At 67.7% G+C, this 110,080-nt stretch carries 116 protein-coding genes, 1 tRNA gene and 2 pseudogenes (2 of these 119 cut by a window edge); 99 read left to right on the top strand and 20 right to left on the bottom strand.

What is annotated here, in order from left to right; translation table 11 throughout:
* Positions 1–190, top strand: the 3' portion of a protein-coding gene (locus tag LOS78_RS17410) for a pyridoxal phosphate-dependent aminotransferase (RefSeq protein WP_230377616.1). Its footprint begins 914 nt before the window's first position; 190 of the gene's 1,104 nt are visible here — the last part of the coding sequence; its start codon lies off the left edge, out of view; it ends in the stop codon at positions 188–190.
* Between the two features lie 49 nt (positions 191–239).
* Here LOS78_RS17410 and LOS78_RS17405 read toward each other — a convergent pair whose 3' ends face one another.
* Positions 240–722 carry an Lrp/AsnC family transcriptional regulator gene (locus LOS78_RS17405; RefSeq protein WP_028713416.1) on the bottom strand — a complete coding sequence of 161 codons (483 nt, stop codon included), beginning with the start codon at positions 720–722 and terminating at the stop codon, positions 240–242.
* A 121-nt stretch (positions 723–843) separates the two neighbouring features.
* On the opposite strand from LOS78_RS17405, the gene LOS78_RS17400 reads away from it, so the two are divergent.
* The 7 genes from LOS78_RS17400 to ggt all read left to right on the top strand — a co-directional run bounded on the left by LOS78_RS17400 (position 844) and on the right by ggt (position 9,441).
* Positions 844–1,188, top strand: a complete 345-nt coding sequence (locus LOS78_RS17400) for a DUF2849 domain-containing protein (RefSeq protein ID WP_028713417.1) — start codon at positions 844–846, stop codon at positions 1,186–1,188.
* Positions 1,181–2,836 (top strand): nitrite/sulfite reductase, encoded by a 1,656-nt coding sequence (locus tag LOS78_RS17395; RefSeq protein ID WP_230377615.1) that lies wholly within the window; start codon positions 1,181–1,183, stop codon positions 2,834–2,836. The genes LOS78_RS17400 and LOS78_RS17395 overlap by 8 nt, the downstream gene beginning before the upstream one ends.
* The gene (locus LOS78_RS17390) at positions 2,829–3,560 is read left to right on the top strand and encodes a phosphoadenylyl-sulfate reductase (protein WP_028713419.1); all 732 of its coding nucleotides are present in this window, start codon (positions 2,829–2,831) and stop codon (positions 3,558–3,560) included. Before LOS78_RS17395 ends, LOS78_RS17390 begins: the two co-directional genes overlap by 8 nt.
* Positions 3,557–3,928: a DUF934 domain-containing protein gene (locus LOS78_RS17385; protein WP_028713420.1), complete on the top strand. Its 372-nt coding sequence runs from the start codon at positions 3,557–3,559 to the stop codon at positions 3,926–3,928. The genes LOS78_RS17390 and LOS78_RS17385 overlap by 4 nt, the downstream gene beginning before the upstream one ends.
* Before the next feature lie 53 nt (positions 3,929–3,981).
* The gene (locus tag LOS78_RS17380) at positions 3,982–4,818 is read left to right on the top strand and encodes a ferredoxin--NADP reductase (protein ID WP_230377614.1); all 837 of its coding nucleotides are present in this window, start codon (positions 3,982–3,984) and stop codon (positions 4,816–4,818) included.
* 123 nt (positions 4,819–4,941) lie between these two features.
* Positions 4,942–7,497 (top strand): type I DNA topoisomerase, encoded by a 2,556-nt coding sequence (topA, locus tag LOS78_RS17375; protein ID WP_230377613.1) that lies wholly within the window; start codon positions 4,942–4,944, stop codon positions 7,495–7,497.
* 219 nt (positions 7,498–7,716) lie between these two features.
* Positions 7,717–9,441 (top strand): gamma-glutamyltransferase, encoded by a 1,725-nt coding sequence (gene ggt, locus LOS78_RS17370; protein ID WP_230377612.1) that lies wholly within the window; start codon positions 7,717–7,719, stop codon positions 9,439–9,441.
* Here the strand turns inward: ggt and LOS78_RS17365 are convergent.
* Positions 9,435–9,782 carry a DUF488 domain-containing protein gene (locus LOS78_RS17365; protein WP_230377611.1) on the bottom strand — a complete coding sequence of 116 codons (348 nt, stop codon included), beginning with the start codon at positions 9,780–9,782 and terminating at the stop codon, positions 9,435–9,437. The genes ggt and LOS78_RS17365 overlap by 7 nt on opposite strands.
* Before the next feature lie 109 nt (positions 9,783–9,891).
* Here LOS78_RS17365 and LOS78_RS17360 point away from each other — a divergent pair, with 109 nt between their 5' ends.
* The 13 genes from LOS78_RS17360 (at position 9,892) to LOS78_RS17300 (ending at position 21,931) form a co-directional block, all read left to right on the top strand.
* A complete protein-coding gene (locus tag LOS78_RS17360) occupies positions 9,892–10,620 on the top strand; it encodes a CoA transferase subunit A (RefSeq protein WP_230377610.1) in 729 nt (242 codons plus the stop codon).
* Entirely contained in the window at positions 10,620–11,264 is a 645-nt protein-coding gene (locus LOS78_RS17355) for a 3-oxoacid CoA-transferase subunit B (protein WP_028716246.1), read from the top strand. Before LOS78_RS17360 ends, LOS78_RS17355 begins: the two co-directional genes overlap by 1 nt.
* Before the next feature lie 88 nt (positions 11,265–11,352).
* Positions 11,353–11,928, top strand: coding sequence for a hypothetical protein (locus LOS78_RS17350; protein WP_230377609.1), 576 nt, complete (start codon positions 11,353–11,355; stop codon positions 11,926–11,928).
* Positions 11,929–12,025: 97 nt separating this feature from the next.
* Entirely contained in the window at positions 12,026–12,430 is a 405-nt protein-coding gene (gene ybgC / locus LOS78_RS17345; RefSeq protein WP_230377608.1) for a tol-pal system-associated acyl-CoA thioesterase, read from the top strand.
* 113 nt (positions 12,431–12,543) lie between these two features.
* Positions 12,544–13,239, top strand: a complete 696-nt coding sequence (gene tolQ, locus LOS78_RS17340) for a protein TolQ (protein WP_230377607.1) — start codon at positions 12,544–12,546, stop codon at positions 13,237–13,239.
* 1 nt (position 13,240) lies between these two features.
* Positions 13,241–13,705, top strand: a complete 465-nt coding sequence (locus tag LOS78_RS17335) for an ExbD/TolR family protein (protein WP_028714116.1) — start codon at positions 13,241–13,243, stop codon at positions 13,703–13,705.
* Positions 13,706–13,709: 4 nt separating this feature from the next.
* Positions 13,710–15,269, top strand: a complete 1,560-nt coding sequence (gene tolA / locus LOS78_RS17330; protein ID WP_230377606.1) for a cell envelope integrity protein TolA — start codon at positions 13,710–13,712, stop codon at positions 15,267–15,269.
* 76 nt (positions 15,270–15,345) lie between these two features.
* Positions 15,346–16,656, top strand: a complete 1,311-nt coding sequence (gene tolB, locus LOS78_RS17325; protein WP_028714114.1) for a Tol-Pal system beta propeller repeat protein TolB — start codon at positions 15,346–15,348, stop codon at positions 16,654–16,656.
* Positions 16,657–16,678: 22 nt separating this feature from the next.
* Positions 16,679–17,191, top strand: coding sequence for a peptidoglycan-associated lipoprotein Pal (gene pal, locus LOS78_RS17320; RefSeq protein WP_028714113.1), 513 nt, complete (start codon positions 16,679–16,681; stop codon positions 17,189–17,191).
* Complete coding sequence (locus tag LOS78_RS17315) at positions 17,191–18,096, top strand: tetratricopeptide repeat protein (RefSeq protein WP_028717377.1); 906 nt, start codon at positions 17,191–17,193, stop codon at positions 18,094–18,096. The genes pal and LOS78_RS17315 overlap by 1 nt, the downstream gene beginning before the upstream one ends.
* Positions 18,086–19,315, top strand: a complete 1,230-nt coding sequence (tilS, locus tag LOS78_RS17310; RefSeq protein WP_230377604.1) for a tRNA lysidine(34) synthetase TilS — start codon at positions 18,086–18,088, stop codon at positions 19,313–19,315. Before LOS78_RS17315 ends, tilS begins: the two co-directional genes overlap by 11 nt.
* Positions 19,316–19,375: 60 nt before the next feature.
* The gene (ftsH, locus tag LOS78_RS17305; RefSeq protein WP_028714110.1) at positions 19,376–21,274 is read left to right on the top strand and encodes an ATP-dependent zinc metalloprotease FtsH; all 1,899 of its coding nucleotides are present in this window, start codon (positions 19,376–19,378) and stop codon (positions 21,272–21,274) included.
* A gap of 339 nt (positions 21,275–21,613) precedes the next feature.
* Positions 21,614–21,931: a chorismate mutase gene (locus tag LOS78_RS17300; protein ID WP_230377603.1), complete on the top strand. Its 318-nt coding sequence runs from the start codon at positions 21,614–21,616 to the stop codon at positions 21,929–21,931.
* A gap of 175 nt (positions 21,932–22,106) precedes the next feature.
* On the opposite strand, the gene LOS78_RS17295 is transcribed toward LOS78_RS17300, so the two are convergent.
* From LOS78_RS17295 to ruvC, 5 genes are read right to left on the bottom strand one after another with little or no spacing between them, the layout of a single operon-like run.
* On the bottom strand, positions 22,107–22,517 hold the full coding sequence (locus tag LOS78_RS17295) for a PaaI family thioesterase (RefSeq protein WP_230377602.1): 411 nt from the start codon (positions 22,515–22,517) through the stop codon (positions 22,107–22,109).
* Complete coding sequence (gene ruvB, locus LOS78_RS17290; RefSeq protein WP_028714107.1) at positions 22,510–23,535, bottom strand: Holliday junction branch migration DNA helicase RuvB; 1,026 nt, start codon at positions 23,533–23,535, stop codon at positions 22,510–22,512. The genes LOS78_RS17295 and ruvB overlap by 8 nt, the downstream gene beginning before the upstream one ends.
* A complete protein-coding gene (htpX, locus tag LOS78_RS17285) occupies positions 23,532–24,407 on the bottom strand; it encodes a zinc metalloprotease HtpX (protein ID WP_230377601.1) in 876 nt (291 codons plus the stop codon). The genes ruvB and htpX overlap by 4 nt, the downstream gene beginning before the upstream one ends.
* 5 nt (positions 24,408–24,412) lie before the next feature.
* Positions 24,413–25,084, bottom strand: a complete 672-nt coding sequence (ruvA, locus tag LOS78_RS17280) for a Holliday junction branch migration protein RuvA (RefSeq protein ID WP_230377600.1) — start codon at positions 25,082–25,084, stop codon at positions 24,413–24,415.
* A gap of 10 nt (positions 25,085–25,094) precedes the next feature.
* The gene (gene ruvC, locus LOS78_RS17275) at positions 25,095–25,589 is read right to left on the bottom strand and encodes a crossover junction endodeoxyribonuclease RuvC (RefSeq protein ID WP_230377599.1); all 495 of its coding nucleotides are present in this window, start codon (positions 25,587–25,589) and stop codon (positions 25,095–25,097) included.
* A 121-nt stretch (positions 25,590–25,710) separates the two neighbouring features.
* Here ruvC and LOS78_RS17270 point away from each other — a divergent pair, with 121 nt between their 5' ends.
* Genes LOS78_RS17270 through LOS78_RS17245 form a run of 6 tightly spaced genes read left to right on the top strand, consistent with a single transcriptional unit; the run spans position 25,711 to position 31,622 of the window.
* Positions 25,711–28,551 (top strand): monovalent cation/H+ antiporter subunit A, encoded by a 2,841-nt coding sequence (locus tag LOS78_RS17270; protein ID WP_230377598.1) that lies wholly within the window; start codon positions 25,711–25,713, stop codon positions 28,549–28,551.
* Positions 28,551–28,904: a Na+/H+ antiporter subunit C gene (locus tag LOS78_RS17265; protein WP_230377597.1), complete on the top strand. Its 354-nt coding sequence runs from the start codon at positions 28,551–28,553 to the stop codon at positions 28,902–28,904. The genes LOS78_RS17270 and LOS78_RS17265 overlap by 1 nt, the downstream gene beginning before the upstream one ends.
* Positions 28,901–30,475 (top strand): monovalent cation/H+ antiporter subunit D, encoded by a 1,575-nt coding sequence (locus LOS78_RS17260; protein ID WP_230377596.1) that lies wholly within the window; start codon positions 28,901–28,903, stop codon positions 30,473–30,475. The genes LOS78_RS17265 and LOS78_RS17260 overlap by 4 nt, the downstream gene beginning before the upstream one ends.
* Positions 30,472–30,963 (top strand): Na+/H+ antiporter subunit E, encoded by a 492-nt coding sequence (locus tag LOS78_RS17255; RefSeq protein WP_230377595.1) that lies wholly within the window; start codon positions 30,472–30,474, stop codon positions 30,961–30,963. Before LOS78_RS17260 ends, LOS78_RS17255 begins: the two co-directional genes overlap by 4 nt.
* Positions 30,960–31,229 (top strand): K+/H+ antiporter subunit F, encoded by a 270-nt coding sequence (locus LOS78_RS17250; RefSeq protein ID WP_024846086.1) that lies wholly within the window; start codon positions 30,960–30,962, stop codon positions 31,227–31,229. Before LOS78_RS17255 ends, LOS78_RS17250 begins: the two co-directional genes overlap by 4 nt.
* Before the next feature lie 9 nt (positions 31,230–31,238).
* Positions 31,239–31,622, top strand: a complete 384-nt coding sequence (locus LOS78_RS17245) for a Na+/H+ antiporter subunit G (protein ID WP_024846085.1) — start codon at positions 31,239–31,241, stop codon at positions 31,620–31,622.
* 230 nt (positions 31,623–31,852) lie between these two features.
* Here LOS78_RS17245 and dapA read toward each other — a convergent pair whose 3' ends face one another.
* Positions 31,853–32,728 (bottom strand): 4-hydroxy-tetrahydrodipicolinate synthase, encoded by an 876-nt coding sequence (dapA, locus tag LOS78_RS17240; protein ID WP_028714099.1) that lies wholly within the window; start codon positions 32,726–32,728, stop codon positions 31,853–31,855.
* A 106-nt stretch (positions 32,729–32,834) separates the two neighbouring features.
* On the opposite strand from dapA, the gene LOS78_RS17235 reads away from it, so the two are divergent.
* Complete coding sequence (locus LOS78_RS17235) at positions 32,835–34,985, top strand: lytic transglycosylase domain-containing protein (protein WP_230377594.1); 2,151 nt, start codon at positions 32,835–32,837, stop codon at positions 34,983–34,985.
* On the opposite strand, the gene LOS78_RS17230 is transcribed toward LOS78_RS17235, so the two are convergent.
* From LOS78_RS17230 to LOS78_RS17215, 4 genes are all read right to left on the bottom strand, one after another.
* Positions 34,939–35,898 (bottom strand): DMT family transporter, encoded by a 960-nt coding sequence (locus LOS78_RS17230; RefSeq protein ID WP_230377593.1) that lies wholly within the window; start codon positions 35,896–35,898, stop codon positions 34,939–34,941. The two genes, LOS78_RS17235 and LOS78_RS17230, sit on opposite strands and share 47 nt — an antisense overlap.
* A gap of 62 nt (positions 35,899–35,960) precedes the next feature.
* Positions 35,961–36,749 (bottom strand): inositol monophosphatase family protein, encoded by a 789-nt coding sequence (locus LOS78_RS17225; protein ID WP_230377592.1) that lies wholly within the window; start codon positions 36,747–36,749, stop codon positions 35,961–35,963.
* A gap of 68 nt (positions 36,750–36,817) precedes the next feature.
* Positions 36,818–37,519 (bottom strand): GntR family transcriptional regulator, encoded by a 702-nt coding sequence (locus LOS78_RS17220; RefSeq protein WP_230377591.1) that lies wholly within the window; start codon positions 37,517–37,519, stop codon positions 36,818–36,820.
* On the bottom strand, positions 37,516–38,877 hold the full coding sequence (locus LOS78_RS17215) for a formimidoylglutamate deiminase (protein WP_230377590.1): 1,362 nt from the start codon (positions 38,875–38,877) through the stop codon (positions 37,516–37,518). The genes LOS78_RS17220 and LOS78_RS17215 overlap by 4 nt, the downstream gene beginning before the upstream one ends.
* Before the next feature lie 96 nt (positions 38,878–38,973).
* Between LOS78_RS17215 and hutI the strand changes: the two genes are divergently transcribed.
* From hutI to LOS78_RS17160, 11 genes are all read left to right on the top strand, one after another.
* A complete protein-coding gene (hutI, locus tag LOS78_RS17210) occupies positions 38,974–40,176 on the top strand; it encodes an imidazolonepropionase (RefSeq protein WP_230377589.1) in 1,203 nt (400 codons plus the stop codon).
* A complete protein-coding gene (hutH, locus tag LOS78_RS17205; protein ID WP_230377588.1) occupies positions 40,169–41,710 on the top strand; it encodes a histidine ammonia-lyase in 1,542 nt (513 codons plus the stop codon). The genes hutI and hutH overlap by 8 nt, the downstream gene beginning before the upstream one ends.
* The gene (gene hutG, locus LOS78_RS17200; RefSeq protein WP_230377587.1) at positions 41,707–42,498 is read left to right on the top strand and encodes an N-formylglutamate deformylase; all 792 of its coding nucleotides are present in this window, start codon (positions 41,707–41,709) and stop codon (positions 42,496–42,498) included. Before hutH ends, hutG begins: the two co-directional genes overlap by 4 nt.
* Positions 42,495–43,643, top strand: coding sequence for a CaiB/BaiF CoA-transferase family protein (locus tag LOS78_RS17195; protein WP_028714090.1), 1,149 nt, complete (start codon positions 42,495–42,497; stop codon positions 43,641–43,643). Before hutG ends, LOS78_RS17195 begins: the two co-directional genes overlap by 4 nt.
* Positions 43,640–44,794 carry an acyl-CoA dehydrogenase family protein gene (locus LOS78_RS17190; RefSeq protein WP_230377586.1) on the top strand — a complete coding sequence of 385 codons (1,155 nt, stop codon included), beginning with the start codon at positions 43,640–43,642 and terminating at the stop codon, positions 44,792–44,794. The genes LOS78_RS17195 and LOS78_RS17190 overlap by 4 nt, the downstream gene beginning before the upstream one ends.
* Positions 44,795–44,806: 12 nt before the next feature.
* Positions 44,807–46,483, top strand: a complete 1,677-nt coding sequence (gene hutU, locus LOS78_RS17185; protein WP_230377585.1) for a urocanate hydratase — start codon at positions 44,807–44,809, stop codon at positions 46,481–46,483.
* Positions 46,484–46,547: 64 nt separating this feature from the next.
* Complete coding sequence (locus LOS78_RS17180; RefSeq protein ID WP_028714087.1) at positions 46,548–47,366, top strand: transporter substrate-binding domain-containing protein; 819 nt, start codon at positions 46,548–46,550, stop codon at positions 47,364–47,366.
* Between the two features lie 57 nt (positions 47,367–47,423).
* The gene (locus tag LOS78_RS17175) at positions 47,424–48,071 is read left to right on the top strand and encodes an amino acid ABC transporter permease (protein WP_230377584.1); all 648 of its coding nucleotides are present in this window, start codon (positions 47,424–47,426) and stop codon (positions 48,069–48,071) included.
* The gene (locus tag LOS78_RS17170) at positions 48,071–48,733 is read left to right on the top strand and encodes an amino acid ABC transporter permease (protein ID WP_028714085.1); all 663 of its coding nucleotides are present in this window, start codon (positions 48,071–48,073) and stop codon (positions 48,731–48,733) included. Before LOS78_RS17175 ends, LOS78_RS17170 begins: the two co-directional genes overlap by 1 nt.
* A 4-nt stretch (positions 48,734–48,737) precedes the next feature.
* Entirely contained in the window at positions 48,738–49,508 is a 771-nt protein-coding gene (locus LOS78_RS17165) for an amino acid ABC transporter ATP-binding protein (protein WP_230377583.1), read from the top strand.
* 137 nt (positions 49,509–49,645) lie between these two features.
* Positions 49,646–50,749, top strand: a complete 1,104-nt coding sequence (locus LOS78_RS17160; RefSeq protein WP_230377582.1) for an NADH:flavin oxidoreductase/NADH oxidase — start codon at positions 49,646–49,648, stop codon at positions 50,747–50,749.
* A gap of 43 nt (positions 50,750–50,792) precedes the next feature.
* Here the strand turns inward: LOS78_RS17160 and LOS78_RS17155 are convergent, their stop codons facing one another.
* Positions 50,793–51,944, bottom strand: a complete 1,152-nt coding sequence (locus LOS78_RS17155; RefSeq protein ID WP_028714082.1) for a patatin-like phospholipase family protein — start codon at positions 51,942–51,944, stop codon at positions 50,793–50,795.
* A 304-nt stretch (positions 51,945–52,248) separates the two neighbouring features.
* On the opposite strand from LOS78_RS17155, the gene LOS78_RS17150 reads away from it, so the two are divergent.
* Both LOS78_RS17150 and LOS78_RS17145 read left to right on the top strand, forming a co-directional pair.
* Positions 52,249–53,526 carry a hemolysin family protein gene (locus LOS78_RS17150; protein WP_028714081.1) on the top strand — a complete coding sequence of 426 codons (1,278 nt, stop codon included), beginning with the start codon at positions 52,249–52,251 and terminating at the stop codon, positions 53,524–53,526.
* A 106-nt stretch (positions 53,527–53,632) separates the two neighbouring features.
* Positions 53,633–54,568: a hydrogen peroxide-inducible genes activator gene (locus LOS78_RS17145; RefSeq protein WP_036698892.1), complete on the top strand. Its 936-nt coding sequence runs from the start codon at positions 53,633–53,635 to the stop codon at positions 54,566–54,568.
* Positions 54,569–54,583: 15 nt separating this feature from the next.
* Here LOS78_RS17145 and LOS78_RS17140 read toward each other — a convergent pair whose 3' ends face one another.
* The 5 genes from LOS78_RS17140 to LOS78_RS17120 all read right to left on the bottom strand — a co-directional run bounded on the left by LOS78_RS17140 (position 54,584) and on the right by LOS78_RS17120 (position 59,585).
* Positions 54,584–55,432, bottom strand: a complete 849-nt coding sequence (locus tag LOS78_RS17140) for an energy transducer TonB (RefSeq protein WP_230377581.1) — start codon at positions 55,430–55,432, stop codon at positions 54,584–54,586.
* The gene (exbD, locus tag LOS78_RS17135) at positions 55,429–55,932 is read right to left on the bottom strand and encodes a TonB system transport protein ExbD (RefSeq protein WP_028714079.1); all 504 of its coding nucleotides are present in this window, start codon (positions 55,930–55,932) and stop codon (positions 55,429–55,431) included. The genes LOS78_RS17140 and exbD overlap by 4 nt, the downstream gene beginning before the upstream one ends.
* Before the next feature lie 3 nt (positions 55,933–55,935).
* Positions 55,936–57,156 carry a tonB-system energizer ExbB gene (gene exbB, locus LOS78_RS17130; RefSeq protein WP_230377580.1) on the bottom strand — a complete coding sequence of 407 codons (1,221 nt, stop codon included), beginning with the start codon at positions 57,154–57,156 and terminating at the stop codon, positions 55,936–55,938.
* A 126-nt stretch (positions 57,157–57,282) separates the two neighbouring features.
* A complete protein-coding gene (locus tag LOS78_RS17125) occupies positions 57,283–58,350 on the bottom strand; it encodes a siderophore-interacting protein (protein ID WP_230377579.1) in 1,068 nt (355 codons plus the stop codon).
* Positions 58,351–58,412: 62 nt separating this feature from the next.
* Positions 58,413–59,585 (bottom strand): alanine--glyoxylate aminotransferase family protein, encoded by a 1,173-nt coding sequence (locus LOS78_RS17120; RefSeq protein ID WP_230377578.1) that lies wholly within the window; start codon positions 59,583–59,585, stop codon positions 58,413–58,415.
* A gap of 283 nt (positions 59,586–59,868) precedes the next feature.
* On the opposite strand from LOS78_RS17120, the gene LOS78_RS17115 reads away from it, so the two are divergent.
* From LOS78_RS17115 to dinB, 3 genes are read left to right on the top strand one after another with little or no spacing between them, the layout of a single operon-like run.
* A complete protein-coding gene (locus LOS78_RS17115; RefSeq protein ID WP_230377577.1) occupies positions 59,869–61,608 on the top strand; it encodes an ABC transporter ATP-binding protein in 1,740 nt (579 codons plus the stop codon).
* The gene (locus LOS78_RS17110; protein ID WP_230377576.1) at positions 61,608–62,339 is read left to right on the top strand and encodes a folate-binding protein YgfZ; all 732 of its coding nucleotides are present in this window, start codon (positions 61,608–61,610) and stop codon (positions 62,337–62,339) included. The genes LOS78_RS17115 and LOS78_RS17110 overlap by 1 nt, the downstream gene beginning before the upstream one ends.
* Entirely contained in the window at positions 62,336–63,430 is a 1,095-nt protein-coding gene (gene dinB, locus LOS78_RS17105) for a DNA polymerase IV (RefSeq protein ID WP_230377575.1), read from the top strand. The genes LOS78_RS17110 and dinB overlap by 4 nt, the downstream gene beginning before the upstream one ends.
* On the opposite strand, the gene LOS78_RS17100 is transcribed toward dinB, so the two are convergent.
* The gene (locus LOS78_RS17100; RefSeq protein ID WP_230377574.1) at positions 63,421–64,341 is read right to left on the bottom strand and encodes a DUF533 domain-containing protein; all 921 of its coding nucleotides are present in this window, start codon (positions 64,339–64,341) and stop codon (positions 63,421–63,423) included. The genes dinB and LOS78_RS17100 overlap by 10 nt on opposite strands.
* Positions 64,342–64,550: 209 nt before the next feature.
* On the opposite strand from LOS78_RS17100, the gene tuf (LOS78_RS17095) reads away from it, so the two are divergent.
* The 24 genes and pseudogenes from tuf (LOS78_RS17095) to tuf (LOS78_RS16985) all read left to right on the top strand — a co-directional run bounded on the left by tuf (LOS78_RS17095) (position 64,551) and on the right by tuf (LOS78_RS16985) (position 90,921).
* Positions 64,551–65,726 (top strand): elongation factor Tu, encoded by a 1,176-nt coding sequence (gene tuf, locus LOS78_RS17095; protein ID WP_028713575.1) that lies wholly within the window; start codon positions 64,551–64,553, stop codon positions 65,724–65,726.
* A gap of 302 nt (positions 65,727–66,028) precedes the next feature.
* Positions 66,029–66,919 carry a YghX family hydrolase gene (gene yghX, locus LOS78_RS17090; RefSeq protein WP_230377573.1) on the top strand — a complete coding sequence of 297 codons (891 nt, stop codon included), beginning with the start codon at positions 66,029–66,031 and terminating at the stop codon, positions 66,917–66,919.
* Between the two features lie 51 nt (positions 66,920–66,970).
* Entirely contained in the window at positions 66,971–67,363 is a 393-nt protein-coding gene (locus LOS78_RS17085; protein ID WP_230377572.1) for a VOC family protein, read from the top strand.
* Entirely contained in the window at positions 67,360–67,773 is a 414-nt protein-coding gene (locus LOS78_RS17080) for a GFA family protein (RefSeq protein WP_230377571.1), read from the top strand. Before LOS78_RS17085 ends, LOS78_RS17080 begins: the two co-directional genes overlap by 4 nt.
* Positions 67,774–68,007: 234 nt before the next feature.
* Entirely contained in the window at positions 68,008–68,661 is a 654-nt protein-coding gene (locus tag LOS78_RS17075; RefSeq protein WP_230377570.1) for a CatB-related O-acetyltransferase, read from the top strand.
* Positions 68,662–68,700: 39 nt separating this feature from the next.
* A pseudogene (locus LOS78_RS22155) lies at positions 68,701–69,567 on the top strand (ABC transporter transmembrane domain-containing protein); the annotation flags it as partial.
* Between the two features lie 276 nt (positions 69,568–69,843).
* Positions 69,844–70,560, top strand: a pseudogene (locus tag LOS78_RS22150) (ABC transporter ATP-binding protein); the annotation flags it as partial.
* Positions 70,561–70,610: 50 nt separating this feature from the next.
* Positions 70,611–70,686: transfer RNA gene (locus tag LOS78_RS17065), tRNA-Trp, on the top strand.
* Between the two features lie 61 nt (positions 70,687–70,747).
* On the top strand, positions 70,748–71,617 hold the full coding sequence (locus tag LOS78_RS17060) for a hypothetical protein (RefSeq protein WP_028717470.1): 870 nt from the start codon (positions 70,748–70,750) through the stop codon (positions 71,615–71,617).
* 78 nt (positions 71,618–71,695) lie between these two features.
* On the top strand, positions 71,696–71,890 hold the full coding sequence (gene secE / locus LOS78_RS17055; RefSeq protein WP_028714483.1) for a preprotein translocase subunit SecE: 195 nt from the start codon (positions 71,696–71,698) through the stop codon (positions 71,888–71,890).
* A gap of 195 nt (positions 71,891–72,085) precedes the next feature.
* Positions 72,086–72,625 (top strand): transcription termination/antitermination protein NusG, encoded by a 540-nt coding sequence (gene nusG / locus LOS78_RS17050; protein WP_028714484.1) that lies wholly within the window; start codon positions 72,086–72,088, stop codon positions 72,623–72,625.
* Positions 72,626–72,732: 107 nt separating this feature from the next.
* Positions 72,733–73,185 carry a 50S ribosomal protein L11 gene (gene rplK, locus LOS78_RS17045; protein WP_028714485.1) on the top strand — a complete coding sequence of 151 codons (453 nt, stop codon included), beginning with the start codon at positions 72,733–72,735 and terminating at the stop codon, positions 73,183–73,185.
* 3 nt (positions 73,186–73,188) lie between these two features.
* A complete protein-coding gene (gene rplA / locus LOS78_RS17040) occupies positions 73,189–73,887 on the top strand; it encodes a 50S ribosomal protein L1 (RefSeq protein WP_230377569.1) in 699 nt (232 codons plus the stop codon).
* Between the two features lie 254 nt (positions 73,888–74,141).
* Positions 74,142–74,657, top strand: coding sequence for a 50S ribosomal protein L10 (gene rplJ / locus LOS78_RS17035; RefSeq protein WP_028714487.1), 516 nt, complete (start codon positions 74,142–74,144; stop codon positions 74,655–74,657).
* Positions 74,658–74,724: 67 nt separating this feature from the next.
* Positions 74,725–75,099 (top strand): 50S ribosomal protein L7/L12, encoded by a 375-nt coding sequence (gene rplL, locus LOS78_RS17030; protein ID WP_017999544.1) that lies wholly within the window; start codon positions 74,725–74,727, stop codon positions 75,097–75,099.
* 239 nt (positions 75,100–75,338) lie between these two features.
* Complete coding sequence (rpoB, locus tag LOS78_RS17025; protein WP_230377568.1) at positions 75,339–79,487, top strand: DNA-directed RNA polymerase subunit beta; 4,149 nt, start codon at positions 75,339–75,341, stop codon at positions 79,485–79,487.
* A gap of 49 nt (positions 79,488–79,536) precedes the next feature.
* Entirely contained in the window at positions 79,537–83,745 is a 4,209-nt protein-coding gene (rpoC, locus tag LOS78_RS17020) for a DNA-directed RNA polymerase subunit beta' (protein ID WP_028714489.1), read from the top strand.
* A gap of 237 nt (positions 83,746–83,982) precedes the next feature.
* Positions 83,983–84,588 carry an isoprenylcysteine carboxylmethyltransferase family protein gene (locus LOS78_RS17015; RefSeq protein WP_230377567.1) on the top strand — a complete coding sequence of 202 codons (606 nt, stop codon included), beginning with the start codon at positions 83,983–83,985 and terminating at the stop codon, positions 84,586–84,588.
* Positions 84,589–84,624: 36 nt separating this feature from the next.
* The gene (locus LOS78_RS17010) at positions 84,625–85,572 is read left to right on the top strand and encodes a DMT family transporter (RefSeq protein ID WP_230377566.1); all 948 of its coding nucleotides are present in this window, start codon (positions 84,625–84,627) and stop codon (positions 85,570–85,572) included.
* Positions 85,572–86,429 carry a putative rhamnosyl transferase gene (locus LOS78_RS17005; RefSeq protein ID WP_230377565.1) on the top strand — a complete coding sequence of 286 codons (858 nt, stop codon included), beginning with the start codon at positions 85,572–85,574 and terminating at the stop codon, positions 86,427–86,429. The genes LOS78_RS17010 and LOS78_RS17005 overlap by 1 nt, the downstream gene beginning before the upstream one ends.
* Before the next feature lie 233 nt (positions 86,430–86,662).
* The gene (rpsL, locus tag LOS78_RS17000; protein WP_010399029.1) at positions 86,663–87,034 is read left to right on the top strand and encodes a 30S ribosomal protein S12; all 372 of its coding nucleotides are present in this window, start codon (positions 86,663–86,665) and stop codon (positions 87,032–87,034) included.
* A 12-nt stretch (positions 87,035–87,046) separates the two neighbouring features.
* The gene (gene rpsG, locus LOS78_RS16995; protein ID WP_011747098.1) at positions 87,047–87,517 is read left to right on the top strand and encodes a 30S ribosomal protein S7; all 471 of its coding nucleotides are present in this window, start codon (positions 87,047–87,049) and stop codon (positions 87,515–87,517) included.
* An 18-nt stretch (positions 87,518–87,535) separates the two neighbouring features.
* Entirely contained in the window at positions 87,536–89,659 is a 2,124-nt protein-coding gene (fusA, locus tag LOS78_RS16990; protein ID WP_230377564.1) for an elongation factor G, read from the top strand.
* Between the two features lie 86 nt (positions 89,660–89,745).
* Positions 89,746–90,921, top strand: a complete 1,176-nt coding sequence (gene tuf, locus LOS78_RS16985; RefSeq protein ID WP_028713575.1) for an elongation factor Tu — start codon at positions 89,746–89,748, stop codon at positions 90,919–90,921.
* Positions 90,922–91,186: 265 nt separating this feature from the next.
* Here tuf (LOS78_RS16985) and LOS78_RS16980 read toward each other — a convergent pair whose 3' ends face one another.
* Complete coding sequence (locus LOS78_RS16980) at positions 91,187–91,336, bottom strand: hypothetical protein (RefSeq protein ID WP_230377563.1); 150 nt, start codon at positions 91,334–91,336, stop codon at positions 91,187–91,189.
* A gap of 550 nt (positions 91,337–91,886) precedes the next feature.
* Between LOS78_RS16980 and rpsJ the strand changes: the two genes are divergently transcribed.
* From rpsJ to LOS78_RS16825, 31 genes are all read left to right on the top strand, one after another.
* A complete protein-coding gene (gene rpsJ / locus LOS78_RS16975; protein WP_010400227.1) occupies positions 91,887–92,195 on the top strand; it encodes a 30S ribosomal protein S10 in 309 nt (102 codons plus the stop codon).
* A gap of 10 nt (positions 92,196–92,205) precedes the next feature.
* Positions 92,206–92,943: a 50S ribosomal protein L3 gene (rplC, locus tag LOS78_RS16970; RefSeq protein WP_230377562.1), complete on the top strand. Its 738-nt coding sequence runs from the start codon at positions 92,206–92,208 to the stop codon at positions 92,941–92,943.
* The gene (rplD, locus tag LOS78_RS16965; RefSeq protein WP_028713573.1) at positions 92,943–93,563 is read left to right on the top strand and encodes a 50S ribosomal protein L4; all 621 of its coding nucleotides are present in this window, start codon (positions 92,943–92,945) and stop codon (positions 93,561–93,563) included. The genes rplC and rplD overlap by 1 nt, the downstream gene beginning before the upstream one ends.
* The gene (locus LOS78_RS16960; RefSeq protein ID WP_028713572.1) at positions 93,560–93,856 is read left to right on the top strand and encodes a 50S ribosomal protein L23; all 297 of its coding nucleotides are present in this window, start codon (positions 93,560–93,562) and stop codon (positions 93,854–93,856) included. The genes rplD and LOS78_RS16960 overlap by 4 nt, the downstream gene beginning before the upstream one ends.
* A gap of 94 nt (positions 93,857–93,950) precedes the next feature.
* Complete coding sequence (gene rplB, locus LOS78_RS16955) at positions 93,951–94,787, top strand: 50S ribosomal protein L2 (RefSeq protein WP_028713571.1); 837 nt, start codon at positions 93,951–93,953, stop codon at positions 94,785–94,787.
* A gap of 3 nt (positions 94,788–94,790) precedes the next feature.
* On the top strand, positions 94,791–95,069 hold the full coding sequence (rpsS, locus tag LOS78_RS16950; protein ID WP_028713570.1) for a 30S ribosomal protein S19: 279 nt from the start codon (positions 94,791–94,793) through the stop codon (positions 95,067–95,069).
* A gap of 5 nt (positions 95,070–95,074) precedes the next feature.
* Positions 95,075–95,455, top strand: coding sequence for a 50S ribosomal protein L22 (gene rplV, locus LOS78_RS16945; RefSeq protein ID WP_036698477.1), 381 nt, complete (start codon positions 95,075–95,077; stop codon positions 95,453–95,455).
* The gene (gene rpsC, locus LOS78_RS16940) at positions 95,455–96,177 is read left to right on the top strand and encodes a 30S ribosomal protein S3 (RefSeq protein WP_028713568.1); all 723 of its coding nucleotides are present in this window, start codon (positions 95,455–95,457) and stop codon (positions 96,175–96,177) included. The genes rplV and rpsC overlap by 1 nt, the downstream gene beginning before the upstream one ends.
* Before the next feature lie 12 nt (positions 96,178–96,189).
* Positions 96,190–96,603, top strand: coding sequence for a 50S ribosomal protein L16 (gene rplP, locus LOS78_RS16935; protein ID WP_024844057.1), 414 nt, complete (start codon positions 96,190–96,192; stop codon positions 96,601–96,603).
* 216 nt (positions 96,604–96,819) lie between these two features.
* Complete coding sequence (gene rpmC / locus LOS78_RS16930) at positions 96,820–97,026, top strand: 50S ribosomal protein L29 (protein WP_028713567.1); 207 nt, start codon at positions 96,820–96,822, stop codon at positions 97,024–97,026.
* Positions 97,027–97,038: 12 nt separating this feature from the next.
* Complete coding sequence (rpsQ, locus tag LOS78_RS16925; protein ID WP_028713566.1) at positions 97,039–97,287, top strand: 30S ribosomal protein S17; 249 nt, start codon at positions 97,039–97,041, stop codon at positions 97,285–97,287.
* A gap of 76 nt (positions 97,288–97,363) precedes the next feature.
* The gene (gene rplN / locus LOS78_RS16920; RefSeq protein WP_010400243.1) at positions 97,364–97,732 is read left to right on the top strand and encodes a 50S ribosomal protein L14; all 369 of its coding nucleotides are present in this window, start codon (positions 97,364–97,366) and stop codon (positions 97,730–97,732) included.
* Positions 97,732–98,037 carry a 50S ribosomal protein L24 gene (rplX, locus tag LOS78_RS16915; RefSeq protein WP_028713565.1) on the top strand — a complete coding sequence of 102 codons (306 nt, stop codon included), beginning with the start codon at positions 97,732–97,734 and terminating at the stop codon, positions 98,035–98,037. Before rplN ends, rplX begins: the two co-directional genes overlap by 1 nt.
* A complete protein-coding gene (gene rplE, locus LOS78_RS16910; RefSeq protein WP_036698471.1) occupies positions 98,037–98,597 on the top strand; it encodes a 50S ribosomal protein L5 in 561 nt (186 codons plus the stop codon). The genes rplX and rplE overlap by 1 nt, the downstream gene beginning before the upstream one ends.
* Positions 98,598–98,615: 18 nt before the next feature.
* Positions 98,616–98,921 (top strand): 30S ribosomal protein S14, encoded by a 306-nt coding sequence (gene rpsN / locus LOS78_RS16905; protein WP_019351974.1) that lies wholly within the window; start codon positions 98,616–98,618, stop codon positions 98,919–98,921.
* Positions 98,922–98,930: 9 nt separating this feature from the next.
* Positions 98,931–99,329: a 30S ribosomal protein S8 gene (gene rpsH / locus LOS78_RS16900; protein WP_028713563.1), complete on the top strand. Its 399-nt coding sequence runs from the start codon at positions 98,931–98,933 to the stop codon at positions 99,327–99,329.
* A gap of 10 nt (positions 99,330–99,339) precedes the next feature.
* Positions 99,340–99,873, top strand: a complete 534-nt coding sequence (gene rplF, locus LOS78_RS16895) for a 50S ribosomal protein L6 (RefSeq protein WP_028713562.1) — start codon at positions 99,340–99,342, stop codon at positions 99,871–99,873.
* Between the two features lie 12 nt (positions 99,874–99,885).
* Complete coding sequence (rplR, locus tag LOS78_RS16890; RefSeq protein WP_036698468.1) at positions 99,886–100,245, top strand: 50S ribosomal protein L18; 360 nt, start codon at positions 99,886–99,888, stop codon at positions 100,243–100,245.
* Positions 100,246–100,376: 131 nt separating this feature from the next.
* Complete coding sequence (gene rpsE / locus LOS78_RS16885) at positions 100,377–100,946, top strand: 30S ribosomal protein S5 (protein ID WP_028713560.1); 570 nt, start codon at positions 100,377–100,379, stop codon at positions 100,944–100,946.
* Between the two features lie 12 nt (positions 100,947–100,958).
* Positions 100,959–101,147 (top strand): 50S ribosomal protein L30, encoded by a 189-nt coding sequence (gene rpmD / locus LOS78_RS16880; protein WP_028713559.1) that lies wholly within the window; start codon positions 100,959–100,961, stop codon positions 101,145–101,147.
* A gap of 228 nt (positions 101,148–101,375) precedes the next feature.
* Positions 101,376–102,026, top strand: coding sequence for a hypothetical protein (locus tag LOS78_RS16875; protein WP_230377561.1), 651 nt, complete (start codon positions 101,376–101,378; stop codon positions 102,024–102,026).
* Between the two features lie 407 nt (positions 102,027–102,433).
* Entirely contained in the window at positions 102,434–102,931 is a 498-nt protein-coding gene (gene rplO, locus LOS78_RS16870; RefSeq protein WP_230377560.1) for a 50S ribosomal protein L15, read from the top strand.
* Between the two features lie 105 nt (positions 102,932–103,036).
* Positions 103,037–104,410: a preprotein translocase subunit SecY gene (secY, locus tag LOS78_RS16865; protein ID WP_028713556.1), complete on the top strand. Its 1,374-nt coding sequence runs from the start codon at positions 103,037–103,039 to the stop codon at positions 104,408–104,410.
* 37 nt (positions 104,411–104,447) lie between these two features.
* On the top strand, positions 104,448–105,104 hold the full coding sequence (locus LOS78_RS16860; RefSeq protein ID WP_028713555.1) for an adenylate kinase: 657 nt from the start codon (positions 104,448–104,450) through the stop codon (positions 105,102–105,104).
* Positions 105,105–105,267: 163 nt separating this feature from the next.
* Complete coding sequence (gene rpsM / locus LOS78_RS16855; protein WP_028713554.1) at positions 105,268–105,636, top strand: 30S ribosomal protein S13; 369 nt, start codon at positions 105,268–105,270, stop codon at positions 105,634–105,636.
* 15 nt (positions 105,637–105,651) lie between these two features.
* Positions 105,652–106,041 (top strand): 30S ribosomal protein S11, encoded by a 390-nt coding sequence (rpsK, locus tag LOS78_RS16850; protein ID WP_028713553.1) that lies wholly within the window; start codon positions 105,652–105,654, stop codon positions 106,039–106,041.
* Between the two features lie 117 nt (positions 106,042–106,158).
* Complete coding sequence (locus LOS78_RS16845) at positions 106,159–107,175, top strand: DNA-directed RNA polymerase subunit alpha (protein ID WP_028717095.1); 1,017 nt, start codon at positions 106,159–106,161, stop codon at positions 107,173–107,175.
* A 120-nt stretch (positions 107,176–107,295) separates the two neighbouring features.
* A complete protein-coding gene (gene rplQ / locus LOS78_RS16840; protein ID WP_230377559.1) occupies positions 107,296–107,718 on the top strand; it encodes a 50S ribosomal protein L17 in 423 nt (140 codons plus the stop codon).
* A 349-nt stretch (positions 107,719–108,067) separates the two neighbouring features.
* Positions 108,068–108,679, top strand: a complete 612-nt coding sequence (locus LOS78_RS16835) for an autoinducer binding domain-containing protein (RefSeq protein WP_028713550.1) — start codon at positions 108,068–108,070, stop codon at positions 108,677–108,679.
* 67 nt (positions 108,680–108,746) lie between these two features.
* On the top strand, positions 108,747–109,337 hold the full coding sequence (locus LOS78_RS16830) for an acyl-homoserine-lactone synthase (protein WP_028713549.1): 591 nt from the start codon (positions 108,747–108,749) through the stop codon (positions 109,335–109,337).
* Positions 109,338–109,398: 61 nt separating this feature from the next.
* On the top strand, positions 109,399–110,080 hold the 5' portion of the coding sequence (locus LOS78_RS16825; protein WP_230377558.1) for a replication-associated recombination protein A. The gene runs 647 nt beyond the window's last position; the window shows 682 of its 1,329 coding nt (coding positions 1–682); it begins with the start codon at positions 109,399–109,401; the stop codon falls past the right edge of the window.

Below are 110,080 nucleotides of genomic sequence, written 5' to 3'. Positions count from 1 at the left end.
CGCCCTCGACACGCATCGCGACGGTGCCTTCGCCCGCGCCCTGCTTGAGGCGCTGGCCGGGCAGGGCGTCTTCGTGCGCATGCCGGGCGTCGCGCCGCTGGACCGCTGCATCCGCGTCTCCTGCGCGCCCGAACCGGAACTCGCCGTCCTGGCCGAGGCGCTGCCCCGCGCACTCAAGGCGCTGGCCTGACCGCTTCTTCGTTGTCCAAATACCCATGCGGCCGCGCCGCGGGCGCAGGTCAGTCCAAGGGCAGCGCCGTGGTCGCCTTCAGCTCCTCCATCGACAGAAGCGCGGTGACGTTGTGGATCCGCACCTCCGAGATCAGCGCCTGATAGAAGCGGTCATAGGCCCGCGCGTTGCGCACCCGCACCTTCAGGATATAGTCGATGTCGCCGGCCAGCCGGTGCGCCTCGATCACCTCGGGCCGGGCGCGCACGGCGGCCAGGAAGCGCCGCGCCCAGTCCGGGTCGTGCTCGCTGGTGCGGATCAGCACGAAGAAGCAGGCGTCCAGTCCCAGGGAATCGGGGTCCAGCAAGGCCACCTGGCCGCGGATCACCCCCGCCTCGCGCAGCTTGCGAATCCGGTTCCAGACCGGGGTCTTCGAGGCGCCGACTCGGGCCGCGATGTCGTCCAGCGACAGCGTCGCGTCCTCTTGCAGCAGGGACAGGATTTTGCGGTCCGTGTCGTCCAGCCGGATGGGTGTTTGTCTGTCGTCGCTCATCGTGAAACCTGATCCTTCCTGCCGGGCGGACATGCGAAGATGTTTCTTATTTTCCCGCCCCACTCGTCAATATGGGGGATTTTTTTCTATATATACGCCAGAGAAAACGAAAGGCACAGCCATGTCCAAAGGCTTCACCCCATCCCCCGCGACCCCCGCCGTCATCACCGCGAATGACCTGCGCATGGGCCATTGCGTGTGGATGCGTGACGGCGGCTGGACGGCCGACCCGCGCGAGGCCGAGCTTTTCGAGGACGAGGCCATCGCCGAGCTGGCGCTGCTCGAAGCCGTCGGCCAGTCGGACGTCGTCGTCGGCCCCTATCTGGCCGAGGCCCGCCGCGGTCCCGACGGCCGCCCCGAGCCCACGCATTTCCGCGAGGCGTTCCGCCGCCGCGGGCCCTCCAACTACTTCCATGGCAAGCAAGCCGAATTCGCCCAGTCCGAACTCGAGGCCAGCAATGTTTGATGCGCGTCCCCAGCATAACGAATATCTCCGCCACCGCGCCCAGCAGTTCCGCCAGCAGGTCGAGCGCCGGCTGAACGGCAGCCTGACCGAGGACGAGTTCCGGCCGCTGCGGCTGATGAACGGCGTCTATCTGCAGCTGCACGCCTACATGCTGCGCGTGGCGATTCCCTACGGCACCATCAGCCCCGACCAGATGCGCACCCTGGCGCTGCTGGCCGAGAAATGGGACAAGGGCTACGGCCACTGGACGACGCGGCAGAACATCCAGTTCAACTGGCCGAAGCTGGTCGATATCCCGGACATGCTGGACGCGCTGGCCGATGTCGGGCTGCACGCCATCCAGACCTCGGGCAACACGATCCGCAACGTGACCACCGATGCCTTTGCCGGCGCCGCCGCCGACGAGGTGACGGACCCGCGCCCCTATGCCGAACTGCTGCGGCAATGGTCCACCGACCATGCCGAGTTCCAGTTCCTGCCGCGCAAGTTCAAGATCGCCGTCTCGGGCGGCAAGAAGGACCGCGCCGTGATCGCCGCGCATGACATCGGGCTGCGGCTGGTCAGGAACGACAAGGGCGAGCTGGGCTATCAGGTCTGGATCGGCGGCGGCCTGGGCCGCACGCCGCTGCTGGGCCAGGTGGTGCGCGAATACCTGCCCGAGGCCGATCTGCTGCCCTATGTCGAGGCGATCATCGCCGCCTACAACCTTTCGGGCCGCCGCGACAACAAGTACAAGGCCCGCATCAAGATCACCGTGGCCGAGCGCGGCCTCGAGGTGATGCGCGAGGAGATCGAGGCCGAGTTCCAGCGCCGCCGCGAGACTTTCACCGGCACCGACCAGGACCTGCTGGCCGCGCTGAAGAACCTCTATGCTCCGCCGGCCTTCCGCAACGAGCCCGAGGGCGATTACGAAGAGCGCCGCGCCGCGAATGCCGCCTTCCGCAGCTGGACCGACACCAACCTCTCGGCCCACAAGACGCCCGGCTATGCCAGCGTCACCGTGACCTTCAAGGCGCCGGGCCAGACGCCGGGCGATGCCTCGGCCGAGCAGATGCGCCTGCTGGCCGATCTGGCCGAACGCTACGGCCATCACGACTTGCGCATCAGCCACGAGCAGAACGTGGTGCTGCCGCATGTCCACAAGTCCGACCTGTTCGCGCTTTACCAGGAGCTGAAGGCGGCGGGGCTGGCGACGGCCAATGCCGGGCTGATCAGCGACATCGTCGCCTGCCCCGGCATGGATTACTGCACCCTGGCCACCGCCCGCTCGATCCCGATCGCGCAGGACATCGCGGCGCATTTCCGCGCCCGCGGCCTGGAGGAAGAGATCGGCAAGTTCAACATCCGCATCTCGGGCTGCATCAACGCCTGCGGCCATCACCACCTGGGCCATATCGGCATCCTCGGCCTCGACCGCGCCGGGGTCGAGAACTACCAGATCACGCTGGGCGGCGACGGCTACGACATCCCGGCCATCGGCCAGCGCGCCGGCGCCGGCTTCCCGGCCGAAGAGGTGGTGCCGGCCATCGACCGCGTTATCAACGCCTATCTGGAGCTGCGCGCCACGCCCGAGGAGCGTTTCATCGACACCTATCGCCGTGTGGGGGTGGCTCCGTTCAAGGCGGCGCTGTATCCGGCCGATGCTTGATCAGACGCTGGATGCCCGCGCGGCGCGGCTGAACGACCGCTATCGCCATCACGCCGCGACCGAGGTGCTGCGGCGTGCCCTGCGCGACCCCGACCTGGGCTCGACCACGCTGGTTTCGAGCTTCGGGGCGGAATCGGTGGTGCTGTTGCACATGGTCTCGGTGGTGGCCCCGGGGACGCCGGTGCTGTTCATCGACACGATGATGCTGTTCCAGGAGACGCTGGATTACCAGGTCGAGGTCACGCAGAAGCTGGGGCTGACCGACGTCCGGGTGATCCGCGCCAGCGAACGCGAGGTGGCGCTGAACGACCCGGACGGCACGCTGCACCAGTTCAACACCGACGCCTGCTGCGATTTCCGCAAGACCATTCCCCTGGAGCGCGAGCTGTCGAAATTCGACGCCTGGATCACCGGCCGCAAGCGGTTCCAGGGCGGCGAGCGCCAGCAGCTGGAATTCTTCGAATCCGAGCCGCCCTCGCGCTTGCGCATCAACCCGCTGGCGCATTGGCGTCCGCAGGACGTTCAGGACTACATGGCTGAGAACAACCTGCCGCGTCACCCCCTGGTCGCCAAGGGCTATGCCTCGATCGGCTGCGCGCCCTGCACCTCGCCGATCAAGCCGGGCGAGGACCCGCGCGCCGGCCGCTGGCGTGGCAGCAACAAGACCGAATGCGGCATCCATTTCATCGGCGGCAAGATGGTCCGCACGGGAGCGAATGCATGAGCGATTTCTTTCTGGTCCGCGATGACGGCTTTCACCCCCATGACGGGGCCGAGCCGGTGGTGCTGGCCCCGGATACCGATCCGGCGGCGCTGGACGGCTATCTGGAGCAGCCGCTGATCGCCATCGACTTTCCGGCCATGACCGACGGTCGCGGCTTTACCCTGGCCCGCCTGCTGCGCGAAAAGGGCTATCGGGGGCGGCTGCGCGCCGTGGGCGGGCTGATCTCGGACCAATATGCCATGGCCCGCCGCGTCGGCTTCGACGAGGTGCAGATCCCCGCCGCGCTGGCCGCGCGCCAGCCGCAGGAGCAATGGCTCTATCGCGCCGACTGGCAGGACTGGGACCATCGGTCGCGTCTGGCCGGCTGACACCCGGGGTTTCGCCCCGCCTTCCCATGCATTAGATAAACCGGGACCCCGAAATGACACTGGATCTCTCCGTGGACCTCGCCGCCAAACCCGCCAAGACCCTGCCCGACGCGCAGACCGTGACCTCGGTCCGGCACTGGAACGACCGGCTGTTCTCGTTCCGGGTGACGCGCCCGGCCAGCCTGCGGTTCCGTTCGGGCGAGTTCGTGATGATCGGCCTGCCCGGCGACAACGGCAAGCCGATCCTGCGCGCCTATTCCATCGCCTCGCCGGCCTGGGACGACGAGCTGGAATTCTATTCGATCAAGGTGCCGGACGGGCCTCTGACCTCGAAGCTGCAGAACATCCGGCCGGGCGACGAGATCATCCTGCGCCCGAAGCCGGTGGGCACGCTGGTGCTGGACGCGCTTCTGCCCGGCAAGCGCCTGTGGTTCCTGGCCACCGGCACCGGCATCGCGCCCTTCGCCAGCCTGATGCGCGAGCCCGAGAGCTATGAGCGTTTCGAGCAGGTCATCATGATGCATACCTGCCGCACCGCCGACGAGCTGGCCTATGGCCGCGAACTGGTCGAGAACCTGCGCCACGACCCGCTGCTGGGCGAGCTTTATGGCGAGGAATTCGCCAGCCGGCTGCTTTATTACCCGACCACGACGCGCGAGGAATCGCCCTTCATGGGCCGGATCACCGACAACCTGAGCTCGGGCAAGGTGTTCCGGGATCTGGGCCTGCCGCCCATGGATGCGGCAAATGACCGCGCCATGATCTGCGGCAGCCTGGCCTTCAACACCGATGTGAAGGCGGTGCTGGAAGGTTTCGGCCTGCGCGAGGGTGCCAACAGCGATCCCAAGGAATTCGTGGTCGAAAAGGCCTTTGTCGGCGACGGGATCTGAGCCGCCGCCGGGGGCTTTGCGCCCCCGGACCCCGCAGGATATTTGGACAAGAAAGAAGCCCGGCGTTGACAGTCCGCCGGGCTGTGCCCATGTTCCGGCGCCGAATCATGCGAAGGAATTTTCATGCCCGTCGTCGTCGTTGAATCCCCGGCCAAGGCCAAAACGATCAACAAATACCTGGGCGACGACTATACGGTTCTGGCCTCGTTCGGGCATGTGCGGGACCTGCCGCCCAAGGATGGCAGCGTCGATCCCGAGGCGGATTTCGCCATGAAATGGGAAGTCGCCTCGGAATCCAGGAAGCATGTCAAGGCGATCAAGGATGCGCTGGCCGCGGATCCGAAGCTGATCCTGGCCACCGACCCCGACCGCGAGGGCGAGGCAATCTCGTGGCATCTGCTGGAGACGCTGGCGCCGGCGCTGAAGAAGGGCGCCGAGGTCAGCCGCGTCACCTTCAACGCCATCACAAAGAATGCCGTGACCGAGGCGATGGCCAGGCCCCGCCAGATCGACCAGCCGCTGGTCGATGCCTATCTGGCGCGCCGGGCGCTGGATTATCTGGTCGGCTTCAACCTGTCGCCGGTCCTGTGGCGCAAGCTGCCGGGCGCCAAGTCGGCGGGCCGGGTGCAGTCGGTCGCCCTGCGCATCATCGTTGACCGCGAGATGGAGATCGAGGCCTTCAAGGCCCGCGAATACTGGTCGGTCCATGCCCGGCTGGCGACGCCGCGCGGCGACGAATACGACGCGACCATGACCGTGTTCGGCGGCAAGAAGCTGGAACGCTTCGACATCGCCACCGAGGAGCAGGCGAAGCTGGCCGTGGCCGCGATCACCTCGCGGGACCTGAGCGTTGCCAGCGTCGCCGCCAAGCCCGCCAGCCGCAATCCCTGGCCGCCCTTCATGACCTCGACCCTGCAGCAGGAGGCCAGCCGCAAGCTGGGCCTTGGCGCGCGGGCCTGCATGTCGGCGGCGCAGCGGCTCTACGAGGCGGGCTACATCACCTATATGCGGACCGACGGCATCGACATGGCCCCCGAGGCGGTGATGGCCGCCCGCGACGCGATCAAGGCGCGGTTCGGGGCGGAATACCTCCCCAAGTCGCCGCGCATGTACAAGAACAAGGCGAAGAACGCGCAGGAAGCCCATGAATGCATCCGGCCGACCGACATGATGCTGTCGCCGGACCGGCTGCCGGTCGCCGACAAGGACCAGAAGGCGCTTTACGACCTGATCTGGAAGCGGACCCTGGCCAGCCAGATGGAATCGGCCCGGATGGAGCGCACCACGGTCGAGCTTGCCTCGGCCGACGGCCAGGTGGGCCTGCGCGCCAACGGCCAGGTGATGCTGTTCGACGGCTTCCTGCGGGTCTACGACCAGGGCCGCGACGACGAGGAGGACGAGGACGGCCGCCGCCTGCCGCTGATCCACGAGGGCGAGGCGGCCGAGAAGCGCGGGGTCACCCCCGAGCAGCATTTCACCCAGCCGCCGCCGCGCTATACCGAGGCGACGCTGGTCAAGCGCATGGAGGAGTTGGGGATCGGCCGGCCCTCGACCTATGCCTCGATCATCGGCACGATCCAGGATCGCGACTATGTCCGCAAGGAGCAGAACCGCCTGATCCCCGAGGACAAGGGCAGGCTGGTCACCATCTTCCTGCAGAAATACTTCCCGCGCTATGTCAGCTACGATTTCACCGCCAATCTGGAGGGGGAGCTCGACGACATCTCCTCGGGCGAGCGCGCCTATCGCGAGGTGCTGCGCCGCTTCTGGCGGGACTTCACCGCCGCGCTGGAGGGCACCAGCGAGCTGCGCATCACCGAGGTGCTCGAGGCGATCGACGACGCGCTGGCACCGCATCTCTATCCGCCGCGCGCCGATGGCGGCGATCCGCGCGAATGCCCGCTCTGCCACAAGGGCCGGCTGCATCTGAAGACGGCGCGCTCGGGTGGGGCCTTCATCGGCTGCTCGAACTACCCCGATTGCCGCTTCACCCGGCCGATTTCCTCGCCCGATGCCGAGGTGGTGGGCGACACCGTGCTGGGCGTGGACAAGGGTGACGAGATCAGCCTGAAGAACGGCCGCTTCGGGCCTTATGTCCAGCGCGGCGAGGCGACGGCCGAACAGCCGAAGCCGCCGCGCGCCTCGATCCCCAAGGGCTGGGATCTGGCCTCTGTGGACCTGGAGCGGGCGCTGGCCCTGCTGGCCCTGCCGCGCGAGATCGGCCCGCATCCCGAGGACGGCGTCCCGGTCGAGGCCGGCATCGGCCGCTACGGCCCCTATGTGAAGCATGGCGCGAAATACGCCAACCTGCCGGAGGTCGACGAGGTCTTCACCATCGGCATGAATCGCGCCGTCGAGGTGTTGGCCGCGAAACAGGTGCGGGGCAGGGCGGCCGCCGCCGCGCCGCTGGCGGAACTGGGCGAGCATCCCGAGGGCGGGCCGGTGCAGGTGATGAGCGGCCGCTATGGGCCTTACGTCAAATGGGGCAAGGTCAATGCGACGCTGCCCCGCGACCTGGAGCCCGGCGCGGTCACGCTGGAGCGGGCCCTGGAACTGATCGCCGAGAAGGCCGCGAAATCGGGCAAGAAGCCGGCAAAGAAGGCTGCCGCCAAGAAGCCGGCCGAAAAAAAGACCGCCGCAAGGAAGCCTGCGGCTGCCAAGGCGAAGAAGGCCGGGTAAGCGCCCGCTTCGCCTCGGACTCTGAGTATTTGAAAAACGGTGAAACATGCGGTTGCGCTGGAAATCGGATGCTGCACGGCGCTTCACCGTTTCACAAATACTCATGACGCGGCCTGGACGCGGGCGCATCGCCGCAGTTTTGGCTTTTTGATCCGAGCCGTTCTGCTGCTAGGCTCGACCCGCAAGGGTTGAGCGGAGGGCGCCGTGAAGGATCGAATCATGAGGATGGGCCGCGTGCCGGCCGTCGTGCTGGCCGGCTGCATCGCATTGCCGGCGGCGGCGCAGGAGGCCGCGATTTTCGACGTGATGGACCGGATCCATCCGGTCTGGGCGGAAAGCGGCATGGTCTCGGCGCAGGAGCGGCTGGCCGCCGAGATCGGCCGCGACATCATGGCCCAGGGCGGCAACGCGGTCGATGCGGGCGTGGCGGTGGCCTTTGCTCTGGCCGTCACCCTGCCGCGCGCCGGCAATATCGGCGGCGGCGGCTTCATGCTGGTGCATGAGGCTGAGACCGGCCAGACCCATGCCATCGATTATCGCGAGATGGCGCCGCAGGGTGCCTCGCGCGACATGTTCCTGGACGCGGCGGGCGAGGCGGACAGCGAGAAGTCGCTTTACAGCGGCGCCGCCTCGGGCGTGCCGGGGACGGTGGCGGGAATGAAGCTGGCGCTGGACAAATATGGCAGCATGGACTGGGCCGAGGTGATCGCCCCGGCGATCCGGCTGGCCGAGGAGGGGATCACCGTCACCCCTGAGCTGGCCGACAGCATCGAGGCCGAGCGCGAGCATCTGGAGAAATTCCCGTCGAGCGCGAAGATCTTCTTCAAGGAGGGTGGGGCGGCCTATCGGCCCGGCGACCGGCTGGTGCAGGCCGATCTGGCGGCGACGCTGAAGAAGATCGCCGCCGAGGGGCCGGACGGATTCTACAAGGGCGAGGTGGCCGAGGCCATCGCCCGCGCGGTGCAGGAGGCCGGCGGGCTGATCACCGTCGAGGACATGGCCGCCTACAAGCCCGTGGAACGCGAGCCGGTGCGCGGCACCTATCGCGGCCATGAGGTGGTCTCGATGCCGCCGCCCTCGTCCGGCGGGGTGCATCTGATCCAGATCCTGAACGCGCTGGAGGGCTATCCGATCGGCGCGCTGGGGCAGAACTCGGGCGAGACGATCCACCTGATGGCCGAGGCGATGAAGCTGGCCTATGCCGACCGCTCGGAATACCTGGGCGATCCGGATTTCGTCGATGTGCCGGTCGCGGCGCTGACCAGCAAGGATTACGCGGTCGAGATGCGCCGCAAGATCAGCGCCGATTTCGCCACGCCCTCGGTGATGATCAAGCCCGCGGATCTGGCGCCATACGAATCCGACCAGACCACGCATTTCTCGGTCGTGGACAAGGAGGGCAACGCGGTCTCGAACACCTATACCATCAACCTGAACTACGGCTCGGGCCTGGTGGCCGAGGGCACGGGCGTGCTGATGAACAACGAGATGGACGATTTCTCGGCCAAGCCCGGGGTGCCCAATGCCTTCGGCCTGGTCGGGGGCGATGCCAATGCGGTCGAGCCGGGCAAGCGGCCGCTCTCCTCGATGACGCCGACCATGGTGCTCAAGGACGGCAAGGTCTGGCTGGTCACCGGCTCGCCCGGCGGGGCGCGGATCATCACCACGGTGCTGCAGGTGGTGATGAATATGATCGACCACGGCATGAACGTGGCCGAGGCCTCGACCGCGCCGCGCGTCCATCACCAATGGCTGCCCGACGAGCTGCGCGTGGAGGAGGGCATCAGCCTCGACACCATCCGCATCCTGCAGGCCAAGGGCCATACGGTTGCGGTCAAGGAGGCGATGGGCTCGACCCAGTCGATCATGCGCGACCCCGGGACGGGGACGCTGTACGGCGCTTCGGACCCGCGCCGGCCGGATGCGGCGACGCTGGGCTACTGAGCGAGGTAGTCGCGCAGCGCCACGGCATTGTTGTGCTGCGTGTCGCGGGCGCCGTAGAGCAGCGTCACCGGGCCCTTGCGGATCAGCGCCCGCAGCTCGCGCAAGGGGGCGGGATTGGCGTCCAGCTCGGCGCCGTAGCGGCGCCGGAATTCGGGCCATTTCTCGGGGTCGTGGTTGAACCAGTGCCGCAACGCGTCCGAGGGCGCGATCTCTTTCAGCCAGAGATCCGCGCCCAGCTTCTCGCGGCTGATGCCGCGCGGCCAGATGCGGTCCACCAGAACCTTGCAGCCTTCTTCCGGCCCGGGCGGGTCATAGGCGCGTCGGATGGAAATCTCGGTCATGGCAACCTCTTTCGCAAGGCAATTCCCGGGCCGGCCTCGGGGTTCCCGGCACGTTGACTCGGTTTTCGAAACTGGCGAAAACGAGGCCGGTGGACATGGGAGGTGGTGGATGAACAAGATCTATCCCAGCGCGGATTTGGCGCTTGGGGGTTTGCTTCGTGACGGGATGGTGATTGCGGCGGGGGGCTTCGGGCTTTGCGGCATCCCGGAGCTTTTGATCGAGGCGATCCTGCGCGCCGGGACCAGGGAGCTGACCATCGCCTCCAACAATTGCGGCGTGGACGGGTTCGGGCTGGGCAAGCTCTTGGACTCGCGGCAGATCCGCAAGATGATCTCCTCCTATGTCGGCGAGAATGCCGAGTTCATGCGCCAGTATCTCTCGGGCGAGCTGGAGCTGGAGTTCAACCCGCAGGGCACGCTGGCCGAGCGCATGCGGGCGGGCGGCGCCGGCATCCCGGGCTTTTATACGAAAACCGGCGTCGGCACGGTGATCGCCGAGGGCAAGGAGCATCACGATTTCGACGGCGAGACCTATATCCTGGAGCGCGGCATCGTCGCCGACCTGGCCATCGTCAAGGGCTGGAAGGCGGACGAGTCGGGCAATGTGATCTTCCGCAAGACCGCGCGCAACTTCAACGTGCCGGCGGCGAAATGCGGCCGCATCTGCGTCTGCGAGGTCGAGGAGATCGTGCCGACCGGCAGCCTCGACCCGGACGCCATCCACCTGCCGGGGATCTATGTCCATCGGCTGATCCAGGGCCAGCACGAGAAGCGCATCGAGCAGCGCACGACACGTTCGCGCGTCTCCGACACGACCGGCAAGAAGGAGACCGTCTGATGGCCGCCGAAATCAAGGGCTGGGACCGCAACCGGATGGCGGCGCGGGCCGCGCAGGAACTGCAGGACGGCTGGTATGTGAACCTCGGGATCGGCATCCCGACGCTGGTGGCGAACTACATCCCCGAGGGGGTGCATGTGACGCTGCAGTCGGAAAACGGCATGCTGGGCATCGGGCCGTTTCCTTACGAGGGCGAGGAGGATCCGGACCTGATCAATGCCGGCAAGCAGACGGTGACCGAGCTGCCGCAGACCGCCTATTTCGACAGCGCCGAGAGCTTCGCGATGATCCGCGGCGGCAAGATCGCCATGGCGATTCTGGGGGCGATGGAGGTGGCCGAGAACGGCGACCTGGCGAACTGGATGATCCCCGGCAAGCTGGTCAAGGGCATGGGCGGGGCGATGGACCTGGTGGCGGGCGTGGGCCGGGTGGTGGTGGTGATGGACCACACCAACAAGGCGGGCGAGTCGAAGGTGCTGAAATCCTGCACCCTGCCGCTGACCGGCCAGGGGGTGGTGAACCGGATCATCACCAATCTGGGGGTGCTGGACGTGGTTCCGGGCGGGCTGAAGATCGTCGAGCTGGCCGATGGCGTCAGCGAGGACGCGCTGCGCGCCGCGACCGAGGCGGCGATCGTCGGGTGAGCTGACAGGGGGAGGGGGCTTCCGCCCCCTCTTGCGGCTGAAGCCGCAATTCACCCCCGAGGATATTTGGACAAGAAAGAAGGATCCGATGGCGTTCGATCGGGCGGAAATCGAGGCGCTGTTCACCCGCGACGGCCGCTATCTTTGCGCGCGCTGGGGACGGCCGGTGGCGCCGGTCATCTTCGGTCTGGCCGAGGAGAGCCTGCCGATCTTTCGCGAAGCCATGCGGGCGGTGCTTGCCCATGCCGGCCAGCCCATGGCCGAGACCGATCCCGAGATGGGGGCGAACATGATGACCTTCTTCGTCCGGGATTGGGACGAGCTGCGCGGCTTGCCCGACCTCGACCGGTTGACCGGCCTGCCGGGATTGCCCGGGCGGCTGAAGGCGGAGGCGGCGGATCAATACCGGCTGTTCCGCTTTGACGCCGGGGGCGCGATCCGGGCCTGCCTGACCTTCGTCAACATGGGCGGGCCGTTGGCGGATGCCCACCCGGGCCAACTGGCCGAGACGCTGGCCGTGCGCGGGATGCTGACATTCGCGCGCGACGTGGCGCCCTCTCCCGCGCTGGCCCGGCTGATCCGAGCCGCCTATGATCCGGTCATGCCCGCGGTCGCCACGGATGGCGCGCATGCGCTTCGTCTGGCGGCAAGGCTGTCGTCTTGATTCTTCCGGCTTCTTTCTTGCCTAAGTATCCTCGGGGGAGTCGCCGTCAGGCGACGGGGGCGGAAAGCCCCCGACCACCGGCAACGCCAGGACCGCCATGCACAAGTTTCCGATCCGCATCTATTACGAAGACACCGATCTGGCGGGGATCGTCTATTACGCCAATTATCTGAAATTCATCGAACGCGCCCGCTCGGAATGGCTGCGCGAGCTGGGCGTGGACCAGGGCGGCCTGCAGCGCCGGGGGCTGGTCTTTGCCGTGCGCCGGGTCGAGGCCGACTATCTCTCGCCGGCGCGGTTCGAGGACCTGCTGGCCGTCGAATCGCGGCTCGAGGCGCTGAGCCCGGCGCGGATCGTGCTGGACCAGGCCGTGACGCGCGACGGGCGATTGCTGTTCCGGGCCCGCGTCACCCTGGCCTGCCTGGCCGATTCCGGCAGGCCGGCACGCATCCCCGCAGCGGTGGCGGAACGCCTGCGGTCGGCCGATCTCGCGGGCAATTGACGCAGAATTGACGGAGAAAGCGGTGCGAGCGGGCTTGTCCCGCTGCCCGGTTCTGCTAACTGGCCTGTTAGCAGAAGCCGCATCCCAGCGGCCCAAAGGACAGGCCGAATTCCATGGAACAACTCGCCGGAGCCGGGCAGCCGGTCGATTTCTCGCTGATCGCGCTGTTCGCGCGCGCCTCGCTGACCGTCCAGATCGTCATGGTGATCCTGATCCTGGCCTCGTTCTGGGCCTGGGCGATCATCATCCAGAAGTTCATCACCTTCAACGCCGCCCGGCGCGAGGCGGACCGATTCGACCGCGCCTTCTGGTCGGGTCAGCCGCTGGACGATCTCTACGATCGCATCGGAGAGACGCCCTCGGGCCCGGCCGAACGGGTCTTTTCCTCGGGCATGGCCGAATGGCGGCGCAGCCATCGCGACGACGGCAACCTGATCGCCGGCGTGACCGCGCGCATCGACCGGGCCATGAACGTCGCCATCAACCGCGAGAACGACCGCCTGACCCGCGGCCTGCCCTTCCTGGCCACGGTGGGCTCGACCGCGCCCTTCATCGGCCTGTTCGGCACCGTCTGGGGCATCAAGACCGCCTTCGAGGAGATCGCGATCTCGCAGAACACCTCGCTGGCCGTGGTGGCGCCGGGCATCGCCGAGGCGCTGGTGGCGACCGCCCTTGGCCTTCTGGCGGCGATTCCGGCGGTGATCTTCTACAACAAGCTCAGCGCCGATGCCGATCGCATCACCGGGGGATACGAGAGCTTCGCCGACGAGTTCTCGACCATCCTGTCGCGCCAGCTGGACGACGAATAAGATGGGGGCCGGGGTCGTCAAACGCGGTCGCAACGGCAAGGGCCGCACGCGCAGCCAACCGATGGCCGAGATCAACGTCACGCCCTTCGTGGACGTGATGCTGGTGCTGCTGATCATCTTCATGGTGGCGGCGCCGCTTCTCACTGTGGGCGTGCCGCTGGAACTGCCCAAGACCGCCGCCCAGGCTGTCCCGGCCGAGCCCGAGGAGCCGCTGAGCGTCTCGGTCACGCCCGAGGGGCCGATCCTGGTCATGACCACCGAGGTTCCCGAGGAGGAGCTTATCACCCGGCTGCGCGCCGTCTCGGCCGAGCGGCAGAGCGACAAGATCTACCTGCGCGCCGACGGTTCGATTCCCTATGCCCGGATCATGCAGGTCATGGGGGCGCTGAACGCGGCCGGTTTCAACAACATCGTCCTGGTGACCGAGGCCGGCGGGCCGCGGATGGACGCGGGCGCGGATGGCTGAAGCCATGGACCCAGCGGAACGCATCGGCTTCTGGATCTCGGGCGTCGCCCATGCCGGGCTGCTGGGCGCGGCGCTGGTCGGCGGCGCGCTGTTCCGGCCGCAGCCGCTTGAGGCCGTGCGCATGGCCGAGGTCGCGACCATGTCCGAGGCCGAGTTCCAGTCGCTGGCCGCTGCTGCCGCAGGGCGCGGCCCGGTCTCGGATTCCGCCGCGACCACCCCTGCGCAACCGCGCCCGCCTGCCGATGAAAACCGGCCGGGCGAGGTCGAGGCGGTCAGTCCGCCCGCCCCCGATGCACAGGCGGCAGAGCTGTCCGCGCCCTCGGATCGGCCCGAGGCGCGGCCCGACCTGTCGGACTTCCAGACCCCCAACCGGCCGGTGGCCGTGGTGACCGATGCGCCGCGCCCCGCCGAGCCCGAGGACTCCGTCGAACTGGCGGCGCTGCCGCGGACCAGCGACCGGCCCGATCCGGCGCGCAATCCGGCGCAGCCGCAATCGCCGGCGCCCATCCCGCAGCGTTCGGCGCTGGCGCCGGTCGAATCGGCGCGGCCCCGTGGTCGCCCCGAAGGGCTGGCCGAGGCCGTGCAGGCCCGCCGCGCCGCCGCCGAGGCGGCGCGCCAGCGCGAGCAGTTGCTGGCCCGCCAGCAGGCCGAGGCCGCTGCCGAGCAGGCCGCCGCCGCGAAGGCCGCCGAGGCCGCCGCCCGCCGCGCCGCCGAGGAGCGCGCGCAGGAAGAACGCCGCGAGGCCGAGCGCCGCAGCGCCGACGCGGAAGCGGCCCGCAAGGCCGAGGAGGCCGAGGCACGCGCCCGCCGTCTTGCCGCGGCCGAAGCGGCTGAAAAGGCCGCTGCGGAACAGGCCGCCGCCGAGAAGCGTGCCGCCGAGCGCAAGGCCGAGGCCGAACGCCGCGCCGCTGCCGAGAAAGCGGCTGCCGAAAAGGCCGCCGCTGAGAAGGTCGCCGCTGAGAAGGCTGCTGCCGAAAAGGCGGCCGCCGAGAAGGCCGAAGCCGAACGGAAGGCCGCCGAGGCCAAGGCCCGCAAGGAAGCCGAGGAAAAGGCGGCCGCCGAACGCGCCGCGGCCGAGAAGAAGGCCGCCGAAAAGGCTGCCGCCGAAGCCAAGGCCCGCGAACAGGCCGAGGCCGAGCGCAAGGCCGCCGAGGCGGCCAAGCAGGCCGCCCTGAAAGAGGCGATGCAGGATCAGGGCTCGGCCGGTTCGGGCGGCGGCGGGGCGGCGGCCAGCGGGCCTCCGCTGAGCCAGGGCGAGAAGGACGGCTTCCGCGTCGCCGTCGAGCAATGCTGGAACCGCGGCTCGCTCTCGACCGAGGCCAGCCGGACCACGGTTTCGGTGCAGTTCTCGATGGCCCCGGACGGCACGGTGGAAAAGGGCTCGCTGCGCATGATCGGCCATGACGGCGGCTCGGACGCGGCGGCGAAACAGGCCTATGAGGCGGCGCGCCGGGCGATCCTGATGTGCGAGCGCGGCGGCTACAAGCTGCCGCCGGAGAAATACAACCGCTGGAAGGATGTCATCATCGACTTCAACGCCAGCGGCAGCGCGCGGGTCCAGTGACATGGCATCCCGGCGCGCGACACTCTATCCTGCAACCAAGACCTTACGAGGGCGATTCATGTTGCGACATTTCCTGATGACTTCCGTGATGGCCCTTGCGGGTCTGGGGCTGGCCGCGCCGGTCCTGGCGCAGGACGGGCCGCTGCGGATCGAGATCACCGACGGGGTGATCGAGCCGATGCCCTTCGCCATCGCCCGCTTCCACGACGAGGGCGGCGCCGGCGAATACCTGGCGCAGGTGCAGAACCTGATCGCCGCCGACCTGACCGGCACCGGCCTCTTCCGCGAGATCCCGGCCAGCGCCCATATCGCGCGGCCGGAAAGCTTCGAGGCGCCTGTCAGCTACGAGGACTGGAAGGCGGTCAATGCCCAGGCGCTGATCACCGGCGCGGTCAAGGTCGAGGGCGGCAAGGTCGTCGTCAAGTTCCGGCTGTTCGACGTCTTCGCCGGCCAGCCGCTGGGCGACGGCATGCAATTCGACGCTGCGACCGGCAACTGGCGCCGCGCTGCCCACAAGGCGGCCGACCAGGTCTATTCGCGGCTGACCGGCGAGGGGCCGTATTTCGACAGCCGCGTCGCCTTCGTGCAGGAAACCGGGCCCAAGGACGCGCGCCGCAAGCGCATCGGCATCATGGATTACGACGGCGCCAACGTGAAATGGCTGACCGACGATGCGACGCTGGTGCTGAAGCCGCGCTTCTCGCCCGACGGCTCGCGGCTGCTTTACACCAGCTATGCCACCGGTTTCCCGCAGGCGATGATGATGGATGTCAATTCGCTCGGCGTGCGTCAGCTGGGCGCGGGCCAGCAGGGCACGATGAGCTTCTCGCCCCGCTTCTCGCCCGACGGGCGCTGGATCGTCTATTCGCTGGAAAAGAACGGCAATACCGACATCTACCAGATGGATGCCGCCACCGGCGCGCAGCGGGCGCTGACCAACGCCCCCTCGATCGAGACCTCGCCCAGCTACAGCCCGGACGGCAAGCAGATCGTGTTCGAGAGCGACCGCTCGGGCACGCCGCAGCTTTACATCATGGGGGCGAACGGCGGCGAGCCGAAGCGGATCAGCTTCGGCGAGGGGCGCTATGGCACCCCGGTCTGGTCGCCGCGCGGCGACATGATCGCCTTTACCCGGCAGGTCGGCGGCAAGTTCCATATCGGCGTCATGCGCACCGATGGCTCGGAAGAGAAAATGCTGACGGAATCGTTCCTTGACGAGGGCCCGACTTGGGCCCCCAATGGGCGCGTCGTGATGTTCACGCGGGTGACGCCGGGCGGCGACGGCGAGCCGCGCCTGCATTCGGTGGATATCACGGGGCGCAACATGCGCCCGGTCAAGATCAACGGCGCGGCCTCGGATCCCGACTGGGGCCCGTTGCTGCCCTGAAGCGCGTGAGATGGACAGGATTATGAAAACTTTCATGAAAATTGCCGCGGTCGGCGCCATTCTCGCGCTGGCGGCCTGCGCCCGGCCGGCGCAGGACATGCAGGTCCAGGACCCCTATGCCGGGGCCGGCGGCGGCCTTGGCGGGGTCGGGGCCACCGCTCTGCCGGGCACTGCCGAATATTTCAAGACCGCCGTCGGCGATACGGTGCTGTTCGCCGTGGACCAGTCCACCCTGTCGCCCGAGGCGCGGGTGATCCTGGCCAATCAGGCCGGCTGGCTGAACCAGAACCAGGGCTTCTCGGCGGTGATCGAGGGCCATGCCGATGAGCAGGGCACCCGCGAATACAACCTGGCGCTGGGTGCGCGCCGGGCGAACTCGGTGCAGGAATACCTGGTCTCGCAAGGCGTGGCGCCGGGCCGGCTGCGCACCGTCAGCTATGGCAAGGAGCGGCCGCTGGCGATCTGTTCGACCGAGGAATGCTATTCCAAGAACCGCCGCGCCGTGACGGCGGTCAGCCCAGGGGCGGGGATGTGATGCGACGGTTTCTGCTGGCGGCCGGGTTCGCGCTGGCCGCGTGGCCGGTGGCGGCGCAGGATGCGCAGACCCTGGCCGACATCCGGGCCGAGCTGAACCAGCTTTCGGCCGATCTGCAATCGCTGCGGGCGCAGCTGGTCGCCTCGGGTCCGGCGGGCTTCGCGGCGGCGGGCGGCGACAGCGCCATCGACCGCATGAACGCGATGGAGGCGCGGCTGGCGCAGCTGACCGGCCAGACCGAGCAGCTGCAGAACCGCATCGACCGCATCGTCCGGGACGGCACCACCCGCATCGGCGATATCGAGTTCCGCCTCTGCGAGATGGAGGAGGGCTGCGATCTGGGCAGCCTGACCACGCCGCCCCTTGGCGAACAGGGCGGCAGCAGCCCGCTGCCCCCCTCGGACCAGCAGGGCGCGCTGACGCAATCCAGGACCCCCTCGGCCGGGGCCGCCGCGACCGCGGCGGAAAAGGCCGATTTCGACCGGGCCCGGGAGGTGCTCGGTCAAGGTGACTTTCGTCGTGCTGCCGAGCTCTTCGCGGCCATTGCCGAAACCCATGCTGGCGGTCCGCTGACCGCCGAGGCGCTGTTCCTGCGCGGGGCGGCGCTGGATTCCGCCGGCGATCTCGACGGCGCGGGCCTGGCCTGGCTGGAAAGCTTCGCGGCCAATCCGAACGGCCCGCAGGCAGCGGATGCGCTGCTGGGCCTGTCGCGGGCCATGTCCGCCAAGGGCGGCCCGCAAGAGGGCTGCTATTATCTTCAGGAAATCCTGGCCCGTTTCCCCGGCGCGCCGCAGGCCGCCGAGGCCGAGCGGCGGCTGCAGGGCCTGGGCTGCGATACGCTGGACGAGAGCTCGGCCGAGGATCTGGACCCCGAGGCCGCGGCGGATCTGGCGGATGAGGGCTGACCCGGTCGAGGCGCGGGTGCATGCCGCGCTGGACCGTCTCGCCGGCGACCGGCCCGCACTTGGCATCGCCCTGTCGGGGGGCGGCGATTCCACCGCCCTGATGCATCTGGCCCATCGCTGGGGCCGTGTCCGGTTGCTGGCGGCGACGGTCGATCACGGGCTGCGCCCCGGCTCGGAGGCCGAGGCGCAGGCGGCCGGTCTTGCGGCCTCCGCCCTGGACATTCCGCACGAGATCTTGCGCTGGACGCGGCAGGGCGGCGGCAACCTGATGGCCGCCGCGCGCGAGGCGCGCCTGCGCCTGCTGGCCGATTGGGCCGCCCGGCATGGGCTTGCCGCCGTTCTGCTGGGCCATACGCTGGACGATCAGGCCGAGACGCTGCTGATGCGCCTGAACCGCGGCGCCGGCGTGGACGGGCTTTCGGCCATGGCCGAATCGCGCGAGGCGCTGGGGATCGCCTGGCTGCGCCCCCTGCTGGCGGTCGGCCGTGCCGAGTTGCGGCATTGGCTGACGGCGCGGGGGCTGGGCTGGGTCGAGGACCCCTCGAACGAGAACGAGGATTTCGAGCGGGTGCGGGTGCGCAAGGCCATCGCGGCGCTGGACCTGCCGCTGCGGCAGCTGGCGCAATCGGCTGAGAATCTGGCCATGGCGCGGGATGCGCTGTGCGATTTCGCCGCACGGGTGGCCGAGGGTGCGCAAAGCCGCGCCGGATCGCTGGCGTTGCCGCTGGACGCCTTTCGCGCCGCGCCGTCCGAGATCCGCCGGCGGCTTCTTGTCGCAGGGCTGCGCTTCGTCGGCGGCGGCGACTATCCGCCCCGGCGCGAGCCGGTGCTGCATGCCCTTGCCGGGCTGGAAATCGGCGCCAGGCTGACGCTGGAGGGGGTGATCGCCGCGCCGCGCGACGGTTTCCTGTGGCTGATCCGCGAACCCGCCGCCGCGGCGCGCGCGCCCGTGGCCGAGGGCGCGGAGGCCATCTGGGACCGGCGCTGGCGGGTCGAGGGCCTGCAGCCCGGCCAGCAGGTGCGCGCGCTCGGCCACGGGGCGCTGCCGGGGCTCGACTGGCGCGGCGCGGGGCTGATGCGGGACGAGGCCGCGGCCAGCCCCGGGATCTGGCAGGACAGCCGCCTGATCGCCGCGCCGCTGCTGCGGCCGGCCCCGCCCCATGCCGTCCGGCCGCTGCGCGGCCTGCCTGAATTCCGCGCATTGCTCTATACGCATTGAACCTGACGGCGGAATCCCTATTTTCAGGCGAAAGCCTGTTTACCCGCGGAGGACGTGCCTTTGGGCAATGCGCGCAATATCGCTTTCTGGGTAGTGCTGTTCCTGATGATCCTGGCGCTGTTCAACCTGTTCAGCGACGGATCGACCCAGATGAACAGCCGCCAGATCAGCTATTCCGATTTCATCCAGCGGGTGGAAAAGGATGAGATCACCGCCGTCACCATCGACGGCGAGAATGTCGGCATCACCGACAAGGACGGCAAGCAGTTCGCCACCGTCCGGCCGCAGGGCGAAGAGATCGCCGACCGGCTGATCGACAGGGGCGTCGAGGTCAAGGTCGAGCGTCAGCAGCAATCGGGCTTCATGTCGCTTCTGGGCGTCTGGCTGCCCTTCATCCTGCTGATCGGCGTGTGGATCTTCTTCATGAACCGGATGCAGGGCGGCGGCAAAGGCGGGGCCATGGGCTTCGGCAAGTCGCGCGCCAAGCTCTTGACCGAAAAGCATGGCCGGGTGACCTTCGACGACGTGGCCGGCATCGACGAGGCCAAGGAAGAGCTGGAAGAGATCGTCGAGTTCCTGCGCAACCCGCAGAAATTCAGCCGCCTGGGCGGCAAGATCCCCAAGGGCGCGCTGCTGGTCGGCCCGCCCGGCACCGGCAAGACGCTGCTCGCCCGCGCCATCGCCGGCGAGGCGGGGGTGCCGTTCTTCACCATTTCCGGCTCGGATTTCGTCGAGATGTTCGTCGGCGTCGGCGCCAGCCGCGTCCGCGACATGTTCGAGCAGGCGAAGAAATCCGCCCCCTGCATCGTCTTCATCGACGAGATCGACGCGGTCGGCCGCGCCCGGGGCGTCGGCATCGGCGGCGGCAATGACGAGCGCGAGCAGACCCTGAACCAGTTGCTGGTCGAGATGGATGGCTTCGACGCCAACGAAGGCGTCATCATCATCGCCGCCACCAACCGCAAGGACGTGCTGGACCCGGCCTTGCTGCGCCCCGGCCGTTTCGACCGCCAGATCTATGTCCCGAATCCCGACATCAAGGGCCGCGAGAAGATCCTGGCCGTGCATTCGCGCAAGGTGCCCGTCGGCCCCGACGTGGACCTGCGCATCATCGCCCGCGGCACGCCGGGCTTCTCCGGCGCCGATCTGATGAACCTGGTGAACGAGGCCGCGCTGATGGCCGCGCGCATCGGCCGCCGCTTCGTCACCATGGAGGATTTCGAGAACGCCAAGGACAAGGTGATGCTGGGGGTCGAGCGCCGCAGCATGGTCCTGACCCCCGAACAGAAGGAAAAGACCGCCTATCACGAAGCCGGCCACGCCATCGTCGGCCTGAGCCTGCCGAAATGCGATCCGGTCTACAAGGCGACGATCATCCCGCGCGGCGGCGCGCTCGGCATGGTGGTCAGCCTGCCGGAAATGGACCGCCTGAACTATCACAAGGACGAGGCCAAGCAGAAGCTCGCCATGACCATGGCCGGCAAGGCGGCCGAGATCATCAAATACGGCGAGGAAGGGGTCTCGAACGGCCCGGCCGGCGACATCCAGCAGGCCAGCCAGCTGGCGCGCGCCATGGTGATGCGCTGGGGCATGTCGGACAAGGTCGGCAATATCGACTATGCCGAGGCGCATGAAGGCTATTCAGGCAATACCGGCGGTTTCTCGGTCTCGGCCGCCACCAAGGAGCTGATCGAGAAGGAGGTCCACGACCTCATCGAGGAAGGCTATCGCGAAGCCCACCGCATCCTGACCGAAAAGCAGGAGGAGTTCGAGCGGCTGGCCAAGGGGCTTCTGGAATACGAGACCCTGACCGGCGAGGATATCGGCCGGGTGATCCGGGGCGAGCCGCTGGGCGGCGACGAGGATGCGCCCGGCTCGACCATCCCCTCGGTCAGCGCGATTCCGCGGGCCGGCGCCGCCAAGCCGGCGCCGGATGCGGCGCCGCAACCGCAGGGCTGAGCTTCGGTCCGCGACAGGAAAACCCCCGGGGCAGACCCGGGGGTTTGTCATTGGCACAAAGGTTTCTGAGCTGAACGGATTTCGGCAGGTCAGAGCAGCAGAAGCGCCACGGCACCCAGCGCCAATCCCAGGCCGAAACCCACATTGATCACGAAGCTGGCAGCCTTCATCTGGTGACCTTTCCAGAATGCGGGGGACGATCCCCCGGTTCGCAGTTGAACGGAAAACGCCGATTCTCGCCATTGGGTTCCACCTTCGGCAAAAATCCGCCGATTGGCTGCGGCAATTCGGCCACAGCGGGGACTTGCGTCCAGGGGCCGGGCAGGGCATGGGACAGGCATGAGCCGATCCGAACCCGAACTGCCGCCGAATTCCGCCATGCCTGAATTGCGTGCGCGCATCGACGCGCTGGATGCGCGGCTGGTGGCGCTTCTGGCGGAGCGCTCGGCGCTGATCGACGAGGCGGCACGGATCAAGGCGCGCGAGAACCTGCCCGCCCGGATCGACAGCCGCGTCGAAGAGGTCGCTGCCAATGCCCGCCGCCTCGCTGCCGCCCAGGGGCTGGATCCTGATCTGGCCGAGCGGCTCTGGCGAGTGATGATGGAGCATTTCATCGCGCAGGAGGACCGGGTCCTTTCCTCGCCGAGAAGGGGCTAGCGGCACGCATGCAGGGGGCTTTGCCCCCGCGCGTTCCGCGCTCCCCCAGGATATTTTATCCAAGAAAGAAAGCGGCGACGGCCCTTCTCTTCTTTCTTGGATAAATATCCTGCGGGGGTCTGGGGGCGCAAAGCCCCCAGCGGCGGCGGCGGTCATGGCGCTGCAGGCAGCCTGGTCAGACCGGGATCATCGTGCCTTGAAGCATGGCGACATGCTTGCGCGAGCCGGCGCTTTCCGCCCAGACATCGGCGGCGACCACCATGATGCGGCGGCCGGGGCGGATCACCCGGCCCTCGGCCAAAAGCTGGTCGCCGGTGGCAGGCGACATCAGGTTGATCTTCATCTCGACCGTCATCACCTCGGCGTCTTCGGGCATCAAGGTCAGCGCGGCATAGCCCGCGGCTGAATCGCCGATGCTGAAGGCCAGCCCGGCATGGCCCGCGCCATGCTGCTGCAGCGATGTCGGCAGGATCGGCGCGGTGATGGCGATGCGCCCGGGCTCGATGGCGGCAAGCCGCGCGCCCAGCGTGCGCATCATGCTCTGGCGGTCGAAGCTGGTGCGGATGCGACTTTCCAGGTCATTCATCGAACAGGCTCTCCTGCGTGCGCGGGGCGTCGAGGCCCAGATGCCGCCAGCCCAGCCGGGCCAGCATGCGGCCGCGCGGCGTGCGGCTGACCAGGCCCTGCTGCATCAGATAGGGCTCGATCACCTCCTCGATCGAATCGCGGCTTTCCGACAGCGCGGCGGAAAGGGTTTCCACCCCGACCGGGCCGCCGCCGTAATGCTCGGCCATCAGCGTCAGGTAGCGGCGGTCGGCGCTGTCGAGCCCAAGGTGATCGACGCCGAGCCGGGTCAGCGCCGAATCGGCGATCTTGCGGGTCAGCCGGCCGTCGCCCTCGACCAGCGCGAAGTCGATCACCCGGCGCAGCAGGCGGCCGGCGATGCGCGGCGTGCCGCGGGCGCGCCGGGCGATCTCGCGCGTGCCCTCGGGTTCCGAGGGGATGCCCATCAGCCGGGCGCCGCGGGTCACGATCAGATCGAGCTCCTCGACGGTGTAGAATTGCAGCCGGGTCGGAATGCCGAAACGGTCGCGCAGGGGCGTGGTCAGCAGGCCGAGCCGGGTGGTGGCGCCGACCAGGGTAAAGGGTTGCAGTTCGATCCGCACCGTGCGCGCCGCCGGGCCTTCGCCGATCACCAGGTCCAGCTCGAAATCCTCCATCGCCGGGTAGAGGATCTCCTCGACCGCCGGATTCATGCGGTGGATCTCGTCGATGAAGAGCACGTCGCGGGCTTCCAGGTTGGTCAGGATCGCGGCAAGGTCGCCCGCCCGCGCCAGCACCGGGCCCGAGGTCATCTTGAAGTTCACCCCCAGCTCGCGCGCCATGATCTGCGCCAGCGTGGTCTTGCCGAGGCCGGGGGGGCCGTGAAACAGCGTGTGGTCCATCGCCTTGCCGCGCATGCGGGCGCTTTCGATGAAGACGCGCAGATTCGCCCGCGCCTCGGCCTGGCCGACGAAATCCTCGAGCCGCTGCGGGCGCAGCGCGCGGTCCTCGCCGTCGCTTTCCAGCGGTTCGGGGCGCAGCATGGGGTCGGGCTGGCTCATCGCGCGCCCCAGGGGCCGGCGCCCGTGCCCGAGGCCATGGCCTGCAGCCGGGCGATGCGCTCCTCGGTCGGCGGATGGGTGGCGAAAAGCCGGTCCATGCGCAACGCGTGCAGCGGGTTCACGATGAACAGGTTGGCCGAGGCGGGGTTCCTTTCGGCCGGGATATTCACCACCTGGCCCGCCGCGCGCGAGATCTTGGCCAGCGCGCCTGCCAGCGCCATCGGCCTGCCGCAGATCTCGGCCCCCATCCGGTCGGCCTCGTATTCGCGGGTGCGCGAGATCGCCATCTGCACCAGCCCCGCCGCGATCGGCGCAAAGATCATGGCGAGGATCGCCGCCAGCCCGCCGCCGCGATTGCCGTCGCGCCCGCCGAACATGCTGGAAAACATCAGCATGTTGCCCAGCATGGCGATGGCGCCGGCCATGGTCGCGGTGACGGTCATGGTCAGCGTGTCGCGATGCTTGATATGCGCCAGCTCATGCGCGATCACCCCGGCCAGTTCGTCGCGGTTCAGCACCCGCATGATGCCCTGCGTCACCGCCACGGCGGCGTTTTCCGGGTTGCGGCCGGTGGCGAAGGCGTTGGGCTGTTCGGTTTCCAGCACATAGACCTTGGGCATCGGCAGGTTCGCCCGCTGCGCCAGCGCCGCGACCATGTCGACCAGTTCCGGGGCTTGCTGGCGGGTGACCGGATGCGCGCCCTGCTGGCGCAGCACCATCTTGTCGCTGTTCCACCAGGCGAACAGGTTGCCGGCCCCGGCCAGCACCAGCGCGATCACCGCGCCGCCCTGGCCGCCCAGCAGATAGCCCATGCCCATGACCAGCGCGGTCAGGGCGGCCATCAGGATGAAGGTGCGCAGGTTTCCGGTCATCGTCCTTACTCCTTGGGCGCCAGCAGCCGCAGGGCCGCGCGGATCAACGCGGCAGTCGGCGCGGCGGGTTCCCGGGCCGCGGCCTCGGCCACGGCCGAGGCGGCCTCGGACGGAGCATAACCCAGATTCCCCAAGGCCGAGAGCGCATCCGCCGTCGCCTGGGCCGAGGATGGCGCTGCCGTGGCTGTCCGGGCGACAGGCGCTTCGATCACTTCGGCCGAGGGCTCGGGCAGGGGACCGGGATCGACGGTCAGGTTGCCGCCCATCGCCATGACGGCGGGGGCCTTGTCCTTCAGCTCCATGGTCACGCGCTGCGCCAGTTTCGGGCCGACGCCCTGGGCCTTGCGCAACGCCGACCAGTCGCCGAGCGCCAGCGCGCGCGACAGCCCGTCCGGTCCCAGCGTGCCCAGGATCGCCAGCGCCACCTTGGCCCCCACCCCCTGCACCGAGGTCAGCAGCCGGTGCCATTCCTTTTCCAGCAGCGTGGGGAAGCCGAACAGCTGCAGCAGGTCCTCGCGCACCAGCAATTCGGTATAAAGCGCCACCGCCTGCCCGGCGGGGGGCAGGTTCGCGGCGGTGCGTTCGCTGACATGGACGATATAGCCCACGCCGCGCACGTCGATCAGCACATGGTCCTGCGCCCGATGCAGGATCACCCCGGCGATGCGTCCGATCATGGCCCGTCCCTCACGCGCTTGCCTTGATGCGCAGGGCGCGGCCCTGCAGGTGATGGGCGTGACAAATTGCCACGGCCAGCGCGTCCGCCGCGTCCGGTCCGGCGAAGTCGACGCCGGGCAGCATGAAGCGGACCATGTGCTGGATCTGCTCCTTGGCGGCATGGCCGACGCCGACCACGGTCTTCTTGACCGCGTTCGGGGCGTATTCGCCGATCTCCAGCCCCGCCTCGGCCGGGGCCAGCAGGGCGATGCCGCGCGCCTGGCCCAGCTTCAGCGTGCCGAGCGCGTCCTTGTTCACGAAGGTCTGCTCGACCGCGGCCGCATCCGGGGCATGCCGGACGATCACCGCGCAAAGCCCGCGATAGAGCGCGGCGAGGCGCGGACCCAGCTCGCCCGCCTCGGAATGGACGATGCCGTTGCCCAGATGCCGCAGGCGCGGCCCCTCGACCGCGATCACGCCCCAGCCCATGTTCCGCAGGCCGGGGTCTATGCCGATGATCTTCATGCCTGTTCCCTTTTTGCCAAGCGTTAGCACGAAAGGCGAACATCGCCTAGTTGCTTTGTCATCCGCTTGACATCGCAGGTCCCCATCGGGGACAGAGGGGCACGAAAAGGGACGAGGGACAATGTCGCCAGCACTGATCGCCGTGCTTCCGTTCATCGGGGCGCTGCTGCCCGGATTGCTGATCCGCTCGGGGCGGGATGTCGCTGCGGTCTCTTGCGCGACGGCGACCTTCCTCGCGCTGCTGGGACTTTGCCTGCATATCCCGGCGATCATGGCGGGCGAGGTAATCACGGCGCGTTTCGCCTGGCTGCCCTCGCTGGGGCTGAACGCGCATTTCCGCATCGACGGGCTGGGCCTGCTCTTCGGCATCCTGATCCTGGGCATCGGCCTGCTGATCATCGCCTATGCCCGCTATTACCTGTCGCGCAAGGATCCGGCGGGGGTGTTCTACACCTATCTGATGCTGTTCCAGGGCGCGATGCTGGGCATCGTGCTGTCCGACAACATCCTGCTGCTGCTGGTGTTCTGGGAGCTGACCTCGCTGTCCTCCTTCCTGCTGATCGGCTATTGGAAGCACCTGCCTGAGGGGCGGCAGGGCGCGCGCATGGCGTTGACCGTGACCGGCATGGGCGGGCTTGCGATGATCGCGGGCATGCTGATCCTGGGCAATATCGCCGGCAGCTTCGACATTTCGGATATCCTGCAGGCGCGCGAGGCGATCCAGGCCAGCCCGCTCTACCTGCCGGCGCTGCTGCTGATCCTGCTGGGCGCCTTCACCAAATCGGCGCAGTTCCCGTTCCATTTCTGGCTGCCGCATGCCATGGCGGCGCCGACGCCGGTTTCGGCCTATCTGCATTCGGCGACCATGGTGAAGGCCGGGCTGTTCCTGATGGCGCGGCTGTGGCCGGTGCTGTCGGGCACGCCGGAATGGTTCTATATCGTCGCCACCACCGGGCTTGCGACCATGGTGCTGGCGGCCTGGATCGCCATCTTCCGCGACGACCTGAAATCGCTCTTGGCCTTTTCCACCGTCTCGCATCTGGGCCTCATCACCATGCTTCTGGGCTTCGGCACCGAGGCGGCGGCGGGGGCGGCGGTATTCCACATCATCAACCACGCCACCTTCAAGGCGGCGCTGTTCATGACCGCCGGCATCATCGACCACGAGGCCGGCACGCGTTCCATCGCCCGTCTGGGCGGGTTGCGGCGGCTGATGCCGGTGACCTTCGTCATCGGCACCGTGGCGGCGCTGTCCATGGCCGGCATCCCGCCGCTGAACGGCTTCCTGTCGAAAGAGCTGATGCTGGAAGAGGCGACCCATGCCGCCTGGCAGGGCAATCCCTGGCTGATCGCGGCGATGGCGACGCTGGGGGCGCTGTTCTCGGTCTGCTATTCGCTGCGATTCGTCTGGCAGGTGTTCTTCGGCCCCGCGCGTCAGGACTACCCGCATCGCCCGCATGACCCGGGCTTCGGCCTGTGGTCCGCCCCTGCGCTGCTGGTGGTGCTGGTGGTGCTGATCGGGCTGTTTCCCGCCGGCATGGCCGGCTGGCTGGTCGATGTCTCGGCCAGCGCCGTCACCGGCACCGCCCAGCATCCGCATCTGGCGCTGTGGCATGGCGTGACCCCGGCGCTGATGCTGTCGATCACCGCGCTGATCGGCGGGGCGCTGCTGCTGGCGCTGAACCGCCACCTGCTGGCCATGCGGGCGGCGATGGCCTGGCCGGACGCCAAGGCGATCTTCGACGCCATCACCCGCTGGACGACCGGCGCGGCGGGCGTCTTCACCGACCGGCTGACCAACGGCTCGATGTCGCGCGCCCTTGCCGCCTTTTCGCTGACCGTGGTGCTTTGCGGCTTCTGGGCCTTCTCGACCGGCGGCTGGCAGGGCGCGACCCGGCCGATGCTGCCGGTCCAGCCGGTGCCGCTGGTCGGCTGGGCGGCGCTGATGGTGGCGATCTGCTGCATGGTGGCCTTTCACCGCCAGCGCATCCTGGCGCTGGTGCTGGTCGGCATCATCGGGCTGATGGTCTCGGTCAGCTTCATCTATTTTTCGGCCCCCGACCTGGCGCTGACGCAGATCTCGGTCGAGGTGGTCACGGTCGTCCTGCTGCTGCTGGCGCTGAACTTCCTGCCCAAGTTCACGGTGATCGACAGCCGCGACCGCAAGCGCGGCATCGACGCCTTCATCGCCACGCTGACCGGGCTGGGCTTCGGGGCGCTGGCCTATGTGATCATGCGCAGCGATTTCGCCTTTTCCTCGATCTCGGAATACATGCTGGCCAACAGCTACAGGCTGGGCGGCGGCGACAACGTGGTCAACGTGATCCTGGTGGACTTCCGCGGCTACGATACCTTCGGCGAGATCACGGTGCTGGGCATCGCCGCGCTGACCATCTTCGCCCTGACCGAGACGCTGCTGGCCGGCGCCAGCGGCCGGCGGCTGCGCAACTGGATCCATGACAGCCGCCGGGCCGGCGACCGGCATCCGCTGACGCTGGTGGTGGTGACGCGGCTGATCCTGCCGGTTTCGCTGGTGGTCGGGCTGTACATCTTCCTGCGCGGCCACAACATGCCGGGCGGCGGCTTCATCGCCGGGCTGGTGGTCGCGGTGGCGCTGGTGTCGCAATACATGGCCTCGGGCTTTGCCTGGGCGCAGGAGCGGCAAAAGATCAACTATCACGCGCTGATCGGCGCCGGCGTCATCGCCGCCGGGCTGACCGGAATCGGCGCCTGGTTCGCCGGCCTGCCCTTCCTGACCTCGGCCTATGGCTATGTGAAGCTGCCGGGGCTCGAAGAATTCGAGCTGGCCTCGGCCATGGGCTTCGATCTGGGCGTGTTCCTGTGCGTGGTCGGGGCGGTGATGCTGGCCCTGAACTCGCTGTCGCGGATCGCGCGGCAGGCGGGCGAGACGGTGAACCTGGACCCGATGGACATCGACCCCAGCAGGGAGGCGCGGCGCTGATGGAACTTCTGCTGTCGAGCGCGATCGGCATGCTGACCGCCGCCGGGGTCTATCTGATCCTGCGGCTGCGGACATTCGCCGTGGTGCTGGGCATGACCATGCTCAGCTATGCCATCAACCTGTTCCTGTTCTCGACCGGGCGGCTGGTGGTGAACGCGCCGCCGATCCTGCAAAAGGGGGTGGAGGTCTATACCGACCCGCTGCCGCAGGCACTGGTGCTGACCGCCATCGTCATCAGCTTCGGCATGACCGCGGTGGTGGTGATGATGGCGCTGGGGGCCTTCCTGGAAGGCGGCGACGACCGGGTGGACATGCCGCGCGCCGACCGCCTGCCGAGGGATGACCAGGCATGAGCCATCTGATCATCGCCCCCGTCGTCCTGCCCGCCGTCATCGGGCCGCTCATCATCCTGTGGATGCGCAACGACCTGCTGTTGCAGCGGGTGTTCTCGGTCGCCGGGACCGCGCTTCTGGCCGCGGTGGCGCTTTACCTGAACCTGCTCGCCGCGGGCGGAGAGGTGCAGGTCTATCGCCTCGGCAACTGGGCCGCGCCCTTCGGCATCGTGCTGATGCTGGACCGGCTGGCGGCGCTGATGCTGCTTCTGACCGCGATGCTGGCGCTGGCGGTGCAGCTTTACGCCATGGGCTCGGGCTGGGACCGCAAGGGCCGGCATTTCCATGCGCTCTGGCAGTTCCAGCTGATGGGCGTCTGCGGCGCCTTCCTGACCGGCGACGCCTTCAACCTGTTCGTCTTCTTCGAGATCCTGCTGATCGCCAGCTACGGTCTGATGATCCACGGCGGGGGCGAGATGCGGCTGCGCGCCGGGGTGCAGTATATCGCCTACAACCTGGCCGGCTCGACCCTGTTCCTGGCGGCGCTGGGGGTGCTCTATTCCGTCACCGGCACGCTGAACATGGCCGACATGGCCCTGCGCGTGGCGGCGATGCCGGCCGAGGATACGGCGCTGCTGCGCGCCGGCGCGGTGCTGTTGATGCTGGTCTTTGCCGTCAAGGCGGCGCTGGTGCCGCTGCATTTCTGGCTGCCCTCGACCTATGCCAATGCGCCGGGGCCGGTGGCGGCGCTGTTCGCCATCATGACCAAGGTCGGGGTCTATGGCATCATCCGCTTCTTCACCCTGGTCTTTCCGCAGGACGCCGTGACCCAAAGCGTGGTGGCCGACCTGCTGCTGCCGGCGGCGCTGTTCACGCTGGCCATCGGCCAGATCGGCATCCTGGGCACCCGCCATCTGGGCCGGCTGGCCGCTTTCGCCGCCATCGGCTCGATCGGGACGCTGATGATCGCGGTGGCGCAGTTCACCCCGCAGGGCACCGCGGCGGCGGTCTATTACCTGATCCACTCGACGCTGGCGGCGGGGGCGCTGTTCCTGATCGTGGACATGATCGGCGCGCGCCGGGGCGATCTGTGGCTGCGGCTGGACCGGGTGATGCCGGGCAACGGGCTGGTCGCGGCGCTGTATTTCACCGCGGCCATCGCCGTGGTCGGCATGCCGCCGTTTTCCGGCTTCATCGGCAAGCTCTTGGTGATGCAGGCCACCGGCGCGGCCCCGGCGATGGTCTGGATCTGGGCGACGATTCTGATCACCTCGCTGATCGCGATCTATGCCATGTCGCGCGCCGGCTCGATCGTCTTCTGGAAGAGCTTCGAGCTCGGCCCGGCGCCGGTGCCGGCGCCGACGGTCGCGGCCGGCCCCAAGCTGGAGCCGGACGAGCCGGTCCAGGACCTCGGCGATGCGCCGGCGAACTGGCTGGCGGTGGCCTCAGTGGCGCTGCTTCTGTCGGGCATCGTGGCCCTGACCGCCTTTGCCGGCCTGGCCATGCGCTTTGCCGAGGCGACCGCCGCGCAGCTGCATGATCCCGACGCCTATGTCTCGGCGGTGCTGGAAGGGCAGGAGGGCACGAAATGATCCGCCGCCTGCTCCCGCATCCCTGGCTGTCGGTCACGCTGGTCCTGGTCTGGATGGCCCTGGTCAACCGCTGGGCGGTCGGCTCGCTGGTCTTTGCCGCGATCATCGGCGTGGTGGTGCCGCTGATCACCGCGCCCTATTGGCCGGGCGCCAACGGCTACAGCAAGCCGCAGCGCATCCCGGCCTATCTGGCCATGGTGATCTGGGACATCGCCAAGGCGAATTTCACCGTGGCGCGCATCGTGCTGTTCATGCCGCGCCGGGCGCTTCAGCCCGCCTGGATCGCGGTGCCGCTGGACCTGCGCCGCCCCGAGGCGATCACCGCCCTGGCCGCGACCATCACCCTCACCCCCGGCACCGTCAGCTGTGACCTGTCCGAGGACGGGCGCGCCCTGCTGGTCCACGCCATGCACGCCCCCGACCCCGAGGCGGTGCTGGACGAGATCAAGACCCGCTACGAGGCCCGGCTGAAGGAGATCTTCGAATGATCGCTTACGCGCTTCTCTTCGCCTATGGCTGCTTCGGGCTGGCGCTGCTGTTCTGCCTTTATCGCGTGGTCTTCGCACCGGGCCTGTCGGACCGGGTGCTGGCGCTGGACACCATGGCGATCAACATGATCGCGCTTCTGACGCTGTTCGGCATCGACAAGGGCACGGGGATGTATTTCGAGGCCTCGCTGCTTTTCGCCATGGTCGGCTTCATCTCGACCGTGGCCTATGCGAAATTCGTCCTGCGCGGCGACATCATCGAATAGGGGGCGGGCATGATCGCGGAAATCGTCGTCTCGGTTCTGCTGGTGGTGGGCGGGTTCTTCGGGCTCGTCGGCTCCTACGGGCTGGTCAAGCTGCCAGACCCGATGACGCGCCTGCACGCGCCGACGAAATCGGCGACGCTGGGGGTGGGGGCGGTGCTGATCGCCTCGCTGATCTGGTTCCCGGCACGGCACGGGGCGCTGACCTGGCACGAGCTGCTGATCACGCTGTTCCTGTTCCTGACTGCCCCGGTCACCGGCTATTTCATCGCCAAGGCCCATATGCATCTGGGCTGGAGCCGCGACGAATTGCCCCGTCCGGCGCCCGGCAAGGACTGGGCCACCTTCGCCGATCCGGACAAGGCCAGCCTTGTCGATCGCCGTCCCGGGGATTAGCAAGGCGACAAGCCCGTTTGGGGGCTTCGCCCCCGCGCGTTCCGCGCTCCCCCAGGATATTTGGACAAGAAAGAACCAGGCAGAGAGGTGGCCGGCCAGCCGCTTCTTTCTTGTCCAAATATCCTGCGGGGGTCCGGGGGCGCAAAGCCCCCGGCCGCGGCGGTCCGGCCAGGCCAGGGCATGAAAAAGGGGACGGAAACCCGCCCCCCTTGTCCGTCCTGATGCGCCGCTCAGATCAGCCCGGCATGGGCCAAGGCCGCGTCGATCCGCGCCTTGGTGGCCTCGGTCAGCCCGACCAGCGGCAGGCGCACGGCGTCGCTGCAAAGACCCAGCCGCGACATGGCATATTTCGCCCCGGCGACGCCCGGCTCAAGGAAGATCGCCTCGTGCAGCGGCATCAGCCTGTCCTGGTAGTCCAGCGCCTTGGCGTAGTCGCCGGCGAGCGTCGCCTCCTGGAACTGGGCGCAGAGCTTCGGCGCCACATTCGCCGTGACCGAGATGCAGCCCACCCCGCCATGGGCGTTGAAGCCGAGCGCGGTGGCGTCCTCGCCCGAAAGCTGCACGAAATCCTTGCCGCAGGCGGCGCGCTGCTGGCTGACCCGCTCAAGCTTGCCGGTGGCGTCCTTGACGCCGATGATGCGCGGCAGCTTCGCCAGTTCGCCCATGGTCTCGGGCAGCATGTCGATGACCGAGCGGCCGGGGATGTTGTAGATGATGATCGGCAGGTCGCTGGCGTCGTGCAGCGCGGTGTAATGCGCGATCAGCCCGGCCTGGGTCGGCTTGTTGTAATAGGGCGTCACCACCAGCGCCGCATCGGCGCCGGCGGCCTGCGCGTGCTGCACCAGCCCGATCCCCTCGCGCGTCGAGTTCGAGCCGGCGCCGGCGACGACCGGGATGCGGCCGGCGGCCATGCGCACCACCTCTTCGATGACCTTGCGGTGTTCCTCATGGCTCAGCGTCGGGCTTTCGCCGGTGGTGCCGACGGGCACCAGCCCGTGGCTGCCCTGTGCGACATGCCAGTCGACGAGCTTTTCCAGCGCGGGGAGATCCAGCTCCCCGTCCGGGGTGAAGGGCGTGACCAGCGCGGGCAGCGAGCCTTTGAACATGTGGGTATCCTGAATTTGCCTCTGCTGGCGGCTTACATCCGGGCGCGCGGATTGCCAAGGATGTGAGTTGCGCCGCCCGGCGGAACCTCGCAGAAAGGGGGGCATGATGTATCCTTTCCGTGACAGGCTCCTGGCGCCGGTGCTGGCCCTTGCCGTAAGCCTTGCCCAGCCGGCCGGGGCCGAGGATGCCGGGCACCTGTCGCGCGCGCTTGCGGCGGCGGCGATGCGCGACTGGGCGACCGCCACGGCCGAGGCCGAGGCCTCGGGCCCCATCGCCCGCGACCTGATCCAGTGGCAGCGGCTGCGGGCCGGGCAGGGCAGCTGGCCGGAATACCGCGATTTCGCCGCCCGCAACCGCGACTGGCCCGGCATGGCGCTGTTCTGGAAGCGCGGCGACGCGGTGCTGCGCCCGGACCTGCCGCCGGCCGAGGTGATCGCGTGGTTCGGCACCCGCCGCCCGGACACGCTGAACGGCGCGATGGCGCTGATCGCCGCCCTGCAGGCCACCGACCCGCCGGCCGCCAAGGCCGAGATCGCCCGCTTCTGGTCCGAGCAGGCGCTGACCAAGCCCGAGGCCGACGCCTTCCTGGCCGCGCATGGCGCCGAGGTTGCCGGCCTGCACGATGCGCGGCTGATGCGGCTTCTGGATCTGGGCGAATGGCAGGCGGCGCAGGTGGTGCTGCCCCTGGCCTCGGATCCCGCGCAGGCCCTGGGCCGCGCGCGGCTGGCGCTGCAATCGGGGCAGGCGGGGGTGGATGCGCTGATCCTGGCCCTGCCGGACGCGCAGCGGGGCGATGCGGGGCTGGCGCTGGACCGCTTCCGCTGGCGGGTCTGGGCCAAGATGCCGGACCTGGCGCGCGCGCTGATGCTGGAACGCTCGACCAGCGCCGAGGCGCTGCGCGACCCCGCCGCCTGGGCCGGCAAGCGCGCCGATTACGCCCGGCTGGCATTGCGGCAGGGCGACTGGGCGCTGGCCGAGAGACTGGCGGCCGGGCATTTCCTGCCGCCGGGAAGCGATGCCTATTCGGACCTGGAATGGCTTGCCGGCTACGCCGCGCTGCGCGGCGGCGCGGCGGACCGGGCGCTTCGGCATTTCCGCACGCTGGAGCAGGCGGTGGCCAGCCCGATCTCGCTGTCCCGCGCGCATTACTGGCAGGGCCGGGCGCTGGAGGCCGGGGGCGACGAGGCCGGCGCCGATGCGGCCTATGCCCGCGCCGCCGGCTATCAGTCGGCCTGGTACGGGCAGCTGGCCGCGGAACGGCTGGGCCTGCCGATGCTGCCCGACCTGGCCCTTGCCGGGCGCAGCGAGGCCAGCCTGCCCGACTGGCGCGGCAGCCGCCTGCGCGAGAACCCGGTCTGGCAGGCCGGCACCTGGCTGGTCGCGGCGGGCGAGGCCGATCAGGGCGCGCGCTTCTTCCTGCACCTGGCCGAGACCGCCGCGCCCGAGGATATCGGCCGCATGGCGCGGATGATGCTGGAGATGCGGCTGCCCTGGCACGCGCTGCGGCTGGCCAAGGCCGCCGCCGCCAAGGGCGCCGTCTATCCGGCCGCCTATTTCCCGCTGACCGGGCTTGAGCAGGCCGAACTGGGCCTGCCGCCCGAGCTGGTCATGGCCATTGCCCGGCGGGAAAGCGAGTTCAACCATACCGTTTCCTCGCATGCCGGGGCACTGGGGCTGATGCAGGTCATGCCCGACACCGCGCGCTCGATGGCGCGCAGGATCGGCGAGCCCTTCGACCAGGCGCGGCTGACCCGCGACGCCGCCTATAACGCCCGGCTGGGCGCGGCCTATCTGGCGGGGCTGCGCGAACGCTTCGGCCCCTCGGTCGCGCTGGTCGCGGCGGGCTACAATGCCGGGCCCGGCCGCTCGGCCCGCTGGCTGGGCGAGTTCGGCGACCTGCGCGGCGAGGTCGATCCGGTCGATTGGGTCGAGATGATCCCCTTCGACGAGACGCGCAACTACGTCATGCGCGTGGCCGAGGCGCTGCCCGTCTATCGCGCCCGCATCAAGGGCGCGCCGGTGCCGCTGGTGCCGAGCTGGGATCTGACCGGGGGCGGCATGAAGCCCGCGCCGGCGCCGCCGCCCATCCGGCTGACGGTCTCTGCCCGGCCGGTGATGCCGGCGCGCACGCTGGCCGGCTATGCCTCGGGCGGGGCGCTGGCCGAGGTGCTGGGTCCGGCGCCGGTCGAGGCGGCCAGCGCCGGCGCCGTCACGTCAGCCCGGCCCGCTCGCGCTGGCGCGAGCGCCACCAGGTGAAGAGCCCCGCGCCGACCACGATGAGCCCGCCGAGCGCGACGTTCGGCGCCAGCGTCTCGCCGAAGATCACCACGCCGAAGATGCTGACCCAGACCAGCTGGGTGTAGGAAAACGGCTGCAGGGCCGAGGCCTCGGCCAGCTCATAGGCCTTGATCAGCATGAAATGCGCCACCACGGCCGTCAGGCACAGCAGCAGAAGCCAGGGGATGTCGCGCCCGGCGATCGGTTCCCAATGCCAGATGCCGACCAGGGTGATGGCGACCGCCCCGGCGATGCCGGTCCAGAAAAAGCTGACCATGGCCGGGTCGTCGCGCCCGACCATCCGGGTCAGCAGCCCATAGACCGCGAACATGGCCGCGCCGACGAAGGGCAGCACCGCATCGGCGCTGAAGACGCCGCTGCCCGGTTTCAGCACGATGAGGATGCCCGCAAAGCCCACGGCGACCGCCGCCCAGCGGCGCCAGCCGACCTTTTCGCCCAGGATCGGGCCGGACAGCGCCGAGATCAGCAGCGGATAGCAGGCAAAGATCGCATGGGTGTTGATCAGGCCCAGCCGCACGAAGGCCTCGACCGTGATCACCACCTCGGCCACCAGCAGCACGCCGCGGAAGATCTGCGTCCAGGGCCGTTTCGAGTGCAGGGCGCGCGACAGCCCGCCCGGCGCGCGGGCGCAAAGCAGGATCACGAAGGCCGCGAAGAACCAGTAGCGCAGCATGATCACGAAGATCGGCGAATAGGCTGCGCCCAGATGGCGCGAGATGCCGTCCTGCGCCGCGAAGATCAGCGCCGAGCCGCAGATCAGCAGGATCGCCGTGCCCTGCCGTTCGGCGCGGGGCGCGGCAAGCGGCGGGGGAACGGCAGGCGGACGGGCTGCCGGGGCCATCAGCGGCCCCGTCTGGCGGTTATTTGGCATGGCGGGAATCCCGGGCTTGAGACTCGCCCATGCCTTCGCGCGCCGGAAAGGTCAAGCCGGGCTCAGTCCCGTTGACGCACTATTCCTGCGAACTCGTCGAAAAGCTGCGGGTTGGCGGCGACGATCGAGCCCGATTCGACCGGGCTTTCCTCGGAACGGATCGATTCCACGAAACCGCCGGCCTCTTTCACCAGCAGGCTGCCGGCGGCCACGTCCCAGGACTTGATGCCGCGTTCCCAATAGCCCTCGTAGCGGCCGGCCGCAACATAGGCCAGATCCAGCGAGGCCGCGCCCCAGCGCCGCACGCCGGCGGTCAGCGGCATCAGCCGCGACAGGTCGCGCAGCGTGGCGGGCAGGGTGCCGCGCCCGGCGAAGGGCACGCCGGTGGCGAAGATCGATTCGATCATCTGGCGGCGGCCCGAGACGCGGATGCGGCGGTCGTTCAGGAAGGCGCCGTCGCCCTTTTCGGCGGTGAACAGCTCGTCCTTGGCGGCGTCGAAGACCACGCCGGCGACGATCTCGCCCTTGTGCTCCAGCGCGATGCTGATCGCCCAATGCGGCAACCCGTGCAGGAAATTGGTGGTGCCGTCCAGCGGATCGACGATCCAGCGCCGGGTCGGGTCCTCGCCGGCCTCTTCGCCGGTTTCCTCGCCGATCCAGCCATAGTTCGGGCGGGCGGTGCGCAGTTCTTCCTTGATGATGCGCTCGGCCTCGCGGTCGGCGCGGCTGACGAAATCGCCGGCGCCCTTGACCGAGACCTGCAGGTTCTCGACCTCGCGGAAGTCCTTGACGAGGCTGCGGCCCGCCTTGCGCGCGGCCTTGATCATGATGTTGAGATTGGCGCTGGCCATGGCTTTTCCTTTTTGGGATTGCCAGCCTCTTAGGCGAAGGGCCGCGCAAAGTGAAGCCGGCGCGGCGTCTAGTGCGTTGCGATCATGGCATAGCCGGGATGAAAGGCCACCCGGACGGTGGTGATCGCGCCCAGGTCGTTGAAGGTGGTGCGCTGCAGGATCAGCAGCGCGCTGCCCTGCCGGGTCTCCAGCAGCCGGGCGTCGCGGGCATTGGCGTTCTCGGCCGAAAAGGCCATGTCGGCGCGCAGCCAGGGCGCGTTGCGCACCAGCCATTCATTGGCGTTGACGCGGTGGAAGTCGATGCCGGCGACGCCGGGCGCGGCGCCGGGATTGATCCAGCGGTCCTCGACCTGGAAGGGCTTGCCGTCGCCGTAATGCACGGTGCGCAGATGGATCAGCATCCGCCCCTCGGGCAGTTCCATGCGCTGCGCGATCTCGGCCGGGATCGGGCTTTCCTTCTGCGCGATGACCCGGTGGCTGTATTCCATCCCCGCCTGCTCGATCTGCTCGCGCACGATGGGGATGGTCAGCGTGGCCTTGCGCGCCGGGTTCACCGTCACATGGGTGCCGGCCCGGCGCTTGCGGTCCAAGAGCCCCTCCTCGGCCAGCATCTGCAGGGCCTTGTTCACCGTGGCGCGGGCGACGCCGAACTCGACGGCCAGCTCGGCCTCGTCCGGGATGCGGTCGCCCTGCCGCCATTCGCGGTCCACGATGCGGCGGCGCACCTCGCTGGTGATGGCCTGGGCCTTGGAGGAGCTTCTTTCGGTCACATGCGGTCCTGAAGTCGGGCGATGGTCGCCAGATAATCGGCGATGATGCGGTCGCGGTCCATATGCCGGCCGTCCCGCACCACGTGGCGGCCCGCCGACCAGACGTCGCGGACCAGCCCGTCATGGCCGGCAAAGACCAGGCTGTCGAGCATCTGGTCGCCCTTGCGGCCGAACATCACCGGATTGTCCAGCCCGACCGCGACCAGATCGGCCCAGAGCCCCGGCCGGATCGCCCCGGTCTCGCGCCCCGCCGCCGTGGCGCCGCCGTCCAGCCCGGCCTCGTAGATCACCCGGCCGGTCGAGCGCCCCGGCTCGGCCAGGATCGCCCGGCCGCGGTCGCGCAGGCGCTGGCTGTATTCCAGCGTCCGCAACTCCTCGACCAGCGAGATGCGGATGTTGCTGTCCGAGCCGAAGCCGATGCGGCCGCTTTCCCCGGCCCAGATGGTGCCGTTGAAGATGCCGTCGCCCAGCGACGATTCGGTGATCGGGCAAAGGCCCGCCACGGCGCCGGTGGCGGCCAGGCGGCGGGTCTCGTCCTCGGTCATGTGGGTCAGGTGGATCAGCGTCCAGCACCGGTCGGGGCCGTGGTTCTCCAGCAGCCATTCGACCGGGCGGCGGCCATAGGCGGCGCTGATTTCCTCGATCTCGGGCACCTGCTCGGCCAGGTGCATGTGCAGCGGCCGGCCGGGGCGCAGCGCGACGCAGGCCGCCAGCCCCTCGGGCGAGACGGCGCGCAGCGAATGCGGGGCGACGCCGATGCCGGAATCGCCGGGCAGGGCGCGCAGCGCCGCCTCGCAGCCTTCCAGCAGGCGCTGGAATTCCTCGGGCGTGGTGCCGAAGCGGTTCTGGCCGGGGGCGAGCGGCCGACGGTCCACGCCGCCGAACTGGTAATGCACGGGCAGCAGGGTCAGGCCGATGCCGGTGCGGCCGGCCGCGGCGGCGATGCGTTCGCCCATCTCGGCGATATTGTCGTAATGCCCAGCCCCGGGACGGTGGTGCAGATAGTGGAACTCGACATTGGTGGCATAGCCGGCCTCCAGCATCTCCATCTGCACCAGCGCGGCGATGGCTTCGACATCCTCGGGCGTCAGGTGGTCGAGGAAGCGATACATGATCTGCCGCCAGGTCCAGAAGGTGTCGCGCGGCTCGGGGCCCTTCGCCTCGGAAAGCCCGGCCATGGCGCGCTGGAAGGCGTGGCTGTGCAGGTTCGCGAGCGCCGGCAGCAGCAGGCCGGCGCGATGGCCCTGCGGCGCCGCATCCTTTTCCACGGCGGCGATTCGGCCTTGCTCGACCGTCACCCGGACATTTTCTGCCCATCCATCGGGCAACAAGGCCCGTTCCGCCCAGATAACCGTCATCCCGTCGCCCTTCTTTGCGCCAAAATAAGTTTAGACATAGAGATTAATTAAGTTTAGACATAGAACAACCGAGAAATCAATCCGGGATGCGATCCGATGCAGCTTCTCCATAACGCCCAGCTTGTCACGATGGACGAAGAATCAGGTAGTTACGGCCTGATCGAGCAGGGGGTGCTGGTGATCGAGGCCGGGCGAATCGCTTGGGTCGGCGCCGAATCGGACCTGCCTGCGCGCTATGGCGATGCGACGCGCCGCGACATGGGCGGCCGGCTGGTGACGCCGGGGCTGATCGACTGCCACACCCATATCGTCTTCGGCGGCGACCGCGCGCGCGAGTTCGAGATGCGGCTGGAGGGTGCCTCCTACGAGGAGATCGCGCGGGCCGGCGGCGGCATCCTGTCCAGCGTCCGCGCCACGCGCGAGGCGGATGAGGATGCGCTGCTGGCATCCGCCCTGCCGCGTGTCGATACGCTGCTGGCCGAGGGCGTGACGACGCTGGAGATCAAGTCGGGCTACGGGCTGGACATCGACAGCGAGCTGAAGATGCTGCGCGTCGCCCGCCGCATCGGGCAGGTCCGCAAGGTGACGGTGCGCACCACCTGGCTGGCCGCCCATGCCTTGCCGCCGGAATACAGGGACGACCGCGAGGGATATATCCGCGAGGTGGTGGTCGCCGGCATGCAGCGCGGCCATGCCGAGGGGCTGATCGACGCGGTGGACGGGTTCTGCGAGGGCATCGCGTTTACGCGCGAGGAAATGGCCGGCATCTTCGACCATGCGGCAAGGCTGGGCCTGCCGGTCAAGCTGCATGCCGAGCAGCTTTCCGACCTGGGCGGCGCGGCCATGGCGGCGCAGCACGGCGCGCTGTCGGCGGATCATCTGGAATATCTGGGACCGGACGGTATCGAGGCCATGGCGGCTTCTGGCACCGTGGCGGTGCTGCTGCCCGGCGCCTTCTATACCCTGCGCGAGACGCAATACCCGCCGATGGGCGCCTTGCGCGATGCCGGCGTGCCGATCGCGCTGGCCACCGATTGCAATCCCGGCACCTCGCCGCTGACCTCGCTGCTGCTGACCATGAACATGGGCGCGACGCTGTTCCGCATGACGCCCTCGGAATGCCTGGCGGGTGTCACGCGCCACGCCGCCCGGGCGCTGGGCCTTGCGGATCGCGGCCGGCTGGCGCCCGGCATGCGCGCCGACCTGGCGGTCTGGGACATCCGGCACCCGGCCGAACTGACCTATCGCATCGGCTTCAACCCCCTTCATGCCCGCATCGTCGGAGGCGAACTTGTCTGAACTGATCCTTATCCCCGGTGAAACCACGCTCGCGCAGCTTGAACAGGTCTGGCGTCAGGGCCTAGCCGTGCGGCTGGCCGACTCGGCTCGTCCCGGCATTGCCGAATCCGCCGCGCGCATCGCCGCCGCCGCCAATGGTGACGCGCCGGTCTATGGCGTGAATACCGGCTTCGGCAAGCTCGCCTCGATCAAGATCAGGGCCGAGGACACCGCCACCCTGCAACGCAACCTGATCCTGTCGCATTGCTGCGGCGTGGGCGAGCCGGTCGAGCCGGAAACCGTGCGCCTGATCATGGTGCTGAAGCTTCTGTCGCTGGGCCGCGGCGCCTCGGGCGTGCGCCCCCAGGTGATCCAGCTGATCGAGGACATGCTGGCGCGCGGCGTGCTGCCGGTGATCCCGTCGCAGGGTTCGGTCGGCGCCTCGGGCGATCTGGCGCCGCTGGCGCATATGGCCGCCGCCATGCTGGGCGAGGGCCGCGCAACCTATGACGGCCGCGAGATGCCCGCCGCCGAGGCGTTGGCCGCCGCCGGCCTCGCGCCCGTGGTGCTGGCCGCGAAAGAGGGGCTGGCGCTGATCAACGGCACCCAGGTCTCGACCGCCTTCGCGCTGGCGGGGCTGTTCGAGGCTTTCGCCTCGGCCCGCGCGGCGCTGGTCACGTCCTCGCTTTCGACCGATGCGATCATGGGCTCGACCGCGCCCTTCCTGGACGAGATCCACACGCTGCGCGGCCATCGCGGCCAGATCGTCGCGGCGCGGACGATCCGCGCACTGATGGATGGGTCCGAGATCCGCGAGAGCCACCGCGAGGGCGATACGCGCGTGCAGGATCCCTATTGCATCCGCTGCCAGCCGCAGGTGACGGGCGCCTGCATCGACCTGCTCTGGCAGGCCGCCCGCACGCTGGAGATCGAATCGAACGCCGCCACCGACAACCCGCTGGTGCTGGTCGGCGCCGACCGCATCGTCTCGGGCGGCAACTTCCATGCCGAGCCGGTGGCCTTCGCCGCCGACCAGATCGCGCTGGCCATTGCCGAGATCGGCGCCATTTCCCAGCGCCGCATTGCGCTGATGGTCGATCCGGCGCTGTCGCATGACCTGCCGCCCTTCCTGACCCCCGATCCGGGGCTGAACTCGGGCCTGATGATCGCGGAAGTGACCTCGGCGGCGCTGATGAGCGAGAACAAGCACCTGGCGACGCCGTGCAGCACCGACTCGACGCCGACCTCGGCGAATCAGGAGGATCACGTCAGCATGGCCGCGCATGGCGCCCGGCGGCTGAAGCGCATGAATGCGAACCTCGCGCAGATCCTGGGCATCGAGGCGCTTTGCGCCAGCGCGGGCGTCGAGTTCCGCGCGCCGCTGGCGACCTCGGCGCCCTTGCAGGCGGTGATCGCCGCGCTGCGCCAGACGGTGCCGGCGCTGGAGCAGGACCGCTATCTTGCCCCCGACCTGGCCGAATCCGCCCGGCTGGTGCGCGAGGGCGTGCTGGTCGGCGCCGTTCCCGGCCACCTGCTGGACGAGGTGCGGCCGTGACCCCCGTCGAAGTCACGCAGGGCGACAGCCCGGTCATCCTCGGCCTGCCGCATACCGGGACCTGGCTGCCCGATGGGATGCGCGCCCGGCTGAACCCGCGCGGGCAGGTGCTGGCCGATGCCGACTGGCATATCCATCGGCTCTATGACGGGCTTCTGCCCGGCGCGACAACGGTGCGGGCGACCTTTCACCGCTATGTCATCGACGCCAATCGCGGGCCGGACGATGCGAGCCTCTATCCCGGGCAGAACACCACCGGCCTTGTGCCGCTGACCGATTTCGACGGCGAACCGATCTGGGAGGTGGAGCCGACCGCCGAGGAGATCGCCACCCGCAAAGCGCAGTTCCACGCCCCCTATCACGCGGCGCTGGCCGCCGAGATCGAGCGGGTGCGGGCGCGTCACGGCGTGGCGATCCTTTATGACTGCCACTCGATCCGCTCGGTGATCCCCTTCCTGTTTCAGGGCGTGCTGCCGGATTTCAACATCGGCACCAACAGCGGCGCCGCTTGCGACAAGCGCATCGAGGCCGCGACGTTCGAGCTTTGCGCCGCAAGCGGCCGCAGCCATGTGCTGAACGGCCGCTTCAAGGGCGGCTGGACGACGCGGCATTACGGCCAGCCGGGGCAGGGTGTGCATGCCATCCAGATGGAACTGGCGCAGGCGACGCATCTGGCGACCGAAACCCCGCCCTTCGCCTATGACGAGCAGAAGGCCGAGGCGCTGCGGGTGACGCTGAAGGCGATCCTTGAGCGCCTGGCCGCGCTGGCGCCGGAGTTGCGCGCATGAAGCCGCTGCAAGGCATCAAGGTGCTGGACCTGTCCCGCGTGCTGGCGGGGCCCTATTGCACCGCGCTTCTGGCCGATCTGGGTGCCGAAATCATCAAGCTGGAGCCTCCCGCCGGCGACGACTATCGCCATATCGGCCCGTTCAAGGACGGCGAAAGCGCGCTCTTCACGCTGAACAACCGCGGCAAGCAGAGCCTTGTCCTAGACCTGAAGGACCCCGCCGACCTGGCGCTGGCGCGCGAAATCGCGGCGCAGGTCGACGTGGTGGTGGAGAACTTCCGCCCCGGCGTCGCGGCCCGGCTGGGCCTTGGGGCCGAGGCGCTGCGGGCGGCGAATCCGCGGCTGGTCTATTGCTCGATCTCGGGCTTCGGCCAGGACGGGCCGTTCCGCGACCTGCCGGCCTATGACCTGGTGGTGCAGGCCATGTCCGGGCTGATGGCCGGCACCGGCGAGGAAGGCGGCGCGCCGCTGAAGACCGGCGAAAGCGTCGCCGACCTGATCGCCGGCCTGTTCGGAAGCTGGGCGATCATGGCGGCGCTGGTCAATCGCAACGCCACGGGGCAGGGCGCCACGCTGGATGTCGCCATGTATGACGCGCTGTTTTCGATGCTGACCACCAGCCACGCGCTGCATTTCTATGCCGGGGCGCTGCCGCAGCGGGTGGGCAACCGCCATCCCCTGTCCACCCCCTTCGGCTGTTTTGCGACGCAAGACGGGCAGGTGGTGATCGCGGTGCTGAACGGCAAGCAATTCGCCGCGCTGGCCGCGCTGATCGGCGCGCCGGATGCCGCGGACGATCCGCGCTTTGCCAGCGACGAAAGCCGCACCGCGCATGAGCCCGAGCTCAAGCGCCTGATCGAAAGCTGGTCGCGCGAGCGCACGACCGAGGAAGCCGTCGCGGCTCTGGCCGGCGTCGGCCTGCCCGCCGCGCCGATCTGGGACATCGCCCAGGCTGCGGGCAACGAGCATGCGCAGACGCGCGGGCTGGTCAGCCGCCTGCCGCATCCGGTGCTGGGACTGGCGCCGACCGTCGGCCAGCCGGTGCGCTTCGATGCAGAGAAACCCGTGGCCGAGACCTCGGCCCCGCGCCTTGGCGGCGACCGCGCCGCCATCCTGCGCACATTCGGATTGGAGGAGACCGCATGAGCGACGACTGGCCCATGCTGGCCGAAGAGGAAAGGCTGTTCTGCGACGTGCTAGAGCGCATCTGCGCCGAGCGGATCGCGCCCAGAGCGGCGGAGACGGATGAGACTTCGGGTTTCGTCCATGACCAGCTTGCCGTGCTGGGCGAGGCCGGGATGATGGGCGCGAACCTGCCCGAAGCCTATGGCGGCTCGGGCATCTCGGCCCCGGCGCTGCTGCGCGCCGTCGCCATCGTGGCGGGGGCCTGCGGGTCCACGGCCTCGGCGCTGACGGCGCATTACCTGGCGACCGATTCGATCCTGATCGGCGGAACGGAGGCGCAAAAGCAGGAATGGCTGCCGAAAGCCGCCGCCGGCGGGGCGCTGGGGGCATTCGCCCTGACCGAGCCGACCGCCGGCTCGGACCCCGCCGACATGAAGACCCGCGCCCGCCGCACGGAAACCGGCTGGCACCTGAAGGGCACGAAATGCTTCATCTCGAACGGCGGCGTGGCGGATTTCATCGTCGTCTATGCGGTGACCGATCCCGAGAAGGGCCATCGCGGCATCTCGGCCTTCATCCTGCCGAAAGGCACGCCGGGGCTGGATCCGGGCGCACCGGAAAAGACCATGGGGCTGAAGGGCGGGCATGTGTTCACCCTGAACCTCGACTGCCAGCTGCCCGAGGATGCCCTGCTGGGCGAAGAGGGTAGGGGCTTTCGCACCGCCATGCAGGTGCTGGACAACGGCCGCATCGAGGTCGCGGCGCAATGCCTGGGGCTGGCGAAAGCGGCGATGGACGCCGCCATCGCCTATGCCAAGGACCGCGTCATCGGCGGCGAGCGGCTGACCGACCGGCAGGGCATCCGCTGGATGATCGCCGACATGGGCGTCGCTTTTCGTCAGGCGCTGCTCTTGTCGCAGGATGCCGCGCGCCAGCGCCAGCAGGCCCATGACCACGGCGGGCGGTTCTCGCTGGCGTCGAGCATGGCGAAACTGGCCGCCAGCGAGGCGGCGGGCAGGATCGCCGACACCGCGCTGCAGCTGCATGGCGGCTATGGCTATACCCGCGACTTTCCCATCGAGAGGATCAACCGCGATCTGCGCATCATGCGGATCTATGAAGGTTCGTCCGAAATCCAACGCATCATCATTTCCGGCAACATGCTGGCCTGAACGGAGACCGAGATGGACAACCCCCAGACCAATCCGCGTCACAATACCCGCGACATCTTTCCGCCCACCGGCACCGAGATCACCGCGAAAAGCTGGCTGACCGAGGCGCCGATGCGGATGCTGATGAACAACCTGCATCCCGACGTGGCCGAGAACCCGCATGAGCTGGTGGTCTATGGCGGCATCGGCCGCGCCGCCCGCACCTGGAAGGATTTCGACCTGATCGTCGACAGCCTCAAGAAGCTGGAGACCGATGAGACCCTGCTGGTGCAATCCGGCAAGCCGGTCGGCGTATTCAAGACCCACAAGGACGCGCCGCGGGTGCTGATCGCCAACTCGAACCTGGTGCCGCATTGGGCGAACTGGGACCATTTCAACGAGCTGGACAAGAAGGGCCTGGCCATGTACGGCCAGATGACCGCCGGCTCGTGGATCTATATCGGCAGCCAGGGCATCGTGCAGGGCACCTACGAGACCTTCGTCGAGGCCGGGCGCCAGCATTACGGCGGCAACCTGAAGGGCAAGTGGATCCTGACCGCCGGGCTTGGCGGCATGGGCGGCGCCCAGCCTCTGGCCGCGGTCATGGCCGGCGCCTGCTGCCTGGCGGTGGAATGCGACGAGACCCGCGCCGATTTCCGCCTGCGCACCCGCTATGTCGATGAAAAGACCCACAGCCTCGACGAGGCGCTGGAGATGATCGACCGCTGGACCAAGGCCGGCGAGGCGAAATCCGTGGCGCTGATCGGCAATGCCGCCGAGGTGTTCCCGGAACTGGTCAAGCGCGGCGTGCGTCCCGACATCGTGACCGACCAGACCTCGGCCCACGACCCGGTGCATGGCTATCTGCCGCAGGGCTGGACCGTCGCCGAATGGCGCGCGCGCCAGGAAACCGATCCCAAGGCCGTCGAACGCGCCGCCCGTGCCAGCATGCGCAAGCAGGTCGAGGCGATGGTGGCCTTCTGCGACCAGGGCATCCCGACGGTCGATTACGGCAACAACATCCGCCAGATGGCGCTGGAAGAGGGCTTCGAGCGCGCCTTCGCCTTCCCCGGTTTCGTGCCGGCCTATATCCGGCCGCTGTTCTGCAAGGGCATCGGCCCGTTCCGCTGGGCGGCGCTGTCGGGCGATCCCGAGGACATCTACAAGACCGACCGGAAGGTCAAGGAACTGGTCGACGACCCACATCTGCACAACTGGCTGGACATGGCGCGCGAGCGCATCAGCTTCCAGGGCCTGCCGGCGCGGATCTGCTGGGTCGGCCTTGGCATCCGCCACAAGCTGGGCCTCGCCTTCAACGAGATGGTGCGCAACGGCGAGCTGAAGGCGCCCATCGTCATCGGCCGCGACCATCTCGACTCGGGCTCGGTCGCTTCGCCGAACCGGGAAACCGAGGCGATGCAGGACGGCTCGGACGCGGTGTCCGACTGGCCGCTGCTGAACGCGCTGCTGAATACTGCCTCGGGCGCGACCTGGGTGTCGCTGCACCATGGCGGCGGCGTGGGCATGGGCTTTTCGCAGCATTCCGGCATGGTGATCTGCTGCGACGGCAGCGAGGATGCCGATGCGCGGCTGGCGCGCGTGCTGTGGAACGACCCGGCCACCGGCGTCATGCGGCACGCGGACGCGGGCTATCAGATCGCGCTGGACTGCGCGCGGGAGCACGGGTTGAATCTGCCCGCCATTCTCTGATCCATAGGCGCGGCGTCGCAACGCACCGGGGCCGCGCCCCTCACCGTCCAACTAGGAGACAGACATGACCTTCCACACCAGCATCAAGGCTGCCCTGTTCGGCCTGACCGCGCTTGCGCTCGGCACTGCTGCGCAGGCCGACCAGCTTGCCGACATCAAGGCCGCCGGCAAGATCGTCACCGCCACCGACATGCACTATGCCCCCTTCGACATGCTGAACAACGGCACCTATGAGGGCATGACCAAGGACCTGTTCGACGAGGTTTCCAAGGAAATCGGCGTCGAGCCGGTCTATCAGGACATCCCCTGGACCGCCGAGCTGCCGGGCCTCGAAGTCAAGAAATTCGACATCGTCATCGCGCCCGTCACCATCACGCCCGAGCGGCTGGAGCGTTACACCTTCACCCTGCCGATCGCCGATGCCACCGTCTCGCTGGTCAAGGCCGCCTCGAACACCGAGCTGACCAAGCCCGAGGACATTAAGGGCAAGACCGTCGGCGTCCAGCAGGGCACCGCGCAGTTCCGCCAGCTGCAAGCCTATGGCGAAAGCCTGGGCGGCGTGAACGTCAAGGAATACGGCACCACGGACGAAGCCTATGCCGACCTGGCCGCCGGCCGTCTGGACGCGGTGGCGGGCTCGCTTCCGAACCTGACCTATCTGGTGAAGAACCGCCCCGAGACCTTCGCGCTGTTCGAGCCGGCACAGTTCGGCCAGCCGACCTATTTCGCCTGGGTGCTGCGCAAGGAGGAAGCCAGCGAAAGCTTTGCCCAGGCCATCAACGACGCGCTGCTGAAGATGACCGATGACGGCCGGGTCAAGGCGATCCAGGAGAAATGGCTGGGCAGCTATACCGAACTGCCCCGCGAAGTCCCGACCAACTAAGCCGCTGGCGGGCGGGGGATGCCCCGCCCGTTCCCCAAGGGCCAAGGCGAGGCGCGCATGTTCTCCATCCCGGTCTTTCTTCAAAGTTTCGAACCGCTGTTCTGGGCGGCGCGCTATACGCTGCTGATCTCGGGCCTTGGCATCGCGCTGGGGCTGGTGATCGGCACGCTGATCTGTGCGGCGCGGCTGTCGCCCTATGCGGCCCTGCGCAACTTCGCCGCCATCTGGGTCAGCTTCCTGCGCGGCGTGCCGCTGCTGGTCCAGCTGCTGGTGTTCTATTACACGCTGCCGGTGATCGGCATCGACGTGCCCGCCATCTTCGCGGCGGTCGTCACCGTCGGCATCTGCGCCAGCGCCTATATCTCGGAGATCTGGCGCGGCGCCATCGCGGCGCTGCCCAGGGGCCAGACCGAGGCCGCCGTCGCCATCGGCATGACCCCGCGCGATGTCTGGATGCGGGTGATCCTGCCCCAGGCCTTCACCATGTCGCTGCCGGCGCTGGTCAACGAGCTGATCCTGCTGGTCAAGGCCAGCTCGCTGGTCTCGGTCGTCGGCATCCTGGAACTGACCCGCGCCAGCCAGGCCCAGGCCGCGACCACCTTCCGCCCGCTCGAGGTCTATATCGCCGCCGCCTGCATCTATCTGGCGATCAACCTCTGCCTTGCGGCGCTGGGACGTTACCTTGAACACAGGACGGCCGTCTGATGGAATGGAGCATCCTTGAACAATACGGCCCCGCCCTGCTGAGGGGCTTTGGCGTCACCGTGCTGTGCTGGGTTCTCGGCACCATCTTCGGCATGGCGCTGGGGCTGGTGATCGCGCTCATGCAACGCTACGGGCCGCGCTGGCTGGGCTGGATCATCCAGGCCTATATCGAGGTGATCCGCGGCACGCCCTTCCTGGTGCAGCTTTTCGTGCTGTATTACGGCGGCCCGCTGATCGGGCTGCGGCTGGACGCGCTGCCGGCGGGCCTGCTGGGCCTGACCCTCTACGGCAGCCCCTATTTCGCCGAGATCTTCCGCTCGGGCTTCCGCGCCGTGCCGCATGGCCAGATCGAGGCCGCCCGCGCCATCGGCATGGCCGAGCCGGCCATCGTGCGCCGCATCCTGCTGCCGCTGGGCCTGGTCTCGTCGCTGCCGGCGCTGGTCAACTTCTCGATCATCCTGACCAAGGAGACGGTGATCCTGTCGATCATCACCGTGCCCGAGCTGATGTATCAGGTCAGCCGCATGTCCACCGAGACCTTCCGCTATCTGGAGGCGAACCTGGTGCTGGCGCTGTTCTTCTGGGCGCTGGTCGAGACCATCTCGCGCATCGGCCGCCGGCTTGAGACGCGCATCACCAAACACCTGATCGAAAGGACCTGAGCCGATGCAGGCATCCGCCGTCGAGATCCGCAAGGTCAACAAGTATTACGGTCCCTTCCACGCGCTGAAGGACGTGGACCTGTCCATCCCGCCGGGCAAGGTGACCTGCCTGATCGGGCCCTCGGGCTCGGGCAAGTCCACGCTGCTGCGCTGCATCAACTTCCTCGAGGAATACGACTCAGGCGAGATCCGCATCGACGGCCAGCTGATCGGCTACGAGGCGCCGGGCCGCAAGATGGCGGGGCGCAAGCTGCGCGAGATGCGCCGCGCCATCGGCATGGTGTTCCAGCAGTTCAACCTGTGGCCGCACATGACCGCCAAGGAGAACGTGGCCGAGGGGCTGGTCCGCGTCCGCGGCCTGCCGAAAGCCGAGGCGGAAAAGCGTGCCGCCGAGGCGCTGGCCAAGGTCGGGCTGGCCGACAAGATGGGCAACCACCCCTCGCGCCTGTCGGGCGGCCAGCAGCAGCGCGTCGCCATCGCCCGCGCCATCGCCATGGAGCCGCGGCTGATGCTGTTCGACGAGCCGACCTCGGCGCTCGATCCCGAGCTGGTGGGCGAGGTGCTGAACGTGATGAAGGCGCTGGCGAATGAGGGGATGACCATGGTGGTGGTCACGCATGAGATGGGCTTCGCCGCCCATGTCGCCGACCAGGTCGCCTTCATGGAAAAGGGCGAGCTGGTGGCGGTGGACAGCCCGCAGGCCATCTTCCACGCGCCGAAGGACCAGCGCATCCAGAATTTCCTGCGCACCTATCACGAGCGCAACAGCTTCTGATGGCGGGCGGGGGCTCTGCCCCCGTCGCGTTCCGCGACTCCCCCGGGATATTTGGGCAAGAAAGAAGCGTGCCGGCGGGGGGTTGCGGCGGGGCGGCCGAGGCTTATCTGGAACGGGCAACAGCAAGGACCCCATTCATGCCCAAACCGAAGCTTTTCGAGCCGATCGCCATTGGCGGCCAGACCCTTGCGAACCGGATTGTCATCGCGCCGATGTGCATGTATTCGGCCGAGGACGGGCGGATGACCGACTGGCACCTGATCCATCTGGGCGCGCTGTCGCATTCCGGCGCGGCGATCCTGACCATCGAGGCCACCGCTGTCCTGCCCGAGGGCCGCATCTCCTATGCCGATGTCGGGTTGTGGGACGATGCGACCGAGGCGGCCATGGACCGGGTGCTGAAGGGCGTGCGGGCCTGGTCGGACATGCCCATCGCCATCCAGCTGGCCCATGCCGGGCGCAAGGCCTCGACCGCGAAGCCCTGGGAGGGCGGGGCGCAGATCGCCCCCGATGCGGCGCATGGCTGGCAGACCGTTTCGGCCTCGGCCCTGCCCTTCGCCGAGGGCGAGAACCCGCCCCTGGCGCTGGACCGCGCCGGGCTGGCGCGGGTGCGCGACGCCTTTGCCGAGGCGGCGCGCCGCTCGGTGCGGCTGGGGATCGACGCGATCCAGATCCATGCCGCGCATGGCTATCTGCTGCACCAGTTCCTGTCGCCGCTGTCCAACCGGCGCGAGGACGACTATGGCGGCAGCCCGGAAAACCGCATGCGCTTTCCGCTGGAGGTTTTCGAGGCGGTGCGGGACGCGGTGCCGCAAGGCTATCCGGTCACCATGCGCATCTCGGGCACGGACTGGGTCGAGGGCGGCTGGGACATCGAGGGCAGCATTGCCTTTTCGCAGGCGCTGGAGGCGCGGGGCTGCGCCGCCATCCATGTCAGCAGCGGCGGGCTGGATCCGCGCCAGCAGATCCCGGTCGGTCCCGGCTATCAGGTGCCGCTGGCCCGGGCGGTCAGGCAGGCCGTGGGCATCCCGGTCATCGCCGTGGGGCTGATCACCGAGCCCGAGCAGGCCGAAGCCATCGTCGCCACCGGCGATGCCGACATGATCGCGCTGGCCCGGACGGTGCTTTACGATCCGCGCTGGCCCTGGCACGCGGCGGCGAAGCTGGGTGCAAGCGTCACGGCGCCGCCGCAGTTCTGGCGCAGCCAGCCCTCGGGGCTGCGGGACCTGTTCCGCAAGTGACCGCGGCGCGGGCGCCGGCTTTCCCGCCGGTGCCGCCCCGGGTTCAGACCGCGGTGTCCTGCCGGTGCGGGTCGTTGCGGTCGAAGACCATCAGCCCGTCCTCGGGCACCTGCCGCTCGGTCCAGCGGGGGTCGCGCAGCGACTGTTCCGCGTCGCGCAGCCCGTCGCGCCAATGGTCCAGCATCGACAGGCGCGAGAACTCGTAATCCTTGGATGCGCTTTCGTAATCGGCATGGCGATAGATCAGGTGCATCAGGCTGACTGGATGGGCGGGGCCGGCCTCGATCAGCATGGCGAGGTCGGGGTCGTCGCGCAGCTCGACCGGCAGGCGGCCGTGCAGCCGGCGCGCGGCGCTGGCCAGCGCATGGCGGATGCGGAAATCGTCGGTGTTCAGCCGGGTGCGGCTGGAAAAGCGGATCTCGCGTTCGCGCTGCTCGACCTGGGCCATGTTGCGCGGCAGGATGTCGCGCGAGGGGTAGAGGTCCACCTGATAGATGCAGAGCGGCCGGTTGCTGGGCGTCGCCAGCACGAATTGCAGCGGCGAGTTCGACACCAGCCCGCCGTCCCAATATTGCCGGCCGTCGATCTCGACCGCGGGAAAGCCCGGCGGCAGCGCGCCCGAGGCCATGATGTGATCGACGGAGATGCGCGTCTCGCGGCTGTCGAAACAGGTGAAGTTGCCGGTCTCGACATCCACCGCGCCGACGGACAGGCGCGGGCCCTCGCCATTGAGATAGTCGAAATCGATCAGGTGCAGCAGCGTGTCCCGCAGCGGCGTGGTGTCATACCAGCTGGTCTGCCGCATCAGCCCGGGCAGGAACGAGAACATGTCCGGCATGCGCGGGCGGAAGAAGCCCGGCGCGCCCAGCATCGTGGTCAGAGCGGCGCGGCTTTCGTTGCAGAAGGCGCGCATCGGGTCGTGCAGCGGCCCGCCCTCGAAACAGGCGCCGAGCAGCCAGGGCGCGCCCGTCACCCCTTCCCAGAACTGGCGCAGCGCCGCGAGCCGCTGGCCGGGCCGGTTGCCGGCGATCAGCGCGGCGTTGATCGAGCCGATCGAGATGCCGGCCAGCCATTCCGGTTCCTGCCCCGCACGGCAAAGCGCCTCGTAGGCGCCGGCCTGAAACGCCCCCAGGGCCCCGCCGCCCTGAAGGACCAGAACAATTTTTTCCGGTGTTTCCTCGGATCTGTCCTTCATTTGCCCCTCGTTACGCATACAGTGATTCTTGTCACGCTATGCCCCGGGAATGAAAATTTCCATAACGGCCAATAAGACGAAAGAAAAAATCTCTCGAATTCGGGATTGGCGCGGGGGGTGACGTTGCGTCCGGCGCGGTGGCGGCTTCGGCGATTGCCACGGCGGCGGCAGCCGATATAGTGGGGCATGACACAGCCGGAGCCAGATGCCGACACGCGCATGACCGATGCCCCTTCCGACCGGCGCAGCCCGCTGCGCCCGCGCCACCTTCCGGCATTGCCCTGACCCGAGCGAGCTCCCTTCGATGTGGATCGAAATCCTTGTTGTTTTTGTCCTGACCCTGCTGAACGGGCTTCTGGCCATGTCCGAGCTGGCCATCGTCTCGGCCCGCCCGGCGCGGCTGAAGGTGCTGGCCGAGCGCGGCGACCGGGGTGCCGCCACCGCCTTGCAGCTGGGCGAGGATCCGGGGCGCTTCCTGTCCTCGGTCCAGATCGGCATCACGCTGGTCGGCGTGCTGTCCGGGGCCTTTTCCGGTGCGACGCTGGGGGCGCGGCTGGCGGCGGCGCTGCCGGGCTGGGGCGTGCCGGCCTCGCTGGCGCAGCCGCTCGGCATGGGCGGCGTGGTGGTGGCGATCACCTATCTGTCGCTGATCGTGGGCGAACTGGTGCCCAAGCAGCTGGCGCTGAAGGCGCCCGAGCGGGTCGCTGCCCGGGTCGCGCCGCTGATGCACGCCATCTCGCGCGGGGCGGCGCCGCTGGTCTGGCTGCTCGACCGGTCCGGCAAGCTGGTGCTGGCGGCGCTGGGGCAATCGGGCCAGGACCGCCAGACCATCAGCGACGAGGAGATCAAGCTGGTCATCTCGGAGGCCGAGACGGCCGGTGTCATGCATCGCGCCGAGACCGAGATGATCGCCGGCGTCATGCGCATCGCCGACCGCAGCGCGCGCGGGCTGATGACGCCCCGGCGCGACATCGAGGCGATCGATGTCGGCGACAGCTGGGAGGAGATGGCGCGCAAGTTCCGCGACAGTCGCCGCACCCGCCTGCCGGTCAGCGACGGCGATCCGAACAACCTGATCGGGGTGATCGCCAGCGTGGACCTGATGTCGCAGAGCCGGGCCGAGGCGGTGGACCTGCGCGAGGTCATGCAGCCCGCCCCGATCATCCCCGAGACCATGGACGCGCCCGAGGTCATCAGCCGGCTGCGCGCCGCGCCTGGGCAGATGCTGCTGGTCTATGACGAATACGGCCATTTCGAGGGCGTGGTGACGCCCATGGACGTGCTGGAGGCGATCACCGGCGAATTCGCCGGCTTTTCCGACGACGAGCCGAAGCTGGTCGAGCGCGAGGACGGCAGCCTGCTGGTCGCCGGCTGGATGCCGGTCGACGAATTCGCCGACCGCCTTTCGCTGCCGCTGGACGAGGATCACGACTTCTCCACCGTGGCCGGGCTGGTGCTGGACCTGGCCGGGCGGCTGCCGCAGGCCGGCGACCGCGTGGACTGGCAGGGCTGGCGCATCGAGGTGGTGGACATGGACGGCCGCCGCATCGACAAGCTGCTGGTGCAGCGCCAGCCGGGCTGATCTCGCCCCACCGGTCCGCCCCGGTCCGCGGCTCCGGCTTTCCCGGCCCGGGCGCCGGTTTAGAATCGGTGCTTGTGATTGCCCTACACGGTGATAATCAGGAATTATGAACTTCACCCTGCGCCAGATCACCTATTTTCTTGCCGTCGCGCGGCTGGGCAATTTCGGCCGCGCCGCCGAGACGGTGCATGTCTCGCAGCCGGGCCTGTCGAGCCAGATCGCCCAGCTCGAGGCCCGGCTGGGCGGGGCGCTGTTCGAGCGCGGGGCCGGGGCAGGGCCGGTGCGGCTGACCGCGCTGGGAGAGCGGCTCTTGCCGGTGGCGCAAGAGTTGATCGACACCGCCAAGCGGCTGGACGCGCTGGCGCGGGCCGGCCGCTCGGCGCTGTCGGGGCGGCTGCGGCTGGCGATCATCCCGACGGTCGCGCCCTATCTGATCCCGCATCTGGTGCCGGCGCTGCGCGACCGCCATCCCGCGCTGGACCTGGAACTGCACGAGGTGGTGACCGACGATCTGGTCGCGGGCGTGCTGAGCCACCGTTTCGATGCGGGGATCATGGCCCTGCCCGCGGGCGAGGCCGGGATCGAGGCCGAGCCGGTGCTGCGCGACGCCTTTCTGATCGCGCTGTCCGAGGATGATACGACCTTCCTGTCCGGTCCCGCCCGCCCGGAAAGCATCGAGGCCGAGCGGCTGCTGCTGCTGGCCGACGGTCATTGTCTGCGCGATCAGGCGCTGGAGGTCTGCGGCATGCGCAGCCCGCGCCGCAAGCTGAACCTCGAAGCGGCCTCGATGGCGACGCTGATGCGGATGGTGGCCAGCGGCATGGGCATGACGCTGATCCCGCGGCTGGCGCTGGCCGACGAGAACCGCGACGGGCGGCTGCGCATCGTGCCCTTTGCCGAGCCCGCGCCCTCGCGCGATCTGGCGGTGGTCTGGCGGCGCAATGCCGAGGCGGGAACGGATGCCAGGGCGCTGGCCGCGGTGGTGCGCGGCCTCGCGCCGGTGCTGGGGGTCGAGCCGATCGCCTTGCCCGGCCCGGAATGAGCCGGCATCGGCCGGTCAGCGCAACACGATCTTGACCGGCAGCACCAGCGCGGTGGTCTTGCCCGAGGGCGGGGCCGGCATGCGCGGCATGCTCGATGCCTGCCGGCTCAGTGCCGCGTCGATCCTGGCGTCGCCGGTCGAGTTGGCCAGCTGCGCCCCGGCCACGCGGCCGCTGGGATCGACGCTGAAACGCACCGTGACGGTCACCGAGGCGCCGCGGCCGGTGAAGCGGGTGCGCTGCATGTGCCGCGCCACGGCGGCCTGCACCTTGGACTGCCAGTTGGCCACCTGCCGCGGGCTGGGCGTGCCCGCCTGGGTCTGCGGCGCGGCGGTGCGTTCGGATTGCGGTGCCCGGACCTGGGTCGCGGCCTGGCGGGAGGGCTGCTGCTCGGGGGCCTTTTCCTTCTTCTCGCGCTTTTTCGGTTCGGGCTGCTTTTCCACCACCTTCGGCTCGGGCTCCGGCTCGCGCTCGGGGCGTTCCGGCGGGCGCTCGGATTTCTGCAGCACCACCGCGTCGGGTGGCGGCGGGAACAGCGAATTCATGTCCGCGAGCGGCTCGAGCTCCTGCAGCGGCGGCATGGCGAGCTCGGGTTCGGGCTCCGGTTCCGGCTCTGGCTCCGGCTCTGGTTCGGGCTCCGGCTCGGTTTCGGCCATCTCGGGCATCTCGAACTCGTCCTCGGGCGCGGCGGCTTCGGGCATCGGTGCCAGATCGACGAAGACCGGGTCGGGCAGGCCCGGCGGCGCGGCGGCCTCGGCGCGCTGCATGATCCACAGCCCGCCGCCCAGATGCGCGGCCAGCACCACCACTGCGGCGGTGCCCCAGAGCGCGCCTTCGCGCAGGGCGGGAGAGGGGGTCCAGCTCATGGCGTCGCGGCTCCTCCGCTTGCCGGGGTGGAGGCGGTCTGCGTCGGCGCCCCGGCGCCGGCCGCGGCTGACTCGGCGGGCGGCGCGGCCTCCAGCCCGACCAGCGCGATCTTCAGATAGCCGGTCTCGCGCAGGGTGTTCATCACCCCCATCAGGTCGCCATAGGACACGTCGCGGTCCGCACGCAGGAAGATGCGCTCCTCGCGGTTGTTCTCGGTGGCGGCGGCCAGCGCCGCGCCCAGCCCGCCGGCGGGGACGTCCTCATTGCCGATGGCCAGCGTCAGGTCGGGCTTGACCGTGACATAGACCGGCTGGTCGGGCCGTTTGGCGGGGGTCGCGTTCGACACGGGCAGGTCCACGTTCACATCCACCGTGGCCAGCGGCGCCGCCACCATGAAGATGATCAGCAGCACCAGCATGACGTCAATGAAGGGGGTGACGTTGATCTCGTGGTTCTCGACCAGATCGTCGCCTTGGGTCTCGCGGATGCCGCCGGCCATGGTTCAGACCTCCGCGCGCCGGGGGCCGCGGAAATCGAGGTCGCGGCTGACAAGGCGCTTGACCCCGGCGGCGGCATTGGCCAGCCGCAGCCGGTAGCCGGTGATGGCGCGGGCGAAGACGTTGTAGATCACCACGGCCGGGATGGCGGCGACCAGGCCGAGGGCGGTGGCCAGCAGCGCCTCGGCGATGCCCGGCGCCACGACGGCCAGGTTGGTGGTCTGCGCCTGCGAGATGCCGATGAAGCTGTTCATGATGCCCCAGACGGTGCCGAACAGGCCGACGAAGGGCGCGGTCGAGCCGATGGTGGCCAGCACGCCGGTGCCCCGGCTCATGCGGCGGCCGGCGATGGCCTCGATGCGGTCCAGATGCGAATCGACGCGTTCCTTGACGCCGGCGTCGCCGGCCTGCTCCAGGGCCGGGACCGAGCGGTCGTATTCGGCGGCGGCGGCGCGGATCATGCGCGAGACCGGGTCGCGGCGGTTGCCGGCCGAGGCCAGCGCGGCGGGCAGGCTGGCCGCGTCCTCGATGCGGCGGATGCCGGATTGCGCGCGGTTCGTGGCGCCCATCAGTTCCAGCATCTTGGCGACCAGGACGGTCCAGGTCACGACCGAGGCGAAGGCCAGCCCGATCATCACCGCCTTCACCACCCAGTCGGCGGCCAGGAACATGCCCATCGGCGACAGGTCATGCGGCAGGTTCGGATCGCGCTCGGCCGGGGTCAGCATGTCCTGCACCGATTGCGGCAGCAGGCCCGAGCCGATGGGCTGGGCCTCGCTCGCCGGGGGGGCCTGGGCTTCGGTCGCTGCCGCCGGAGCGGTCGCAGGCGCCGCCGGGACGAGATCAGCGGCTGGAGCGGTCTGGCCGCCGGCGGCTTCCGGCGTGGTCGCGGCCGGTGCGGGCGCCTCTGCGGCGGGGGTCGAGGCCGCCGGCGCTGCGGGTTCAGGCGCTGCGGGTTCAGGCGCGGCGGGGCTGGCCGGACCGGGGGACTCCGGCGCCGCCGTCTGGGGCGCGGCCGCTTCGGGCGCAGCGGTTTCCGGGGTGGCGGTTCCCGACGGGGCGGTTTCCGGCGCGGCGGGGCTGGCCGGCTGGGTCTGGACCTGCGGTGCCGGGCCGGGCTGGCTGTCGGGGGCGCTTTCCTGCGCCGAGAGCGGCATGCCGAGCAGCAGGCAGGTCAATGCGACGGCGGTCCCCGCGCGGTGGCGCGGCAGCGACAGGTGAGTCATGGCGATCCTTGTAGTTCCGGCATTCGGTCCGTCCGCATCTTGCTGGGGCGTGGCACATGGCAAAGGGCGTGCCGCCGACCCTTTGGCCGCGGTTCGAGGTTCGTATCGATCACCAAGGTAAAATTGTCAACTATTCCTCGGGCGGTCCGCCGGGCTTTCTGCCGACCAGTAGGCCGCCAGATGGCTGCGGGCCTTGTCGTGGCCCAGTTCCTGCAAGAGCAGGGCGCGCAGGGCGGCGATGCCGGATTTTTCTGCCGCCATCCACAGATAGCTGTCGCGGGGCGGCGGTTCGGCCCGCAGCAGCGCGCCGAGGGCCGCGGTCCCGCCCGGCAGGTGGCGCAGGCGGAAGCCCTTTGGCCGGGGCAGGGGGTAGTCGGCGCGGGCGCCGAGCAGGAACACCTCGCCGTCCGCCTTGCCTGCCTGCGATTCGAGGATGCGGGCAAGGGCGGGATAGGCGGTCTCGTCCCCGGCCAGGACCAGCCGCCCGGCCTGCGGGATGCCGCCGCCGCTGGGACCGGCGAGGCCGAGGCGCTGGCCGGGCCGGGCGCGGCGCGCCCAGGCCGCCGCCCGGCCGCCGGCATGGTCGAAGATGTCCAGGTCGAGCCAGCCGGCTTCGGCATCGATGCGGCGCACGGTATAGACCGGCCGGTGCAGCGCCTTGTCGCCCCTGGGCCAGACGATCTGGCCGCTGGCGCCGATATGCGGCCATTCCGGCGCCGCGTCCCCGGGCCGGGGCAGCACCAGCCGGAAATGCATCGAATCCGCGCCGGCGAGCCGGTGCAGGTCGGGCGCGGCCAGTCGCAGGCGCAGGAAATCGGGGCAGAGCGGTTCGGCGCCCACGACGCGGGCCAGGCTGAAATTGTCGGGCAGCCGGCCCGCATCCCCGGCCGAGGGCCAGCGCAACGCCGCCGCCGCGGCCGGCAGGTGCTGCGCCAGATGGTCCGAGATCGCCTGCTGCATCGCGCCCAGCCATTCGGCGCGATGCGCCCGGGCAAAGACCAGCACGCCGTCGCCGCGCTTGCGGGCGCCGAACTCGCCCATCCCGACCTCGCACCAGATCGAGCGGCCGTGACCGGTATGCAGGTCCAGCCCGTGTTCCCGGGCCTTGTCTCGGATCAGCCGCTCGATGGGCGCGAAGTCCTGGCCGGGCAGCAGGGATTCGGACTGGAACTCGGGCAGGGGGGTGATGCGCATCGGTCGCCTTTCGTGCCTTACCCCGGAAAGGTCGGGGATCCGGCCCGGCGCTTCAAGGCGGTTCAGGCCAGCCGGGCGATTTCGGCCGCCGCCGCCTCCAGCGCGCCCGGGCCGTGCGGGATGGCCAGCGCGGTCATCCCGGCCTCGATCGCCGCCAGCACGCCCAGCAGCTGATGGGCATTGGCATGGCCCATATGGGCGATGCGCAGCGCGTTGTCGGGATTGGGCGCGCCAAGGCCGATGCCCAGCGTCACCCCCGTCCTGGCCGCGGTCCATTCGCGCAGCGCGCTGGCATTCGTCAGGCGGGCCGCGGTGACCGAGCGGGCGCGGCCGGCGGGATCGCCGATCAGCGGGCCGATGCCGGGATGGCCGGCGCCCCAGCGGTCCAGCGCCGCCCAGGTGGCCCGCGCCAGTCCGTCGTGCCGGGCCCAGGCGGCGGGCAGGGTCTCCTCGTCCAGCAGCATGCGCAGCGCCTCGTTCAGACCGAAGATGTGCTGGACCGGCGGCGTGCCGCCCCAGAACTGCCACAGCTCCTGCGCCTCGGCGCGCGGGGTCCAGTCCCAATAGGGCGTGGCAAGGCCGCTGCGTCCCCGCGCCTTGACCCGGTCCGAGAACCAGACGAAGGCCAGCCCCGGCGGCACCATCAGCCCCTTCTGGCTGGCCGCGACCAGCAGGTCGACGCCCCATTCGTCCATCCGCATCGGCTCGCAGCCCAGCGAGGCGATGGCATCGACGGCCAGGAAGGCCGGATGGCCGCCCATGGCCGCGCGCAGGGCGGGAATGTCGGCGCGGGCCGAGCTTGCGGTATCGACCTGGCAGACCAGCACCGCGCGGATCCGCCCTTCGCGGTCCTGCGCCAGCCGGTCGGCCAGCCGCTGCGGGTCGGGGGGCGCGAGGCCGAAATCCAGCTCCTCGACCTCGATCCCCAGCGCCCGGGCCGAGGCGGCCCAGCTGCGGCCGAAATGGCCCGAGACCAGCGCCAGGGCCCGTTCGCCCCGGTCGAGCAGGTTGACATTCGCCGCCTCCCAGCCGGCATGGCCGTTGCCGATATAGGGCGCGACATGGCCCGCGGTGCCGGCCAGCCGTTTCAGCCCGGCGATCATGGCCTGATTCTCGGCCGCCAGATCCGGGCCGTAGATATCGGGCGAGGGGCGGTGCATGGCGCGCAGCACGCGGTCGGGGACGGGCGAGGGGCCGGGAATGGCAAGGACGGCGGCGCCTTGGGCAAAGCTCATGGAGGATGCCTTTCTGATGACCCGCCATCGGTAGGACGGCCCCTGCGCGAGGTCAACGGGGCGCGCGCGGGCCGGGCGAGGCGGCGGTGCCGGGGCCGGCCCGCACGGTCGCAGGAGTATTTGGAAAACGGTGAAGCGCAAGGGCAGGGGCAGGCGGCCGAGGCATCGATGGCGGCGAAGGCGGCGAGGACGGCGGCGGGGGTGGCGGGCAGGGGAGGGCGGCGGGTTGCCCCCGCGCGGCTTGCGGCTTATCCCTTGGCCGGACCGAATTCCCGGGGGCGCGATGGCGGACAGGATTCACAGGACGGCCAATCTGTTCGCCCGCATGTGGCGCGACTATCTGCATCCCTATTCCGGGCGCATCCTGCTGGCGCTGCTGTTCCTGATCGTCGAGGGCTCGACCCTGGGCCTGCTCAGCTGGATGCTGAAGCCGCTGTTCGACCGGGTCTTCGTCGGCGGCGACACCGATGCGATCTGGTGGGTGGGCGGCGCGATCTTCGCGCTGTTCCTGATCCGCGCCGCGACCTTCGTCATCAACCGCAGCCTGATGACCTCGGTCTCGCTGGCGGTTTCGACCACGATGCAGAGCGACATGCTGCGCCATATCATGGTGCTGGACAGCGGCTTCTTCCAGCAGAACCCGCCCGGCGCGCTGATCGAGCGGGTGCAGGGCGATTCCATCGCCGTGCAGGGTGTGTGGTCCACCTTCATCTCGGGCGCGGGGCGGGACATGGTGTCGCTGGTGTCGCTGTTCGCGGTGGCGCTGGCCGTGGACCCGTGGTGGACCATGGCGGCGCTGGTCGGCGCGCCGCTGCTGATCCTCCCCACCGTGCTGGTGCAGCGCTACATCCGGCGCAAGATGCGGCAGAACCGCGTCAATGCCAGCCAGCGCGCCACCCGGCTGGACGAGGTGCTGCACGGCATCAACGCCGTCAAGCTGAACCGCATGGAGGATTACCAGGCCAGCCGCTTTTCCCAGATCGTCGCCCGCATCCGCCAGGCCGAGGTCAAGATGTCCGGCATCGGCGCCACCGTGCCGGCGCTGGTCGATGTGGTGACCGGGCTGGGCTTCGTCGGCGTGCTGGCGCTTGGCGGGGCCGAGGTGACGCGGGGTGAGCGCACGGTCGGCGATTTCATGTCCTTCTTCACCGCCATGGCGCTGGCCTTTCAGCCGCTGCGCCGGCTGGGGGCCTTGACCGGCACCTGGCAGATCGCGGCGGCGAGCCTGGAGCGCATCTACGCGGTGCTGGACATGCGGCCGGCCATCACCTCGGGCCCGCGGCGCGAGCCGCCGCCCGACACCACGATCCGCTTTGAGGACGTGCGGCTGGCCTATGACGACCACCCGGTGCTGAACGGGCTGAGCTTTACCGCCGAGGCGGGCCAGACCACGGCGCTGGTCGGGCCGTCGGGGGCGGGGAAATCCACCGTCTTCAACCTGCTGACCCGGCTGATCGATCCCGAATCGGGGCAGATCACCCTGGGCGGCGTGGCCTTGCGGGATTATGACCTGGGGGTGCTGCGCGACCAGTTCTCGACCGTCAGCCAGGATGCGGCGCTGTTCGACGAGACGCTGCGCGAGAACATCCTGCTGGGCCGCGAGCAGGACGACGAGGCGCTGCGCCGCGCCATCGTCGCCGCCCATGTCGCGGATTTCACCGATGCGCTGCCCCTGGGGCTGGACACGCCGGCCGGGCCGCGCGGCTCGGCCCTGTCGGGCGGGCAGCGCCAGCGCGTGGCCATTGCCCGCGCCGTGCTGCGCAACGCGCCGATCCTGCTTCTGGACGAGGCGACCAGCGCGCTGGACGCGCAAAGCGAACGGCTGGTGCAGCAGGCGCTGGACGAGCTTTCCGCGGGGCGCACCACGCTGGTCATCGCGCACAGGCTCTCGACCGTGCGGCAGGCGGACAAGATCGTGGTGATGGATCAGGGCAGGGTTGTCGAGGAGGGCGATCACGACCAGCTTATGGCCCGGGGCGGCGCCTATGCGGCCCTGGTCAAACTGCAATTCGGAGAGACGTGATGCGGCGCATTCTGGCGGTCTCGGGCGAGGATCGGGTCGAGTTCCTGCAGGGGCTGGTGACGAACAAGGTGGGCGAGGTGCCGGCCTGGGCGGCGCTCTTGACGCCGCAGGGCAAGTATCTGGCCGATTTCCTGGTGGTGCCGGACGGCGGGCGGCTGCTGGTCGATGTCGATGCGCGGCTGGCCGACGACCTGCTCCGGCGGCTGTCGATGTACAAGCTGCGCTCGAAGGTCGCGCTGGAGCCGACCGACCTGACCGTCGCCCGCGGCATCGGCGAGATGCCCGATGCCGCCATCGCCGACCCCCGGCATCCGGCGCTTGGCTGGCGGCTTTATGGCGGGCAGGGCGACGACGGTACCGACTGGGATGCCATCCGGGTCGCGCATTGCATCCCCGAAACCCTGATCGAGCTGATCCCGAACGAGACCTTCATCCTGGAAGCCGGGTTCGAGCGCCTGCATGGCGTCGATTTCCGCAAGGGCTGCTATGTCGGGCAGGAGGTCACGGCGCGGATGAAGCACAAGACCGAACTGCGCAAGGGGCTGGTGACGGTCGGGATCGAGGGCGCCGCACCCGTCGGCACGCCGATCCTGATGGCGGACGGGCGCGAGGCAGGCACGCTCTTCACCCAGTCCGGCGGGCGCGCCATCGCCCATATGCGCTTCGACCGCATGGGCCCCTTTTCTGACGGGGGTGGGCTGACGGCGGGGGGCGCCCGCATCATCCCATGACGACCGGGCCGGCCGGGGAGCGCGTCCGCCGCATCGTGCATGTGGACATGGACGCCTTCTATGCCTCGGTCGAGCAGCGCGACAATCCCGAGCTGCGCGGGCGTCCGGTCGCGGTGGGGGGCATCCAGCGCGGCGTGGTGGCGGCGGCCAGCTACGAGGCGCGCCGCTTCGGCGTGCGCTCGGCCATGCCCTCGATGCGGGCGATGCGGCTTTGCCCGGCCCTGATCTTCGTGAAGCCGCGCTTCGACGTCTATCGCGCCGTCAGCCAGCAGGTGCGGGCGATCTTTGCCGAATACACCCCGCTGGTCGAGCCGCTGTCGCTGGACGAGGCCTATCTGGACCTGACCGACCATCTCGACGGCCGCACCGCGACCCGCATCGCGCAAGAGATCCGGGCGCGCATCCGGCAGGCGACCGGGCTAACCGCCTCGGCCGGGGTCAGCTACAACAAGTTCCTGGCCAAGCTGGCCTCGGACCAGCGCAAGCCGGACGGGCTGTTCGTGATCCCGCCCGAGGCCGGGGCGGAATTCGTGCAAAGCCTCCCCATCGGCCGCTTTCACGGCATCGGCCCGGCCACGGCGGCGCGGATGGAGGCGCATGGCATCCTGACCGGCGCCGACCTGGCCCGGCAGAGCCTGGAATTCCTGTCCGCGCGCTTCGGCAAGTCGGGCAGCTATTACTGGAACATCGCCCGCGGCATCGACCATCGCGAGGTCAAGCCGAACCGCATCCGCAAGAGCATCGGCGCCGAGAACACCTATTTCGAGGACCTGCGCGACCTGGCCGCCGCGCATGAGGCGCTGGCCGAGCTGGCCGAGAAGGTCTGGCGCCATGCCGCGAATGCGGGCCGCGCCGGGCGGACGGTGACGCTGAAGGTGAAATACGGCGATTTCCGCCAGATCACCCGCGCCCGGTCCCTGCCGCGCCCGGTCGAAAGCCGCGACGAGATGCTGGAGATGGCCTGCGAATTGCTGGCCCCGGTCTTTGCCGATCCGCATGGCGTGCGGCTCTTGGGCATCACCCTGTCGGGGCTGGAGGAGGCGCGGCAGGACGAGCCGCCGCGCCAGCTGGGCCTGTTCGATCAGGCGTAAAGGTTGATGACGCCGACCTTCTGGTGGATGCCGTTCACCGTCTCCTTGTCGAGGCCGAGGCCCTGCGCCAGCGTGTGCAGGTATTCGGCCTCCTTGCGGTTGTCGAGTTCGATGGCCATCAGAGACATCAGATAGACCTGCGGCCCGAAGCCCTCCGGCACCTCGCGGGCCAGGGCGGCGGCATCGACCGGCGCGGCCATCTGCTCGCGGATGAAGGCGCGCTCCTCGTCGTCCAGCTCGCCGAACTGGTCCATCAGCTTGGCCTTTTCATTCTCGTCGATCTCGCCGTCGGATTTCGCGGCCTGGATCATCGCCTTCAGCATCAGCCCGGCCAGCGCGTTCTGTTCCGGCGTGGGCGCGGTCGAGGGCTCGTCGCCGCTGGCCAGCGCCTCGTTGAAAAGTTCGCCGAAGCTGGCGTCGTTCTGCGGCTGGGCATCCTTCTGCGCCAAGCCGCCGGCGCCTGGCTGGGGCTGCCCGGGTGCCTGCTGCGCCTGCGCGCCGCGTCCGCCCAGCAGATCGCCCAGCATCCCGCCAAGGCCCCCGGCGGCCGCGCCGCCCAGGACACCGCCCGAGCCGGAACCGCCGCGCGAGCCCGTCAGCTGGTCGAGCAATCCGCCCAGCCCGCCTTGCGCCGCGCCGGTGTGGCGGGGCGAGTTCGGCCCGCCATAGGCGGTGCCGCCGCCCGAGCGTCCGCCCAGCACCTGGCCGAGCATGTCGCCCAGCCCGCCAGAGCCGGCCGATCGATTGCCGGCCCCGCCGGTATTGCTGCCGAACAGCTCGTCGAGCAGCCCGCCAGACCCCCGTCCCCCGGCGGATTGCGGCCGGTTCTGGGCGTTCTTCATCATGGTTCCGATCCCCTTGGCCAGCATCACGCCGGCCGCGACGCGGGCGAGGGATTTCATCAGGCTCATCTCGTTCCTCCGAAAGCGTTGCGGGGCCGCCGGGCCGGGCAGCCTTCTTTGCGCAATTCCAACGTATTCGTCCGGTTCCGGTTCCATCGCCACAGCGCCGCGGCAAAGGCCCGGGCGCCCTTGATTTTTCCCCGGCACGATTATAAGTCGCGGCGGATGTTTCACGACGGGGGCTGTCGCGCGGGTGGCCCCCCCGATAGGAGGCCATGATGGCAAAGGCAAAGTTTGAACGGACGAAACCGCACGTCAACATCGGGACGATCGGTCACGTTGACCACGGCAAGACGACGCTGACGGCTGCGATCACCAAGTATTTTGGTGAATTCAAGGCCTATGACCAGATCGACGGCGCCCCCGAGGAGCGTGCGCGTGGCATCACGATCTCGACCGCGCATGTGGAATACGAATCGGAGAACCGGCACTACGCCCACGTGGACTGCCCCGGCCACGCGGACTACGTGAAGAACATGATCACGGGCGCGGCGCAGATGGATGGCGCGATCCTGGTGGTGAACGCGGCCGACGGCCCGATGCCGCAGACGCGCGAGCACATCCTGCTGGGCCGCCAGGTCGGCATCCCCTACATGGTCGTCTACCTGAACAAGGTCGACCAGGTGGACGATCCGGAGCTGCTGGAACTGGTCGAGATGGAAGTGCGCGAGCTGCTGTCGTCCTATGACTATCCCGGCGACGACATCCCGATCATCAAGGGCTCGGCGCTGGCGGCGCTGGAAGGCCGCGACAAGGAGATCGGCGAGGATTCGATCCGGGCGCTGATCGCCGCCGTGGACGAATACATCCCGACGCCCGAGCGCGCGGTTGACCAGCCGTTCCTGATGCCGATCGAGGACGTGTTCTCGATCTCGGGCCGGGGCACGGTGGTGACCGGCCGCGTCGAGCGCGGTGCGGTGAACGTGGGCGACGAGCTTGAGATCGTCGGCATCCGCCCGACGAAGAAGACCACCTGCACCGGGGTGGAGATGTTCCGCAAGCTCCTGGACCGCGGCGAGGCCGGCGACAACATCGGCGCGCTGCTGCGCGGCGTGGAGCGCGACGGGGTGGAGCGCGGCCAGGTGCTGGCGAAGCCCGGCTCGGTGACGCCGCATACCGAGTTCGAGGCCGAAGCCTATATCCTGACCAAGGAAGAGGGCGGCCGGCACACGCCGTTCTTCGCGAACTATCGTCCGCAGTTCTATTTCCGGACCACGGACGTGACCGGGACGGTTCGTCTGCCCGAGGGCACCGAGATGGTGATGCCGGGCGACAACCTGAAGTTCACGGTGGAGCTGATCGCGCCGATCGCGATGGAAGAGAAGCTGCGCTTCGCGATCCGCGAGGGCGGCCGCACGGTCGGCGCCGGCGTGGTGTCGAAGATCCTGAAGTGACGGGCTGGTCCGCGGCGGCCGGGTGGCGGGGCGCAGGCCCGCGCTGCCTTGCGCCGCGGGCTTTGCGCTCCGGGACCGTCATCGGGTGATCCCTGCCGGGATATCGCGATGAGGAAGGCCGCTCCGCGAGGGGCGGCCTTTGCCGTCTGGGGCGGCGCGGGCTTTCCGGGGCTCTGCCCCGGACCCCGGGATATTTGCGCAAGAAAGAAGGGCGCGGGGGGCGGCCCAGGGCGGGGCGCGCGGGCGGGTGCCGGGGCGCGGTTTTTCATGCTATCCTTTCGTCAGCAGGAAGGGAGAGGGCGATGAACGAACGCAGGAAGGCTTCCGATTTTCATCCGCGTATCTTGGAGATCTTTGACGGCTATGTGCATGGCCGGATCGGCAAGCGCGATTTCATGCTGCAGGCGGCGCAATTCGCCACCGCGGGCATGACCGCTGCCGCGATCTTCGAGGCGCTGAGGCCAAATTACGCCTTGGCCCAGCAGGTGCCGCCCGACGACCCCGCCATCCGCACCGAGACGGCGAGCTATGACAGTCCCAAGGGCAACGGCCGCATCAGCGGGCTGATGGCGCGGCCGGCCGAGGCGCAGGGCAAGCTGCCCGCCGTGCTGGTGGTGCACGAAAATCGCGGGCTCAACCCCTATATCGAGGATGTGGTGCGCCGGCTCGGCAAGGCGGGCTACCTGGCCTTCGGACCGGACGGGCTGAGCCCGCTGGGCGGCTATCCGGGCAATGACGACGAGGGGCGCGAGATGCAGGCCAGCCTCGACCCGGCCAAGCTGATGGAGGATTTCTTCGCCGCCCACGAGTTCCTGCGCGACCATGCCGATGCCACCGGCAAGGTCGGTGCGGTCGGGTTTTGCTATGGCGGCGGGGTCTGCAACGCGCTGGCGGTGGCCTATCCCGAACTGGCTGCCTCGGTCCCCTTCTACGGCCGCCAGCCCCGGCCCGAGGAAGCGGCGCAGATCCAGGCGCCGCTGATGCTGCATTATGCCGAGAACGACGAGGGCGTGAACGAGGGCTGGCCCGCCTACGAGGCTGCGCTGCAGGAACACGGCAAGGAATACCAGGTCTTTTTCTATCCTGGCACCCAGCACGGTTTCCACAACGACACCACGCCGCGCTACGACGAGGCGGCGGCGGAACTTGCCTGGCAGCGGACGCTGGATTTCTTTGCCGAAAAGCTCTCCTGACGCGAACTGTCAGCAGGTCGGGGCGATGCTTGCCGGGAAAGGAGATTTCGCATGATCGACCATATCGGATTTCCCGTTTCGGACCTGGCCCGCTCGCGCGCCTTCTACGACCGGGCCCTGGCGCCCCTGGGCATCGAGCTGCTGATGGAGGTGACCGAAGAGATGACCGGCGGCCATGGCGCGCATTTGGGCTATGGCCGCGAGGGCAAGCCGTTCTTCTGGATCGGCAGCGGCAGACCGGCCGTCACCGGCACCCATGTCGCCTTTGCCGCGGCCGACCGGGCCATGGTGGACGCCTTTCATGCCTCCGCGCTGGCCGCGGGGGCACGCGACAACGGCGCGCCGGGGCTGCGGCCGGAATACCATCCCGGCTATTACGGCGCCTTCGTGCTCGACCCCGACGGCAACAATATCGAGGCGGTCCATCACGGAGACCCGGCATGACCCTCTATCGCGGCTCCTGCTTCTGCGGCGCCGTCCGCTTCGAGGCCGAGGGCGACCTGTCGCAGGGCACTATGCGCTGCAATTGCAGCTTCTGCCGCAAAATGCGCTATTGGGAGATGCGCCTGCCCGACCCCGAGGGATTCCGCATCACCCACGGCACCGGGATGCTGGCCGAAACTCCGCGCCGGCAGCGGGACGGGGTGGACATGCACCACATGTTCTGCGCCCGCTGCGGCACCCGCCTCTGGACCGAGGGCGATATCGAGGAAATGGGCGGCCGCTTCGTCCAGGTCTGCGTCAGCGCGCTGGACGATGTGCCCGAGGCCGAGTTGATCGCCGCCCCGGTCTTCCATGCCGACGGGGCGCATGACGCCTGGTGGAACCCGGCACCCGAGACCCGGCACCTGTAACCCGACCGCGCTGCCGGCAAGGGCCGAATGCACCTTCTCTGTTTTCCAAATACCCCGGGGGAGCCCCGCAGGGGCGGGGGCAGAGCCCCCCGGCTCACGCGCGCCCGGGCCCGACCGCCGCCCCGGTTGCCTCGGAGGCGAAATCCGGCTATGGTGCCTGCCGCAGCAGAGGAGAACGGTGTCATGGACAACTCGCAGATCTGACCTTTCACGGACGGATTGAAGAGGATTCCCATGACTGCCCACTTCCTTGATGCGGCTTCGCCCCATCCCATGCGCTTTCCCGACGGCACCCTGAACCGGGGGCTGGTGCATCTGAACCGGGTGATCGACCATCCGAATATCGAAATCGGCGATTTCACCTATGCCAGCAGCTTCGACCCGCCGGACGACTGGGCGGCGCGGCTGGCGCCCTATACCTATGCCGGCGCGCCCGAGCGGCTGGTGATCGGACGGTTCTGCCAGATCGCCGACCGGGTGCGGATCGTCACCGCCTCGGCCAATCATCCGATGGCCGGGATCTCGACCTATCCCTTCGCGATCTTCGACCATGCGCGGGTCGGCGATTACATCGACCAGATCAGCGGCCTGCCGGATACGGTGATCGGCCACGATGTCTGGATCGGCGACGGCGCCACCATCCTGCCGGGCGCGCGGATCGGCAGCGGCGCCGTTATCGGCGCGGGTGCGGTGGTCGGCGGCGTGGTGCCGGATTACGCCGTGGTCGCGGGCAATCCCGGCCGTGTCATAAGGATGCGCTTCGACGATGCCACCATCGCCCGGCTCATGGCGCTGCAATGGTGGCATTGGCCGCCGGAGCGGATCGCCGGCGCCACCGCCGCGCTGGCCCGTGCCGATGTCGCGGCGCTTGAGAAACTGGCCGCCTGAGGCGGCCGGACGAAACGAACCGGGCGAGGGCCCGGGCTGATGCGAATGAGGTCCGACATGTTCAGCTGGTTCGAGCGCCGGCTTGATCCCTATCCCGCCGATCCGCCGCGCATGCCGCCGCAGGGGTTGTGGCGGTTCATCCTGCATTTCTCGCGCGGGGCCGAGGGCTACATGCTGTCCATGGCCGCCTGCTCGGCCATGATCGCCGTGGCCGAGGTGGTGCTGTTCGGCTATCTGGGCGAGTTGGTGAACCGGCTGGCCGGGGCCGACCGCGAGAATTTCTGGGCGGTCGAGGGCAATCGGCTGATCCTGATGGGCGCGATCCTGGTGATCGGCCTGCCGCTGCTGCAGGTGCTGTTCTCGCTCTTGATGCACCAGACGCTGATGGGCAATTTCCCTCAGCGCATCCGCTGGCAGGCGCATCGCTACCTGCTGCGCCAGTCGATGAGCTATTTCCAGGATGAGTTCGCCGGACGCATCGCCACCAAGCTGATGCAGACCGCCCTGGCGGTGCGCGAAGTGGCGATGAAGTTCATGGACGTATTGACCTATGTCTGCGTCTATTTCATCGGTGCGCTGGTGCTGGCGGCCTCGACCGACGGTTGGCTGGCATTGCCCTTTGCCGGCTGGGGCATCCTTTACGGGCTTCTGCTGTGGTGGCTGATCCCGCGCATTGGCCGCATCAGCGAGGCGCAGGCCGATGCCCGTGCGGTGATGACCGGCCGGGTGGTGGACAGCTATACCAACATCTCGACGGTGAAGCTGTTCTCGCACAGCTCGCGCGAGGAAGCTTACGTGCGCGAGAGCATGGACGGGTTCCTGCAGACCGTACACGGGCAGATGCGGCTGGCCTCGATCCAGAACATCCTGCTGTCCACGCTGAACTCGCTCTTGACCTTTTCGGTCACGGTGCTGGGCCTGTGGCTGTGGGTCGGCGGCAAGATCGAGGTCGGCGCGGTCGCCGTGGCGGTCCCGCTGGCGCTGCGGCTGGGCAACATGTCGCATTGGATCATGTGGGAATTCGCCACGCTTTTCGAGAATATCGGCACGGTGCGCGACGGCATCGGCTCGCTGTCCTTGCCGCGCATGGTGACGGATGCGCGCGGCGCCCGCCCGCTTTCGGTGCCCGAGGGACGGGTCGAGTTCGACCGCGTGACCTTCCGCTATGGCGAGGCGGCGCGGCCCGGCCGCGGCGCGGTGCTGGACGACCTGTCGCTGACCATCGCGCCGGGCGAGCGGATCGGGTTGGTCGGGCGTTCGGGCGCCGGGAAGTCGACGCTGGTGAATCTGATGCTGCGCTTCCACGACCTGGAATCGGGCCGCATCCTGATCGACGGCCAGGACATCGCGCAGGTCACGCAGGAAAGCCTGCGTGCCGCCATCGGGGTGGTGACGCAGGACACCTCGCTCTTGCACCGCTCGATCCGCGACAATATCGCCTATGGCCGGCCGGACGCGTCCGAGGCCGAGATCCTGCGCGCCGCCGAGCTGGCCGAGGCGGATTTCATCGCTGGCCTGACCGATTCGCAGGGCCGGCGCGGCCTCGACGCCCATGTCGGCGAGCGCGGGGTCAAGCTGTCGGGCGGCCAGCGCCAGCGCATCGCCATCGCGCGGGTGCTGCTGAAGGACGCGCCGATCCTGGTTCTGGACGAGGCGACCAGCGCGCTGGACAGCGAGGTCGAGGCGGCGATCCAGTCGCAGCTCGACATGCTGATGCAGGGCAAGACGGTGATCGCCATCGCGCACCGGCTTTCCACCATCGCCCGCATGGACCGGCTGGTGGTGATGGAGCGGGGCCGTATCGTCGAGCAGGGCACGCATGAGGCGCTGCTGGCGCAGGGCGGCATCTATGCCGGGCTTTGGGCGCGGCAGTCGGGCGGGTTTCTTGAGGCCGAATGATCTTCCCTCTTGAACCGCGCCCGGACCTGCCGTAATCAGCAGCGCGGCCTAGGGGTATAGCTCAGTTGGTAGAGCATCGGTCTCCAAAACCGAGGGTCGGGGGTTCGAGTCCCTCTGCCCCTGCCAGCCGCATCCGGCCAGCCTTCGCGGTCCGGACCGCACCAGTCCCGTCCAGAATCGTCCGGCCATGGCCCTGACCCTTCATCTGGGGGCGCACAAGACCGCCTCGACGCATCTGCAGGTCTCGCTGCGCCTGGCGCGGCACGAATTGCGCGCGGGCGGGGTCTTTTATGCCGATCCGGGCGTGCTGCGCCATGACGGTCTGCCGCTGGTCCGGGCCCTGACGCATGGCGGCCGGGCGGCGCGGGTCGCCTCCGAAAGGCTGGCCGAGGCCCGGGCCTGCTATCCCGAGCTCCTGCTTTCCGACGAAAACATCCTGGGAGGCACCCATCGCAGCTGCCTGTTCAGCCGCCGGGGCATGATCTATCCCGGCGTGCGGGCGCGGTTGCGGCGCTGCCTGGCGCTGGCCGGGGGCGGGCCGGCGGTGCTGTGCCTGTCGGTGCGCGATCCGGCGCAGTTCAACGTCTCGGCCTTCGCCCTGCAGCTTGCGCTTGGCAACGAGATCGAGATCGACGCCTATCTGCAGGGCCGCGACCCCGCCGCCCTGAGCTGGAGCGGGCTGGCGCAGCGCCTGGCCTCGGTCCCCGGCGTGGCGCGGCTGCTGGTCTGGCGCTACGAGGATTATCCCGCGCTGCGGCCGCGCCTGCTGGCGCGGATCCTGCCGCCGGGGTTGGCGGCGCTTGTGCCCGAGCCGCCGCCCTCGAACGAGAGCCTGACCCAGCCGGGCTACGAATGGTTCCTGCGCCGCGCCATGGCCGACAGCGAGGCCGACCTGCGTGTGCTGGCCAACCGGGCGCGGCTGCGCTTTCGCCGCGCCGACGGCCATGCCGCCCTGCGGCTGCTGCCGGAGGCGGATTACCGGCGCTCGGCCGTCGCCTATGCCGAGGATCTGCGGCAGCTGCGCGCGCTGCCGGGGGTCGAGTTTCTGGAACCCTGACGCCCCGCGGCCAGATCGGTGCTTGAAATGCCGGTCGGCGCAGGCTATCTGACCCGCTGCAAGACCGAAGGGAAACCCATGGCCAACCCCGTCCAGTTCATCAGCCAGGTCCGCGCCGAACTCGGCAAGATCACCTGGCCCACCCGCCGCGAGGTGGTGACGACCACCATCATGGTCTTCATCATGGCGGCGCTGGCCTCGATCTTTTTCTTCCTCGTCGATCTGCTGATCAAGACCGGCCTCTCGGCCGTGATCCATCTGGTCGGCAGCTGAGGGCTTGCATTGCAGGGCGCGGGGCGGTATGTCCGCCCGACCTGCCCGTGACGCGGCGTGCATCGATTCGGTCGTGCGCGCCGATTTCAATTTGGCCGGAGCTTGCCGCGATTGCGCGCGATCCGGTTGGGGTAGACAAGGAATTCAATGGGTTGGCCATGGCTGACCCGGAAGGCAACAGGGGTCGATCGAGACATGGCAAAGCGTTGGTATTCGGTCAGCGTCCTGTCGAACTTTGAAAAGAAGGTCGCCGAGGCGATTCGCCAGGCCGTGGTCGAGAAAGGTCTCGAGGACCAGATCGACGAGGTGCTGGTCCCGACCGAGGAAGTGATCGAGATCCGCCGCGGCAAGAAGGTCACGTCCGAGCGCCGCTTCATGCCCGGCTATGTGCTGGTGCGCATGGAGCTGTCGGATCAGACCTACCACCTGGTGAACTCGATCAACCGCGTCACCGGCTTCCTGGGCGCCCAGGGCAAGCCGATGCCGATGCGCGACGACGAGGTGAACGCGATCCTGCATCGCACCGGCGAGGGTGGGGCCGAGGTGGCGCCGCGCAACCTGATCCGGTTCGACGTGGGCGAGAAGGTGAACGTGACCGACGGGCCCTTCGAGGGCTTCTCGGGCATGGTCGAGGAAGTGGACGAGGCCGCGAACCGCATCAAGGTCACGGTGTCCATCTTCGGCCGTCCGACGCCGGTGGAACTGGAATTCACGCAGGTCGCCAAGACCGCGTGATCGTCGCGGGAGGCTGCGCCGCCGGGAACGGACCCGGGGCAAGGCCGCACCGCTAAGTCGGCCCGAAGCCCGTCAGGGGCGGGGCGTGATGATAAGGAGAAGGCCAGATGGCCAAGAAAGTTGTCGGCAGCCTCAAGCTGCAAATCAAGGCGGGTCAGGCGAACCCGTCCCCGCCCGTCGGCCCGGCCCTGGGTCAGCGCGGCATCAACATCATGGAATTCTGCAAGGCGTTCAACGCCAAGACGCAGGAGATGGAACAGGGTGCCCCGGTTCCGGTCGTGATCACCTATTACGCCGACAAGTCCTTCACCTTCGAGACCAAGACCCCCCCGGCCTCGTTCCTGCTGAAGAAAGCCGCCGGCCTGAAGCCGGTCGGCAAGCGCAACCGCGCCAAGGGTTCGGAAAAGCCCGGCCGTCAGGTCGCCGGCACCGTGACCGCCAAGCAGGTGCGCGAGATCGCCGAAGCCAAGATGAAGGACCTGTCCGCGAACGACGTGGAAGCCGCGATGCAGATCATCCTCGGCTCGGCGCGTTCGATCGGCATCGAGGTGAAAGGCTAAGCCATGGCTAAACTGTCGAAAAAGCAAGCCGCCGCCCGCGAAGCCTTTGCCGGCAAGGTGAACCTCTCGGTCGAGGACGCCGTCAAGCTGGTCAAGGACAACGCCACCGCGAAGTTCGACGAGACCGTCGAGATCGCGATGAACCTGGGCGTCGATCCGCGTCACGCCGACCAGATGGTCCGCGGCGTGGTCACCCTGCCCAACGGCACCGGCAAGCATGTGCGCGTCGCCGTCTTCGCCCGTGGTCCCAAGGCTGACGAAGCCAAGGCCGCCGGCGCCGAGATCGTCGGTGCGGAAGACCTGCTGGAGGCCATCCAGTCCGGCAAGATCGAATTCGATCGCTGCATCGCCACCCCGGACATGATGCCGCTGGTCGGCCGTCTGGGCAAGATCCTGGGCCCGCGCAACCTGATGCCGAACCCCAAGGTCGGCACGGTGACCATGGACGTGAAAGCGGCCGTGGAAGCTGCCAAGGGCGGCGAAGTCCAGTTCAAGGCCGAGAAGGCGGGCGTGGTCCATGCCGGCGTCGGCAAGGCCTCGTTCGACGCCGAGAAGCTGGCCCAGAACATCCGCGCCTTCGTGGACGCGGTGAACCGGGCCAAGCCCTCGGGCGCGAAGGGCACCTATGTGAAGAAGGTCTCGATCAGCTCGACCATGGGTCCGGGCGTGTCGCTGGACCTGTCTTCGGCTGTCGCGCAGTAAGCGCGCAAGAATTTCGCCGGCGTCCTTGCGGGGCCGGCGGATGGCGGGGCAGCAATGCCCCGTCCTGTCCGAGACGGAGGGTGCCGACCCGATACGCTATCTGGCCGGCTTAATCGTCCTTCCTGAGATGGGATCAAGACCATTTTCCGGGCCTCGCTCCGGGTGATCTTGGGACCGTCACGGACCCGTCCTGACGCTGTTCGGGCGTCGGGAAAGTGAGAGCCGGGGGGAAACCCCCAACTTGGAGTGAAACCGTGGATAGAGCGCAAAAAGAACAGGTGGTCGAAGAACTCGGCCAGATCTTTGAAGCCTCTGGCGTCGTGGTGGTTGCCCGCTACGAGGGAATGACGGTTGCCGAAATGCAGGACCTGCGCGCGCAGATGCGCGAAAGCGGCGGGTCCGTCCGCGTTGCCAAGAACAGGCTCGCCAAGATCGCCCTGGATGGGAAGCCTTGCGCCAGCATCGCCGACTATCTGACGGGCATGACCGTGCTCGCCTTCTCCGAGGACCCTGTGGCTGCGGCCAAGGTCGCGGACAAATACGCCAAGGGGAACGACAAGTTCGTGATCCTGGGCGGTGCGATGGGCGACACGGCGCTTGACCCGGCCGGTGTGAAAGCCGTGGCCCAGATGCCGTCGCGCGAGGAGCTTATCGCTTCGATCGTGTCCTGCATCGGCGCCCCTGCTTCCAACATCGCGGGCGCGATCGGCGCACCTGCCAGCAACATCGCGGGCATCCTCTCGACTCTGGAAGAGCGCGAGGCCGCCTGAGGCAATCCCCATTCCCGCGTGGGGTTGAAACCCTGACGTTGGAACACTTAATGGAAAGAACGGAAAAATGGCTGACCTGAAGAAACTCGCCGAAGAAATCGTGGGCCTGACCCTGCTGGAAGCCCAGGAACTGAAGACCATCCTGAAAGACGAATACGGCATCGAGCCGGCCGCCGGTGGCGCCGTCATGGTTGCCGGCCCGGCCGCTGGCCCGGCTGAAGCCGCCGAAGAGAAGACCGAATTCGACGTCGTCCTGGTCGATGCCGGCGCCAACAAGATCAACGTGATCAAGGAAGTGCGCGGCATCACCGGTCTGGGCCTGAAAGAAGCCAAGGACCTGGTCGAAGCCGGCGGCAAGGTGAAAGAGGGTGCCTCGAAAGCCGATGCCGAAGAAATGAAGAAGAAGCTCGAAGCGGCTGGCGCCAAGGTCGAGCTGAAGTAATTGGCCGCTCTGGCCGATTGACTGCACGAAACGGGCAGGGTCCGGGGTTTCCCCGGTCCCTGCCGAACCTGTCTTGAAGGACGGTTTCCAGAACAGACCTTCCTTCAGGGCATGTTCGGGGTTCGGGAGCCGCGCGGTGGGACGCGCGGCACGAATGGGACCCCGCCCCTCATTCGCCGCCTTGCGCAGCCCGGGCCCCGACGGTCTGCGCAAGCGAAAGACGAAAGGTTAGACCCTCTATGGCGCAAGCTTATGTCGGCCAGAAACGCATCCGGCGTTACTATGGCAATATCCGCGAAGTTCTGGAGATGCCGAACCTGATCGAGGTTCAGAAATCCTCCTATGACCTGTTCCTGCGCTCTGGCGACGGCGCGGGCCATCAGGATGGCGAAGGCATCCAGGGCGTCTTCCAGTCGGTGTTCCCGATCAAGGACTTCAACGAGACGGCGACGCTGGAATTCGTGAAATACGAGCTGGAAAAGCCGAAATACGACGTGGACGAGTGCCAGAGCCGCGACATGACCTATGCCGCGCCGCTGAAGGTGACGCTGCGTCTGATCGTGTTCGATGTCGACGAGGCCACCGGCGCCAAGTCGGTCAAGGACATCAAGGAGCAGGACGTCTACATGGGCGACATGCCCTTGATGACGCAGAACGGCACCTTCATCGTGAACGGCACCGAGCGCGTCGTGGTGTCGCAGATGCACCGCTCGCCCGGGGTGTTCTTCGACCATGACCGCGGCAAGACGCATTCCAGCGGCAAGCTGCTCTTCGCCTGCCGCATCATTCCCTATCGCGGCTCGTGGCTCGACTTCGAATTCGACGCCAAGGACCTGGTCTTCGCGCGCATCGACCGCCGCCGGAAGCTGCCGGTGACGACGCTGCTCTATGCGCTCGGCATGGACCAGGAGGGCATCATGGATGCCTTCTACGATACCGTGGACTACAAGCTGCAGCGCGCCGTCAAGGGCCGCGAGGCCGGCTGGATCACCCGCTTCTTCCCCGAGCGCGTGCGCGGCACCCGCCCCAGCTATGACCTGGTGAATGCCGAGACCGGCGAGATCATCACCAAGGCCGGCGACAAGGTGACGCCGCGCCTGGTCAAGCAGCTGGCCGAACAGGGCGACATCAACCTGCTTCTGCCCTTCGACAAGATCATCGGTCGCTTCGTCGCCAAGGACATCATCAACGAGCAGACCGGCCTGATCTATGCCGAGGCCGGCGACGAGATCACCGTCGAATACGACCGCGACGGCGAGATCTCGGGCGGCTTGCTGAAGGTGCTGCTGGACAACGGCATCGAGGACATCCCGGTCCTCGACATCGACCATGTGAATGTCGGTCCCTATATCCGCAACACCATGGCGGCCGATAAGAACATGAGCCGCGACGGCGCGCTGATGGACATCTATCGCGTCATGCGCCCGGGCGAGCCCCCGACCGTCGAGGCCGCCTCGGCGCTGTTCGACAGCCTGTTCTTCGACAGCGAGCGCTATGACCTTTCGGCCGTGGGCCGGGTCAAGATGAACATGCGCCTTGACCTGGATGCGCCGGACACCCAGCGCACCCTGCGCAAGGAGGACATCATCGCCTGTATCCGCGGGCTGGTGGAGCTGCGCGACGGCAAGGGCGAGATCGACGACATCGACCACCTCGGCAACCGCCGGGTGCGCTCGGTCGGCGAGTTGATGGAGAACCAGTATCGCATCGGCCTGCTGCGCATGGAACGCGCGATCCGCGAACGCATGTCCGGCGTCGAGATCGACACCGTGATGCCGCAGGACCTGATCAACGCGAAGCCCGCCGCGGCCGCGGTGCGCGAGTTCTTCGGCTCGTCGCAGCTGTCGCAGTTCATGGACCAGACCAACCCGCTGTCGGAAGTCACGCACAAGCGTCGCCTTTCGGCGCTTGGCCCGGGCGGTCTGACCCGCGAGCGCGCCGGCTTCGAGGTGCGCGACGTTCACCCCACCCATTACGGCCGGATGTGCCCGATCGAGACGCCGGAAGGCCAGAACATCGGCCTGATCAACTCGCTGGCCACCTTTGCCCGCGTGAACAAATACGGCTTCATCGAGACCCCCTATCGCAAGGTGGTCGAGGGCAAGGTGACCGACGACGTGGTCTACATGTCCGCGACCGAGGAGATGCGCCACACCATCGCCCAGGCGAACGCGACGCTGGACGCGGACGGCCGTTTCGTGGACGAGCTGGTCTCGACCCGTCAGGCCGGCGACTTCATGCTGAACCCGGTTGAGGCGGTGGACCTGATCGACGTGTCGCCGAAACAGCTGGTTTCGGTCGCGGCGGCGCTGATCCCCTTCCTTGAAAACGACGACGCCAACCGCGCGCTGATGGGCTCGAACATGCAGCGCCAGGCGGTGCCGCTGCTGCGGGCCGAGGCGCCGTTCGTCGGCACCGGCATGGAAGCGACCGTGGCGCGCGATTCCGGTGCGGCCATCATGGCCCGTCGCGGCGGCATCATCGACCAGGTCGATGCGCAGCGGATCGTTATCCGCGCGACCGAGGATCTGGGCGCCGGCGACGCGGGCGTGGACATCTATCGCCTGCGCAAGTTCAAGCGTTCCAACCAGTCCTCGACCATCAACCAGCGCCCGCTGGTCAAGGTGGGCGACAAGGTGGTCAAGGGCCAGGTCGTGGCCGACGGTCCCTCGACCGATCAGGGCGAGCTGGCGATCGGCCGCAACGTGGTCGTGGCCTTCATGCCCTGGAACGGCTACAACTACGAGGACTCGATCCTGATCTCGGAGCGGATCCACCGCGACGACGTGTTCACCTCGATCCATATCGACGAATACGAGGTTGCGGCCCGCGACACCAAGCTGGGCCCGGAGGAGATCACCCGCGACATCCCGAACGTCGGCGAGGAGGCGCTGCGCAACCTCGACGAGGCCGGCATCGTCTATATCGGCGCGGAAGTGGGCCCGGGCGACATCCTGGTCGGCAAGATCACCCCGAAAGGTGAATCGCCGATGACGCCGGAGGAGAAGCTGCTTCGCGCCATCTTCGGCGAAAAGGCCAGCGACGTGCGCGACACCTCGCTGCGGCTGCCGCCGGGGGCTTACGGCACCATCGTCGAGGTCCGGGTGTTCAACCGCCACGGCGTCGACAAGGACGAGCGCGCGCTGCAGATCGAGCGCGAGGAAGTCGAGCGTCTGGCCCGCGACCGGGACGACGAGCTGGCGATCCTGGAGCGCAACATCTATGCGCGCCTCAAGTCGCTGATCATGGGCAAGGAAGTCGTCAAGGGGCCGAAGGGCATCCGTGCCGGCGCCGTGGTCGATGACGATCTGCTGGGCCAGCTGTCGCGCGGCCAGTGGTGGCAGCTCGCCGTCGCCGACGAGGACACCGCCAAGGAAGTCGAGGCGCTGAACCAGCAGTTCGACGCCCAGAAGCGGGCTCTGGACAACCGTTTCGACGACAAGGTCGAGAAGGTGCGCCAGGGCGACGACCTGCCCCCGGGCGTGATGAAGATGGTCAAGGTCTTCGTCGCGGTGAAGCGCAAGCTGCAGGCCGGCGACAAGATGGCCGGTCGTCACGGCAACAAGGGCGTCGTCTCCAAGGTCGTGCCGATGGAGGACATGCCCTTCCTGGCCGACGGCACCCCCGTCGACCTGGTGATGAACCCGCTGGGCGTGCCGTCGCGGATGAACGTCGGCCAGATCCTCGAGACGCATATGGGCTGGGCCTCGCGCGGTCTCGGCATCAAGATCGACGAGGCGCTGCAGGACTATCGCCGCAAGGGCGACATGACCCCGGTGCGCGACGCGATGCGGAACGGCTATGGCGACGAGTTCTATGCCGAGACCTTCGAGGGCATGGATGACGAGTCCCTGCTGGAGCATGCCGATGCGGTGCGCGCCGGTGTTCCGATCGCCACGCCGGTCTTCGACGGCGCGAAAGAGGCGGATGTGAACGACGCGCTGCGCCGTGCCGGCTTCGACACCTCGGGCCAGTCCATCGTCTTCGACGGCCGCACCGGCGAGCAGTTCGCCCGCCCGGTCACCGTCGGGATGAAATACGTCCTGAAGCTGCACCACCTTGTCGACGACAAGATGCACGCGCGTTCGACCGGTCCCTACAGCCTCGTGACCCAGCAGCCGCTGGGCGGCAAGGCGCAGTTCGGTGGCCAGCGTCTGGGTGAGATGGAGGTCTGGGCCCTGGAAGCCTATGGCGCCGCCTACACCCTGCAAGAGATGCTGACGGTCAAGTCGGACGACGTGGCCGGCCGGACCAAGGTCTATGAGAGCATCGTCAAGGGCGAGGACAATTTCGAGGCCGGCGTGCCGGAATCGTTCAACGTTCTGGTCAAGGAGGTCCGGGGTCTGGGCCTCAACATGGAACTCCTGGATGCGGAGGATGAGGAGTGAGGGGGCGACCCCTCATCTCCCCCACCGCGCCCCTCATTAGGATTTGGAAATGAACCAGGAACTTGCCACCAACCCCCTGAACCCGCTGGCTGCGCCGCGGCAGTTCGACGAAATCAAGATCTCGCTGGCCTCGCCCGAGGAAATCCTCGCCTGGTCCTATGGCGAGGTGAAGAAGCCCGAGACCATCAACTACCGCACGTTCAAGCCCGAGCGTGACGGTCTGTTCTGCGCGCGTATCTTTGGCCCGATCAAGGATTACGAATGCCTCTGCGGCAAATACAAGCGCATGAAATATCGCGGCCTGGTCTGCGAGAAATGCGGCGTCGAGGTGACGCTGCAAAAGGTCCGGCGCGAGCGCATGGGCCATATCGAGCTGGCCGCCCCGGTCGCGCATATCTGGTTCCTGAAGTCGCTGCCCTCGCGCATCGGCCTGATGCTGGACATGACGCTGCGCGATCTTGAGCGCATCCTGTATTTCGAGAACTACGTCGTGATCGAGCCGGGTCTGACCGACCTGAGCTATGGCCAGCTGCTGACCGAGGAAGAATTCCTTGACGCGCAGGACCAGTATGGCGCCGACGCCTTCACCGCCAATATCGGCGCCGAGGCGATCCGCGAGATGCTGGCCAATATCGACCTGGCCGCCACCGCCGAGCAACTGCGCGAGGAGCTGAAAGAGGCGACTGGCGAGCTGAAGCCGAAGAAGATCATCAAGCGGCTGAAGATCGTTGAATCGTTCCTCGAGTCGGGCAACCGTCCCGAGTGGATGGTGCTGACGGTCATTCCGGTCATCCCGCCGGAACTGCGTCCGCTGGTTCCGCTGGACGGCGGCCGTTTCGCGACCTCGGACCTGAACGACCTCTATCGCCGGGTCATCAACCGCAACAACCGCCTCAAGCGCCTGATCGAGCTGCGCGCGCCCGACATCATCGTGCGCAACGAAAAGCGGATGCTGCAGGAATCGGTCGATGCGCTGTTCGACAACGGCCGCCGCGGTCGCGTCATCACCGGCAACAACAAGCGTCCGCTGAAATCGCTGTCGGACATGCTGAAGGGCAAGCAGGGCCGCTTCCGCCAGAACCTTCTGGGCAAGCGCGTGGACTTCTCGGGCCGTTCGGTGATCGTGACCGGTCCCGAGCTGAAGCTGCACCAGTGCGGCCTGCCGAAGAAGATGGCGCTGGAGCTGTTCAAGCCCTTCATCTATTCGCGGCTTGAGGCGAAGGGGCTGTCGTCCACCGTCAAGCAGGCCAAGAAGCTGGTCGAGAAGGAACGCCCCGAGGTCTGGGACATCCTGGACGAGGTGATCCGCGAGCACCCGGTGCTGCTGAACCGCGCGCCGACGCTGCACCGCCTGGGCATCCAGGCCTTCGAGCCGATCCTGATCGAGGGCAAGGCGATCCAGCTGCACCCGCTGGTCTGCTCGGCCTTCAACGCCGATTTCGACGGCGACCAGATGGCCGTGCACGTCCCGCTGTCGCTTGAGGCGCAGCTGGAAGCGCGCGTGCTGATGATGTCGACGAACAACGTGCTGTCGCCCGCCAACGGCGCGCCGATCATCGTGCCGTCGCAGGACATGGTCCTTGGTCTTTACTACACGACCATGGAGCGCGAGGGCATGAAGGGCGAAGGCATGGTCTTTGCCAACCTCGAAGAGGTGGAGCACGCACTGGCCTCCGGCGCGGTGCATCTGCATGCCCGCATCACCGCCCGCCTGCCGCAGATCGACGAGAACGGCAACGAGGTCATCAAGCGCTTCGAGACCACGCCGGGCCGGATCCGTCTGGGCGCGCTGCTGCCCAAGAACGCCAAGGCGCCCTTCGAGCTGGTGAACCGCCTGCTGCGCAAGAAGGACATCCAGAACGTCATCGACACCGTCTACCGCTACTGCGGCCAGAAGGAATCGGTGATCTTCTGCGACCAGATCATGGGCCTGGGCTTCCGCGAGGCGTTCCGCGCCGGCATCTCCTTCGGCAAGGACGACATGGTCGTTCCGCCGACGAAATGGGACCTGGTCGAGGAGACTCAGGACCAGGTGAAGCAGTTCGAGCAGCAGTATCTGGACGGCCTGATCACCCAGGGCGAGAAATACAACAAGGTCGTCGATGCCTGGTCGAAATGCAACGACCGCGTCACCGATGCCATGATGAAGACCATCTCGGCCACCAAGAAGGACGAGAACGGCGCCGAGCTGGAGCCGAACTCGGTCTACATGATGGCGCATTCGGGCGCCCGCGGTTCGGTCAGCCAGATGAAGCAGCTGGGCGGCATGCGCGGCCTGATGGCCAAGCCGAACGGCGAGATCATCGAGACGCCGATCATCTCGAACTTCAAGGAAGGTCTGACCGTTCTTGAATACTTCAACTCGACCCACGGCGCGCGGAAAGGTCTGTCGGACACCGCGCTCAAGACGGCGAACTCGGGCTACCTGACCCGCCGCCTGGTGGACGTGGCGCAGGACTGCATCATCCGCGAGCATGATTGCGGCACCGACCGGGCGATCACCGCCTCGGCCGCGGTCAACGACGGCGAGGTGGTCAGCCCGCTGTCCGAGCGCGTGCTGGGCCGTGTCGCGGCCGAGGACGTGCTGGTGCCGGGCGAGGACGTGGTCATCGTCCGCAAGAACGAGCTGATCGACGAGCGCAAGGCCGACGAGATCGAGGGCGCGGGCGTGCAGAACGTGCGCATCCGCTCGGCCCTGACCTGCGAGTCGGACGATGGGGTCTGTGCGCTGTGCTATGGCCGCGACCTGGCCCGCGGCACGCTGGTCAATATCGGCGAGGCGGTCGGCATCATCGCCGCCCAGTCCATCGGCGAGCCGGGCACCCAGCTGACGATGCGGACCTTCCACATCGGCGGCATCGCCCAGGGCGGCCAGCAGTCCTTCATCGCCGCGGCGCAGGAGGGCACGGTGGCTTTCGACAACGAAAGCACGCTGGAAAACGCCAATGGCGAGCTGATCGTGATGAGCCGCAACATGCAGCTGCACATCAAGTCGGCGACGGGCGACACGCTGGCCAGCCACAAGCTGTTCTACGGCAGCAAGCTGTTCGTGCGCGAAGGCGATGCCGTGGCGCGCGGCCAGAAGATGTTCGAATGGGACCCCTATACCCTGCCGATCATCGCCGAGAAGGCCGGTGTCGCGAAATATGTCGACCTGCTGTCGGGGATCTCGGTCCGCGACGAGACCGACGACGCGACCGGCATGACGCAGAAGATCGTGACGGACTGGCGCTCGGCCCCGAAAGGCAACGAGCTGAAGCCCGAGATCATCATCGTCGATGCCGATGGCGAGCCGGTCCGCAACGAGCAGGGCAACCCGGTCACCTATCCGATGTCGGTCGACGCCATCCTGTCGGTCGAGGACGGGCAGGAGATCAAGGCCGGCGACGTGGTGGCGCGGATCCCGCGCGAAGGCGCCAAGACCAAGGACATCACCGGGGGTCTGCCCCGCGTGGCGGAACTGTTCGAGGCGCGTCGTCCCAAGGACCACGCCATCATCGCCGAGATCGACGGCTATGTGCGCTTCGGCAAGGACTACAAGAACAAGCGCCGCATCGCCATCGAGCCCGCCGACGACACGCTGGAGCCGGTCGAATACATGGTGCCGAAAGGCAAGCACATCCCGGTGCAGGAAGGCGACTTCGTGCAGAAGGGCGACTACATCATGGACGGCAACCCGGCGCCGCATGACATCCTGCGCATCATGGGGATCGAGGCTCTGGCCGACTATCTCATCGACGAGGTGCAGGACGTCTACCGGCTGCAGGGCGTGAAGATCAACGACAAGCACATCGAGGTGATCGTCCGCCAGATGCTGCAGAAGATCGAGATCACCGACAGCGGCGACACCACGCTGCTGAAGGGCGAGCATGTCGACCGCGACGAGTTCGAGGAAGAGAACGCCAAGATCGAAGCCAAGGGCGGCCGTCCGGCCACGGGCGAGCCGGTGCTGCTGGGCATCACCAAGGCGTCGCTGCAGACCCGCAGCTTCATCTCGGCTGCCTCGTTCCAGGAGACGACCCGCGTGCTGACCGAGGCCGCCGTCCAGGGCAAGCGCGACAAGCTGGTCGGGCTCAAGGAGAACGTCATCGTCGGCCGGCTGATCCCGGCCGGCACCGGCGGCGCCACCGCCCGCGTGAAGCGCATCGCGACCGAGCGCGACAACGAGGTGATCGAAGCCCGCCGCGCCGAGGCGGAGGCCGCCGCCGCGCTGATCGCGCCGGAGGACAGCCCGGCCGAGGTCGGCGGCGACGAGTGATCGCCCGTTGAAACGAATTGGAAAGGCCCGGCAGCGATGCCGGGCCTTTTTTGCATGGGTGGGCTGCCGCAACCCTCTCATCCCCAAGTCCCGATTGCGCAGCGCGCCGTCCGATGGGGCGCCGTCCGGCGGATCGCCGCAACCCTCTCATCCGCAGGTCGCGATTGCGCAAAGCCCTGGCAGGGGATAACGATGAGGGGCCAAAGGGCGGTCGGGGCGTTTTGCGAGGGTGGTTTGATGCGCGCGGCAGTCAATCAGAAGATCCGCATCAACATCCTGCGGCTGTCGGGCCTGGCCTTGTTGCCGGCCATCCTGGTGATCAACCCGCTCCTCGGCCTCGAGGGGTTCGGGCACGAGGCCATCGAAACCCTGGGCATTCTGCTGCTGCTGGCGGGCGTGCTCGGCCGGTTCTGGTCGATCCTCTATGTCGGCGGCGCCAAGAACCGGCGGGTGATGCAGGACGGGCCCTATTCGATGACGCGCAACCCGCTGTATTTCTTTTCGACCGTGGCGGCGACGGGGATCGGGCTGATGTTCGGCGCGGTCAGCCTTGCGCTGCTGGTCGGCGGCACGGTGGGGCTGATCCTGTGGATCACCGCGCGGCGCGAAGCGGCGTTCCTGTCGCAGCACTTCGGCGCGGAATACGATGCCTATGCGGTGCGCACGCCGTTCTTCCTGCCCGATCCGCGGCTGTTCCGCACCGGGCGGACCGCGCGGTTCGACACGGCGACGCTGCGCCGCAACCTGTTCGATGCGTTCGTCTTTCTGAGCTTCATTCCCATTGTCGAGTCGGTGGACCAGTTGAAGCTGAGCCTCGGCTGGTCGCTGCTGGCGCTCTGGTAGCCTGTTTCTCATCTCCCAAGCCGCACAGCCAGAACCATGCTGACCCCCGACCTGCCCTCTGCCAGCGCGCCGGCAACCGCCCTTCGCCCGCATGTCCCGGACCCCCGGCAGGGGCGGGCCGACAACCTGCGCGGCTCGGCGCTGATGATGCTCAGCATGGCGGCCTTCATCTGCAACGACACGCTGATGAAGGCGGTGACCCAGAGCCTGCCGCTTTACGAATCCATCACCATCCGCGGCGGCATGGTGCTGCTGCTGATGGTGCTGGTCGCGCAGGGGCAGGGCGGGGTCCGGCTGCGGGTGCCGCGCGGCGATCTTTGGCCGCTGGTGCTGCGCACGGCGGCGGATATCGTCTCGACCGTGCTTTACCTGCTGGCGCTGCGGCGGATGGCGCTGGCCGACATCTCGGCGATCATGCAGGCGCTGCCGCTGGCGGTGACGCTGGCCGCGGCGCTGTTCTTTCGCGAAAGGCTGGGCTGGCGCCGGCTGCTGGCCATCGGCATCGGCTTCGTCGGCGTGCTGCTGATCCTGCGGCCGGGCACCGGAGCCTTCGACCGCTGGTCGGCCGTGGCGCTGGCGGCGATGCTGCTGATCGTGGTGCGGGACATGGTCACCCGGACATTCTCGGCCCGGCTCGCCTCGTCCAGCATCGCCTTTTACGCGGCGCTGACGGTGATGCTGTCGGGCTTCGTTCTGGGCTGGGCGGAAAACTGGCGGCTGCCGACCCTGGCCGAATTCGCGCTGCTGACCGCTGCCGCGCTGTTCCTGACCGTGGGCTATATCACCGCCGTCGCCACCATGCGGGTGGGCGAGATTTCCTTCGTCGCGCCGTTCCGCTACAGTTCGCTGCTCTGGGCCATCCTGCTGGGGCTGGCGGTGTTCGGCGACTGGCCGGACCTGTGGACCTGGGCGGGTTCGGCGCTGGTGGTGGGGGCGGGGATCTATACCATCCTGCGCGAAGGACAATTGCAGAGGCGAAGCTGATGCGGGTGCAGATGCTGGGCTTGTGCCGCTTTTCCTATCCGGGCGGCCGGGGATTTCAGGTGACCCACGAGACGCTGGAGGAGCGGCGGGCCTTTCTCTACGATCCCGAACGGCTGGCCCGGCGCTGGTTCTGGTTCGAGCATGTCGCCCTGCCGGCTTGGCTGGCGCAGACCGATCCGGATTTCACGCTGGTGCTGATGACCGGGCCGGACCTGCCCGAGCCCTGGCTGGCCCGGCTGCACGAGCTGGCGGGGATCATGCCGCAACTGCGGCTGGCGCTGGTCCCGCCGATGGAGAAGCATGTCGAGGCCTGCATGGCCGCCGTCGCCCCGCATATCGACCATTCGGCCGATGTGGTCGGCCATTTCCGCCATGACGACGACGATGCGGTGGCCCTTGACTATATCCGCGACGCGCGCCGCGATTTCGTGCGCATGCAGCCGCTCTGGCGCCAACACGGCCGGCTGTCCTGCGATTACGCGCGCGGCGTGGTGATGCGGGCCGGGCCGGGCGGCATCCGGTCCGAGATGCGGATCATCCACAATGCCAGCGCGGCGCTGACCATCTACCTGCGGCCGGATGCGGGGCGCTGTGTGCTGCATTTCCCGCATTTCAAGGTGAACCTGTCCATGCCGGGCGTGACCCTGGCGGGAAAGCCGATGTATGTGCGCATGCTGCACGAGGACAACGACTCGGGCGCGGTGGGCGCGGGCTATGCAGTCGCGGGGCAGGGCGCGGGCCCCGAAGAGGACATGGCGGCGCTGCTTGCCCGGCGTTTCCGCATCGACCTGCCGGGTCTCGAAGCCGGGGCGCGGCGACTGCTTTCGGCCCGGGCGGGGCAGGGGGGCGGCTGTTGACTCGCCTGTGGAAACCCCATATACGCCGCACACCCGTCAGGAATCTGATCGGGGCCCAGAACCTCTGTGGTCATGATCCGGGCCGGAATGCCCCGATCCTCTGGTAATTCAACCCGTCCTTCCCGGCTTGGGGACAGGATGGGTTCTGGCGTTTCACGATGGGCGTGATTCGCCGTCGAGAAGTGGCGCAGCCGGTGGCTGCGAGTATTGACGAAAGCAAGACGGGGAACCGAATGCCGACGATCCAACAGCTGATCCGCAAACCGCGGCAGCCCAAGGTGCAGCGCTCGAAGTCGCAGCACCTGCAATCCTGCCCGCAGAAGCGGGGCGTATGCACGCGCGTCTATACCACGACGCCGAAGAAGCCGAACTCGGCCATGCGTAAGGTGGCCAAGGTCCGCCTGACCAATGGCTTCGAGGTGATCTCCTACATCCCGGGCGAAAAGCACAACCTGCAGGAACACAGCGTCGTGCTGATCCGCGGCGGCCGGGTGAAAGACCTTCCGGGTGTCCGCTATCACATCCTGCGCGGTGTTCTGGATACCCAGGGCGTCAAGGATCGTCGTCAGCGTCGTTCGAAATACGGCGCGAAGCGTCCGAAGTAAGGAGATAGGCACATGTCCCGTCGTCACGCCGCTGAGAAGCGCGAAGTCCTGCCCGACGCCAAATATGGCGATCGCGTGCTGACCAAATTCATGAACAACCTGATGATCGACGGCAAGAAATCGGTTGCCGAACGCATCGTCTACAACGCCCTCGACCGCGTGCAGGGCAAGCTGAAGCGCGAGCCGATCGAAGTCTTCCACGAAGCCCTCGACAACGTGAAGCCCTCGGTCGAAGTGCGCTCGCGCCGCGTCGGCGGCGCCACCTACCAGGTTCCGGTCGAGGTCCGTCCGTCGCGCCGCGAGGCCCTGGCGATCCGCTGGCTGATCGACGCGTCGAAAAAGCGCAACGAGCACACCATGGAAGAGCGCCTCGCGGGCGAGCTGGCCGACGCGGTGAACGGCCGCGGCACCGCCGTCAAGAAGCGTGAGGACACGCACAAGATGGCCGACGCCAACAAGGCGTTCAGCCACTACCGCTGGTAACCGGAAGGAAGGCCCTTTATGGCACGCGAATATCCGCTGGAGCGCTACCGGAACTTCGGGATCATGGCCCATATCGACGCGGGCAAGACCACGACGACCGAGCGCATCCTGTTCTACACCGGCAAGAACCACAAGATGGGCGAGACGCACGAAGGTGCGTCCACCATGGACTGGATGGAGCAGGAAGCCGAGCGCGGCATCACCATCACCTCGGCGGCGACCACCACCTTCTGGCAGCGCCACGAGGATGCCGACTTCACCCCCGATGACAAGGAGCGTTGCCGCTTCAACATCATCGACACCCCCGGCCACGTCGACTTCACCATCGAGGTCGAGCGTTCGCTGGCGGTTCTGGACGGCGCGATCTGCCTGCTGGACGGCAATGCCGGCGTCGAGCCGCAGACCGAGACCGTCTGGCGCCAGGCCGACCGCTACAAGGTTCCGCGGATCGTCTTCGTCAACAAGATGGACAAGATCGGCGCCGACTTCTTCAAATGCGTCGCCATGATCAAGGACCGCACCGGCGGCACCCCCTGCCCGATCGCCCTGCCGATCGGCGCCGAGGACAAGCTGGAAGGCATCGTCGACCTGATCAAGATGGAAGAATGGGTCTGGAAGGGCGAGGACCTGGGCGCCTCGTGGATCCGCCAGCCCATCCGTGACGAGCTTCAGGACGTCGCCGAGGAATGGCGCGGCAAGATGATCGAACTCGCCGTCGAACAGGACGACGAGGCGATGGAAGCCTATCTGGAAGGCAACGAGCCGGACGAGGCGACGCTGCGCAAGCTGATCCGCAAGGGCACGCTGTCGCTGTCCTTCTTCCCGGTCATGGCCGGTTCCGCCTTCAAGAACAAGGGCGTGCAGCCGCTGCTGAACGCCGTGGTGGACTTCCTGCCGGCGCCGACCGACGTGCCCGCCTATATGGGCTTCGCCCCGGGCGACGAGACGGAAGAGCGCAACATCGCCCGCCATGCCTCGGACGCGGATCCGTTCTCGGCGCTGGCGTTCAAGATCATGAACGACCCCTTCGTCGGCTCGCTGACCTTCACGCGGATCTATTCTGGCCAGCTCAAGAAGGGCGACCAGATGCTGAACTCGACCAAGGGCAAGCGCGAGCGCGTCGGCCGGATGATGGTCATGCACGCCATCAACCGCGAAGAGATCGACGAGGCTTTCGCCGGCGACATCATCGCCCTGGCCGGGCTGAAGGAAACCACCACGGGCGACACGCTTTGCGATCCCGCGAAGCCGGTGGTCCTGGAAACCATGACCTTCCCCGAGCCGGTGATCGAGATCGCCGTCGAGCCGAAGTCGAAGGCCGACCAGGAGAAGATGGGCCTTGCCCTGCAGCGCCTGGCCGCCGAGGACCCGTCCTTCCGCGTCGAGACCGACCTGGAATCGGGCCAGACCATCATGAAGGGCATGGGCGAACTTCACCTCGACATCCTGGTCGACCGCATGAAGCGCGAGTTCAAGGTCGAGGCGAATATCGGCGCCCCGCAGGTGGCCTATCGCGAGACCATCTCGACCGAGGCCGAGATCGACTACACGCACAAGAAACAGACCGGCGGGACCGGCCAGTTCGCGCGCGTCAAGCTGGTCATCACCCCGACCGAGCCGGGCGAGGGCTACTCGTTCGAATCGAAGATCGTCGGCGGTGCGGTGCCGAAGGAATACATCCCCGGCGTCGAAAAAGGCATCAAGTCCGTCATGGACTCGGGTCCGCTGGCCGGCTTCCCGGTGATCGACTTCAAGGTGGCGCTGATCGACGGTGCCTTCCATGACGTCGACTCCTCGGTCCTGGCCTTCGAGATTGCGGCGCGTGCCGCCATGCGCGAAGGCCTGAAGAAGGCGGGGGCCAAGCTGCTCGAACCGATCATGCGCGTCGAGGTGGTCACGCCGGAGGAATATACCGGTTCGATCATCGGCGACCTGACCAGCCGTCGCGGCATGGTCCGCGGCCAGGACTCGCGCGGCAATGCGAATGTCATCGACGCCTTCGTGCCGCTGGCCAACATGTTCGGCTACATCAACAACCTGCGCTCGATGTCCTCGGGCCGCGCGGTGTTCACGATGCAGTTCGACCATTACGAGGCCGTGCCGCAGAACATCTCGGACGAGATCCAGAAGAAATACGCGTAATCCCGGCGGTGCGTGGGCAACCGCGCACCCTACCAACCCCGTAGGGTGCGTGCCTGCACGCACCGTCAACATAAGGAGCCATGCCCATGGCAAAGGCAAAGTTTGAACGGACGAAACCGCACGTCAACATCGGGACGATCGGTCACGTTGACCACGGCAAGACGACGCTGACGGCTGCGATCACCAAGTATTTTGGTGAATTCAAGGCCTATGACCAGATCGACGGCGCCCCCGAGGAGCGTGCGCGTGGCATCACGATCTCGACCGCGCATGTGGAATACGAATCGGAGAACCGGCACTACGCCCACGTGGACTGCCCCGGCCACGCGGACTACGTGAAGAACATGATCACGGGCGCGGCGCAGATGGACGGCGCGATCCTGGTGGTGAACGCGGCCGACGGCCCGATGCCGCAGACGCGCGAGCACATCCTGCTGGGCCGCCAGGTCGGCATCCCCTACATGGTCGTCTACCTGAACAAGGTCGACCAGGTGGACGATCCGGAGCTGCTGGAACTGGTCGAGATGGAAGTGCGCGAGCTGCTGTCGTCCTATGACTATCCCGGCGACGACATCCCGATCATCAAGGGCTCGGCGCTGGCGGCGCTGGAAGGCCGCGACAAGGAGATCGGCGAGGATTCGATCCGGGCGCTGATCGCCGCCGTGGACGAATACATCCCGACGCCCGAGCGCGCGGTTGACCAGCCGTTCCTGATGCCGATCGAGGACGTGTTCTCGATCTCGGGCCGGGGCACGGTGGTGACCGGCCGCGTCGAGCGCGGTGCGGTGAACGTGGGCGACGAGCTTGAGATCGTCGGCATCCGCCCGACGAAGAAGACCACCTGCACCGGGGTGGAGATGTTCCGCAAGCTCCTGGACCGCGGCGAGGCCGGCGACAACATCGGCGCGCTGCTGCGCGGCGTGGAGCGCGACGGGGTGGAGCGCGGCCAGGTGCTGGCGAAGCCCGGCTCGGTGACGCCGCATACCGAGTTCGAGGCCGAAGCCTATATCCTGACCAAGGAAGAGGGCGGCCGGCACACGCCGTTCTTCGCGAACTATCGTCCGCAGTTCTATTTCCGGACCACGGACGTGACCGGGACGGTTCGTCTGCCCGAGGGCACCGAGATGGTGATGCCGGGCGACAACCTGAAGTTCACGGTGGAGCTGATCGCGCCGATCGCGATGGAAGAGAAGCTGCGCTTCGCGATCCGCGAGGGCGGCCGCACGGTCGGCGCCGGCGTGGTGTCGAAGATCCTGAAGTGACGGGCTGGTCCGCGGCGGCCGGGTGGCGGGGCGCAGGCCCGCGCTGCCTTGCGCCGCGGGCTTTGCGCTCCGGGACCGTCATCGGGTGATCCCTGCCGGGATATCGCGATGAGGAAGGCCGCTCCGCGAGGGGCGGCCTTTGCCGTCTGGGGCGGCGCGGGCTTTCCGGGGCTCTGCCCCGGACCCCGGGATATTTGCGCAAGAAAGAAGCGCGCGGAGGGCGGCCCAGGGCCAGGGCGCGCGGGCGGGTGCCGGGGCGTGGTTTTCAGATCAGTTCGGCAAGGCCCGCGCGACGGAATTCCTTGTGGATGCTGCCGATCGTTTCATCCCGGTCGATATCGGACCGGGCCAGGGTCCGCAGCCCGCAGCGCGCATCCGCGATCAAGCAGGCGCGGTATTCCCCCGGGGCGCTCATGTAGCGCCAGATCGATTCCGTGCCGCAGCATGACCGCCTGCAGCTTTCCCGTGTCATGGAAGGCGATGCCATGCGGCGGCATTGGCGCCCCGTCCCGTCCGACCGGCCGGGCGAAGGCGGCAATGACCGGAGCGCAGTCGAGTGGGCGGCAGCGGGGCGCCAGCTTTTCGCGCGCCATGACGCTGTGCGGGCGGCGGCGCGGGATCAGGATTTTCTGGTCCACCCGGCCCAGCAGCTGGCGGCCGTGCATCGCCGATCTCCCTGGCGGGCGGTGCGGGGTGACGAGCGCCTGGCCCGCGTCGGCTCTCTTATCCCGGGATTGCGGTGGCGCAAGCGCCGGGTCGGCCCCGGCCAGGCTTGACCGCGCCGGCCGAAGCGGCTAAAGGGGCGCCATCGCCGCCGCTCCTCGTCCTTTTCACGGAGAATCGGTTGCATTGTGCCGGGCCGCCATGTAATGGGGCGGCCTGCTCTTATTTGATACGGTTCGATGCTGGCAGCGCGTGGTGTGCGGTCAGCCTCTCAACTGGAACTCCCCGCAAGAGGGATGATAATGCAAAGCCAGAATATCCGCATCCGGCTGAAGGCGTTCGATTACCGCGTCCTGGATGCCAGCACGCAGGAAATCGTCAACACCGCCAAGCGCACCGGCGCCCAGGTCCGTGGTCCGATTCCGCTGCCCAACAAGATCGAGAAATTCACCGTTCTGCGCGGTCCGCATATCGACAAGAAATCCCGCGACCAGTGGGAAATCCGCACGCATAAGCGCCTGCTGGACATCGTCGACCCGACCCCCCAGACCGTGGACGCCCTGATGAAGCTCGACCTCGCCGCCGGCGTGGATGTCGAGATCAAGGTGTAAGGAGGCTGACATGCTGCGGACTGGTGTTATCGCCAAGAAGCTGGGCATGACCCGGCTGTTCCTGGAAGACGGGCGTCAGGTGCCCGTCACCGTTCTGCACGTGGACAACGTGCAGGTCATCGCTCAGCGCACTGCCGAGAAAGACGGCTACGTGGCGCTGCAGCTCGGCGCGGGCGAGGCCAAGGCCAAGCGCACGACCGCCGCGCTGCGTGGCCATTTCGCCAAGGCGAATGTCGCGCCCAAGCGCAAGATCGCGGAATTCCGCGTCGCGCCGGAAAACCTGGTGGAAGTGGGCGAGGAGATCATCGCCGACCACTATTTCGAGGGCCAGTATGTCGACATCGCCGGCACCTCGATCGGCAAGGGCTTTGCCGGTGCGATGAAGCGGCACAATTTCGGCGGTCTGCGCGCCTCGCATGGCGTGTCGATCAGCCACCGCTCGCATGGTTCGACCGGCCAGTGCCAGGACCCGGGCAAGGTGTTCAAGGGCAAGAAGATGGCGGGTCACCTCGGTGCCGTCCGCGTCACCACCCAGAACCTGCAGGTCGTCAAGACCGATGCCGAGCGTGGCCTGATCATGGTCAAGGGCTCGGTCCCGGGTTCGAAGGGCGGCTGGGTCACGATCAAGGACGCCGTGAAGAAGCCGCTGGCCGAAAACACCGTTTTCCCGGCCGAGACCCGTTCGAAAGCTGCCCAGGCCGAGGCTGCCGCCCCTGCCGAGGCCGCCGCGCCCGAAGGAGACAACTGATGAAACTCGACGTTATCACGCTCGATGCCGGCAAGGCCGGGGACATCGACCTGAGCGATGACATCTTCGGGCTCGAACCGCGTGCGGACCTGCTGCATCGCGTCGTGCGCTGGCAGCGTGCGAAAGCGCAGGCGGGCACCCATTCGGTGCTGGGCAAGTCGGATGTCAGCTACTCGACCAAGAAGATCTACCGCCAGAAGGGCACCGGCGGCGCCCGCCACGGTTCGCGCAAGGCGCCGATCTTCCGTCACGGCGGCGTCTACAAGGGCCCGACCCCGCGCTCGCACGCCTTCGACCTGCCCAAGAAGGTCCGCGCGCTCGGCCTGAAGCATGCGCTGTCGGCCAAGGCCGCCGCGGGTGAGCTGGTCGTCGTGGACAGCCTGAACATCGCGGAAGCCAAGACCGCGGCCGTCGCCAAGGCGGTCAAGGAAAACGGCTGGAAGCGGGTTCTGGTGATCGACGGCGCGGAAGTGAACGAGAACTTCGCCCGCGCCGCCCGCAACCTGGAAGGCGTCGATGTGCTGCCCTCGATCGGTGCCAATGTCTATGACATCCTGCGCCGGGATACGCTCGTGCTGACCCGCGCCGGTGTCGAAGCCCTGGAGGCTCGCCTGAAATGAGCGTGAAACCCGAACATTACGACGTGATCGTCAAGCCGATCATCACCGAGAAGGCGACGCTGGTCTCCGAGGCCAACGCCTATGTCTTCGAGGTGGCCAAGGATTCGAGCAAGCCGGCGATCAAGCAGGCCGTCGAGGCCCTGTTCAACGTCAAGGTGAAGGCGGTCAACACCACCATCACCAAGGGCAAGACCAAGCGTTTCCGCGGCCGCCCCGGCGTGCGCTCGGACGTGAAGAAGGCCTATGTGACGCTGGAAGCTGGCAACAGCATCGACGTCTCGACCGGCCTCTGATAGAAGCCGACGAATCGACGGCCCCGGCAGCGGGGCCGTCGCCTTTTGACTGAAACGGACCAATCACGGTCCAAAGCAACGGAAGACAGAGAGCATGGCACTCAAGTCGTATAAGCCGACGACGCCTGGCCAGCGTGGGCTGGTTCTGATCGACCGTTCGGAGCTTTGGAAAGGGCGCCCGGTCAAATCCCTCACCGAGGGGCTGACCAAGAACGGCGGCCGGAACAACACCGGACGGATCACGATGCGCCGCAAGGGCGGCGGGGCGAAGCGTCTCTACCGCATCGTCGATTTCAAACGCACCAAGTTCGATGTTTCGGCCACGGTCGAGCGGATCGAATACGATCCCAACCGCACCGCCTTCATCGCGCTGATCAAATATGAAGACGGCGAGCAGGCCTATATCCTGGCGCCGCAGCGTCTGGCCGTGGGCGACAAGGTGATCGCCGGCGCCAAGGTCGACGTGAAGCCCGGCAACGCCATGCCCTTCAGCGGCATGCCGATCGGCACCATCGTCCACAACGTCGAGCTGAAGCCCGGCAAGGGCGGCCAGATCGCCCGCTCGGCCGGCACCTATGCCCAATTCGTCGGCCGCGACGGCGGCTATGCCCAGATCCGCCTCAGCTCGGGCGAGCTGCGCTTGGTCCGTCAGGAATGCATGGCCACCATCGGCGCTGTGTCGAATGCCGACCATTCGAACCAGAACCTCGGCAAGGCCGGCCGCAACCGCCACAAGGGCATCCGCCCGAGCGTGCGCGGCGTCGCGATGAACCCGATCGACCACCCGCATGGCGGTGGCGAGGGCCGGACCTCGGGCGGCCGCCACCCGGTCACCCCCTGGGGCAAGGGCACCAAGGGCAACCGCACCCGCACGAACAAATCGACCGACAAGTACATCCTGCGGTCGCGTCACGCGAAGAAGGGACGCTAATCCATGGCACGTTCAGTTTGGAAGGGCCCCTTTGTCGACGCATATGTGCTTCGCAAGGCGGAAAAGGCCCGCGAATCCGGCAAGTCGGATGTCATCAAGATCTGGTCGCGCCGTTCGACCATCCTGCCGCAATTCGTCGGCCTGACCTTCGGCGTCTACAATGGTCACAAGCACATCCCGGTCGCCGTGACCGAGGAGATGATCGGCCAGAAGTTCGGTGAATATTCGCCGACGCGGACCTATTACGGTCACGCCGCCGACAAGAAAGCGAAAAGGAAGTAATCGTCATGGGTAAGGAACAGAATCCGCGCCGCGTGGCGGAGAACGAGGCGTTCGCGAAGACCAAGATGCTGCGCACCTCGCCGCAGAAGCTGAATCTGGTCGCGGCGCTGATCCGCGGCAAGAAGGTGGACAAGGCCCTGGCCGACCTGACCTTCTCGAAGCGCCGCATCGCCGGCGACGTGAAGAAATGCCTGCAATCGGCCATCGCCAATGCCGAGAACAACCATAACCTCGACGTGGACAATCTGATCGTCGCCGAGGCCTGGGTCGGCAAGAACCTGGTCATGAAGCGTGGCCGTCCGCGCGCCCGTGGTCGTTACGGCAAGATCATGAAGCCGTTTTCGGAAATCACCATCAAGGTGCGTCAGGTCGAGGAGCGCGCGTAATGGGTCAGAAGGTAAACCCCATCGGGATGCGTCTCCAGGTCAACCGCACCTGGGACAGCCGCTGGTATGCGGATGACAAGGACTACGGCAATCTGCTGCTGGAAGACCTGAAGATCCGCGACTTCATCCATCAGGAAGTGAAGCAGGCCGGCGTCAGCCGCGTCATCATCGAGCGCCCGCACAAGAAGTGCCGCGTCACGATCTATGCCGCGCGTCCGGGCGTGATCATCGGCAAGAAAGGCGCCGATATCGAGACCCTGCGCAAGAAGCTGGCGAACTTCACCGCCTCGGAACTGCACCTCAACATCGTCGAGGTCCGCAAGCCCGAGCTGGACGCCCAGCTGGTGGCCGAGTCGATCGCCCAACAGCTGGAACGCCGGGTGTCGTTCCGCCGCGCCATGAAGCGCGCGGTGCAGAACGCCATGCGCATGGGCGCGCTGGGGATCCGGGTGAACGTCTCGGGCCGCCTGGGCGGCGCCGAGATCGCCCGCACCGAATGGTATCGCGAGGGCCGGGTGCCGCTGCACACGCTGCGCGCCGACATCGACTATGCGCTGTCGGAGGCCTCGACCCCCTACGGGATCATCGGCGTGAAGGTCTGGATCTTCAAGGGCGAGATCATGGAGCACGATCCGCAGGCCCGCGACCGCCGCGCCACCGAAGCGCAGGACGGTCCGTCGCCCCGCGGCCCGCGCCGTGATCGCGACCGCGACGCGCGCTAAGGAGAAGAAGCAATGCTGCAACCGAAACGGACCAAGTTCCGCAAACAGCACAAGGGCCGCATCCACGGCGAAGCCAAGGGCGGGTTCAACCTGAACTTCGGCTCCTACGCGCTGAAGGCCATCGAGCCCGAGCGCGTCACCGCGCGCCAGATCGAAGCGGCCCGCCGCGCGATCACCCGCCACATGAAGCGTCAGGGCCGGGTCTGGATCCGGATCTTCCCGGACGTGCCGGTTTCCTCGAAGCCGACCGAAGTGCGGATGGGTAAGGGCAAGGGTTCGGTGGACTACTGGGCCGCCCGCGTCCATCCCGGCCGGATCATGTTCGAGATCGACGGCGTGAACGACGCCATCGCCCGCGAAGCCCTGCGCCTGGGCGCGCAGAAGCTGCCGGTGCTGACCCGCATCGTCGCGCGCGAAGACTGGTAAGGCGGCGCGGGCGCGCCTGGGCGCCCCGCCCACCGAAGCGAGAGAGATGGGCCCCGCCGGAGAACGGCGGGGCGCTTCATTTGCAGCCCTTCCCGCAAAGAGGGTTGCCAAGAACCGGCGATGCCTGTATGGGCAAGCCTTCACATGAAACTCCACCGGAATCAGGGTGGCCCTGCATGGCAGGGGCTCTCCGGTGATGTTGAAAGGAAAAGGCGCATGAAAGCGCAGGAACTGAAAGACAAGACGCCTGACCAGCTGAAGGAACAGCTGCTCGCGCTGAAGAAGGAAGCGTTCAACCTGCGCTTCCAGCAGGCCACCGGCCAGCTCGAATCGACCGCCCGCATGCGTGCCGTCCGCCGCGACGTCGCCCGTGTGAAAACCATTCTGAACCAGAAAGCGGCGGAAGCCGCGGCGTCGAACTAAGGAGCCCGGTCCATGCCCAAACGCATCCTGCAAGGCAAGGTCGTCAGCGACAAGAACGAACAGACCGTCACCGTCCTGGTCGAGCGTCGCTTCAAGCATCCGCTGCTGCACAAGACCGTGCGGTCGTCCAAGAAATACCGCGCGCATGACGCGCAGAACCAGTTCAAGGTCGGTGACACCGTTCGCATCGTCGAATGCGCGCCGATCTCGAAGACCAAGCGCTGGACCGTGCTGACCGAAGCCACCGAGGCTTCGGCCTGAGGCCCAGTTTAATCGATACCCTGGGGCCGGCCCATGATCATGGTCGTGCCGGTCCCCAAAGGTCGGGAGTAACCAAATGATCCAGATGCAGACCAATCTGGATGTCGCTGACAACTCCGGCGCGCGCCGGGTGCAGTGCATCAAGGTCCTGGGTGGTTCGCACCGTCGCTATGCGTCGGTGGGCGACATCATCGTCGTCTCCGTCAAGGAGGCCATCCCGCGCGGCCGCGTGAAGAAAGGTGACGTCCGCAAGGCCGTCGTCGTGCGCACCGCCAAAGAAGTGAAGCGCGAGGACGGCACCTCGATCCGCTTCGACCGCAACGCCGCCGTCATCCTGAACAACCAGGGCGAACCGGTCGGCACCCGTATCTTCGGGCCGGTCGTGCGCGAGCTGCGCGCCAAGAACTTCATGAAGATCATCTCGCTCGCCCCGGAGGTGCTGTAATGGCTGCCAAGCTGAAAAAGGGCGACAAGGTCGTCGTGCTGACCGGCAAGGACAAGGGCAAGCAGGGCGAGATCGCCGCGGTGTTCCCGAAAGAGAACAAGGCGGTCGTTGACGGCGTCAACATCGCGATCCGTCACCAGCGCCAGACCCAGAACACCCAGGGCGGCCGCGTGGCGAAAGCCATGCCGATCGACCTGTCGAACCTGGCGCTGCTGGACAAGAACGGCAAAGCGACCCGCGTCGGCTTCCGCGTGGAAGACGGCAAGAAGGTCCGTTTCGCCAAGACCACGGGAGACGTGATCTGATGCTGGACCAAGCCAATTACACCCCGCGCCTCAAGTCGCTCTACAAGGACCAGATCCGCGCCACGCTCAAGGAAGAGTTCGGCTACAAGAACGACATGCAGATCCCGCGCCTGGACAAGATCGTCCTGAACATGGGCATCGGCGAGGCCGTCAAGGACACCAAGAAGGTCAAGCAGGGCGCCGAGGAGCTGTCGCTCATCGCGGGCCAGAAGGCCGTCATCACCAAGGCCAAGAAGTCGATCGCCGGCTTCCGCGTCCGTGAAGAGATGCCGCTGGGCTGCAAGGTGACGCTGCGCGGCGACCGGATGTATGAATTCCTGGACCGCCTGATCAACATCGCGCTGCCCCGCGTCCGCGACTTCCGCGGCGTCAAAGGCTCGGCTTTCGACGGCCGCGGCAACTATGCCATGGGCCTGAAGGAGCACATCGTTTTCCCGGAAATCAACTTCGACAAGGTCGACGAAGTTCTGGGGATGGACATCATCATCTGCACCACCGCGAAGACCGACGCGGAAGCGAAATCTCTGCTGAAGGCATTCAACATGCCTTTCAACAGCTGATCGCGGAGGGAAGAAGATATGGCTAAGAAATCCATGGTCGAGCGCGAGAAGAAGCGCGAGCGTCTGGTTCAGAAATACGCCGCCAAGCGCGCCGCGCTGAACGAGATCGTCCACGATCAGTCCCTGCCGATGGAAGAGCGCTTCAAGGCCAGCCTGAAACTGGCTGAACTGCCGCGCAACTCCTCGGCCACGCGTCTGCACAACCGGTGCCAGCTCACCGGCCGTCCGCATGCGTATTACCGTAAACTGAAACTGTCGCGGATCATGCTGCGCGAGCTCGGCTCGTTCGGCCAGATCCCCGGCATGGTCAAATCGAGCTGGTAAGGGGGCAATATGTCGATGAACGATCCTCTCGGCGATATGCTGACCCGCATCCGCAACGCGCAGATGCGCGGCAAATCGACCGTCCGCACGCCCGCCTCCAAGCTGCGCGCTTGGGTGCTCGACGTGCTCAAGGCCGAAGGCTACATCCGCGGCTACGAAAAGGTTGAAACCCCCTCGGGCCATACCGAGCTGGAAATCAGCCTGAAATACTACGAAGGCACCCCGGTGATCCGTGAGCTGGCTCGCGTGTCCAAGCCCGGGCGCCGGGTCTACGCTTCGGTCAAGGAGATCCCGCTGGTTCGCAACGGGCTGGGCGTCTCCATCGTCTCGACGCCGAAAGGCGTGATGTCGGATGCAGCGGCTCGCAACGCCAATGTCGGCGGCGAAGTCCTCTGCACCGTGTTCTAAGGAGGGCAGGATGTCTCGGATTGGTAAGAAGCCGGTCGAACTGCCCAAGGGCGTGACCGCCGAAGTGAAAGGCCAGACGATCGAGGTGAAGGGGCCGAAAGGCACCCGTTCCTTCACCGCGACGGATGACGTGACCCTGAAGGTCGAGGATGGCGGCGTCACCGTGACGCCGCGCGGGCTGTCCAAGCGCGCGCGCCAGCAATGGGGCATGTCGCGCTCGATGGTGGCGAACCTCGTGACCGGCGTCAGCGAAGGCTTCAAGAAAGAGCTGGAAATCCAGGGCGTCGGCTATCGCGCCCAGATGCAGGGCAAGACCCTGAAGCTGGCTCTGGGTTATTCGCATGACGTGAACTTTGAAACCCCGGAAGGCGTGACGATCACGGCCCCGAAGCAGACGGAAATCGTGGTCGAGGGCATCGATCAGCAGATCGTCGGCCAGGTCGCCGCGAACATCCGCGAGTGGCGCCGTCCCGAGCCCTACAAGGGCAAGGGCATCCGCTACAAGGGTGAGGTCGTCTTCCGCAAGGAAGGCAAGAAGAAGTAAGGGGCGCGAGAAATGGCACTGAACAAGAGAGAGCTGTTCCAGAAGCGCCGCCTGCGCGTGCGGAACAAACTGCGGGCCATCTCGGACGGTCGTCCGCGTCTGTCCGTCCACCGTTCTTCCAAGAACATCAGCGTCCAGGTGATCGACGATACGAAAGGGGTCACGCTGGCCTCGGCCTCGTCGCTCGAGAAGGACCTGGGCGTTGTCGGCAAGAACAACCTGGAAGCCGCGGCCAAGATCGGCGCTGCCATTGCGGAGCGCGCGAAGAAGGCCGGCGTCGAAGAGGTGATCTTCGACCGCGGCGGCTTCCTGTTCCACGGCAAGATCAAGGCTCTGGCCGACGCAGCCCGCGAAGGCGGTCTGAAGTTCTGATCTGATGCGGGCGGCGCTTTCCGATAGGGGCGCGCCGCCCCGATGATCCGGGGGCCGGTCGCCCGCGCGGCCGCCCACCAGGATTGGGTTCAACGGCGCGGATCGCGCGCCAGATTACAAGGAATGCCTGAATGGCAGAACGTGAACATCGTCGGGGTCGCCGCGAAGAGCGCGAGGAAACCCCGGAATTCGCCGACCGTCTGGTCGCGATCAACCGCGTGTCGAAAACCGTCAAGGGCGGCAAGCGCTTCGGCTTCGCGGCCCTGGTGGTCGTCGGCGACCAGCGCGGCCGCGTCGGCTTCGGCAAGGGCAAGGCGAAAGAAGTGCCCGAGGCGATCCGCAAGGCGACCGAGCAGGCCAAGCGCGGCCTGATCCGCGTGCCGCTGCGCGACGGCCGCACCCTGCATCATGACATCGAGGGCCGTCACGGCGCCGGCAAGGTCATCATGCGCACCGCCGTCCCGGGCACCGGCATCATCGCCGGCGGTCCGATGCGCGCCGTGTTCGAGATGCTGGGCGTCCAGGACGTCGTGGCCAAGTCGCAGGGCTCGCAGAACCCCTACAACATGATCCGCGCCACCATCGACGGCCTCAAGAAGGAAGCCTCGCCCCGCAACGTCGCCCAGCGTCGTGGCAAGAAGGTGGCCGAGATCCTGCCCTCGAACGACAAGCCGGCCGCCGAAGCCGCCGCCGAAGCGTAAGGAGAGGCAAGAATGGCTAAAACCATCGTCGTCAAGCAGATCGGCTCGCCGATCCGCCGCCCGGCCATCCAGCGCGAGACGCTGAAGGGCCTGGGCCTGAACAAGATGCACCGCACCCGCGAGCTGGAAGACACTCCGGCCGTGCGCGGCATGGTCGCCAAGATCCCGCATCTGGTCACCATCATCGAAGAGCGCGGCTGATCGTCCCGCCTCTGCCGGAAATCAAAACGCCCCGGAGCTGCTCCGGGGCGTTTTCGTTCATCCGTTAACCTTTCGCTAACCCGTTTCCCCTAGGCTCGGCCCATCTTCCAGCCGTTCGAGCCTGCCTTGCCCTGTCTGTTCCGCCCCCTGTTCCGCTGTGTTCTGCTGATCCTCCTGGCCTTGTCCGGCAGTGCGGTGGCCGGTCCCTGGCCGCGTGAGGAGAAGGGCGTGTTCCTGTCCTTCTCGGGCGAGCGCGACGTGCAGGGAAACGCCTATTCCAGCCTCTATGCCGAATACGGCCTGCGCCCGCGCCTGACGCTGGGGCTGGAACTCGGCCGGTCCAGCGGCGGGGAGGCCAGCGCCATGTTCTGGCTGCAGCGCGCGCTCGACCGGGGCGAGGGGCCGAACCGCTTCTCGGCGGCGCTTGGCATGGGCGCGCTGGAGCGGCGCGGCGAATACCTGCCGCTGGCGCAGATCGCCGTGGGATGGGGGCGGGGCTTCGATTCGCTGCCGGTCCTGCGCCGCGTCCCGCGCGGCGGCTGGCTGTCGGTCGAGGCGCGCTACAAGATCGCCGGCGCGATGAAGGACGAGGCGGAGATCGCCGAACTTGCCGCCCGGGGTGCGGGGCTGCTGAGCTATCTCACCCCCGAATCCGAGGCCAAGGCCGAGCTTACCCTCGGCTGGCATGCCGGTGAGAGCCTGATGCTCATCGGCCAGGTCCGGGCCGAGGAGCGCGAGGACAGCGGCTTCGGCGCCAAGCTGGCCGTCACGGCGGTCCGCGACCTGATCGGGCCGGCAAGGCTGGAGCTGGGGATGATCGAGCCGCTTTCGGGGCCGGGCGAGCGCGCGGTGAAGCTGGGGCTGTGGGTGGCGTTCTGATCGCGCCGACCTTCAGGGCGTCGCGGGCGAACACCTTACGGCCGGGCGGACCGCGGTCCGCCTCGTTCGCTCGGCAAAAGCGGGCGGCATCGGCGGGATGCCGATCGGCCGGCGGATCGCGCGGCATCGGGCGCGGTCCGCGAGCGGGTCGGTGCGGCGTCCCGAGGCGAAGGATGTGCCCGGTCCTGGCGCGGATCGGCCGCGACGCATTCTTGACGGGCCGCGCCCGGCGGATCGGCTTTCCCGGGGTGGTCGTCTCGGGCCCATGCCGGGGCCGGGCCAGCTTGACCGCGGCGGTGACAGCCGCTAGAAGCCGCCGGTGTCCCCGTGACACCGACTCAACAAGCAAGAAATGCCGTGTCCGCCCCCTTCGCTTCATGGGGCGCTTCCGGCCAAGGAGAAGCGATATGAAACTGCATGAACTCCGCGACAATCCCGGCGCGAACCGCAAGAAGAAGCGCGTCGCGCGCGGCCCCGGCTCGGGCAAGGGCAAGACCGCCGGCCGCGGCATCAAGGGCCAGACCTCGCGTTCGGGCGTGGCGCTGAACGGTTACGAAGGCGGCCAGATGCCGCTTTACCGCCGCCTGCCCAAGCGCGGCTTCAGCAAGCCGAATCGCCTGGAATTCGCGGTGGTGAACCTGGGCCAGCTGCAGGCCTTCGTCGACGCGGGCAAGCTGGACGCGAAAGCCGACGTGACCGAGGACGCGCTGGTCGCCGCCGGCGTCATCCGCCGCAAGCTGGACGGCGTGCGCGTGCTGGCCAAGGGCGAGCTCAAGGCCGCGCTGAACCTGACCGTCGCCGGTGCGTCGAAAGCCGCCGTCGAGGCCGTCGAGAAGGCGGGCGGCAAGCTCACCGTCACCCGCCCGGCGAAAGAAGCCGAGGCTGACGTTCCCGCGGCCGAATAAGCTGTTGAAGGGCGCGCCCGCGCCCCATAGATAGCTATCCAAGTTTTCCAGGCGCCGCGGGATCGGGAAACGATCCGGCGGCGCTGCCACGAAGGGGCACGAAGCATGGCGTCAGCCGCAGAACAGATGGCCGCGAACCTTTCCTGGGGCGCGCTCGGCAAGGCGACCGAGTTGCGCCAGAGGATCTGGTTCACCCTCGGACTTCTCATCATCTACCGCCTCGGCACCTATATCCCGGTGCCCGGCATCGACGGCGCCGCGCTGCGCAACTTCATGGACCAGGCGCAGGCCGGGCTGGGCGGCATCCTGTCCATGTTCACCGGCGGCGCGCTGGGGCGGATGGGCGTCTTCGCGCTTGGCATCATGCCCTATATCTCGGCCTCGATCATCGTGCAGCTTCTGGCCTCGATGGTCCCGGCGCTCGAGCAGCTCAAGAAAGAGGGCGAGCAGGGCCGCAAGAAGATCAACCAATATACTCGCTACGGCACCGTGGCGCTGGCGCTGTTCCAGGCCTGGGGCCTTGCCGTCAGCCTGGAGCACGGCAACCTCGCGCATGAGCCGGGGATGTTCTTCCGCGCCTCGGTGGTCATCACCCTGGTCGGCGGCACCATGTTCCTGATGTGGCTGGGCGAGCAGATCACCGCCCGCGGCATCGGCAACGGCATCTCGCTGATCATCTTCGTCGGCATCGTGGCCGAGATCCCGGGGCACCTGGCGCAGTTCCTGGCGCAGGGCCGCTCGGGCGCCATCTCGACCCCGGTGATCCTGGGCGTGATCGTCATGGTCGCCGCGGTGATCGCCTTCGTGGTGTTCATGGAGCGCGCGCTGCGCAAGATCCACATCCAGTATCCGCGCCGCCAGGTCGGGATGAAGATCTATGACGGCCAGTCCAGCCATCTGCCGATCAAGGTGAACCCGGCCGGCGTGATCCCGGCGATCTTCGCCAGCTCGCTGCTGCTCCTGCCGGTGACGATCTCGACCTTCTCGGGCAACCAGACCGGCCCGGTCATGTCGACGATCCTGGCCTATTTCGGTCCCGGACAGCCGCTTTACCTGCTGTTCTTCGCGGCGATGATCATCTTCTTCACCTATTTCTACACGTTCAACGTCAGCTTCAAGACCGAGGACGTGGCCGAGAACCTGAAGAACCAGGGCGGCTTCATCCCCGGCATCCGCCCGGGCAAGCGGACCGAGGATTACCTGACCTATGTGGTGACCCGGATCCTGGTGATCGGCTCGGCCTATCTGGCCTTCGTCTGCCTCCTGCCCGAGATCATCCGCGACCAGCTGGCGATCCCCTTCTACTTCGGCGGCACCTCGGTGCTGATCGTGGTCAGCGTGGTGATGGACACGATCAACCAGGTGCAAAGCCACTTGCTCGCCCATCAATACGAAGGTTTGATCGAGAAATCGCAATTGCGCGGCAAGCGTGGCAAGACGGGGGCGGCCAAGCCCCGCAAGGCCCCCGCGCGCCGTTAAAGGGGAAACCCACCATAAGGGGTAGGAGAGGGACGACATGGCGATCAACATCATTCTGCTGGGCCCGCCCGGCGCAGGCAAAGGCACGCAGGCCCGGCGGCTGATCGACGAGCGCGGCCTCGTCCAGCTCTCTACCGGCGACATGCTGCGCGAGGCGCGCAGCTCGGGCACCGAGATGGGCAAGCGCGTCGCCGAGGTCATGGACCGGGGCGAGCTGGTGACCGACGAGATCGTCATCGGGCTGATCCGCGAAAAGCTGGGGCAGGGGGGCAAGGGCTTCATCTTCGACGGCTTCCCGCGCACCCTGGCCCAGGCCGACGCGCTGCAGGCGCTGATGGCCGAGATGGACCAGCGCATCGACGCGGTGATCGAGATGCGGGTGGACGATGCGGCGCTGATCTCGCGCATCACTGGCCGCTTCACCTGCGGCAATTGCGGCGAGGTCTATCACGACGAGACCAAGCCGACGAAAGAGCCGGGCAAATGCGACGTCTGCGGCTCGACCGACCTGCGCCGCCGCGCCGACGACAACGAGGACAGCCTCAAGACCCGGCTGATGGAATATTACAAGAAGACCTCGCCGCTGATCGGCTATTACTATGTCAAGGGCAACCTGAACCCGGTGGACGGCCTGGCCGACATCGACGAGGTGGGGGCGCAGGTGGCCAAGGTGCTGGACCGGATTCCGTCCTAGGCTTGACCTTCCTTTGCGAATCCCTTAATTCGCAGCATCTCGCAAGAGAATCACCCGGGCGTCCCGGGTGCCGCTTCAAGGCCCGAAGGCATGGCTTTCGGGTCTTTGGTTGTGAAAAAAGGTTCCGGCGCTACGGAACCGCAACATGGAAAAGGAACCACGCGTGGCTCGTATTGCTGGCGTCAACATTCCGACGGGGAAACGCGTCCCCATCGCCCTGACCTATATCCACGGGATCGGCCCGAAATTCGCCGAACAGATCATCACGGCTGTCGGCATCGACCCGGCGCGCCGCGTGAACGATCTGTCGGATGCCGAGGTCCTGCAGATCCGCGAATATATCGACGCCAACCTCACCGTCGAAGGCGACCTGCGCCGTGAGACGCAGATGAACATCAAGCGCCTGATGGATCTGGGCTCGTATCGTGGCCTGCGCCACCGCCGCGGCCTGCCGGTCCGCGGTCAGCGCACCCATACCAACGCCCGCACCCGCAAGGGCCCGGCGAAACCGATCGCCGGCAAGAAGAAGTAAGAGGGGGCAGAGGCAATGGCACGCGATAAAACCCGTATCAAGCGCAAGGAACGCAAGAACATCGCCACCGGCGTGGCGCATGTGAACTCGTCCTTCAACAACACCAAGATCCTGATCTCGGACGTGCAGGGCAATGCGATCTCGTGGTCGTCGGCCGGCACCATGGGCTTCAAGGGCTCGCGCAAATCGACCCCCTATGCCGCGCAGATGGCCGCCGAAGACGCCGGCCGCAAGGCGCAGGAGCACGGCGTCCGCACCCTCGAGGTCGAGGTTCAGGGCCCCGGTTCGGGCCGCGAATCGGCGCTGCGCGCGCTGGCCGCCGTCGGCTTCAACATCACGGCCATCCGTGACGTGACGCCGATCGCGCATAACGGCTGCCGCCCGCCGAAACGCCGCCGGGTCTGATCGGCCAAGACTTTGACGCGTTCCGCGCCGTGTTTCGGCGCGGGCGCGCTTTTCGCATTTCACCTCGGGCGTTTCCGGCCACGGTCATGGGTCGGAAACTGGTATGGAGGCAAACGCATGATCCATAAGAATTGGGCTGAACTGATCAAGCCGACCCAGCTTGAAATCAAGCCGGGTGCCGATTCGTCCCGCGTGGCCACCGTCGTGGCGGAACCGCTCGAGCGCGGCTTCGGCCTGACGCTGGGCAACGCGTTGCGGCGGGTGCTGCTGTCCTCGCTGCAGGGCGCCGCCATCACCTCGGTTCAGATCGACAACGTGCTGCATGAATTCTCGTCCGTCCCCGGCGTGCGCGAGGACGTGACCGACATCGTCCTGAACCTCAAGGGCGTGACGCTGAAGATGGAAGTCGACGCGCCCAAGCGCCTGACGCTCTCGGCCAAGGGCCCGGGCGAGGTCAAGGCCGGCGACATCCAGGAAACCGCCGGCATCACCATCCTGAACCGCGACCACGTCATCTGCCATCTCGACGAGGGCGCCGAGCTGCACATGGAGCTGACCGTCGCCAACGGCAAGGGCTATGTCGCGGCCGACAAGAACCGCCCCGAGGACGCGCCCATCGGCCTGATCCCGATCGACGCCATCTTCTCGCCGGTCAAGCGCGTCAGCTACGAGGTCACCCCGACCCGCGAGGGGCAGGTTCTGGACTATGACAAGCTGACGATGAAGGTCGAGACCGACGGTTCGCTGACCCCGGAAGACGCCGTGGCCTATGCCGCGCGCATCATCCAGGACCAGCTTTCGGTTTTCGTGAACTTCGACGAGCCGGAAACCGCCACCCGCTCGGATGCCGAGGACGGGCTGGAATTCGACCCGCGCCTGCTGAAGAAGGTGGACGAGCTGGAGCTTTCGGTGCGTTCGGCGAACTGCCTCAAGAACGACAACATCGTCTATATCGGCGACCTGATCCAGAAGACCGAGGCCGAGATGCTGCGCACCCCGAACTTCGGCCGCAAGTCGCTGAACGAGATCAAGGAGGTGCTGTCCAGCATGGGCCTGCATCTCGGCATGGATGTCGTGGACTGGCCGCCGGAGAACATCGAGGATCTGGCCAAGCGTTTCGACGACCAGTTCTAAGGAATACCGGGGTGCCATGCCCGGCATGGCGCCCCGGAAGACCGGGCATTCCGCCCCAAGGAGAGCGGCCCGCAACGCATGGGCTGCCGGACAAAGCAAAAGACGTGAAGGAGAAACATCATGCGTCACGCCCGCGGCTATCGCCGTCTGAACCGCACCCACGAGCACCGCAAGGCGCTCTTCGCCAACATGGCCGGCTCGCTGATCGAGCATGAGCAGATCAAGACCACCCTGCCCAAGGCCAAGGAACTGCGTCCCATCGTCGAGAAGCTGATCACGCTGGCCAAGCGCGGCGATCTGCATGCCCGCCGTCAGGCGGCCGCCCAGCTCAAGCAGGACGATCACGTCGCCAAGCTCTTCGAGGTGCTGGGCCCGCGCTACAAGGACCGTCAGGGCGGCTATGTCCGTATCCTGAAAGCCGGCTTCCGCTATGGCGACATGGCCCCGATGGCAATCATCGAATTCGTCGAGCGCGACACCAGCGCCAAGGGTGCGGCCGACCGTGCCCGCCTGGAAGCCGAATCGGCTGCTGACGAATCGTAAGAAATTTAACTCTTTCTTAGGGTTAAGCGATCGTATAGGCCCGCAGCCACAGCAATGGCTGCGGGCTTTTTGCAACAGTCACGCGATTGTTGCCCGGCATGCGCAAAATGAACCGATCTGTTCATTTTCTCCAAATGGTTGCATGCGCCTTCGGAAAACATACGGGAATTGCAGGATCGCGGCGCGTCTTGCGCTTGGCGGGGAAAGGCGGCTATGCCCAAAGTGCCGCCGAGTTGACCCGACGGCAGTCCGAAAAACGTCGCTCGCAAGCACGGTATTGCTTGAATACACTGTGAACCGTGCCATTTTTCCTGGTAACTCGAAGAAAACGCAATCTGTCCAAAACGTCATGTCATCTCGCGCGGAAATCAATGCAGCACTCGCCAAGCTGAAAAAGCTCGCTCCGGCGGGCTATTTCATCGGGCTGCACATTCGTTTTGCTGCACCGCTGATGCAGTTCCAGACCTATAACAAGGAATGGGCTCAGCGCTATTCCGAACGGGCCTATGCCCTGCGCGACCCCACCATCGCCTGGGGCTTCTCGACGACCGGAGCCTGCCGGTGGAGCGTGCTGCCCATCCCGGACCCGTTTTCGATTCTTCAGGACGCCGCGGATCATGGCCTGCGCTACGGGCTGGCGGTGGCGCACGGCCCGATCAAGTCGCGCACGATTTGCTGCTTTGCCCATGACAAACGGGAATTCACGGATGACGAGATCGAAGCGATCTCGACAATGGTACGACGGCTTCACGATATCACAGAGCCGCCGGAGAGCCTGACGAAGGCTCAGCAAGAGGCCCTTCGGTGTATCGCAGAGGGCGATCGTCATGCAGCGGCGGCTGCCAAGCTTGGTATTACGGAAAGCGCATTCAAGGCACGTCTCATCTCGGCACGCGAACGACTCATGGCGCGCACGACGGCCGAGGCGCTGCAACGGGCCAAGGACTACCGCTTGCTGTAATACGGTCCGTCCGCCGTTGCGGTTTACACCTGGGGGCCACCACCACAAAGAACCCCAGGAGAAGACCATGCAGACCACCACACTTTCCTTCGCCAACCTCCACAATCACGGCGAGCTCTTCGCGAATATCTTCCGCGCCCGCAAGCAGAGCTTCATCGTCCAGAAGCGCTGGAACCTGCCCCAGACGGACGACATGGAGTTCGACCAGTACGACACGCCCATGAGCCGCTGGGTGGCGATCCATGAAAACGGCCGGGTGCTGGCCGGCGTGCGCCTGACGCCCACCACGGCGCGCTGCGGCATGTATTCCTACATGATCCGCGATGCCCAGCTGGACCTGCTGGGCGGCTCGATCCCGCAGAACCTGCTGGACGAACCGGCGCCGGTCGAGGCCGGCACCTGGGAAGCCAGCCGGCTGTTCGTGGACCATACCATCCCGCAGCGCGAGCGGCGGCGCGTGCACCTGAACCTCGTGCACGAGATGACCAATTCGGCCCGTGAGCTTGGCGCCTCGCGCCTGGTCTGCCTGGTCGCCTCGACCTGGCCGCGCTGGCTGGTGCCCTGCGGTCTGGACGCGCAGGCCATGGGTCCGGTGGTCTGGATCGACGACGGCTATTTCCAGTGCGTCTCGATCAACCTGGCGGCCAAGATGCACTGATGCACGACGCCAGGAGGAGGGCCTTTCGCAGGTGATGCGGGCGGCGTAACATGTCGCCCGCATGGCAGACCTATTCGACACAGAGCCCCCCTTGGGCGAACCCGCGCGCAGCGCCGCCCGCCCCCTTGCCGACCGGATCCGTCCGGCGCGGCTGTCCGATGTCGTTGGCCAGGACAAGGTGCTTGGCCCCGACGGCCCGCTGGGCGCCATGCTCGGCGCCGGCAGCCTGTCCTCGCTGATCCTCTGGGGACCGCCAGGGGTCGGCAAGACCACCATCGCCCGGCTTCTGGCACAAGAGACGGACCTGGCCTTCGTGCAGATCTCGGCGATCTTTTCGGGGGTGCCGGAACTGCGCAAGGTGTTCGAGGCCGCCCGCCTGCGCCGGAGCCAGGGCCGCGGCACGCTGCTGTTCGTCGACGAGATCCATCGTTTCAACAAGGCGCAGCAGGACAGTTTCCTGCCGCATATGGAGGACGGCACCATCACCCTGGTCGGTGCCACCACCGAGAATCCCAGTTTCGAGCTGAACGCCGCCCTGCTGTCCCGCGCCCAGGTCATCGTGCTGGAGCGGCTGAGCCTTGCGGACCTGGAACGCCTCGCGCAGCGCGCCGAGCAGGAGCTGGGCCGCGCCCTGCCGCTGACCGGCGAGGCCCGCGACCGGCTGCTGGAAATGGCCGACGGCGACGGCCGCGCGGCGCTGAACCTGATCGAGCAGGTGATGGCCTGGAAGGCGACCGGCAAGC

The sequence above is a fragment of the Paracoccus sp. MA genome, assembly GCF_020990385.1.
Lineage (GTDB): Bacteria > Pseudomonadota > Alphaproteobacteria > Rhodobacterales > Rhodobacteraceae > Paracoccus.
The sequence above is the reverse complement of the archived record's forward strand: the minus strand, read 5'-3'. Positions and strand labels throughout refer to the sequence as shown.

Excerpts from the sequence above, each read along its gene's own strand:
- dapA (WP_028714099.1), bottom strand. The coding sequence starts at position 32,728 with ATGTTCAAAGGCTCGCTGCCCGCGCTGGTCACGCCCTTCACCCCGGAC.
- rpsE (WP_028713560.1), top strand. The coding sequence starts at position 100,377 with ATGGCAGAACGTGAACATCGTCGGGGTCGCCGCGAAGAGCGCGAGGAA.
- LOS78_RS17060 (WP_028717470.1), top strand. The coding sequence starts at position 70,748 with ATGGCCCTGACCCTTCATCTGGGGGCGCACAAGACCGCCTCGACGCAT.
- LOS78_RS16980 (WP_230377563.1), bottom strand. The coding sequence starts at position 91,336 with ATGAGCGCCCCGGGGGAATACCGCGCCTGCTTGATCGCGGATGCGCGC.
- LOS78_RS17235 (WP_230377594.1), top strand. The coding sequence starts at position 32,835 with ATGTATCCTTTCCGTGACAGGCTCCTGGCGCCGGTGCTGGCCCTTGCC.
- LOS78_RS17255 (WP_230377595.1), top strand. The coding sequence starts at position 30,472 with ATGATCCGCCGCCTGCTCCCGCATCCCTGGCTGTCGGTCACGCTGGTC.
- rplX (WP_028713565.1), top strand. The coding sequence starts at position 97,732 with ATGGCTGCCAAGCTGAAAAAGGGCGACAAGGTCGTCGTGCTGACCGGC.
- rpmD (WP_028713559.1), top strand. The coding sequence starts at position 100,959 with ATGGCTAAAACCATCGTCGTCAAGCAGATCGGCTCGCCGATCCGCCGC.
- LOS78_RS17160 (WP_230377582.1), top strand. The coding sequence starts at position 49,646 with ATGCCCAAACCGAAGCTTTTCGAGCCGATCGCCATTGGCGGCCAGACC.
- rpoB (WP_230377568.1), top strand. The coding sequence starts at position 75,339 with ATGGCGCAAGCTTATGTCGGCCAGAAACGCATCCGGCGTTACTATGGC.
- LOS78_RS17110 (WP_230377576.1), top strand. The coding sequence starts at position 61,608 with ATGCGGCGCATTCTGGCGGTCTCGGGCGAGGATCGGGTCGAGTTCCTG.
- LOS78_RS17170 (WP_028714085.1), top strand. The coding sequence starts at position 48,071 with ATGGAATGGAGCATCCTTGAACAATACGGCCCCGCCCTGCTGAGGGGC.
- tolA (WP_230377606.1), top strand. The coding sequence starts at position 13,710 with ATGGACCCAGCGGAACGCATCGGCTTCTGGATCTCGGGCGTCGCCCAT.
- ggt (WP_230377612.1), top strand. The coding sequence starts at position 7,717 with ATGAGGATGGGCCGCGTGCCGGCCGTCGTGCTGGCCGGCTGCATCGCA.
- tilS (WP_230377604.1), top strand. The coding sequence starts at position 18,086 with ATGAGGGCTGACCCGGTCGAGGCGCGGGTGCATGCCGCGCTGGACCGT.
- LOS78_RS17400 (WP_028713417.1), top strand. The coding sequence starts at position 844 with ATGTCCAAAGGCTTCACCCCATCCCCCGCGACCCCCGCCGTCATCACC.
- LOS78_RS17125 (WP_230377579.1), bottom strand. The coding sequence starts at position 58,350 with ATGCGCATCACCCCCCTGCCCGAGTTCCAGTCCGAATCCCTGCTGCCC.
- LOS78_RS17295 (WP_230377602.1), bottom strand. The coding sequence starts at position 22,517 with ATGAATGACCTGGAAAGTCGCATCCGCACCAGCTTCGACCGCCAGAGC.
- ruvC (WP_230377599.1), bottom strand. The coding sequence starts at position 25,589 with ATGAAGATCATCGGCATAGACCCCGGCCTGCGGAACATGGGCTGGGGC.
- LOS78_RS17405 (WP_028713416.1), bottom strand. The coding sequence starts at position 722 with ATGAGCGACGACAGACAAACACCCATCCGGCTGGACGACACGGACCGC.
- LOS78_RS17150 (WP_028714081.1), top strand. The coding sequence starts at position 52,249 with ATGTGGATCGAAATCCTTGTTGTTTTTGTCCTGACCCTGCTGAACGGG.
- LOS78_RS17075 (WP_230377570.1), top strand. The coding sequence starts at position 68,008 with ATGACTGCCCACTTCCTTGATGCGGCTTCGCCCCATCCCATGCGCTTT.
- LOS78_RS17010 (WP_230377566.1), top strand. The coding sequence starts at position 84,625 with ATGCTGACCCCCGACCTGCCCTCTGCCAGCGCGCCGGCAACCGCCCTT.
- LOS78_RS17145 (WP_036698892.1), top strand. The coding sequence starts at position 53,633 with ATGAACTTCACCCTGCGCCAGATCACCTATTTTCTTGCCGTCGCGCGG.
- exbB (WP_230377580.1), bottom strand. The coding sequence starts at position 57,156 with ATGACTCACCTGTCGCTGCCGCGCCACCGCGCGGGGACCGCCGTCGCA.
- ruvA (WP_230377600.1), bottom strand. The coding sequence starts at position 25,084 with ATGATCGGACGCATCGCCGGGGTGATCCTGCATCGGGCGCAGGACCAT.
- rplR (WP_036698468.1), top strand. The coding sequence starts at position 99,886 with ATGGCACTGAACAAGAGAGAGCTGTTCCAGAAGCGCCGCCTGCGCGTG.
- LOS78_RS17085 (WP_230377572.1), top strand. The coding sequence starts at position 66,971 with ATGATCGACCATATCGGATTTCCCGTTTCGGACCTGGCCCGCTCGCGC.
- LOS78_RS17155 (WP_028714082.1), bottom strand. The coding sequence starts at position 51,944 with ATGAAGGACAGATCCGAGGAAACACCGGAAAAAATTGTTCTGGTCCTT.
- LOS78_RS17335 (WP_028714116.1), top strand. The coding sequence starts at position 13,241 with ATGGGGGCCGGGGTCGTCAAACGCGGTCGCAACGGCAAGGGCCGCACG.
- rpsH (WP_028713563.1), top strand. The coding sequence starts at position 98,931 with ATGTCGATGAACGATCCTCTCGGCGATATGCTGACCCGCATCCGCAAC.
- rplN (WP_010400243.1), top strand. The coding sequence starts at position 97,364 with ATGATCCAGATGCAGACCAATCTGGATGTCGCTGACAACTCCGGCGCG.
- LOS78_RS17245 (WP_024846085.1), top strand. The coding sequence starts at position 31,239 with ATGATCGCGGAAATCGTCGTCTCGGTTCTGCTGGTGGTGGGCGGGTTC.
- rpoC (WP_028714489.1), top strand. The coding sequence starts at position 79,537 with ATGAACCAGGAACTTGCCACCAACCCCCTGAACCCGCTGGCTGCGCCG.
- LOS78_RS17385 (WP_028713420.1), top strand. The coding sequence starts at position 3,557 with ATGAGCGATTTCTTTCTGGTCCGCGATGACGGCTTTCACCCCCATGAC.
- rplE (WP_036698471.1), top strand. The coding sequence starts at position 98,037 with ATGCTGGACCAAGCCAATTACACCCCGCGCCTCAAGTCGCTCTACAAG.
- LOS78_RS17350 (WP_230377609.1), top strand. The coding sequence starts at position 11,353 with ATGGCGTTCGATCGGGCGGAAATCGAGGCGCTGTTCACCCGCGACGGC.
- rplK (WP_028714485.1), top strand. The coding sequence starts at position 72,733 with ATGGCCAAGAAAGTTGTCGGCAGCCTCAAGCTGCAAATCAAGGCGGGT.
- rpsJ (WP_010400227.1), top strand. The coding sequence starts at position 91,887 with ATGCAAAGCCAGAATATCCGCATCCGGCTGAAGGCGTTCGATTACCGC.
- secY (WP_028713556.1), top strand. The coding sequence starts at position 103,037 with ATGGCGTCAGCCGCAGAACAGATGGCCGCGAACCTTTCCTGGGGCGCG.
- LOS78_RS17315 (WP_028717377.1), top strand. The coding sequence starts at position 17,191 with ATGCGACGGTTTCTGCTGGCGGCCGGGTTCGCGCTGGCCGCGTGGCCG.
- LOS78_RS17115 (WP_230377577.1), top strand. The coding sequence starts at position 59,869 with ATGGCGGACAGGATTCACAGGACGGCCAATCTGTTCGCCCGCATGTGG.
- LOS78_RS16845 (WP_028717095.1), top strand. The coding sequence starts at position 106,159 with ATGATCCATAAGAATTGGGCTGAACTGATCAAGCCGACCCAGCTTGAA.
- LOS78_RS17390 (WP_028713419.1), top strand. The coding sequence starts at position 2,829 with ATGCTTGATCAGACGCTGGATGCCCGCGCGGCGCGGCTGAACGACCGC.
- tolB (WP_028714114.1), top strand. The coding sequence starts at position 15,346 with ATGACTTCCGTGATGGCCCTTGCGGGTCTGGGGCTGGCCGCGCCGGTC.
- LOS78_RS17265 (WP_230377597.1), top strand. The coding sequence starts at position 28,551 with ATGGAACTTCTGCTGTCGAGCGCGATCGGCATGCTGACCGCCGCCGGG.
- rpsC (WP_028713568.1), top strand. The coding sequence starts at position 95,455 with ATGGGTCAGAAGGTAAACCCCATCGGGATGCGTCTCCAGGTCAACCGC.
- rplL (WP_017999544.1), top strand. The coding sequence starts at position 74,725 with ATGGCTGACCTGAAGAAACTCGCCGAAGAAATCGTGGGCCTGACCCTG.
- rpsG (WP_011747098.1), top strand. The coding sequence starts at position 87,047 with ATGTCCCGTCGTCACGCCGCTGAGAAGCGCGAAGTCCTGCCCGACGCC.
- tolQ (WP_230377607.1), top strand. The coding sequence starts at position 12,544 with ATGGAACAACTCGCCGGAGCCGGGCAGCCGGTCGATTTCTCGCTGATC.
- rpsL (WP_010399029.1), top strand. The coding sequence starts at position 86,663 with ATGCCGACGATCCAACAGCTGATCCGCAAACCGCGGCAGCCCAAGGTG.
- LOS78_RS17100 (WP_230377574.1), bottom strand. The coding sequence starts at position 64,341 with ATGAGCCTGATGAAATCCCTCGCCCGCGTCGCGGCCGGCGTGATGCTG.
- LOS78_RS17355 (WP_028716246.1), top strand. The coding sequence starts at position 10,620 with ATGGCCGCCGAAATCAAGGGCTGGGACCGCAACCGGATGGCGGCGCGG.
- rplC (WP_230377562.1), top strand. The coding sequence starts at position 92,206 with ATGCTGCGGACTGGTGTTATCGCCAAGAAGCTGGGCATGACCCGGCTG.
- exbD (WP_028714079.1), bottom strand. The coding sequence starts at position 55,932 with ATGGCCGGCGGCATCCGCGAGACCCAAGGCGACGATCTGGTCGAGAAC.
- rplB (WP_028713571.1), top strand. The coding sequence starts at position 93,951 with ATGGCACTCAAGTCGTATAAGCCGACGACGCCTGGCCAGCGTGGGCTG.
- rplO (WP_230377560.1), top strand. The coding sequence starts at position 102,434 with ATGAAACTGCATGAACTCCGCGACAATCCCGGCGCGAACCGCAAGAAG.
- rplD (WP_028713573.1), top strand. The coding sequence starts at position 92,943 with ATGAAACTCGACGTTATCACGCTCGATGCCGGCAAGGCCGGGGACATC.
- tuf (WP_028713575.1), top strand. The coding sequence starts at position 89,746 with ATGGCAAAGGCAAAGTTTGAACGGACGAAACCGCACGTCAACATCGGG.
- LOS78_RS17250 (WP_024846086.1), top strand. The coding sequence starts at position 30,960 with ATGATCGCTTACGCGCTTCTCTTCGCCTATGGCTGCTTCGGGCTGGCG.
- LOS78_RS17140 (WP_230377581.1), bottom strand. The coding sequence starts at position 55,432 with ATGAGCTGGACCCCCTCTCCCGCCCTGCGCGAAGGCGCGCTCTGGGGC.
- LOS78_RS17190 (WP_230377586.1), top strand. The coding sequence starts at position 43,640 with ATGAGCGACGACTGGCCCATGCTGGCCGAAGAGGAAAGGCTGTTCTGC.
- rplQ (WP_230377559.1), top strand. The coding sequence starts at position 107,296 with ATGCGTCACGCCCGCGGCTATCGCCGTCTGAACCGCACCCACGAGCAC.
- rplV (WP_036698477.1), top strand. The coding sequence starts at position 95,075 with ATGGGTAAGGAACAGAATCCGCGCCGCGTGGCGGAGAACGAGGCGTTC.
- LOS78_RS16960 (WP_028713572.1), top strand. The coding sequence starts at position 93,560 with ATGAGCGTGAAACCCGAACATTACGACGTGATCGTCAAGCCGATCATC.
- hutU (WP_230377585.1), top strand. The coding sequence starts at position 44,807 with ATGGACAACCCCCAGACCAATCCGCGTCACAATACCCGCGACATCTTT.
- htpX (WP_230377601.1), bottom strand. The coding sequence starts at position 24,407 with ATGACCGGAAACCTGCGCACCTTCATCCTGATGGCCGCCCTGACCGCG.
- LOS78_RS17120 (WP_230377578.1), bottom strand. The coding sequence starts at position 59,585 with ATGAGCTTTGCCCAAGGCGCCGCCGTCCTTGCCATTCCCGGCCCCTCG.
- tuf (WP_028713575.1), top strand. The coding sequence starts at position 64,551 with ATGGCAAAGGCAAAGTTTGAACGGACGAAACCGCACGTCAACATCGGG.
- LOS78_RS17165 (WP_230377583.1), top strand. The coding sequence starts at position 48,738 with ATGCAGGCATCCGCCGTCGAGATCCGCAAGGTCAACAAGTATTACGGT.
- LOS78_RS17225 (WP_230377592.1), bottom strand. The coding sequence starts at position 36,749 with ATGGCCAGCGCCAATCTCAACATCATGATCAAGGCCGCGCGCAAGGCG.
- LOS78_RS17270 (WP_230377598.1), top strand. The coding sequence starts at position 25,711 with ATGTCGCCAGCACTGATCGCCGTGCTTCCGTTCATCGGGGCGCTGCTG.
- ruvB (WP_028714107.1), bottom strand. The coding sequence starts at position 23,535 with ATGAGCCAGCCCGACCCCATGCTGCGCCCCGAACCGCTGGAAAGCGAC.
- rpmC (WP_028713567.1), top strand. The coding sequence starts at position 96,820 with ATGAAAGCGCAGGAACTGAAAGACAAGACGCCTGACCAGCTGAAGGAA.
- LOS78_RS17080 (WP_230377571.1), top strand. The coding sequence starts at position 67,360 with ATGACCCTCTATCGCGGCTCCTGCTTCTGCGGCGCCGTCCGCTTCGAG.
- LOS78_RS17175 (WP_230377584.1), top strand. The coding sequence starts at position 47,424 with ATGTTCTCCATCCCGGTCTTTCTTCAAAGTTTCGAACCGCTGTTCTGG.
- LOS78_RS16830 (WP_028713549.1), top strand. The coding sequence starts at position 108,747 with ATGCAGACCACCACACTTTCCTTCGCCAACCTCCACAATCACGGCGAG.
- LOS78_RS17395 (WP_230377615.1), top strand. The coding sequence starts at position 1,181 with ATGTTTGATGCGCGTCCCCAGCATAACGAATATCTCCGCCACCGCGCC.
- rpsN (WP_019351974.1), top strand. The coding sequence starts at position 98,616 with ATGGCTAAGAAATCCATGGTCGAGCGCGAGAAGAAGCGCGAGCGTCTG.
- LOS78_RS17260 (WP_230377596.1), top strand. The coding sequence starts at position 28,901 with ATGAGCCATCTGATCATCGCCCCCGTCGTCCTGCCCGCCGTCATCGGG.
- rpsQ (WP_028713566.1), top strand. The coding sequence starts at position 97,039 with ATGCCCAAACGCATCCTGCAAGGCAAGGTCGTCAGCGACAAGAACGAA.
- ybgC (WP_230377608.1), top strand. The coding sequence starts at position 12,026 with ATGCACAAGTTTCCGATCCGCATCTATTACGAAGACACCGATCTGGCG.
- rplF (WP_028713562.1), top strand. The coding sequence starts at position 99,340 with ATGTCTCGGATTGGTAAGAAGCCGGTCGAACTGCCCAAGGGCGTGACC.
- rplA (WP_230377569.1), top strand. The coding sequence starts at position 73,189 with ATGGCTAAACTGTCGAAAAAGCAAGCCGCCGCCCGCGAAGCCTTTGCC.
- topA (WP_230377613.1), top strand. The coding sequence starts at position 4,942 with ATGCCCGTCGTCGTCGTTGAATCCCCGGCCAAGGCCAAAACGATCAAC.
- LOS78_RS17180 (WP_028714087.1), top strand. The coding sequence starts at position 46,548 with ATGACCTTCCACACCAGCATCAAGGCTGCCCTGTTCGGCCTGACCGCG.
- LOS78_RS17380 (WP_230377614.1), top strand. The coding sequence starts at position 3,982 with ATGACACTGGATCTCTCCGTGGACCTCGCCGCCAAACCCGCCAAGACC.
- hutI (WP_230377589.1), top strand. The coding sequence starts at position 38,974 with ATGCAGCTTCTCCATAACGCCCAGCTTGTCACGATGGACGAAGAATCA.
- LOS78_RS17365 (WP_230377611.1), bottom strand. The coding sequence starts at position 9,782 with ATGACCGAGATTTCCATCCGACGCGCCTATGACCCGCCCGGGCCGGAA.
- LOS78_RS17015 (WP_230377567.1), top strand. The coding sequence starts at position 83,983 with ATGCGCGCGGCAGTCAATCAGAAGATCCGCATCAACATCCTGCGGCTG.
- secE (WP_028714483.1), top strand. The coding sequence starts at position 71,696 with ATGGCCAACCCCGTCCAGTTCATCAGCCAGGTCCGCGCCGAACTCGGC.
- rplP (WP_024844057.1), top strand. The coding sequence starts at position 96,190 with ATGCTGCAACCGAAACGGACCAAGTTCCGCAAACAGCACAAGGGCCGC.
- yghX (WP_230377573.1), top strand. The coding sequence starts at position 66,029 with ATGAACGAACGCAGGAAGGCTTCCGATTTTCATCCGCGTATCTTGGAG.
- LOS78_RS16835 (WP_028713550.1), top strand. The coding sequence starts at position 108,068 with ATGTCATCTCGCGCGGAAATCAATGCAGCACTCGCCAAGCTGAAAAAG.
- nusG (WP_028714484.1), top strand. The coding sequence starts at position 72,086 with ATGGCAAAGCGTTGGTATTCGGTCAGCGTCCTGTCGAACTTTGAAAAG.
- LOS78_RS17005 (WP_230377565.1), top strand. The coding sequence starts at position 85,572 with ATGCGGGTGCAGATGCTGGGCTTGTGCCGCTTTTCCTATCCGGGCGGC.
- dinB (WP_230377575.1), top strand. The coding sequence starts at position 62,336 with ATGACGACCGGGCCGGCCGGGGAGCGCGTCCGCCGCATCGTGCATGTG.
- LOS78_RS17230 (WP_230377593.1), bottom strand. The coding sequence starts at position 35,898 with ATGCCAAATAACCGCCAGACGGGGCCGCTGATGGCCCCGGCAGCCCGT.
- LOS78_RS17360 (WP_230377610.1), top strand. The coding sequence starts at position 9,892 with ATGAACAAGATCTATCCCAGCGCGGATTTGGCGCTTGGGGGTTTGCTT.
- pal (WP_028714113.1), top strand. The coding sequence starts at position 16,679 with ATGAAAACTTTCATGAAAATTGCCGCGGTCGGCGCCATTCTCGCGCTG.
- rpsK (WP_028713553.1), top strand. The coding sequence starts at position 105,652 with ATGGCACGCGATAAAACCCGTATCAAGCGCAAGGAACGCAAGAACATC.
- LOS78_RS17215 (WP_230377590.1), bottom strand. The coding sequence starts at position 38,877 with ATGACGGTTATCTGGGCGGAACGGGCCTTGTTGCCCGATGGATGGGCA.
- fusA (WP_230377564.1), top strand. The coding sequence starts at position 87,536 with ATGGCACGCGAATATCCGCTGGAGCGCTACCGGAACTTCGGGATCATG.
- LOS78_RS16860 (WP_028713555.1), top strand. The coding sequence starts at position 104,448 with ATGGCGATCAACATCATTCTGCTGGGCCCGCCCGGCGCAGGCAAAGGC.
- LOS78_RS17195 (WP_028714090.1), top strand. The coding sequence starts at position 42,495 with ATGAAGCCGCTGCAAGGCATCAAGGTGCTGGACCTGTCCCGCGTGCTG.
- LOS78_RS17300 (WP_230377603.1), top strand. The coding sequence starts at position 21,614 with ATGAGCCGATCCGAACCCGAACTGCCGCCGAATTCCGCCATGCCTGAA.
- rpsS (WP_028713570.1), top strand. The coding sequence starts at position 94,791 with ATGGCACGTTCAGTTTGGAAGGGCCCCTTTGTCGACGCATATGTGCTT.